The organism is Glaciecola punicea (assembly GCF_001756615.1).
GTDB lineage: Bacteria > Pseudomonadota > Gammaproteobacteria > Enterobacterales > Alteromonadaceae > Glaciecola > Glaciecola punicea.
Genome location: NZ_LZXY01000006.1, coordinates 1 through 115,343, shown reverse-complemented (window position 1 = coordinate 115,343; position 115,343 = coordinate 1). Strand labels below are relative to the sequence as shown.

Here is a 115,343-nt window from a genome sequence, read left to right as displayed (position 1 = left end):
AGTTGTTTAAGATTTACAGCAAATTAGGCAAATTTGCCAAAGCCCTCGCACTTGCCAATACCCTTACCGAGCAAGACCCACAAAACACGTTTTATCAACTCGCCAAAGCAACCGCCTTAGTTGGCGTTGGCGATATAAGCGCTGCTATCACTATTTACACAGACACCGTTGCCAATGGCCACACCCAAGCCAATATATATTTGCTTCTAGGGCATGCATATAAAAACCAAGGCGACATAAAGGCCTCGGTAACCGCGTATCAACAGGCATACAGCGCAGACCCATACTGCGGAGATGCCTATTGGAGCTTGGCCAACACCAAAACTTACGCCTTTACCACCACCGAAATTGATACCATGCTAAGCGGCACCCAGCAGCAAGATATTAGCGTAAAAGACAAAATTCACCTGCATTTTGCGCTTGGCAAAGCCTATGAAGACCAAGGGGCAAACGGTTCTACTAGCGCAAACAAGTATAAAGACGCATTTACTCACTATGCCATTGGCAACAAACTTCAGCGCTCAACCCTTGCGTATTCACATGAAAGTCACAGATCGTTTGTAAAATCGCAAATAAATGCCTTCACGCCTGAATTAATCAGACAGCTCAAAGACAAAGGCCACAGTAGCGCCGCGCCTATATTTATCGTGGGCTTGCCCCGTGCAGGCTCGACCTTATTAGAACAAATACTTGCCTCGCACTCCACTGTAGACGGCACCATGGAGCTACATGAAATAATGGGCTTAGCGGCAAACTTGAGTAAGAAACAGGGCAACAAGCCCAGCTATCCCTTTAATTTAGGCAGCATTAACAACGACTATTTTGCTCGCTTTGGGGAAAAGTTCATAAACGACACCCAAGTGTATCGACAAGGCGGCACCTATTTTATTGATAAAATGCCTAACAACTACATGCACATTGGCCTGATAAAACTCATTTTGCCCAATGCCAAAATAATTGACGCAAGACGCGATCCCATGGCCTGCTGTTTTAGTGGCTTTAAACAACTATTCGGCGAAGGCCAAGAATTCAGCTATTCGTTGACCGACATTGCGTTATATTATAAAAATTATGTCACGTTAATGGACCACTGGCAGCAGCTATTCCCGGGTGAAATATTATTGGTTAATCATGAAGACATAGTGGCCAACACCGACACTCAAATACGCAGAATGCTCGACTTCTGCGGCCTAGAGTTTGAACAAGCCTGCATTGACTTCCATAAAAACAAGCGCGCGGTTAAAACGCCAAGTGCCCAGCAAGTCAGGCAACCCATCTATACCAGCGGACTTGCACAATGGAAAAACTTTGAGCCCTATTTACAAGAGCTCAAAGACGCCTTAAATAGCGATGTTGCCTAAACGCTAAACTTTTTTACATAAAACACGTAAAAAATAAAATAACAGGAAATGAACGCAAGGATTATGACACAAACCATCACCCTATCTGAAGAAGACAAGTCACGCGTCATTGAAATGGCATGGGAAGACCGCACTCCATTTGAAGCGATAGAGCGACTGTATGGTCTATCAGAGCCAGAGGTCATTTCACTTATGCGCGCTAGCATAAAACGCAAAACCTTCAACAACTGGCGGGCGCGCGTATCAGGCCGCAAAACCAAACATTTAAAACTGCGCAGCAAAGATGTTAGCCGCGGTTACTGCTCAAGCCAGTACAAGGCGGTCAGAAAGCGCTAGCGATGCTAAGTTTACTTATGAAAGGCATCTCAACAAGTATCAACAGCGCTATAATAATAGAACTCAATTTACAGGATCAGCAGAACATAAAAAGGCGATGATCGTATAATTATCACCTTTTTCCAATTAACCCCTTATACGCTTAGGCACTAAGTAAGGGTTAACTAGTCCATTTCAGACAACAGCTTAGTATCCTTCACAAAGTCTTGCCAGTCGAGCAGGAGCTCTTTCAAGTCTTGCAATCCACAGCCCACATCATCTTGCAAATCAAGCTCGGTGCCTTCGGGCAAGGGCGTATCTTCATCCCAATAGCCTAAATGACGATGCAGTTCAGCTTCGTCTTGATCAAGCACAAGGGTGTAATCGTGCCCTTTAATTTTATGTGTTTTAATGGCTTGTGTTTGCAACTGTTCGATTATCACAAGCACGTCGGCAACTGCGCTGTCATCGCCGCTAAGCTCATTGCTCAGCCAGTCACCAAAGGTGGCTGCCTCTTCTTCACATTCTGCTGTAGGCTTACCGCTTACATCTCGAAAAAATTTATAATCCACTTATCACCTCTGTTCGCTTAAAAAAACATTGCCACTGCGGTCAAATTCAGTCAAGTACACTCTTACGTCAAATTCTACTTGATGATAACTCGGCAGCATATGCTCACACAATTTATAAAACGCTTTGTTGTGCTCTTTTTCTTTTAGGTGCGCCAGCTCATGCACCACAATCATATTTAAAAAAGCGCATGGGGTTTGTTTGAATAAGCTACTGACGCGCAGCTCATTTTTGCTTTTTAATTTGGCGCCCTGCACGCGCGACACAAAGGTGTGAAGGCCTAGGGCATGGTTAACAACATGCATTTTATTGTCGTATGCTATCTTACTTAGAGGCTGCGTTTTTTTCAGGTATTTATTTTTAATTGCCATCACATAATCACGCAGCTCGGCGTCATTGCTAACCTTGTGTAAGCCGCTGTATTTATGCTGTAGCCACGTTCCTAAAGTATCATGTTCAACCAGCTTCGCGACCTGCTGCTGAACGCTTTGTGGGTAATGGCTTAAATAGGGTAGAGTCATCATTGCTTTATTCATAAACACAAAAAGGCCGTAAAATATAAGTCTAGTGTAGCCTATGCTTGAAGTAGCACAAGCGCAGTATTTAAGCTTTCTTTTCGCTTAGTTGACATTACCAGAGCGCGATATAAGTGTCGATTGTTCACGCAATCGACACAATCAGGCTGTATCAGCACAGTGCGGTCATCAAGGCCAAAGGTTCATCGCAGATTTACAAGCGTGTAGGCATCGTTTATGTTCATATTATAAACCTTATATTGGCGCTGTAATCAAATTTTACACAAGGCTTTATTTGTCTAGATATGAAAATAGACCAACCAGCAGATTAATAAAGAAACGATTATGCTATTCACATAATAAGAAAAACACTATGCCCATAAACAAAAAATCTTTAGGTAGCTTTGTAGTACGCGCCGGCCGGTCGTATTCCACAAGCATGGCTGCCCTTACTGCCAGTGTTAATTGGTATTTTAAGCTCAATTGCGACTGACGCCGGCTACTTGGTGCTTATTCCGCTGGCAGGCCTATTATACGCTGGCCTTGGCCACAATCCGCTTATTGGTATGGCAGCCGCGTTTGCAGGTGTTTCGGCAGGTTTAAGCGCGGCGGGCATTGGCACATTAGTATAAGCCACTATACATTTGTATAATTTGTGACAATACACGTGTTGTCAAGACGCATCGCATTGATGTATTGTGTGAATGGGACGTAATTTTTGTGTAACTAAAATATAGAAATCCCTTGTGTTGTGGTCACAATGTCCCAAGGTATATAAGTGAGCATTCAAAAACGTAACAGAAGCCAAAAGGAAACCCTATGAAAGTAAATGTTTCAGGTCATCACTGCGATATCACCGAGCAAGTGCAAGAAGACGTTCAAGAGAAATTCTCAAAAATAGCTAGCCATTTTCCTACTCTTATATCCATAGACATTATTGTAACCAAAGAGCACGGTGAATACAGCGCAGAAGTTGCCACAAAATATGAAGGCACCAAAATTGGTGTAACCGGCAAGCACAGCGTTATGTACCCCGCCATTACCCAAGCGAGAAAAAAATTAGATGCAGCGCTTAAGCATAGAAAGGGCCAATTAAAAGCCGACCTGCATGATAAGCCAGAAGTAACCACCCCCGAAATTGCCCACGAAATTATTCAAGGTATGGATCTTAAGTAACGGTATTTCCAACACTGTTAAACGCTAGTGTGGTAGAAAACTCAATTAGCTAAGCGCTGAGTTAGGCGTATTTAAAAGCCCTCTTTTTAAGAGGGCTTTTTGCAGTTTCTAGGTAATATTTGTCAAGTCAGCACATCCTGAAGTTTGCTGGCCGTTTGGCTAGTTTTTCATCTGCGCTATTGATTGCCCCTTGAAAAAGCATATATATTGCAGCAAGCATCGATTGAAATATGAAACTCACCAACACAAGGACGTGTCATGAAAACAACACAATATGAAGCCATGCGCCGCGCATTTTTTATGTCGCCGTTTTTCGTCTTTTTAGCATTATATATTAGCACCACGACAACACTGTGGGCATTTTCATCAGCAGCTTCACCATTAACGACTTCGCCGTCACCGTTTGCAAGACAAGTAACCACAAGCGTGCAGCTTGCGCAGGTTTATGAAAGTGAAAACATTCATGCCTATTTGGTCAGTGAAAAATACGACGGCATTCGGGCTATCTGGAAAAACAATGAGCTTCGCACACGAAACGGACACTTAATACATGCCCCAGCGTGGTTTACACAAGCCTTGCCAAATGTGTGGCTAGACGGTGAGCTTTGGTATCAGCGCGAAGAGTTTGAATTTGTGGCTTCTGCCGTGACTAAACACATTCCAATTGATGAGCAGTGGCAGTATATAAAATATATGGTGTTTGATGCGCCCAATAAGCGCGATAGTTTTCAAAAACGAGCACAGCATTATACCGATATGCTAAACGAATTGAATATTCCTCATATACAGCCTGTTAAGCAGTTCACAGTTGACAATAATCAGGCCTTAATGACTTTGTTAGCAAAATATACAAAAAACGGTAGCGAAGGCCTTATGTTGCAAAAGGCCGACGCACTATTTACCAATGGTCGTAGCGGCAATTTGCTCAAACTAAAAAAATACATGGACGCCGAGGGACTAGTGCTTGAGCACTTAAATGGTAAAGGTAAGTACACAGACAGCATGGGCGCAATGCTAATTGAACACATAAACGATAGCGGCCACACGGTGCGTTTTAAAATTGGCACTGGCTTTAGCGATGCCCAGCGCAATAAACCACCGGCAATAGGCAGCACCGTTACCTTTGCTTATCATGGCTATACCAAGCGAGGTATTCCAAGGTTCGCAAGTTTTATTAGAGTTCGAACAATGACCTATAAGCAACCATAAAAACAAAAAATGAGCCTGAATAGTTCATCGCACCGTACAAGTTTACGTTATCAAGAAATGATGACAACAAGCCTCATAAAACAAGCGGAGACAAAATGCTAAAATTATACGGATTCGACGTAAGCAACTACTACAACATGATTAAACTCGCCATGGCCTTAAAAGGCATTGAATATGAAGCGGTTCCTACTTACCCCAACCAAACACCAGAGTATTTAGCGATAGTGCCCACCGGCAAAGTGCCCGCACTGCAAACGAGCGATGGCATGCTAATAGAAACTAACGTTATTTTTGACTACTTAGAAGAAGTTTCACCCCAGATGCCCCTAATACATGGCAGCGCATATGAAAAAGCACGTATACGCGAGCTAATGAAAATGGTTGAGCTATATGTTGAATTACCGGCTAGACGCTGCCATAGCGAAGCATTTTTTGGCGGAAAAGTTGACGACATCACGAAATCAGAAGTTAAGCGCGCCTTACTAAACGGTATGCAGGCAATTTCTCGCGCCGCCTCATTCTCCCCTTATTTAGCCGGAGACAAGCTAAGCGCCGCCGATATTTTCTTTTTATATTCGCTCGATTTAGCATCAGGTGTCGCCAAAAAGCTCTACAACATAGACTTATTAGCCGAAGCACCAGGCGCCCAAGAGCTTATGAGAACGCTTAACGCCATGCCCGAAGTTAAGGCGATCGCAAAGGATAAAAGAGCCGCCGGCCCAGCTTTTAGCGCCTATGTAGCGCAGCAGATGAAAAAGTAAGAAGCACTACAACAGTCGCTTTTTAATCACTTAAATAAAGCGTAAAGTTTGCGTACTTTGTAACGCTTCTTTCACCAGGGTCCTGTTGAGAAGATTGTTCAGTGAGAAAGGTTTCCATGAGAGTATTTCCTACAGTGTACTACGGTGTACTTCGGTATATTACGGTGTATTTTCTAACTGATCTATTACGCCGCGCCTAAACTGCGGCGTAACATTAAAATACCAAGTAAGCGAGCGGTTCGTTTCAGGATTTTGCACTCTAATAGCCTGAATGGGCAAGTTATTGATATACGTAAGCGACTGCCCCACCGCGACTAATTGATGCAGTTGAATGAAGGCATAAATATCGCTCACACTGGTAATGTAAAAAGGTGACTCGGGGCTTTGTCCGCTGCCGGTGCGCCAAATAGCTTCAATAAAATTATCGAGTATTGCATTATGAAACCTGCCTAGCGCAATATTGCCCGATTCTGCGGCGCATATAGCCACGCCATAGTGCCCGGTAAGTGAGGTATAATTTGTTGCCAGCAGCTCATTGTTTATATTCAAACACTGCTGCCACTGGCCATTTTGCATATATGCTTGAGACAGCAGTTTAAAACGCTGCTCGTCATCACTTCTAGGGCGGTACAAGGACGTCAGCGGGTATAGCTGAATTATACGGTCATAATCAGCTGCGTGTGCTTGGTGGTTGTTTATTTTATCAATAATGGCGTAATAGTCGGTGTCGCTCTTGGTATAGTTAAGCACCTTAGCGTTGTCACCCGTGGCGGCGCAGCCGTATAAAAATAACAATACAGCCAGTACCCAAAGGGGTCTTATGGCGTTGAACCCTACCTGCTGCACTGACGATCCTTATTTTGTTCATCAAGCCATACTTTTAAAGATATATATTTTGCGCACAACACCGACACTTGTTCGTTGAAGTAGGTGTCTACTTTAGCAATGAAGGCTTGTTTTTGCATTTGTGCAGGGCTTCTAAAATCACTTGCGTTGAGCTCAGGGTAAGCCATAACAAACGCTTTTTCCAAGCCCGACTCCAAGGCTCTAAAAGACTCAATCACGGCCGCACGGAGTGACACTTCCGCCAGCTTCATTAAAAAGGTAACCTGCGCTTGTCTAGATTGCGCAGTAAATGTTTTCCAATCCATGTTAATACTTCCTTATTTCCTCACGCTATAGCGAATGTTGGCTACCTTCACTACCTTGGGAAATTTCCTTAATATCAAGCGCAAACTCGCCCGGTGCGCCATCAGCTAGCATAAATCCAAGCTGAGTAACGTCGGCAAAAGTGAGGGCTGGTGCGCGCGGCACTAAGCGGCCTCTGAACTGCGGGGTAAAGTCATTAGTGGTGAAACGAATCGTTTGCCATTCACCCTTTACAGTTTGAAACGGCGCCACGTAGGCTACGCCATCGATATAACGGTCAGTGCGAAGGCGAAATTGATACGTGCGACCGTCGCCTTTCACCACAATTTGCATGGGTGTGCTGGCCTGCCAGTTTATCGGCTCATCTACCCGTCTTATGGAAGCAAAACCACCGTTGTTTAGCATAGACAAGTCGCCATCAAAGCGCATGTGATCAGCGCCTAGCTTTATGCTAGCTTGAGAACGGCCGCCCATTACGGTGTCGTTTACCACTATCCAATTTTGGGCTTCAGCGGCGGTGCTGAGTTTTATTTGTGGGCTTGATGTAGAATTTGCCATCGCAGTGCCTGCTATTGTTGCTGTCATTAACACAAAGCCAAGTCTTAGTATAACTTTGATGTTATAAAATCGCTGTCTAGCACGCGACGCTATTTTGTGCTTTTCTAAAGTAGGCTTCATAATTGCTATCGCTGAGTTATATCACTCTTCTTATGTAAGTATAGGTCGCTTCGATCATAAGTGCTTAGTAAAAGACTTTATATATCTTGTCTGCTATTTTTAAATATTTGGGAAGTTGGTAAACAAGATCTTCCTTATTATTAATTGATATATGCCAATATAAGCTCGTTTAACGAAGAACTTGAAATTTAGAAAATATATATATCAACAGCTTAAAACTTTTTAAGATATACGAAGAGCTTCCCAAAGGCCTTGAAAGTGCGATCTTACTTCTGCTGTCATACTTAAAACTGACATATACATGGTTGAACATACAATAATATATACTAGACTTATACATAGGCGACACAATATGGCAACTGCTTCATTGTTTACAAATGGCAAAAGCCAAGCGGTTAGGATACCCAAGGAATTAGAATTCGAAGGGATAAACGAAGTTGAAATCACTCGAAACGGTGATTCAATCGTGTTAACGCCTAGACGCAAATCATGGTCGACTTTCTCGTTAGTTGATAAAGCTGACGATGATTTTATGGATGCGCGCACCGATGTAGTTACCGACGGTAGGGTATCATTTTGAAAAAGACATACATGTTAGATACAAATATTTGTTCTTTCATTATGCGTGAACGCCCTTTAGAGTTACTCAAAATATTGCAAAAACATGTCGAAGCCAAAGACCGGCTTGTAGTTTCTGCTATTACATATGCAGAAATGAGGTTTGGTGCTATTGGCAAAAAGTTATCCCCCAAACACAATGTCATCGTGGATGAATTTATGTCACGGATTGAAAGTGTTTTACCATGGGATAAAGAAGCGGTTGACGCCACAACAAAAATAAAAAAACACTTAAGTGACAGCGGCACTACCATCGGTGCCAATGATAACGCAATAGCAGGTCACGCGATCGCCGTAGATTGCGTATTAGTCACTAATAATACCAAAGAGTTTGCACGTGTGAAGGGTCTTAGTATTGAAGATTGGACGAAATAATCACCACCTTACTAGGGGCTACTTTTTCTTTACGACCACCGGCTTACTATTCGCTGATGTAGCCAGCTGTTGCAGCTCGTTTTTAGGCTTTGCAGCATCGGGACTACTGGCCGCTTTGGGCTGAAGCCCTGAATAGCACCAAGAAAATTAGTGTATCCATCTGTAGGAATTAAAAACTATGCATTACTGGGACCGGACCACTACTACTTGCTCAACTGATAGGGCTTTCAATAGAAAAGTGCGCTTTTTTTGCTGTTTAGCAGTAAATCTAAGGGCAGCAGTAGGCCTAGAATAAGAATGTCATTAAGTAATCGAAAACAAAATTTATGTTTTAATGCATTCAATTCTTTATTTATGCACGCTTAACTTTGCTAATGTAGCAAGCAAAACTAAAATTGTTATTAAAACATTGATGTGGAGAGTTGAATGAATCTGTGCAATCAAGTTGTTAGCGTTGGATTGAGCCGGCTGTGTGCAAGCCGGCACACTGATCCACACTTAAGTGCATCACTCACAGTAATGGGCGAATAATGACTTCCTCTAATTTTGGCCCTTTTGCGTTATCTGTATCACCCGTATTAGCGTTAATTAGCGTAATAATTGGTTTTATAGTAACGCTTATAGTGGCAAGAAAATATAAAGGCCGTGCGTCAGATGTCATGCTAACGATGCTTCTAGCGGGTTTGGTGCTTGGCAGGCTGGTATTTGTACTGCGCTTTTTTGATAGCTACAACAGCCTTTGGCACATGCTCGATATACGCGACGGCGACCTTGATTATGCAGGCGCCTTCGTTGGCTTTGCGCTTGTTTTATTTGTAAAGCTTCGCCAAGGTAAACAGCGTAGAGCGCTCCTTAGCGGGACGTTTACTATGTTAGGCACATATGCGGTATTTAGCTTGGTAATTACCTTAGCGCGTTCACATACCGTGCTGCCGCAAAGCACTTTTATGCAGCTAAATGGACAAGAGATTACAATAAGGGGGATTAGTCAGCAGCAACCAGTTGTTGTCAACTTGTGGGCGACTTCTTGTGATCCTTGCCTACAAGAAATGCCTGTGTTGATGGCAGCTGAGCAGCGCTATAACGATGTCACCTTCATATCACTAAATCAGCGCGAAGCAAGCCAGACGGTAGCACAGTTTCTGCAGCGTGAAGGCATCAATTTTCAACACGTACTCATAGATACTAAAGGCGAAATTGCCACAAACAAGGGACTTTTCAGCCTGCCAGTCACACTGTTCTTCGACGTTAACGGCAAGCTAGTCTACAGTCATACCGGACGGATCTCGCAAGCAGATTTAGAACGGGGCATTGAGGGCTACCTAAGATAATAAATACCGCGGTCGGGGTTACCCGTTAAAAAGTATTTGCACCAATTGCAAATGGGAACTTAGGCAGTTGATAAGAACGTGGGTGCAAAGCGCCTTCGGTCTTAGTGTATGTGGAAATTTTTTTTGCTCTTTTAGCTTAACATTTTAGTGTGCTGCTTTGGTTTAACGATGAGCTTGTCAATCGCAGTATAAGTGCTGTGCGTAGCTTTGCTTTGCCGAATCGAGTATAACGTTCAAAATTTAATAAGCTCACCGGCACGTGCTGCCTATAACTACTGTCGTTTTCGCCTTCGTTAATTTGAGTAGCGTCTTTAAAGTCAATGTCAGGGTCGTGAATGTACATAAAGTCCTCATCTATATGCGTAACTGCGACCCAATGCGGGCCTTTGAAACCGTCGAACTGATAGCTACTCAACAAGCACATTACGCTAGCACCGGTGTTAAGTGCATCGGCTATATCGTTGGTGGTGTAATCTTTGTAGTTAACCTTCACACCAGCTCGCTGCGCTTTATCGACAAAATCGTGCTCTACCTGTGCAATAACATCTTTTTTATGCGCTTGGCGCACACCAGCTAAGAACAAAGGTACCTCTTGATTTATAAACACTTCGCTGCTAAAGCCATTATTAACCCCGGCTATAGCTAGGCCTAAAGGGTGGCAACCGCCGTGCCCAGAGGTCATAAATATGGTGGTCGCGGTTCTCCATATGTCAAGCTCTGCATTTTGCGCTAAGGCAATATTATTGTCGAGTTTCGCCATCGCCATTAACAACGATGCTGGCCCGCAGGTAAACTCTGTCGATTGTGCATAGTAAGGGTAGGCTGCCAAACGTGCGCTTTGCTGACCTTGCATAATAGGTTTTTGCATACGCACTGCGTTTGAGTCGTCTTCGTAATAATGCGGATAATAGCCGAATTTTTTATAATCCATAGACGCATACAGTGAAATCGCGGCGGCGTTTTTTTCAGATACTTCTAAACGTAAATAAGCACGTTTGTGTTCGATGCAGGCTTCTTCTAAAAGACGCATTAGTGCCCCAGCAATGCCTTTACCCCGGTGCGCACTTAATAAGGCTAGCGAATAAAGTCGCGCTAGGCTAGTGCCTTTACGCAAAATAACTAATCCATAGCCAACAATAGTGTCGTTTATGGTTGCCAGCAGTAGCACTTTATTTTGCGCTTTTATCCAGTATTTAAACTGCCGCCTAGACAGGCGGTCGGTCTGAAAACAAGTGTTTTCAAGCTCTGTTAGCGCGTTGACGTCGACCATGGTCGCCTGCCTAAAAGCAGCTTCTATGCGCGTTACGCCAACTCTATTTGACGACATTACTTACGCCCTCTGGCTTCTAAACGATTCACAAATTCTTGCATAATCTCCATGTACAGCTCTTTGCCGGCGTACTTGTCTTCAACCTCGGTATCGATATTGGGGTTGTCATTTACTTCAATAACATAGGCTTTACCGTTGGCTTCTTTAATGTCAACGCCATATAAGCCATTGCCAATAAAGCGGCAGGCTTTTATGGCGCTGCTGAGTACATTTTTAGGCACTTCAAAGGTGGGTAAGGTTTGCGCCATACCAGGTTCACTGTTGTTTGCATGGTTGTATATTTGCCAGTGGTTAGGCGCCATAAAATAGCGGCAGGCAAAAATAGGCTTGTTATTCAACACGCCAATGCGCCAGTCGTATTCAGTGAATAAATATTCTTGCACCAGCACTAGCGCTGACACTTTTATCATTTCTTTTAATTTTTCAAGCAGCGCGGCTTCGTCTTTGACCTTATATACGCCCAGTGAAAAGGCGCTTTCAGGCAGTTTCAAAATCATCGGGAAACCGAAGGTATCGGCTAAATCTGTTAAGGTTTCTGGCGTGTAGTTAGTCACAAAGCGCGTTTTGGGTGACGGTATTTTATGGTAACTAAAGGCATCATGCAAAAACACTTTATTGCAGCAGCGAAGTATTGAACTAGGGTCATCTATTACCACAATACCTTCTTTTTCAGCGGCTCTTGCTAATTCGTAAGTGTGACTTTTGATGGAGGTTGTTTCGCGAATAAACAGCGCGTCGAAACGGGCAACAAAGCTGCGATAATCAATGCAGTTGTCGTATTCTACTAATTCCGCTTTAATGCCAAGCTGCGATGCCGCCTTTACAAAAAGCTTTAAGGCTTTGCTATCACTTGGCGGTGTCTCTTCTTTTGAATTTACCAGAATAGCCATATCCCAGCGGTGCTTTTTGGTTTTAGTGCGGCTTCGCCAAACTTGCTGTGTAAACTTCTCAAGCTGCGTATGAAAATCGCTAAATTGGTCTTCAGTCAAGCTAGTGATAGATTTCTTTTTAAGAAATGCACGCCAAAGATCACCACTTTTACTAAAGCGAGCAGTTAACAAGGGCAGTCGGCACTGCATAAATAAATAATTCGCCAAGCGGGTAAAGCTCACTGAAGCGGTATTGCCACAGTATATTGGCAGTTCAAATGTTTCAGCACTAGAGCCTGTCCCGTTTAGCTCAGCATTTAAGGCTTTATTAAAATGGCTGGGCAAAATTAACTGCATTTCGCCGCCGTTTTGAAGCTGTGAGCCAATATCGACAATAGTGCTGACACTGGGTAACACTTCATGCTGGCGCGCCTGAGCCAGCAATGAACAGTAATATCCCTCACTGAGATACTGCTCTGTATCGCACAAGTTTATGACTCTCGTCTTTTGCTCATTCGCCTTCGGGTACTGCGCTAAATACTCTGCAAAACTCAATACTTGTGCTTGCACACCAGAAATTTGCTGACCGTAGTCACTGACTATTAATGTGATAGACATTTTTGTTCCGAGCGTTCCTAATGTGAGAGTAAATATAATAAGCGGATATGCTGCTTAATCAACAAATTTTACTAAACAATATGTACAGTATTGCTGCATTGTCTTACCCATTTATATAGGTCGCTGGCGCTATTTATATAGGTCGCTGGCGCTGCATTTGTTGTAGCGTGCATGGTGTGCTTAGGTAGAAAATTGGGCATTGTGTGAAGCCGCGAATATAGAGGATGTAACAGATGTTAGCAAGAGAAACTAATTTAACCAGGCCTCTCTAGTTTCTTAGTTTCTGTGACCCCATTGCTTTTTTAATGTACCTGCTCTATCTTGCAGGCACATAACAGCGCTCATAGTGATGTAGCTCTTACATATCGAACCTACTGCCGCTAAACCTTGACCATATTATTAGCTAACAAAACTAGCAGCCACCATTTACGGAGACACCTGTGAACGACGACAATTCACCCAACTCGATTGAAGAAACCGGAACACATATTGAATTACGGCATTTAACCCTTGATGACTTCGAAGATATTCAAGCGCTTATGAATATTGTGTATAAAAACAACGGTGGGGCACTTTCGAAAAAGCGCTATCAAGCACAAATAAATACCTTTGCCGACGGACAAATTTGTATAGTAGACAACGGTAAAGTCATCGCGGCCGCCTTTGCGGTGATTGTTGATTACGAAAAATTTGGTGACAAACACACCTACGAAGAAATAACTGGCGATGCCTACATTACTACTCACGATCCGAAAGGCGACGTAATGTATGGGGTAGATTTTTTCGTAGACCCAGAATATCGCGGCATGCGCTTAGGTCGCCGCTTGTACGAGGCGCGCAAAGAGCTATGCCGTAACCTCAATTTAAAAAGTATTATGGCGGGCGGGCGTATTCCTAACTATTCTCAATACGCAGATAAGATGACGCCGTATGAATATATTGAGCAAGTAAAAGAAAAAGAGTTCCACGACCCAACGCTCTCGTTTCAAATGAGCAACGGTTTTGTGGTTAAGCAAATACTAAAAGCTTACTTACCCGAAGATAAAGCCTCACATGGCTACGCTACTTTACTGCAGTGGCACAACATGTACTACGACGCAGAAAAACCCTCTTTATTAGCAAGTAAATATTCAAGTGCCCGCTTAGGATTGGTGCAGTGGCAAATGCGCTATTTTGACGATGTGGCTGAACTGCTCCAGCAGGTTGAGTACTTTATTGACGCGCTGTCTGACTATAAATGCGACTTAGCCGTGCTGCCCGAGTTTTTTAATGCACCGCTTATGGGTCTAAGCGATTCAGACGCACCCATAGACGCTATTTGGCATTTAGCCGAGTACACCGAAGAGCTGTTAACGGCAATATCGGAGCTGGCAGTAAGCTACAACATTAACATTGTGGCCGGTTCAATGCCCTTAATTGAAGATAATGAGCTGTATAACGTCGCTTACTTATGTCACCGAGACGGCCGTGTTGAAAGCCAATATAAACTGCATCCCACGCCTTATGAAAAAAATGGCTGGCTGATGAAAGGCGGCGACAAACTCGCTGCGTTTGAAACTGATTTTGGCAAAATAGGTATTTTAATATGTTATGACGTTGAGTTTCCAGAGCTTGCGCGTATTTTGTCAGAAGAAGAAATACAAATTTTATGTGTACCGTTTTGGACTGACACCAAAAATGGGTACTTGCGTGTACGCCGCTGTGCTCAAGCTCGCGCCATTGAAAACGAGTGTTACGTTGCTATTGCGGGCAGCGTAGGGAACCTGCCTAAAGTAGACAATGTCGACATTCAGTATGCACAAACCGCCGTCTTTTCACCTTCCGACTTTGCCTTCCCACACGATGCTATTGTGTCTGAAACAACCCCTAATACGGAAATGATGCTGATTGCCGATTTGGATTTAGACAAGCTTGAGAAGCTTAAGAACGAAGGTTCAGTACGTAACTATTTAGACAAGCGCAGAGACTTATACAGAGTACAGTGGATTGGTGAAAAGTAATAAAAGGCAGGCCAACATGCTCAATACTATTGTTGTTACATTAGCTTGTAAGGCGGCCTTATGATCCCCTGGGTGTATCTGGGTAAAGCCATTATACCCAACAATGGCGGCGAGTTAACCCTGTCTAGGCGCGATGAAGAGTTTTCGATAAAACTATCCGGTATACGCGGAGAATTGATGAACAGCCGCGTGTACAACTCAGAGCAAGAGCTGGCTACACTTGGCTGCGCTCATATAAGCACTACTAAAAACGCGCATGTATTAGTGGGCGGATTAGGCATGGGGTACACCTTAGCTGCCGCGCTTGGCGCCACTAACAACAGCGCAACCGTGACGGTAGCGGAGCTGGTACCTGAGGTAGTTCAGTGGAATAAGGGCCCTTTGGGGAGGTGTGCAAAAAATCCACTTGATAATCCCCGCACTAAGGTGCACATAGGGGATATTAAAACACTATTGGCCACGCGCGCGCCTACCTATAACGCCATTTTACTGGATGTAGACAACGGTCCTGAAGGCCTAACTCAACGCGACAATGATTGGATATATTCCTTAACTGGGCTTAAAGATATTTATCAAACCCTTTTACCTAAAGGGGTGCTGGCAACATGGTCCGCTGAGCCAGATAACTTATTTACGCTTAGATTAAAGAAAGCGGGGTATGAAGTCAGTACTCGCATTGCTAGAGCACGCAAAGGAAAGGGCAGCCGGCATACTATTTTTTTAGCGCGAAAAGCCTAGCGTAGCTGAAAGTTAACTGCATACTTAGTTTCAATGTTAGTTTCACTGCGCGCGAAAATATAGACATTATGGCCTCTAACACGAATTAAAGGAGATAAAAACAAGCGGCGGCTACAATTACAAGTGCAGCGCCTGGTAGTAAGTACTTACGTGAATACGCGGTTTCATCCCAATACAGCATTACATAGGCACCCGTAAGCGGCAGCAGCAGTACGCATATTATTCCCCACGTGGTTCGTTTATTACCAAATGCAGCGGCAATTGTTAACAGCGCACCAAAAAACAACAGCGCAAGCCCCGTGCTTAGTAGCATAGTAATCGCCACTACCACATACAAATTCATATCGGCCATTCACAGCTCCGCATCACTATGTTATTTAATAAATGTCTCGTTATTATAGCCGCATTCAACATTATTTGATCACATATAAGACGCGAATGTCATTAGCGCTGGGATCTCACTAAGCAAGTAAATTCAAAAGTTTATTATTAAATAGCAGTAGAGCCGCCGTCAATTGGTAAAGCAATGCCTGTAGTGAATCCGGCTAAGTCTGAGCATAAATACAGCACGGCTGCGGCTACTTCTTCAGGCTGGCCGATGCGTCCAACGGGATGAAGGTTTTTGATAAACTGCTCTTTTTGCGGCTCAATATGTATGGCTCGAGTATACATTTTCGTATTGATAACCCCAGGGCATACCGCATTCACACGCAGGCCCTTTTTACCATATTCAACCGCGGCTGACTTCGTAAGCCCGATTACCGCATGCTTACTGGCGCTATACACACTCATTTTAGGCGCGGCGCCCAAACCCGCAATCGACGCGGTATTCACAATAGACGACGAAGCCTGCTTGAGCATAGCAGGAATTTGATACTTCATGCAGCGCCAAACCCCTTTCACATTCACGTCCATTATTTTGTCGTAAATAGCCTCGTCACCATCTGCCAACTTACACTGTTCTATTTCAATACCCGCATTGTTAAACGCAATGTCTAACTTTCCATAGGCGTATAAAGTAGCCTCAACCATTGCTTTAACGTCTTCATTTTTGGTTACATCGCAAAAAATAAATCTCGCTATTCCGCCCGCTTGTTTGACCATAGAAACCGTCTCTTCACCATCTGCTTGACTAATGTCAGCCACCACAACATTTGCACCTTGCTGCGCAAAAGCCAGTGCCGTAGCCCGCCCAATACCATTGCCAGCTCCCGTAATCAGTACTACTTTGCCAATAAAATTATTCATCGCTATATCCTATCTAAATTTAAACCATGAAACTGTAGGAGATTTAGCCACACTAAAGAACTGTTTTATTTTCATGAGTGTGTATTAGTCTCAAGAATTTCCAGCAAACCAAGTGAGGTCTAAAAAATAAAGACGAGAAATAACAGGGCGAAGCCGGTGAGATAACATAAGCCTATCCAGCTAAGCAGTTTCAGCGGCAAACTCAGCGCAATGCCGTTAGTGCCTTGCATCAGGCTATAGTTGAGCCAGGCAAATACCGGCGTGGTTAAAAAGGCCAAGGTCATAGCAAAGGTGAGCATGGGTGCCAGCGCTGATTTGAAAAATAAAATTAGCGCCATACCGCATGCGGCTTGGACCAGCAACCAATAATTAAGCGGCGCGGTAGAGGCAATCCAGCCGAGCTGGGTAAACGACGCATGCAGGCTGCGCGCATAGCCATCTAGGACCGTAATAGTGGTTCCAAACATACATAAAAAAGCCACCAGAGCAACCAGCGGCCGCGACCAGCTGCCAATAGTGCTCACATACATATTCATGAGCTGTTGCGCAAACGCCCCTCCAGCCACCGCAATGGGCTGCTCGTTGCCATATTGTACTAAGGCACCCAAAGATAAAAACATCAGCGCTAGCCCAGCGGTAAGCCAATAGCCAAGATTAAAATCGAACAGACCTTGGGAGCGCGTTATTTGCACATGGCGCTGCTTTTCTTTTAACCACAATGAGCTGATAGCTGAAATCTCGATAGGGGCAGGCATCCAGCCCATTAAGGCCACTAAAAACCCCATGCCCGCTAAGGTCCATGGCGACGGCCCAATGTAGTCAGGTGGCGCTTGGGCACCGTTTTGCCAAGCAATCGCCACGGCAATTAAGGTGGTAACGGTTAGCACCAGCATGATTATTTTTGATACCGCGTCGAGTGCTCGATAGTGACCCAGCAGCAAAATCAGCAAACAGGCAGCCAAGACCACCCAGCATAATAACGTTATCGACACATTGCCTGGAAGCGCATACTGCAAGAGGCTGGCGGTGAGTAACAGCACCCCGGCGGTATTGACCACAGCAGCGATAATCATCAACACAATAAAACTGTAGAAATAGGCCTTGCCCTTTCGCTGATAGCCCTCAAGTAAGCTTTCATTGCGCTCTAGGGTGTACTGCACGCCAAACCGAAAAAATGGATATTTGAGTATATTAACCAGTACTATCAGCCAAACAAGCTGCCAGCCAAACAGCGCACCGGCTTGCGTAGACGCCACCAAATGGGAGCCACCAATGGCAGCGGTAGCCATTAAAATACCCGGGCCTAATGCCTGTAATCGGCCTTGCCATCCTTGCTGTTGAGCTTCCATACGGTGCGTTGTTATTTGATGTGAATGTGCATGCATAATAAACAAAATGCACCCGCGATTCAACATCTGTTAACGGCAAACAAGGACAAGTGGTGTGCTTGAGTATTCGCTTACTAAATTTGCTGCGCTGACACTGACAGCTTACTAAACTCTTGCCCACACACAAATGCGATCACCACAGTAAGCATCCACCTTTAACAAAGTGCAAATGTGAGTTTGATTTCAAAAAGTGATAATATGTGCGCAGGTCTTATTAAACCGGCTAGACGACATGAGCATAACTTTATTTATACGAACTTTACTGACATTGCTTTGCATAAAATGCTTACTTTTCACTATTGGTGATGTAAAAGCACAGGAGGCAATAGCCGCCAGCACTTTTTCTACCGCAGACGCTAATCTTGTTATTTTGCAATATCATCATGTTGCTAGCGACACGCCAGCAAGCACTAGCGTGACACCTGAAGTGTTTGCTGAGCACATGGCGTTTTTGGCGCAAAATTATAAGGTTATAGACCTTGCTGAGGCGATTTCCGCTATTCAAAACAAACAGTCTTTGCCCAAAAAATCAGTCGCAATTACCTTTGACGACGGTTTTACTAATATTTTAACAAACGCACATCCGGTGTTGCTTAAACATAAGTTCCCATACACTATATTTATTAACCCCGCCATAATAGGAGAGTTTGCAAATCAATTAACATGGGCACAAATAAAGCAAATGCAGCCCTTAGCCACCTTTGCCAATCATACTTTGGACCATGCTCACTTATTAGAAAAATACCCTGGCGAGACGCAAACGCAATGGCTTGAACGGGTAATGCAAGATGTGAATCAGGCTGAACAAATAATGCTTGATACACTAGGCTATAGTAAAAAATGGCTGGCCTATCCTTACGGTGAATTCAACCATGCACTAAAGCAAGAGCTGCAGGTCCAAGGTTACATTGGTTTTGGTCAGCAGTCTGGCGCGGTGAGCCGCTTTAGTGATTTTGGCGCGCTGCCTCGTTTTCCTGCAGCTGGCATATACGCCAAAATTAGCGCCTTAAAAGTGAAACTTGACAGCTTAGCCATGCCGGTTAAATTAATAGTGCCTGCTACATTTGAGTTTACGCCAAACACGGTCATCGATGAGCTAATACTAGAAGTAACTAGTGCCGACGTTCGCCTAAGCGCTTTTGCCTGCTATTTTAAAGGCGAAAAACTTAAATTTATGGGCAACGGCAATACCCTTACTGTAAAAGTAAATCATACAAGCCTTGCTGGCCGTGCCCGCATTAACTGCACGGCGCCAAGCGTTGCAGCGCCCTCCAGATATTACTGGTTTTCATATCCCATGTTTACGGCAACAAGTGAAGGTAAGTTTTTAGATTAAATACCTGCTCCAGTGGCTATATTTTGGAGTAAGCATGCAGATAATAAGAAGCGTCAGTGTCGTTGCTCTAGTGCTACTTGCGACGTTGAGCTGCTCGGCGAGTAAGAACAGCAGCGATGATAAAAGCAAGCGCTTGCACTATAGCCTAGAGCTAAGCGCCCATAAACTTGAGCCTTAGTGTAAAAATTTTTGATATACTAATCGCCAGTTGCAAAACCCACAGCCCAAACCAAAAACACATTCTATTCATTTTTAATAAGGTCTTTGTATGAAAAAGTCTCTCTTCTTGCTTTTACTTCTAATGCTGGCTTCTTGTTCCAAAGAGCCAAGTCAAACGCCACTTGAGGCACCCAGCGAGCCCTCTATAGATACACAAGCGTCTTCTCAAGCACAAGCGCCTTGGCTTGAAAATATTCACTATATTGTGCTAGATCAACCCGCCAGCGAAACCCCTCAGGTGCAAGAGTTTTTCTCATTTTGGTGCCCTCACTGCCATAATTTTGAGCCCATAGTAGCGCTTATAAAAGACCAGCTCGATGCTGGAACCGCGTTTAAAAAGGTACACGTGGATTTTATGGGCTTTACCTCGAAGGAGATTCAACAAAGCGCCAGTCAGGCAATGTTAATTGCTGACTATATGGGCAAAGAGGATGTTATCAACAGTGCCATATTTGACCACATTCACGTTGAAAAAAAAGAGATTGCAGGTTTAGCTGACATAGAACCACTATTTTTAGCAAATCAAGTCTCGGCGCAAGACTTTGCAACTGCCCAAGCCTCGCCAGAACTGGCAGCCTTAGTGCAAGAACACAGCGATACATTCACGCAATATCGTTCGAATATACAAAGCGTACCCACCTTCATTGTAAATGGAAAATATCAGGTAAAGTTCACCCAAGAAATGGATATAAACGACATGGTTAATCTTATTGCATGGCTTACCACACAATAAGGCTTACTTTAGTGGCTTTGCGCGCATTAGCCCTTTACTCGTTGTATAAATAATCTGGTATGCTGTCGGATATTTTGTCTGGCAGCACTTGTGTGAAAATTATATTCAGATGGCGGTTAAGCATAGACAACAAACTTACCCTAAGCGTAGAAATGTTTAACAGCTTTGGAAAAGTCGGCGAATTTGGTTCTTTTAATGGCCAGAGTCATCAAATTGGACCCATGCTTAGCGGCAGTATAAGCGATACCTAAATAAGCACCATTGAGAAAAACAATGAAAAAACTATTTTAGGCCACGCACGTAATACTAGTATTCATCTTTTTCTCTTGCCAGCGTTGTTTTATGACCTTCATACCTCAGTTTATCAAGCTAATAGTATTTTCGTTGGTTTTATTAATAATTGCCTGTACCCCAAACAATCAATCTGGTGATTATAATCTACCCAATGACCCTAATATTCTTCCAAGCTGGTATGGCCAGTCTTACGATTTATTCTTTAACACCTCCCCTGCACAAATTCCTCTGCTTGCAAAAAGTCTCAATGACTTAAGTAAAGCAACAAAGGTTAATGACGGCAGTCTAGCTGCACAAAAATCCTTAATAATAGAGAATGTTCTGACTCGATCACTTGGCAGTAGCATCGAGAATGAAGCGCGTTTGGCAATTGAGCAGCAGCGAAATGAACAGTTTATTGCGCATCAGTTCGCATCTTTAGGTGAGCTCTATTTGTCCCCAAAAGATAATGACTATTTGCAGCAAAACAAAACGTGGTCACAGTATGTAGATTCGTTAATAGCACTTGGCGATGAGTTTGATGTGTTTAAGCAAGGCGAAATAGATATTTATACGGCCAGTGAAGAGTTTTCTCTATTTGCATATCAGCGCACCTTGGGAAATACCCGCGCATTTGTTGCGTTTAACTTTTCTTTTGACACCGTCGAAGTCCCATTACCTTTTGGCTTTATGACCTCAACTAAAATTACCATGTGGCAGTCAGATTCCCCTAAAGCAACTACCTTTGTGACATCACAGGCCCTAATGATAAGGCCCTACACGGCGGTTATTATCATTGTTGGCTAGCACTAGTAGGCATGCAAGGTATTAAACATGCCTGGCTTGATCCGTGGCGCAAGCAAATGATACGTCAATTATTACATAGCAGGTTTTTTAACCGGTGCATCCTGCAAAAAGAATTCGATCACAACGGGCAAATGGTCAGCTAAGTCATCTTGACGCTGCGCGTCAAAGTAGGTGATAACTTTGGCCGAATTTGGCACCATCTCAGCGTGCATATTGTGGTTCATCACGGCATAGTCAAGCCTGCGAACCGGCGCAATGGCTGGATGGGTAAAATCGCTAGCGCCTAAGGGATCAACAAAGGTATTACCCGCGTTGGTGCCTGCTAACAATGTGCTTAGCTCAAGGGTGTTGGGCAGCGCGTTGAAATCGCCTACTAGCAGTATATTTCTATTGTTATCTTCATTTAAAAATCGCTCAAACTGGGCTTTTAGCATATTAATTTGACCTAAGCGCGTTGCAATATCTCGCTCGTCTCTACCTGCTTTTAAGTGCACCGCGCCTAGCACAAAAGAATAAGTATCCGATGGATATACCTCGATTGCCCACGTGCGAGTGTTTAGCCGGCTTTGAGTAGCAGGCTCGCCATCCTCGTCGCGCCAATTAACCAGTTCGGTGTGCAAATTACCGTAGTTATACATCACGCCCAAAGGCACTTTACTCATAATAACCACGTTCATGTACCAAGTGTGGGACGGCGCGTCAGCAAAAAACTGATAGCCCATGTCAGCTAAATCGGTACTTGCAATTTCTCTGAGCAATTTTGCACTTTCAAACTCTTGTAATACCACTATGTCGGCATTTGCCTGCTGTAAGGCTATAACTAAGTCGGCGCGCTTATTGCCCATATGTTGTGCATCGTCTTCGCGGCTATTGTTCACGTAAGGGTCATTGTGCTGATCAACAAAGTGTTCAACATTCCACGAGATAATTTTTAGGGTGTTTTGGTTTGTGTACGCGTAATTAGCGGGTGCGCTCCAGCCTGCCTTATATATTTGTGATGATGCTGCGCTTACCTCTGCTGTAGCTAAGTAAAGGTCTGATGAGGGCGTTTCAAGACCTGCATTATTACTTGAGCAAGCGGCGATGGTGACTGCGCTTAACATTATAAGCAGAATTTTTTGTAATTTCATAAGCTATGTTTTCCTATACAAAGAGAGAGATTTACCTAGTCTCATCTTCTTCAATAAATATTGAACGCTACTTGTTCGTTAAATAGAGCGTAATGGAAATAAATACGCCCTATTGCTAAAAAGCTTTTCATTTATCTTTTAAAGCAATAGGGCGCTAGGAACTATGCTCTATTTGGTCTCGGGCGCTTCTTTTGCCGGCATAAACACCTTAAACCCACACAGCGCAGCAATAGTAATAAGGCCAACCAGCAAGCCAAGCCATGGCTCAAACAAACTAAAGGCCATCGCGGTAATTACCATTGCGCCGCGCTCTGTGGCGTCACTGACTAAAGACAAGGCTAAGGTAGCACAAGCAAAAGCGGTAAGTATAAGTGTTACCGCTAAGGCCACTGGTAAGAGCGGCTCAAGCAGCGTCACCAGTGGCAATAATATAAATAAGAACGGCAGGCCAAACGCATAAAAGCTACCAATACTGTCAAAGATTGAGTCGACCTTGTCGCGCCCTTGCGACCAACGTTTCAACAAAACGACCTGAATACCGGTCCATAGCACACCTTGAGTGCCAAAGAAGGGTGCGATTATTCCCATCATGGCATTTCGTAAACCAGTTGCCATATGCGCGCGGCTGCCGTTTAATTCTAGTATTTCATCTGTTCTTGTTTTTTGCGCTTGTTCAATCATTTCGTTGCCCGTTACTACATCACCAAAAAACAAAATATAGGTAATTAACGCTAAGGGAAATGAAGCTAAGAACGTGTCGATAGGCGGCCATCCAATGGAAAAAGGTGATGCCTTTTCCCAAAGTGAAGCGGTAGCAGCGCCCACATCTAAAATTTCCCACCGTATATTATATTGAAACTCACCAGTGAAGTAGCCTACTGTGCCAGCAACGACGAAACCAGGGAGTAAGCCAAAACCAAGAATTTTAGCAAACCATTTTTGGTCCATAGCCAATGTCTGCAGCGGTTTTGAAAAAGCAAATACTAAACACACTACCACACCAAGCGTGCCGGCTATAGGCGCCGACTCAAACACGTTTGCTACATCGCCCTCTAACGTAACGCGCATAAACGCCGCAATCGCCGCCCCTAAAATAATGCCGCCTTTGAACACATTGGGCACTACTTTTATGAGCTTTTCTCCAAGCCCCGTCACCCCCAAAAAAATAAGAATGAACGCAAAATTGAGCGACAGCGCTGTCATCGCTTGAAATTGAGATGCATGATCACCTAAATAAGCCGGTGTGGTTATAAAAGCGACTACAAATGGTATGGCCGGCGTTAGCCAGCCGGGCGCATAGGGATCCCCAAAAAACATCCAAGAAAACGATATGAGCAAGCTATGAAACATCGCCATTACCACCGCTTCTTCAAAATTAAGGCCTAACAAGGCCATAAAGTAAGGCACTAAGGCTAGTCCTGTCGCGCCTGCGACCGCGAATCCTTGGAGCATGTCAGCTAGTGAAAAGCGCAGATGAATAAGCGGTATCCGCATAGTAAACGGTCCCCATTTAAAACCGGGCTGAACCTCACCGTCGGGTCTTTTTGCTAGCATATTATTATTTTCCCTTAGTCAGCTATTTAGTAATAGCCCTGCGTATTCTGGGTACGCATTTTTAAAATCTTATTTATATCATTCTTGCGTGTTCTACAATATGACGACAAAACTGCAGCTTAATTTGTACACTATTTTCACACAAAAGGTGTAACTTTTTTACATTTAGCCTAAGCCGACTGACATTGAAGCAATTAAATGCTAAAAACACACAGACCCAAATTACAAAATCAATGGAAGCAAGCAAAGGTCAAGGTGAAGTAGTGCTTAGGAAAAAAGTATAACAAGAACGAGTTTGAGCTAAATTAGTGTGAATCCGCGGTGTTTTTACATAATATTTCGTCTAATGCTGTTCTAATACAACATAGTCAGGCTGCTTAATTATTTAAAAACGATTATTAGACTAAAGTGCTTTGTAAAAATGTTAAGCATGAGCCAGTATTTTGTTAACCGCATCGAAATAATAATCTTAAAAACAAGATCTTAAAAAAATGTGCACTTCTTTGTTAGTGTTTAGTAATAATGACAATAGCAGATTCGGCATCTATAGAAAGTTGCTCACTGGGTACGCTTTGCAAAATATTAGTGCTGTCATTGGAATGCCAGAGCAGCCAACTTTGGGTGTTTACGACCGCACTTGGTAATATGATTTGTTGGCGCTTAGGCCCAGTATTGAATACAATATAAGCACTCTCTCCCTCGTCATTATAACGTCTGTAAGACATTAAGCGCTTTTTATCGTCTTGTTGAAAAAACTCTATAGCTCCCTGAGATAACACTGGATTAGCGCGCCTTAACTTCACTAGAAATTGATAATAATCGAATAAATCTTGATTAAATTGCACCTCCTTAACTTGGTCCATGCTAGCTAGGGGATGCTCGCTTTCATTAGCAAACGAATACTCTGGCCATATAAGTGGTTTTTGATGATGCGGGCTTTCATCGCCCCACATACCCATTTCGTCTCCCGCCAAGAGTTGTGGCGCTCCAAACCAAGTAAACTGAAAAACTAACAGCAATTTTGCCGTGTTGATAGTACTTAAGCCTGGTTTAAGAGCATTATAGTTTTTATTATTGCTGTCCTTGCCTTTTGTTTTTTCACTACTATTGGCCAGTAAAGCGCTCAGAAGACGCGGTGTTTCATGACTAGCAGATATATTAATACTCGAATACACATACTCCCTATTAAGACCTTTTTCGGCCTGCTGTAATATAGACACAAATTGTGAAGGCCTTTGCGCCTGAGCGGGCGTTGAAAAATAGTCACTTGCAGCCTTGTATCTGCCATTATCTATGAGGCCGTCAAATACATCACCTTGCAGCGCAAGGTCGGCAGTAAACCGCATTTCGCTGTTTTTATCTGTTGAAATATCACCCACTAAATAAGCTTGTGGATTGATAGATTTAACGTAAATACGATAGTCACGCCAAAAGTCCAAGGGAAGATTATTGGCGTCGCTTAACATAAAGCCGTCAACTCCATCGCTGGAGTCGCCGTCTTTGTTAGGGTCAAGCCACCGGCGTGTCACAGCCATTATATGCGCTTTTGCCGCTTGACTCTTAATATCACCTTGGACTAAGCTTCTGGGTGTTGAAGTAGCCTCACTTGCATTTTTTTGCGCAGGCAATGGTGTGATATCGCTTGCTATTCGGCCAACGTTATCAGGGCTTTTCATGTCAAACCAGTCAATATATTGAGATGATTGCTGATTATCTAAAACGTCGTGCCAAGCCCAAAAATGTTGCCCAGGAGCGCCCCATGAATAGTCCAAGATGAGACGAATGTTACGCGCTTTTGTTTGCTTTATAAGCTCTAAAAACAAGGTGTCGGCGCTGGTCATGTGCCAAGTACTTGGATCACTAGGGTCTTCAGAAGCTATGAGCGCGACATCACCAGCAGGATCAGGACCAAAGTTAACATCGATGTGACGCCAGCTGCGCGGCTGACGTTTATCAGCGCAGGGCGAATCGTTTATAGGGCTAAAATAAATAGCGTTTATTCCTAGGCTTTCCAAATAATCGAGCTTATCAAGCACGCCTTGTAAGTCGCCTCCGTAACGCCTAAGAGCCACTTTTGCATCGAAACTGTGTATGACACCGCCATTGATGTCTGTTTTTCCAAACATATCCTCAAAATAAGAGTCTGGTGAATACCAGTTTTGAGTCCACGGGGTGATTTCCCAAGTAGGTGGAATATAGCCCGGTGCACTGCCGACAAGCGTCGCTGCTGTAGGGTCGTTACCTGAGTCGGCATTATAAAACCGGTCAACCATAATCTGATACCATATGGCTTCTTTTGTCCACTGCGGTACTGTTGTAGGAACTGGCTTAAGAACCACGGGATCAGCTGCTTTGCCGCAAGATATTAGCAAAACAACACTAACTAATATTGCCAAACGGTATTTCATTTAAACATCCTAGTATTGCCTAGTAGGCTATTATTATTAATTCTATGTATAGTCGCACGTTTTACCGAATCCTTACAAACTGCTTACCAAGTTTTGCGCTCTAGCACTTCAACGGTTGCAGGTGGAGCCGGTTCAATGGCAATAGGTAAGCGGTTTACTAGGTTACCTATTGCTATTGAGGCTTATTAAACCAAACACAAATGGTGTAGAACTGACTTATCGAGTATGGTATTCCTATATCATACTTGCGCATTGCGCTGATTATAATAAGGAACAAACAATGAAAACCTCTATTTGGCTATGCCTTACGCTTATTGCCTCGGCATTAGCACTTAGCGCATGCAGCGCTCCAAAAGAACCTGAAGCTTCAGCAGCACCTGATGACGTCGCGATTGAATCGGGTACCGATTACCACTCGTTTAGCAATCCTAGTGAAATACTAGTTAAGCACATAAACCTTGATCTAAACGCTGACTTCAGCCAAAAAAGCCTTATAGGCCGCGCCCAGCTTAGCTTTGAACGCGTTGAGCAAAAAGCGACCGAACTCATTCTAGACACGCGTGATCTGACGATTAAAAACGTGACTGTAAACGACAAACCAGTCGATTACACGTTAAAACCAGCCGATGAAAATTTAGGCGCAGCGCTGCATATTGATGTTGGCAAGCGGGCTACACAAGTTACTGTTCACTATCAAACCTCACCCAGCGCGTCGGGCGTGCAGTGGCTTACGCCTGCGCAAACAGCCGGCAAACAGCACCCATTTCTATTTACCCAAGCTCAGGCTATTCATGCAAGAAGCTTTATACCACTGCAAGACTCTCCCCAAGTGCGCGTAACTTACAACGCCACTATTCGCACTCCCAAAGAATTGCTTGCGGTGATGAGCGCATCCAATGATCCTAATACCCCGCGAGATGGCGTTTATGAATTTACTATGCCACAGCCAATTCCTTCCTATTTAATTGCCCTAGCCGTTGGCGATTTACGCTTTATGCCCATGGGAGAGCGCACCGGCGTATATGCAGAGCCATCAATATTACAGGCTGCTGCGGCAGAGTTTGAAGACACCGAAAGTATGCTTGAGCTTACCGAAGAAAAATATGGTGCCTACAGCTGGGACCGTTACGACCTGCTTATTTTGCCACCGTCTTTTCCTTTTGGCGGCATGGAAAACCCGCGCCTGTCATTTATTACCCCTACCGTCATTGCGGGAGACAAAAGCTTAGTGTCACTCATTGCGCATGAGCTTGCGCATAGCTGGTCGGGCAATACCGTGACCAACGCTACCTGGCGTGACCTGTGGTTAAATGAAGGTTTTACGACTTATCTGACCTACCGCATCATGGAGATGATTTACGGCACCGACCGCTACAATATGGAAGCGGTGTTAGGTTATCAAGACCTGCAGGCGGCTATTGCTAGGCTGCCTGAGAATGATCAAATCTTAGCCATTGACCTGCGCGGACGCAATCCTGACGATGTATTTTCAACTATCCCCTATGAAAAAGGTGCCTTGTTTTTGCGCGAGCTTGAAATGAAAATTGGCCGCGATAACTTTGATCAATTCTTGCTTGATTACTTCGATGCATTTGCATTTAAAAGTATTACCACCGACGAATTTATTGCCTACCTAGACAACACGCTGCTAAAAACCTATTCAAATGAGCTCAGCAAAACGCGCATTCAAGAGTGGATTTTCGCCCCCGGTATTCCACAAGATGCACCTGTGCCGTCGTCTGATGCCTTTGTTTTTGTTGATAACGAACGCGACGCGTGGCTAAGCGGTGATATTCCGGTAACAGATATCATATCCGAAACGTGGACGGTTCATCAGTGGCTATATTTTTTAAATAATATGCCCAATGAACTCAGCCCACAGCAGCTTGCTGAGCTTGATGCTACATTTGCATTCACGCAGAGTAAAAATAATGAAATAGCCCACAGTTGGCTAATGATAGCGGTTAGCAATGAGTATAAGCCTGCCTACGATCGCTTATATAGCTACCTTACTAGCATAGGCCGTAATAAATTAGTAAAGCCTTTATACGAAGCGCTGTCAAAAACACCAGAGGGCAAGGCTTTCGCTAAAAAGGCATTTGAAGAAGCTAAACCAGGCTATCATCCGCTGACTATACGCGCGAATGAAGGATTTGTAGACTAAGTGCATAAAAAGGCTTATAGTAAATAAAGGTATAAGCCTTTGTTTTTAAACGAGTCGCTTTATGTTTTACAGTAAAAAATTTCTTTGCAGGCATAAGTAGATGGAAACACAATCCAAAATAGCCTGTCACGACTGTGACTGTCTAATTATGCTGCCTGAGATGCAGATAAACCAAACGCTGGTGTGTCCAAGCTGTTCAAGCAAGCAGTTTACCACCTACAATCGTCCGCTTGACTACAGCATCTCTTATGGTTTGTCGTCACTAATACTGCTCGTAATGGCGAATAGCTTCCCGTTCTTATCCTTTGACGTGCAGGGACAAATTCGCACCATTACGTTAATTCAGGCGTCCAACGACTTGTTCATCCAAGATTTTGTATTTTTAGCCGTACTGGTATATATATTTGTGCTGCTGCTACCCATGGCATACTTAAGCCTACTGCTGATCTTACTTATTCCGATTAAATTTGGCCTAAAGTCTTTTTTCGCGGTATCTATTGGCAGGCTGATTGGGTATTTTAGACCCTGGATTATGGCTGAAGTATTTATTGTTGGGGTCTTAATTGCGCTTATAAAAGTGATTGATTTAGCCGATATTATTGTGGGCTTTTCATTTTGGGCTTACATAGGTTTTGCTATTTTGTTTACTCTAACGGCGAATATATCTAATCGCCACCAGCTTTGGTATTGGATAGACCGTGCGAAACGATAAAGCAAAAGTCGCCAGCGACGTCGCCGCACAAAAAAAAGCGAATACGCTCACACAGCATTTTCAATATCCACCCGGTACTGCGGCTTTTGAGGGCCTTGCTAATTGCCGTAGCTGCCAATTATTATCTGATGTAAATGTAGGTAACTGCCCCCGGTGCAACGACACTTTATATTTACGCTCCCCTAACAGCATTCAGCGGACCTTGGCTCTGATAATAACCGCAATACTGCTTTATATTCCGGCTAACATATACCCTATAATGAACACCGTTTTATTTAACGACAAAACCGCTAGCACGATTGTAGGCGGTGTCGTGCTGTTTGTTGAAAGTGGTTCATACTTTATAGCCGCGGTTATTTTTGCGGCCAGTGTATTGATCCCCATCGCAAAAATGCTCATTATACTGTGGCTATGCTATGCCACTTCAAGGCAAAGCCACCTAAGTAGACCTGAACTAAGCCGCCTATATCGCGCCACTGAATTTATCGGCAAGTGGTCTATGATAGATATTTTTGTGGTCGCCATATTGGTCGCCCTAGTACACATAACCGGTATTATGGTGGTTGAGCCAGGCACCGCTGCGCAAGCATTTGCGGGAGTGGTCATATTGACGATGATCGCAGCGCATCAATTTGATGCAAGACTGATTTGGGATAAACAAAAAAAATAATGAATGATACAAACGATACATCACAGCCAATAGTCATTCCAAAATCACGCTTTTCAGTGGTGTGGCTATTGCCTCTTATTGCGGTCATCATTGGTGTTGGCATGGTGTATCAGCAGTGGCAAAACAAAGGCGTCGAAATTGTTATTGTGTTTGATAATGCCAAAGGCCTTGAGGCCAAAAAAACCAAAGTGAAATTCAGAGACGTAGACATCGGTACGCTGCAAGAGATTAATTTTTCTGACGATGGTTTTTCAATTGAAGCGATGATAGAAATTGACAAAAAAATGCAAAGTTACTTACTCAGCGACAGTCAATTTTGGGTTGTACGCCCTAGAATTGGCAGCGCCGGTATTACCGGCTTTGGTACCTTGTTGTCGGGCGCTTACATAAACATTGCCCCAGGCAAATCAGAGTCGCTATCACAGCGATTTGTCGGTTTAGAAAATCCGCCTATCTCATCCCCAACGTCTCAAGGAATTAAGCTAAAACTTATCTCGGGTGGTGGCAAGTCTCTTACCGTGGGTAACCCGGTTACCTATCGCGGCTTTGAAGTTGGCGCGGTTGAGTCGGTAAATTTTGACATAGAATCACGTCAAGTCACCTACAGTATCTTTATACAAGCGCCTTATGACGGCCTTATAACCACTAACACCTACTTTTGGAACTCAAGCGGACTGTCGTTTGCCGCCACCACCGACGGTATTACCATTGACCTAGCCTCAATAGAATCACTTTTATCAGGCGGCGTGCGCTTTGATGTGCCCGACGACCTAGTGCTAGGCGAGCGTATTACTCAAAGTCGCGACTTTAAGCTTTACTCTTCACGCGCCAGTATAAAAGAGGATAGGGTTTATGAGTATATAGAGTATGTCATTTTAGTGGATGATACCGTTGGCGGACTGCAAGCCGGCGCGCCAGTCGAATACAGGGGCATTCGAATAGGACGTGTAAGCAAGCCTTATTTAGGCTTTTATGAAATGAACCAAATTGATAGCGACGAAACACGTATCCCTGTAATTATTCACTTAGAGCCAGCAAGGTTAGCATCTAACAATGAGTACGATCTACCTTGGTTTAACGAGCAATTTAACAAATGGATAAAGTCTGGCCTTGCAGCGCGTTTAGAAACCGCCAACTATCTAACCGGCACTATGAAAGTCAGCCTAGATTTAGGCAACGAAATACAGCCAGAGATAGAGTATTTTGGTAAGTATACCGTTATTCCTAGTGCCCAAACAGGCTTTGCTAGCATTGTAAGTAAAACCGACAGATTGTTAAGTAAGCTTGAGAGCTTGCCCTTAAACGAGCTAGTGCAAAGCACCAACAACGCGATAAGCTCGGCCAACACCGCGATACTGTCAGCGAATGACACGGTAATTGCCACGCAGTCGGTATTGCTTAGCGTAGAAGACACCTTAAAAGAAGCTAGCCTGACCCTGCAAGGAATGCAGCCAGATTCGCCGTTGTACTTGCGTTTAGAGCGCAACCTAGCGGAGTTGGAGCGCACAATGCAAATAATGCAGCCGTTTTTACAAGAGATTCGCCAAAAGCCTAATTCATTGATATTTAGCGGCTCTTCACCCGCCGATATTCAACCACAAGGAAAAGGACAACAATAATGCTAAAACTATTAAGTCTGTTATTGCTCACATATTTGTTACTAGGCTGCATAAGCAATAAAACGCCGCAAGAGTCTTTTTACTATTTATTAGATGCTGCGCCAATGAAGGAACACAATAACACCGCTGGGGCTTCTAAAGAGCCAACAAAAACATACATTAAACTGTCTACGGTGCGTGTACCTGACTATTTGCAGCAGTCTAATTTGGTCTTAAAACTTGATAATCATCAAATAAAAATCGCTAACTATCATTTTTGGGCGCAAGATTTAAGTGAAAGTATTCAGCGCGTGCTGATGCGTGAACTCAACGCTGCAAGTCCTGGCGTAATTTACACCCAGCAGTGCGTAAAGTGCGCTGAGCTGATTGTTAGCATTGACCATTTTTATCCCACTCAAAGTGGCGACGTTTTGCTTTCGGGCACTTATACAAAAGTCAGTGTAGACAAAAGCCAACAGCAAGTGCGCTTTTTGTTAAACTCAAGGCTTGAAAAAGGTGGCTACGACGAAGCAGTCGTCGTGATGCGCGATTTAGTCAGTAAACTGGCAATGGAGATGGGCATATTGCAGAGCAGTTATTAGCGGTGCTATGAGATAGAGGCGTTTTGCAATTTTGTCAGGCGCGAAGTCGAGAGCTTATGCCGTTTTACTCATCGCTGCCCAGCTAGCTCAAGCATTTGTCTAGTATTACCAACTGCAGCCACTTATTTCAATTGATTCTGCTTCGGCTGATTTGCGCCTGCTAAGCTGCATGAAGACTAAGCTGCTCAATAAAAAAAAACAGGGATAGCATAATAGCTAATTTTCATTCCCATTGCATGAGATACGGTAAGCGCTTGGGATTCGTCGAGAGTGGAAATACCAGCAATTTTCATCGCAATATTAATCAGTAGAAAAATGAAAAACAGCCCTGCTATTTTTCCTCTGAAGTTGGCCTGCTTTCTTGCTTTTGTCACGCTGTGCCCTCTCGCTGCTTATTGGCAGCCGCTCTAATCCCAAAACATACTACAAGGGTATGAAAGGTTCTTACGCGAAAAGTTCAATCTAATTAGAATTTTTTCATTTTTAGCTGTAAATTATGCACGCGTACTTTTGTCATTTAGCGGCGCTAACAGCATATAAAATATCCATGCAAACCATGACACGAAAATAACCGCCAGCAACCATGCGATTTTTTCACCACCGGCAGTGCGGCTAGACAGCAAGATAATGATCACCGGGATTAACCATATGATCGCGATAGGAATAAACAGCAATAAACCAATGATTGTTTCCATTATAATACCTCTTCAAAAATAGTGAGTGATAGCTAGCCTGCCTAGCATTGCGTAAATTGACATTAAACATAAGTACATGCATGCAGTTATTAGTTCTTGGCTGATCGCTTTTGGCCAGTGAGCAGCGCAGGCAGTCGCACCGACAGGGTAACTAGCGTTAGCGATTATTTGGCAGTAATGGACTTGGCTTTCGGTGTAAGAAGGCCTATCCCCAACGCTGCCATGACCACCGCAACAATTGCATTCATATAATTAAAGAACGCATAAGGAGCGTAGTCTAGAACGTCTACGCCAAGCGTGGCCGCATAAAAAGCACCGGCTGTTGTCCACGGGATAAGCCCAGTAGTCATGGTAGAGCCTTCTTCTACAGAACGTGATAACACGGCGCTTTCTATATTATTTTGGGCGTATTTTGTTTTGAACAATTGGCAGTTCAAAATAATAGAAATGTACGCTTCTCCCATAGCCACATTGCCTAGAAAGCCCGACACAATCGTGGTGGCAACAAGGCTAGCGGTGCGCTGTACTCGTTTGATAATACCGGCTAGCAAGGAAGCCAAAAAACCCGCACCATGTAAAATTCCGCCCAGCGCAATCGCCATTATAGCCAGTAGTAATGTCCAGCTCATGCTACTAATGCCGCCGCGGCCTAGTAGTGAGTCTAAAGTGTCAATACCCGTTTCGCCAGGGCTGTTTTCCCACAGGGCATTGAGCACAAAAATAGGGCTAAGGCCTTGGTAAAATATGGCAATAAGCGCCGCCAACACAATGCTACACGACATGGTAACTTCGGCAGGTACTCTCCGAATGCTAAGGGTTGCAAGCAATAGCAAAGGGGCGAGCGTGACCACAGGCATTAGACTAAAGTGAGTGCTTAGCGCAAGCTGTATAGACGTGATTTCTACAAGAACAATATTTTCTTCGCCATAGTACATTCCAATCACTAAAAATATTAACAAGGCAATGATAAAACTTGGCACGGTGGTAAACAGCATTGCATAAATATGCCGATACAGATCAGTTCCTGCGCTCATTGCCGCTAAGTTGGTGGTGTCAGAAATGGGTGACATTTTGTCCCCAAACGTGGCCCCGCACACAATCATACCAGCCACCAAGGGCAGGGGAATATTCATTGCGGCGCCAATACCAATGAAAACTACGCCTAAGGTGCCTACGGTGCCCCATGAAGTACCTGTGGCAACGGACATTAGCGCGCATAAAAGCATACCCACTGCTAGGAATAATCCAGGACTGAGCCAGCTAAGACCATAATACATGAGCGTGGCGATAGTACCGCTGTGCATAAAACTTGAAATGACCATCCCAATCAAAATAAAGATGTAAATAGCCGGCATAGCTCTCGTCAGTGCGCTGGTCATTAACTCGCGTATTTGCGGATAACCGTAGCCAAGAAAGTAGGCGTTAACAGCCACCCACAACAAGCATACAAACATCAGCGCATGCAGGCTGATACCTAAGCCGAAAAGCCCGCCGGCAATGGTAATAACAATGACGCAAAAACACATTAAAGACTGCAAAAAACCAGGAGGGCGCGGTGAGTCGGGGGTAATTTTAGACATAATTTTAGGCATAGTTTTAGGTATAGTATTAGGTACAGTTTCGACGTATTTTTAAAAAATACCGACACATCAAATAATGGGGTAGAACACAATATCACAATCGTGCAAATTCAGGCATATTACATGCGTAAAATAATAATATACAAAGGGTATTTTCGTCATAAAATTTATACAAGCTACAGATTTTAAAGGCTTATACGCGGTGAGTCTTGCTCGTTAACGTCGACTGCACCAGCCGGCCAATCTCACGCGCAGTATAAAAATAGGCAAGCACCGCGCTTAATATTACCACTATCACAATGGTGTAAAACATAGACACCATGGGGTAGTCCCACACCACAATTAGCACATAGTTGATGCTGGCGGGAATAACAAGCTGACGCGCAATGCCTAAATACAGGGGAAACATGGGCTTTTGCATAGCTTGTAAAACCGCCACACTTTGGAACAGCACCACGTATGCATAAAATGCCAAAGCGTCTATTCGAAGGTAAGTCACGCCGGTATTTTTAATCGCTTCGTTAGTGCTAAATAGCCCCATCATAAAGGGCGATAAGAAGTACATTATGGGCATTGATACGAGTGCCATCGCCAGTCCAATTAGCAGACTCTTTTGAAAGGTTTGTGCAACACGAAGATTTTGGCCTGCACCCATGTTTTGACCTGCAATAGCCATAACTGCACTATTTAAGCCTAGCGCCGGCAGCAGCAACACTTGCTCAAGACGTAATCCAATCGTGTAGCCCGCCACATGTTCGCTGCCAAACTGGCCAATAAGCGCCACAGTAATAAAACTGCCCAAAATAATGGTCAGCATATTAAAGCTTGCTGGCAGCACCTGTGCTAACAGGATCTGCCAGCGATGCCAGTCAAATGCTGGCCTAAGCTTAATATTCAAGCGTAGCGCCAGTACTCTTAACAAGTAAAACGCGGTGGCAAGCTTTATAACCACGGTGGCCAAGGCAATGCCGGTCACGCCAAGCCCTAAGCCAAAAGTGAACAGGGGATTTAAAGCAAAGTTAGCAAAAAAACCTATTGCTAGTGCGTTACGATTCGACTTTGTGTCGCCCAAGGCCATGAGGGCACCGGCGGCACCAAACGAAAGCGTAAAGCCAATAGAGCCGGCCAGTGTGACCCATAAATACTCCATGGCAAGAGGTTCTATATGGGCTTCTGCGCCTAATAAAACAACTAACGGTCGCGCTGCCAGCATGCCGAGCAAAAATGACAGCACACTAAAGCCAATTGCCAAGCCGCTTACGTTATTAACCCAGTCTTTCACCTCGTGGGTTTCACCTCTGCCCGCGCCCGGTGCAATCATAGCCGACGCACCAGCCTGAATACCAATACCGATGCTTAGCAGTAAAAAAAAGACGCTCCCGGCTATCGACAAACCCGCCAGTGCATCGTCAGAAATATACCCTGCAAACCAAATGTCGGTAAGGTTGTACAGTGTATTAAAAACCATCCCCATTGACGCGGGAATTGATAAACGGATCATGTGGGAAATAATAGAACCCGATATCAACGATTCATTTTTTTTTGTGGATGCAGGCTTCATTTATGGGTGTGTTCCATGCCGACCTTAATTTAACTGGTGTATTTATTCTTGTGTGTCACAAGCGTTTATCTCGAAAATCCTTTATTCGTAAGGTGTAAAACAATATAATTAAGCAATAAGAGAAATTTGACACAATGCGTCTTTAACTTACGCTCGTTTATGACTGTAGCTTAGCGATATTAGTATACGTGCAAGTGAAACTGAAGTTTGCCCTTATTATATTGAAATAAATAAAGTGATAGATACAATGTGAAGATCGCGGAGTCCTTAATCAAAAGCGTTTGTGGTATAATTAGAAGTATTAATTGTACATGTTTTGTTTCAGTAGCAAATAACTAAGACATTTTTAGATTAACCACTTAAAGGATATCATGTGAAATCTGTTCTCTTAATCGATGATGATCCCGAGTTTACACAAGTCGCAAGCCATATTATAGAATTTTTAGGGCATATTGTATCAGTTGCTGAGTCGGTAGAAGAAGCCAAGCAGTGGTTGCAAAATAATGAGTTTGATCACTTGTTAATAGACTTTATGCTACCAGACGGCAGTGGTTTGCATGTGTATGAAGCGCTTAAGAACAAAGCCAGAATGCCGCGCGTTACTTTTATAACCGGCAATCCACAAATTAAGTCGGCCATAAATCACATAGCCGGGCCTGGCGTAAATTATTTGATGAAACCCATTGAACGTGAAGACTTAGAGTCGGTGCTTACGCCAAAAAAACACGCCCGTACGAAAGCACCCATAAAAACAACATCAACACCGCCTAAAAATGCGCTTCCCAATTTACATTTTGGCTGCTTAATGGGCGAGTCTGCTTTAATGAAAACGCTGTATAAAATGATTGAGAGAGTCGCGCCTAGTCACGCCAACGTGATGCTAATGGGCGAAAGCGGTGTGGGTAAAGAGCTTGTAGCAGAAGCGATTCATAACGCAAGTTTGTCTCAAGGTGATTTAATTGCCACCAACTGCGGCGGTTTATCAAAAGAACTAATAGGCAGTGAACTGTTTGGTCATGAAAAAGGCGCGTTCACGGGCGCTATCGGTCAGAAAAAAGGCGTCTTTGAAAGGGCTAGCGGCGGCAGCCTTTTTTTAGACGAAGTTACCGAAATGCCCATAGATATGCAACCAAATCTGCTGCGTGTTCTTGAAACCAAGCGTGTAAACAGGGTAGGCGGCACGCAAGAAATTTTAGTTAACTGCCGAATTATTAGTGCTACAAACCGCACGCTTGATCAAATTGCAAACGAGCATATTTTACGTGAAGACATTTACTTTAGACTCGCCGTGTTTCCAATTGAAATACCGCCGCTGCGAAAAAGAAAAGATGATATATCGCTGTTGGCAAATGCTTTTTTAACGCAGTTAAACACCGAGCATAACGAGCACTTCGTGCTAAGCCCCGCTCAAATTGACATACTCACCAGCCACGATTGGCCAGGCAACGTGCGCGAGCTTAGGCATTCGCTCCACAGAGCGTTTATTATGAGTGAGCCTGGCAGCAAAACACTCGAACTCCCCAGTACATTCGACTCGCCCTTTTCTCAAAAAAGCCACAAACCGTCTGTAATGAGTGCGGGTAATACCATTGAAGAGGTCGAAAAATCGCTAATTTACGCCACCCTCGATGAAGTGGGCGGCAACAAAACCACCGCAGCAGAAATGCTCGGCATTTCCACTAAAACCTTGTATAACCGTTTGCACGCATATGGTGAAAAAATATGAACAGCCTACAGCAAAGAGTTCACGACATTCGTAAGCCTTTAAATACCATTAGTATGCAGGCAGAGCTGATCAAAATACTCAGCCACGCAAACGACACATCGCTAAAGGTTGAAGAAGCATCTAATAAAATCATATTTAGCGCCAAGCATTGCAGCGATCTACTTCAAGACTTGTATGAAGAGATAGAATGTTTAGCAGCAAAGCCATCAGCCTCCAGTAAAGACAGATAATAGACACGCATAATGGCGTTCTTATCGACCCACTCTACTCGCTCTTGGATTTTCATTTCAATGCTGCTGCTAGCGCTGGTAGCTATAAACACGTATATTAGCCAAGCTACCATTAGTAAATTAACCGCACTTCACAGCGAGATTGCACTGGCCACTAATACGGTTACTGCCTTAGAAGAAATGCACGGGAATGTATTAAAAGCGGAGTCGGGCCAGCGCGGTTATTTATTGAATCAAAACGAGGCTTACCTCAAACACTATAACGACGCCGTGACTAATTTACAGGCATCGCTTAGTCATTCGCAAACACAGCATTCAATCGTTCCTGCACAAGCAAGGCTTATCAGCTCGCTTAAAACCCTCATTCAAACAAAAGTAGACGAATTGAGCGCCACCGTTAGGATAGCCCAAAAAGGTGACTTCGCCCGAGCGGTAGCCATAGTGAATGCTGGCGATGGGCGCGAAAATTACGCGGAAATACATCGTTTGTTTGAAGAAATAAAATCGAATACAAACGCTATCGCTGCAGCGCAGGTGACAAAATTAGCCTTAATCACCAAAGAATCAGCGCGCAATCTGAGTGTGTTTTTTGCAACTAGTTTACTCTTGTTAATCGGCTTGTTCTTTTTAGCTAAGCTGAACATTAAAAATCAACGAACGCGAGAGCTTGAAATGGAAGCGCAAAACGACCGCTTGCAGCTAGCAGTAGATGAGCGCACAAAAGAGCTATCCTTATTTTCAGATGAACTTAGCCGCAGTAATCGAGAGCTTGAAGATTTTGCTTTTGTCGCCTCGCATGATCTACAAGAGCCGCTACGTAAAATTATGGCCTTTGGCGACAGACTTGAAACGCAGGCACAAAATTTGAGTGATAAACAGCGCGACTATTTGTATCGAATGCGCGGCGCGGCCAGTCGCATGAGCAGACTCATTAGCGATTTATTAGAATTTTCGCGCATAAGCACACGAGGTAAATCTTTCCAAACTGTTGCACTAAATGAGGTGTTACAAGACTGTGTGGATGACTTAAATGTCCTTATAGAAGAAACTGATGTCGTGATCGATATAGCGCCACTCCCTAGCATAAGCGCAGACCCAACCCAAATGCATCAGCTGCTTTTTAATTTACTTGCCAATGCTATAAAGTTTTCACAAACACGCTCATCGCCAATGGTCAGTATCAGCATAAAACCGGTAGCCCAACCCGCCTCAATTGAGGTTGAGGGCTTAAGCAACTGGGTATGTATCGCCGTAAGCGACAATGGCATAGGCTTTGACCAAGAGTATGCCCAAAAGATATTTGCCCCTTTTCAACGTCTGCACAGCCGTCAAGCTTTTAAAGGATCGGGCATCGGTCTAGCTATTTGCCGCCGTATCGTAGAACGCCACAATGGTGAGATAGCCGCCATTAGCGAAATTGACAAGGGCGCGGTATTTACAGTGACCTTGCCTATTAACAACTACTTGATTAGTATTAAGCAGTAACAGAGGAAGTGAAACATGAACCTGCCCACCACCCCACGAAGACCCTTTACCATTATTATGGCAGAAGATGACGAAGATGACAGATTGTTAGCGCAAGATGCCATGGAAGCATGCGGGTCCAAATACTTATGTCACACGGTGAATGATGGACAAGAATTGCTTGATTATTTGAGGTGTCAGGGCAAGTATATTTTAAATGATATCAGTGATTTACCCAGCGTTATTTTGCTTGACCTAAATATGCCCATTCTGGATGGTCGCGAAACACTTAAGCAGCTCAAGGAAGATACACTATTGTGCAGCATACCGGTTGTTATATTATCTACCAGCAGCGAAGAGGAAGACGTGAGTAAAAGCTACCGCTTAGGTGCGTCATCTTACATGATTAAGCCAAGCAAATTTAATTTACTCGTGGATATGATGAAATCTTTTAACAACTACTGGTTTGAGACCGCCACTATTCCGCACGTAGTAATAGATAAAGATAGTAAATAGCACGGGCGGGTAAAGTGAATAATATAAAATCGGTATTAATCATTGACGATGATCTCGACGACTTGTTTTTAATCGAAGAAAGGCTTAGAGAATTTGTGGCCACAGACTGCTACTTTGTCAGCAGTTCAGATAAGCAAGAGGCCATTAGTCTCTTAACCGAACGTGCGTTTGATCTGTGTATTTTAGACCATCGTTTAGCAGGCTACGAAGGCATTGAAATTTTAAACGCCGTGGCACAGGCTGAACTCGCTACGCCTATTATTATGCTAACTGGCCAAAATGATGATGAAGTTGCCAAGCAAGCTATTAAAAGCGGTGCGCAAGACTTTGTCATGAAATCGTCAATAGATGACGATATTTTTGAAAAATCGGTGCATTACGCAATATCTCGAAAAGAACTAGAGTTCGCGCGCTTATTTGCGCTAAAAAGTGAAGCTGAGAATGTGGCTAAAGACAAGTTTATTGCACATTTAAGCCACGAATTAAGAACACCGCTTACCTCCATATTAGGCTACACTTCTCTGCTGCTCGAAAAAGAAGACACTTCCTCATATCAAAAAGAACTTAAGATTATCTCTAATAACGGTAAGCATTTATTAAGCTTGCTGAACGATGTATTAGACTTATCAAAAATAGCGGTCGACAAGTTTGAACTTAAAGAAGAACCAACTGACTTTCAAGAGCTGCTTATAGAAGTGAATTCATTACTGTCGGTCAGTGCCTTAGACAAGGGCTTATTTTTAGCGTTTGACAGTAGCACAATGCTGCCTAGACTGATCACCTTAGACGGCGTTCGCTTTAAACAAGCATTGGTTAATTTAGTAGGCAATGCGATTAAGTTTACTGATCGCGGTGGTGTTACTGTCACCGCTGGTTTAATACAGGAAGAGGAAGAAACGCAACTGAGTATTGAGATAAACGATACTGGGATTGGCATAGCCGAAGATAAAATAAAGGGTATTTTCACGCCTTTTAAACAACTTGAAGACGTAGCAGATCGCAAAGCAGGCGGTGCCGGTTTGGGTTTGTCAATTACCGCCGAAATAGTTAAAAAAATGGGAGGGGAACTCATTATTGAGTCAAGGCCTGCTGCAGGCTCTTTGTTTACCCTTAAAATGCCGTGCAATGGAATGTCGCCTGAACGCATAAAATATAATTTTAATCTATCCTACGATAATCAAGACTCGCTCAAAACACCTCGGTATACGGGTCATGTCCTTGTTGTTGACGACGTGTTTGAAATTAGGCAATTAGCTGGCTACTTCATCAAGGAAACGGGGGTGCAGGTAGAGTTTGCCAATAACGGCGAACAAGCGCTATCTAAGGTGGCCCAAGCAGAGCAAAACAATAAGCCTATTGATGTTATTTTTATGGATCTGCATATGCCTGTTCTGACGGGGAAAGAGACGGTAAAGGCCCTGCGAGAAAAAGGCAACACCTGCTGTATTGTCGCTATGACGGCCGCTATTAGCAAAGGTTTACACAATGAATTATTGCAAGACGGCTTTGATCATCTCATTGCCAAGCCCTTAGATAAGCAAGAGTTATGGGAAATGCTGAAACAGGTGCTTCCTAGTGGATGTTCACGCGCACATCACAATAAAACGGCCATACACTCACCTAATTCCCCCTTAGAGCTTATCCATTTGGTAGAAGACGATCCTGACAGCGCAGCGGTAATGCAAATGCTGCTTGAACAGCTAGGCTATGCGGTAGTTCACTCAAGTACGGCGCTTCAAGCCATTGCAAATAGCCAAGCAAACTCGCAAATATCGCATCATTTGCTCGACTTAGGACTGCCCGATCTGCAGGGAGAAGCCTTTATACGTAAGTTTTTTGAACGGACTGTGCTAGGCAAGGTCACCATTTTAAGCGGCAGCCAACCTGACCATCACATGCTGGAACACTTTCCCATTGCAGGTCATTTAATTAAGCCTATTAGCAAAAAAACTTTGCAGCAGTGGCTAGTGAATAACAATCGTCGTTAGCGTAAAATCGTGAAGCGCCTCCCGCATTAGCAAACAAGACAATATTTCAACCCACGGATAAAACACGACACTATGGATTCATTAACCCAAATTGCCTTAGGTGGCGCCGTTGGTTATGCGGTATTAGGCAGTAAAGTAGGCCGCAAAGCGATACTTTGGGGAGCTGCGCTTGGAACGCTACCTGACCTTGACGTATTTTTGCCCTATGCAGGTGAAGTTGAGGCCTTCACTTATCATCGAGGCTTTAGCCATTCTATATTAATGCACCTTCTTGTGAGCCCGATAATTGTGTGGCTCATATTGAAAGTGCATACTCACACTACTGTCTATAAAAAAGGCTGGTTTTGGCTGGTGTTTTTAACCTTGAGCACACATGCTGTCTTAGACAGTCTAACGGTTTACGGTACGCAGCTGCTGTGGCCTCTTACTGAATATCCGTTTGGGGTTTCAAATCTTTTTATTATTGATCCTTTATACACCCTACCCTTGCTGTTTTGTCTTACTATTGCCGCTACACCCAAAATCAGTCACGCCAACGCTAGTCGTGTAAATGCTGTTGGTCTTATTGTAAGCACTCTGTACATAGCTTGGTCGCTAGGGGCTAAAGTTTATATCGACAAAAAGGTAGAAGCCGCTTTGGTGGAGCAGGGTAAAAGTAGCACCCACTTTATGAGCACGCCCGCGCCCCTGAACACATTTTTATGGCGCATAGTGGCTATGTCTAATAATCAATACTACGAAGGTTATGCCTCTATTTTTGATAGCCCAAGCGAAGTAAGCTTTACGACTTTTGCAACAGACCCAGACCTACTCAAAAACATTGACAATGAATGGGGCGTGCAGCGTTTGCGTTGGTTTACAAAAGGGTTTTATGCGATTAAACAAAATGGCAATAACGTGGTACTACAAGATTTACGAATGGGCGCTGAATGTGGCTATGTGTTTAATTTTGCGGTCGGAGAATATGTAGAAGGCACGGTGGTAGCAGGCAACTATGAAAAGATCTCTATGCGTCCAGATCTTGGTCAAATAACATCTATATGGGATAGAATATGGGACCCTTCGGTGCCCCTGTCACCCACGCTTATAAACGGTAAATGCCCAATCTTAGCGGCTAAATAAGCACTTGCTTGCGCCCATTTTGCTTAGCCTTTTATCGGTTTTTTGTAAAATACTTTACATGCGGTGAGAAATAAGCCTTATTTACTGACGGATATTTTTGTAAGTAGTCGACACGTGAGCTTACTATTGCTATATCGCCAAATTATGGGTAATCATAAGGATTAATGTGAGTAGTAAAATTTGCATGTAACCAAAGCGTCAACACACAATATACACTATACTTAAGCCATGAAGTAACATTACAAAGGTCACAATATGAGCACAGCTTCTTTATTCCCACATTTATTACGCCCGTTAGATTTAGGTTTCACCACTTTAAAGAATAGAGCAATAATGGGCTCTATGCATGTGGGCCTAGAGGAAGAAAAAGGCGGCTTTGATAAATTAGCGGCTTTTTATGCGGAGCGCGCTAAAGGCGGCGTTGCACTTATTGTAACTGGCGGTATCGCACCGAATATAGCAGGCTGGTTAGCACCATTGGCAGGGCGCATGAGCAGCAGCCGGCACGCCAAAAAACATAGGGTAATAACCGATGCTGTACATAAAGAAGGCGGCAAAATTTGCATGCAAATACTGCATTCCGGTCGCTACGGCTACCATCCCTTTGCAGTGTCGGCGTCTAATGTACAGTCGCCTATTTCACCGTTTAAGCCCAAAGCACTTTCAAAGCGCGGCATAAAGAGCACCATAAGTGATTACGTCGATTCCGCCAACTATGCCAAACAAGCGGGCTACGACGGCGTTGAAATTATGGGCTCAGAAGGCTATTTAATTAACCAGTTCTTCTGCCAGCGCACCAACCAAAGAGACGACGAATGGGGTGGCAGTTTAGAAAACCGAGCAAAATTAGCCATTGAAGTGGTCACCCAAACCCGTCAAAAAGTAGGCCCTGAATTCATCATTATTTATCGCTTGTCTATGCTCGACCTAGTAGAAGGCGGCGCGCCATGGGATGACGTGGTTTACCTTGCCAAACAAATTGAAAAAGCCGGTGCAAGCATCATCAACACCGGCATTGGCTGGCATGAATCTAGAGTGCCTACCATTGCCACGTCGACCCCGCGTGCGGCCTTTACGTGGATCACCCAGCGTATGAAAAAGGAAGTGTCCATACCGCTTATTACCAGTAACCGCATTAATACCCCCGAAGTAGCCGAACAGGTGCTTGCTGATAACCACGCCGACATGGTGTCTATGGCCAGACCATTTTTAGCCGACCCTAACTTTATGGCTAAAGCCATGCGCAACGAATCTGGCTTAATTAACACCTGCATAGCCTGTAACCAAGCGTGTTTAGACCACGGCTTTGAACGCAAGCGGGCAAGCTGCTTGGTAAATCCGCAGGCATGCTATGAAACAGAACTTATTTTTAAAGCGGTGGCCAGTCCTAAAAAATTAGCGGTAGTAGGCGCAGGCCCTGCAGGACTTGCATTTGCCACCTACGCAGCAGATCGCGGCCATAAAGTGCACTTGTATGAACAATCTAGCGAAATAGGCGGCCAGTTTAATTATGCTAAACAAATACCCGGCAAAGAAGAGTTTTACGAAACCTTAAGATACTACGCTAATCAAATAAAACGCACGGGCATTAGTCTGCATTTAAACACCAAGGTAGACGCCGCCTTATTGAAAAAAGAAGGTTTTGATGAAGTCATTATGGCCACCGGCATTACCCCACGCGAACTTGACATTGAAGGCGCCGATCACAAAATGGTTATGAGCTACATTGATGTATTAAGAGACCACAAGCCAGTGGGTAAGAGGGTCGCGGTTATTGGCGCAGGGGGTATAGGCTTTGACGTATCAGAGTTTTTGGTGGAGACTCAAGACTTAACCGTTAACCTCGATAAATGGCTAGACCATTGGGGAATTGACAAAGAATATAAACAGCCCGGCGCGCTGAGCCCCAAAGAACCCATTAAGGGCGGCCGACAAGTCTTTTTACTGCAGCGTAAAACCACTAAAGTGGGTAAAGGCTTAGGCAAAACCACCGGCTGGATCCACCGCTCGTCACTCGCCAATCATAAAGTACAAATGATGAACGGCGTAAGCTACAACAAAATAGACGACGAAGGCCTGCATATAACCATAGCAGGCAAGCCAATGCTGCTCGCTGTAGACAACGTTATTGTATGCGCTGGCCAAATTCCGTTTAGAACCCTAGAAGCGAGCTTACTTGAAGCCGGCTTAAAAGTGCACGTTATCGGCGGCGCCGACGTTGCCGCCGAGCTAGACGCTAAGCGCGCTATACGCCAAGGCGCAGAACTCGCCGCTGCTATTTAAACGTAGCGCGAAAAGCATGATCTAAGTCAGCTATTAAATCATCAGGATGCTCCAAGCCGATAGATAAGCGAATAAGACCGTGAGTTATGCCAAATTTATCGCGTAAATCAGCCGCTACTCCAGAATGGGTAGTACTGCTTGGATGGCAAACAAGGCTTTCACTGCCGCCTAAACTAACCGCCGATTTGAAAATAGATAAGTTGTTAATTAAGCGAAAGGCGCTTGCTTTTGGCACATCCAGTACAAAAGAAAACGTTGAGCTAGGGCCACTACACTGGCGTTTATATACCGCTTGATACCGTTCGTTTTGAATAAAATCAGGGTGCAATACTTTTGCTGGCATGTAGGGGTTAGTGGCTAGCCACTGAGCTACCTTATGTCCGCTGCTAGCCGCTCTTTCCATGCGTATACTTAAGGTTTCAAGTGAACGAGAAATCATCCAGCTTGTGTGCGGATCAAGGTTTAGCCCCAAGGTGCCACGCGTAGCGCGTACTGGGCGTAGCATATCACGGCTGCCGCATACCGCGCCTGCCACTAAGTCGCTATGACCGCCTACGTATTTAGTCAGTGAATACATGGCTATGTCGATGCCTTGTGGCACAACCTGCTGGAAGACCGGTCCCATAAGCGTGTTATCGCACACACTAATTGGCCTATGACCTGCTTCTTTTTCAATAATATCAAGTACGCGATTTAGCGCAGCTAAATCCACAAGGGAATTTGTTGGATTGGCAGGGGATTCAACAAACACCATCGCCACGCGCCCTTTTTCACCTGCAGCACGCAGTGAAGCAAGCATGCCTGACTCATCTAAACCGTCATGAAACTCAGCCGTTTTAATGTCGAACTGCGGTAGAAACTTTCGAATAATCGTTTCGGTACCGCCGTAAAGAGGCGCGCTTTGCACAATAACATCGCTTGGGCGCAAATAGGCAAGCAATATAGCGCTTATAGCACCCATGCCGCTAGAGCACACAACAGAGCATTCGCTGCCTTCAAACAAAGACAAACGATCTTCAATAATTTCAACGTTTGGGTGATTAAAGCGGCTATAAATAAGGCCACCTACACTGCCCGCTGGTGCAGGCTTTCTGCCAGCCATAATATCAAAGAACTCTTCGCCTTCTTCAGGCGTTTGATACGCAAAAGTCGAGGTTAAAAATACAGGCGGCTTAACAGAACCTTCAGACAGCTGTGGATTATAGCCGTACGACATCATCATTGTTTCTGGCTTTAGTGCGTGATCACCAATTTTGCTTTTTTTATAATTATTGTCGTTAGCCATTGTCTGCTCTTTTAGCTGTGACAGTGGCCTAAGCCGCTGCCAGTTTAGTTTTTATAAAGTCGCTATGCCTAATGTATAACAGGTCGGCGGCTTTTCGAATAATGCTATCTTCATATTTATCTAAGTCACCATCGGCATAGGCGACTTTCCACATTAAGCTAATTAGGTTTACTCGCTGCTCGTATTCGTAATGCTCATTTATTAATGAGGTTAACGGGTGCATAGAGGTGTTTTCTTCTGTTTTGGCTTCACTGTACTCTACCAGTTCGGCCACTTCAGTTTCAGTCAAATTGAATAAAGACCTTAGTAAGTCAATAACCCTGTTTTTTTCACTTGAGGCTAAGTCGAAATCGGCTCTGCACACCTCCATTAATAGCATCGCACTTGCTCTCTGTAAGGCCTTGGTGGGGTCTATTTTATCTTTTACTTGGAGTTCGGCAGTAAAAAAGTCTTTTAATTTTCTTAGCATAGTATTCCTTACAAATTAGACAAGGTCGCAGTAGGCATACAAAGTGTCGGTGCTGCAGACTTATATTATGTTTAGTACGATAATTTATGATTTTGGTTTGTTACTCACTATTATTTACTTCTTTTCTCCTTTGTTCATCTCTTTTCACCTCTACTCACGTTTCGCGTCACCATGTTATTTTCCACATTAATATTTTTTACACGTTTATTTAAACGCTAGCTTAACACTAACCGGGCAGTGGTCAGAGCCGTGAATATCATCATATATCTCAGCATCGCTAATATTTGCGGCTAATGCACTAGACACCAAAAAATAATCTATTCTCCAGCCAACGTTACGCTCTCTCGCTCCTGCCCTATAGCTCCACCAACTGTATTTAACGGTATCAGGGTGCACATGTCGAAATGAATCAATAAAGCCTGCGGCAATAAGATTGTCTATGCCGTCTATTTCTTGTTGGGTGTAGCCTGCACTTTTATTGTAATTTGGCTTAGGTCTGGCCAAATCTAGGTCTTTATGCGCTGCATTTAAGTCTCCACAAATCACCACCGGCTTTTTCGCCTCAAGCGCTTTTATATAGGTTAAGAAGTCTGCATCCCACTGCCCGCGATACCCTAGGCGCTTCAACTCACTGCCTGAATTAGGCGTGTATACTGTGACCAGATAAAAATCAGAAAACTCGGCGCAAAGCACTCGCCCTTCTTGATCATGCTCAGATATGCCGATATCTTTCGTGACATCTATGGGTTCTACGCGGGTAATAACACTAGTGCCAGAGTAGCCTTTTTTCACCGCTGAATTGGTGAAAATATGGTAGCCATGCAAATCACACAGTGCTTCAATGACCTGTTCGTCTTGTGCTTTAGTTTCTTGTAGGCACAGTACGTCGCAATCCATCGCGGCAAGCGATTGTAAAAAATCTTTTTTCACTGCAGCTCGAATGCCGTTAACGTTCCAAGATACTAGTTTCATTTAATTCTCCAAATATGCTATTTGTTACTTACTATGGTGCTTATGCTTAACCAGTATTGTATAGATTGGTGAGCTAATGCCAAGCCTTGCTATTACTATATAGCTCACATCCATATACTTTGATGCTTTATAAGCATTTTTTGTTAATTTTGTTAACGCGGTGATTTACTTCAAAAGTGCAATGCTTTATTGTCAAATGACGAAGCCAATCAATGCAATCTGCTAATTCCTAACAATGCCAAAAGCTCATACTCGTCTACCAAACTCTCATATCACCGTTGCTCAATATGCGTCGGATCTAGGTCTTAACGTGCCTGTTTATCGAATTTGTGACCCTCAGCATGGCTTTAACGCTTATATTCAAAGCTTTATTCATAAGGTTGAGGTATAGCAAATGGCTAAAGCTAAGGTAGCCTTTTCAAAAGAGTATTTAGTCGTCGCGCAAAATGCATCAGGGCGAGACTTAAATGTACCGGTTTATAAATTTAAAAGTAACTTGCCTGGACCCAAAGTATACCTTCAAAGTTCCATTCACGGCGCTGAAGTACAGGGGAATATTGTACTGTTTCACTTGTTAAAACACTTGCAAGGAGCTGATCTTAGAGGGGAAATCACGCTTGTTCCCAACTGCAACCCAGTAGGAAGTAACCTTAAATCGGGAGAGTATACCTTAGGCCGATTTGATCCAGTTAACGGTCAAAACTGGAATCGCGCCTACCACTACGACAAAGATTTAATAGCGCAGTACGCAAACAGTATTAATCCAGACAGTGATATTGATAAAATCAAAACTGAGTACCGCAGCAAACTAAAGGTGTCAATTGAGAAGAAACTTAACAATATTTGGGGTTTAGGGCTTGCTGAGTGCTTGAACTTAAAGCTCCAAAAAATGGCACTTGAAGCAGATATTGTGCTTGATCTTCATAATGGTCCTGTATCAACCAGGCATATTTACGTGCCTGAATACGCTCAACATTCCGCGAAGTTCTTCAATATTCCAAATGTTATTCTGATCCCAAATGTCTTTTCTGGTGCCTTAGATGAGGCAACGTTTTGCCCTTGGTGGTCTTTGAAAAACGCGCTGCAAGAAAAGTTCCCAGAAAAAGAGTGGGACTTTGGTGTAGAAGCTTTTACAGTTGAAATGGGATCTCAAGAGGTCATCGAATTTGAAGCAGGCGTTGCAGATTCTATCAGTATACTAACGTACCTATCCCATAAAAAATGCTTTGTAACAAAGCAGTATTCACCAAAGGAAATGATTAGGCGCGCAGTTTACCTGAAAGACTACAAAGTAATGTTTAGTCAGTTTGGTGGTATGGTTGAATATGTGGCAAAACCCGGCACGGTTGTCGAAAAAGGGGGGGTTTTGGCAAGAGTACTTAATATTGATGAACTCGATAATGAAAAAGCAACGTTTGAGGTTATTGCACCTTGCGATTTGATACCTATTCTTCACTTCCCGTCTGCCAGCGTTTTCGGCGGTACGCAGCTTTATAAGTGCTTTACTAATTACTTTGAGCTGTAGAAGGCTATACCCCGCATTCTTTTTCTTATCGTTATTATTATTTTGAGCACTGAAAATACTTATAGCGCATTTAAGTATGGGCCCTTATTTACGTGAAAAGCCTTTCAATTATCGTGTAAACAAAGACAGCACCAATAAGCAAAGATAAGTAATACTGATTGTTGATGCCGCTGCGATTGAGAACGCATCAAGTCCGCAATCGCAAAATAGGCGGCTACACTACAATGACTTATAAAGACGGATTAATAAAGAATTTTTCGCCTGTTTTCTTTGCATTATAGCGAGCGATATTATTAGGTTTCATGGCGTCAATGAGTGAAATTTCATTACTAAATTCAAGCGCAAAGGTTGTATTTATCTCATCGGCAACTCGTTTATGCAAGGCCAATACGTCTTTAACTTCTAGTGAACCTAAGAAGCGCATCAGCAGCCATCCGCCTATATTCCAAGTCATACCGTAGGCGCGATTTAATACCGTGGGGGTAAAGTCTAAATTACCATAAACGTATATTTGCTTATTTTCGGCAGAGCCATAGGTGTTAAAGCCGGTAGCGTCTTTGCTGCCTACGGCTTCCATTGCACTAAGAATATCGCTGACGAGGTCGCCGCCGCCAATTGCGTCAAATGCCAGTGTTGCTCCGGTTTCCTTTATGGCCTTATATAGGTCTTTTTTGAAACTTTCGCTGCTAGAATTGAGCACATATTTAGCGCCTAAATCATTGAGCATATCAACCTGCTCTTGTTTGCGCACAATGTTAACTAAGCTGATGCCTTGCGCAATACAAATTTTATTTAGCATAACACCTAAGCTTGAAGCGGCAGCGGTGTGCACAAGCGCGGTATGCCCTTCACGGCGCATTGTTTCAACCATACACAAAGCGGTGAGCGGATTAACAAAAGAAGAGGCTGCTTGGCGAGCGCTCGTACCCTCATTGTGCACAATACATGCCTGCACAGGCACGCAACAATGTTGCGTATACGTTGCGCCTGTAAGTACGCCAACCGTTTTGCCCATAAGCGCTTGTGCTTGTGGGCTGTCACCGGCCGCAACAACGGTACCTGCACCTTCATTCCCGATGGGCAACTTTTGATCTACGCGCGACCGTATACGGGACAGAATACCGGGGTGCACCGGCGCACTAAGCTTATTGCTGCTGGCATCAAACGTGGCATCTGCCAGATTAGCTGGGCCAAACATAGGCCACATATCAGAGGGATTAATAGGCGCAGCTTCAATTTTAACAATCACTTCATGCGGTTTTGGCGCGGGTACATCTACCTCGTCAAGTGAAATGGTTAAGAACGCATCAGATGAAATATGGGTAAACAGTTGCTTAGTAGTGGTCATTTTTTTCTCGCAAATTAAGGGATTGATAGTAACTAGCGTTGTCATTATGCATAAAATAACATGTCGTTTACATGCTTACTAGTTATGCCTTTTGTGTTTGCTAAGTCAACCTGACCTTGAGAGATTTTCCTAGTTATACTTTGTGCTTGCTAAGTGGACCTGATCCATTAGCTTTCTGCCATTGAAGAATAAGACAGCTCTATTTAAAAACACGAAATGTCAATGCTTTATACTTAGGTGTTTCTTAGGTGTTTCTTAATAACAGACCTTAAAATTAACACCGAAATAAGCGTCAGACTAAGGGCTCTTCTAGGCTGCCCGTCTTTATTTGCATTGTTACGTGCGTTTGTGTATATCAGACCTGTGCCCTACTCTTATGCACAAAACCGTCAGTTCTTGATGCTTAATCTCATACACAATACAATAAAATCCTTGACGTATGCGGTATAATTCATTGCCGTTGAGTTTGATTGCACCAACCCGCCTTGGATCTTCAGCAAGACTAGCGATCTTTGCGATTATTTTAATAACATCCGATTTAGGTAATGACTTTAAATCCTTTGCGACTGATTTTTTAAACGTTATTCTATAATTTGCCTAATTGGCACCAAAGTAACGAACAGAATAAATATAATAGAGCTGATACTGAATAGAAGCGAAGACAAATCCAATCTAAAACTTAGCTGTGAAGATCTAACAGGGATGTATTGCCTATTTTCTGGGAAAAAAATAATCCCGAAACGCGCTCCATAGCTTGACTATTAGGATGACAACAATAATATCGATTGGACTCGCCTTTGATGGTCTGTTTACCAGCGTATAGCTGGCTTCAAGGTAATATTTACACCTGCTGCCTTTACCTGTTAAAAGCCAAGCTTAAGATTGACTCAATATTTACGACCAATCAGAGCACAACTGCATACTTAATTTTAGCTTATTTGGTATCGCAGCAAGTGGCTAGATTAATATCAAAGCAGCAAAAAATGCCGCCAACTGCAGTGTATTTATGGCAACCGTAGCCCTGTGCAGTAAATCAAATCTCGACTTTTGATTCGCATCAGACGCTGTATTTGCCTTAGGCATAAGGAGTTGACGTGAGATTATAAATCCGAGTAAAGACACGCCTGCTATAATCGCTTGAACATTGTCACCCACGAATAAACAAATGATCAGGTATGCTAGGCTAAGTGCAGCAAAGTACAGGTAGTAGAAGGGAAAAAAAGCACGAATAAACGGCCTAGCAATATCTATTTTCAGCTTGATAAAGATTAAGGGTGCAAATAGAATTTGGAATGTCACCATGCCGCCAAATATGACGGATAATAACACTAGCTGAAGTGCGTCAAGCATGGATTAAGCCTTATGATGTAAAATTCGCATAGATAATAGGATACGCGCCTTGGTCAATCTGGTTCAGAACCGATTATGCTTTGGATAGACTATTCAAAGATTTAAACGAGTTAAGCATAGTCAGGCTTTAGACTCCTTATTCGTATAAGCCATAAATTTCGCCTGTTAGCGCTGCAAGCCCTAGGCTTATTCACAAGTAACGTTTTGCACATGTATAGTTTTGAAGTTCTACTTGTTTTCTCGCCGCATACAGCCAAGAAGGATTATCTTCATTAGTTAATTCTATTTTCTGCATTAAGCCATCGGCTCTTTGTGTATCGCCTTCTTTAAATAGAATAGAGGCGAAATTTTCTAGTACCGTATACGACAAAATGTTGTTTTTATCTAGAAATTCATAAATCTCAAAGGTTTTCTCAGGATGACCCTTGCGCTTATATAATATGGCCAACAAATTCACTATTTTATGCGATTTATGCTATGGTTAATTGCGAGGCAAAATAAAAATATGACCGCAAATGGTAACCACCTTGGTACTAATTAAATAGCTGACCAGACTGTCTATAGTGCGAAACAAGTTACGATTTACCGCGTAAAAATAAAGGAGATCTTAGCTTGAGCAGCATGAAAAAAGAAGTAGACGTGCTCATTATAGGCGCCGGTATTTCTGGTATTGGCGCAGCTTATCATTTACAAAAAAACTGCCCACGTAAGTCATACGCTATTATAGAAGCGCGCAGCGCTATGGGCGGCACGTGGGACTTGTTTCGCTACCCGGGCATTCGCTCCGACTCAGACATGTATACCTTTGGTTTTAATTTTAAACCTTGGCCGTCCCAAAAGGCAATATCTCCAGGTGAAGATATTAAAACCTACGTGAGTGAAGCGGCCAATGAAAATGGTATTACGCCGCATATTGTGTTTGAGCATAAAGTAATAGCCGCTAACTGGGATGGCGCGTGTGCTAAATGGCATACAAAAGTACTCAACGTAAAAACCGGCGTGCATTGCACGTATATCAGTCGATTCTTTTTTTCATGCGCGGGCTATTATAACTATGAGAAAGGCTATACGCCTTATTTCAAAGGGATTGAAACCTTTGTTGGTCGTGTAATTCACCCACAGCATTGGCCACAAGACTTAGATTATAGCGGTAAAAAAGTGATTGTGATTGGCAGCGGCGCCACCGCCGTAACGCTGGTGCCGGCCATGGCAAAAACCGCAGCGCATGTCACCATGCTGCAGCGCTCACCTAGCTATGTACTGGCAAGGCCTGAACAAGACGCTGTGGCGAATTTCTTGCGCCGCTGCCTGCCTGCTAAAGCGGCCTATAGCATTAGCCGTTGGAAAAACATATTGCTTGGCATGCTAATGTATAAGATCGCTAAAAGCAGGCCAGAAGTACTAAAGAAATTGCTTCGAAAAGAGATATTCGCGGTTTTAGGCAAAGACTATCCGGTGGATAAGCACTTCAAACCCAGCTACGAGCCGTGGGATCAGCGCTTGTGTTTGGTGCCCGACGGTGATTTATTCAGCGCAATAAAAGATGGCTCAGCCAGCCTAGTAACTGACCAAATTGATTGTTTTACTAAGCAAGGTATAAAGCTGCAGTCGGGCGAAGTGTTAGAGGCCGACATTATTGTGACCGCTACGGGTCTCACGCTACAGGTGCTTGGTTCATATAATCTTAGTGTCGACAACATAGCGTTTACGCCTGCCGATAGCTATTGCTATAAAGGCATGATGTTAAGCTCACTGCCTAACTTCGCCTTTACGATGGGCTACACAAATGCGTCGTGGACCTTAAAATCAGACTTGGTAGGGAAATACGTCTGTCGCCTAATTAATCATATGGATAAGCATCAATATGACTACTGCCAGCCTGTTTTACCTGCACAAGGCATACAGGCAGAGCCTTTGATAGACTTCACTTCAAGCTATGTGCTGCGATCGCTTAGCCAAATGCCCCAGCAGGGTAGCAGCAAGCCTTGGAAACTCAATCAAAACTACATACTTGATCGTATAAGCTTAGGCTATTCATCGGTAATAGACGACAGCCTAATGTTTGCTTCTATAAGCTATGAGGAGCAACTGTGACGAACAACTATGACGAACAGCTATGACGAACAGCTATAGTGCGACAGCCCACCTACATCAAAAAACGCCAGAGGCTTTAGTTTGTAATACTTATCTTGTTGCACTTGTGTTTGCTCAGCGTAAGGCTGCGTCATTACATCTTGTAGCTCTTTAACAAGCGTGTAATTCCCTTCACTGGCCTGCTGATATGCAGGCGCCACAAACCATTCACGTAAACTGTACTTTGGGTTGACGAGTTTCATCTGCTTTGAAACCTGTTCACGAGAATGCCCTGAAGCAACACTTTCAAGCTCAATAAGGGAATTCCATTTTACGAACCAAGCAGACCAAGCTTTTTTCAACGCTTCTGGATTTGCGCTGTGGTTGGATTGCGCAGAACCGTTCACGCCTTTATAAAAGCTCTTTTCAAGTGAGCCAATGTCGTGGGGAAGTGATGAAAGCTCACGAAAGAAGATGGTGTAATCTACCGGTGTTTGCACCATAAGGCTTTCAAGCTCACTAAACAGCATAGGGTCATATGTATTTAACCCGAGTTTGGCAGCCCACATGGTTTCCATTTTTGTTTGCATTGCTTTAGAAAAGCTAATTTGAATCTCGGTCAATTGCTGTGCAAAATCCTGATGTTGTGCGAGCAGCGGACGCACCGCCGTGCAGAACATATCAAAGTTACGCTGGGCTGCTTCGCCTTGGTTCAAAAATGCGAAGTGCTGACCGCCGCCCGTCCATGACTGAAAGAAAGGGTGAAACGCATCAACAAAACCAAACGGTCCGTAGTCGAGTGTGTAGCCGCCAAGCGCGCAGTTGTCGCTGTTGAAATTGCCTTGGCAAAAACCTACACGCACCCAGTTCGCCACAAGAGACGTAAGGCGATTGCGAAATTCTTGCGCTAGCAGCACGATTTTTTCAGGCATGCTAAGGCTGTTATCGATGACCTTGCTGTACTCACGGTCAATCCCGTGTTGCACAATTTTCTCAAGCTCTTGCATAGCGTTTGGATGTTGATTGCTGCGCGCGCGGCGGCCAAAAAGTTCTAACTGGCCAACGCGAATGAATGACGGCGCAACCCGCGTCGATATAGCTACAGGCTCTACCAAAGAGGTATCGGGATCTTGCGCGTGCGAACCTTGTGAGTACCACGGTCGCCTAACTTTTTCGGTTTTAGACACATACAAACTTAAAGAACGCGACGTTGGCACACCAAGCGCATGCATGTGCTCTTGGGCCAAAAATTCCCGTATACTCGAACGCAGCACCGCGCGCCCGTCGCCACCGCGGCAGTATGGTGTGCGACCACCGCCTTTTAGCTGCATTTCCCAGCGTTGATTATTAATAACCGCCTCAAGTACCGACACTGCGCGGCCATCGCCATAGCCATTGCCGGTTCGAAACAGGCACTGCTGAATATATTCAGTGCCGTAAATAGAAAGCGCGTAGCCCGTTGCCCAGCCCACTTTTCGCATTGGCTGTGGAAGGTGTGATATGTCACCAGAAAACATAGCCATAAAATCAGTCGACTCAGCCATAGCGTCGTTAAAGCCAAGCTCACGAAAAAAGTCTTTGCTGTGCGTCACATACTCGGGATTTGCAATTGGCGTAGGGGTCACCGGCACATAATGACCCGAAAACACCTGTCTTGGTTCGTGATCATCTCCGTTTGCAGTGGCATCGGGATCGCAGTTCAAAGTGTCCATAAGCGAGTAGTCTGCGAGCTTGGCGATGTCTTCAAGCTTTGCAATAGTAGTCGACACTTGCTCACTTTGGATGTTTGCCTTCATATTCATGTGTATTCTCCAAGATGTTTTATGGCTTTACCCAACTATAAACGCTGTGCGTATATTTGTTTATAAGATACGTAAGAGCTTTCATATCTATTGTAAACATATTAAGTATACGCATCGCAAGGTATCAATGACCAAGCAGCAAGCACATAGCTGCACGCTGGGGTGGCAACACTTGGCTTGGTAAGGTAAATCCAGTCACTTGGTCATGTTCAGCATCGTTTGTTACTACTTCGGTAGATCTGCCGTTGTCTGTCCAAGGCGCCCATTCATCTAGTGCGAATTTTCAAACACGATTAGGGCTACTAGATAGTCGGCTAATAAAGGTAAAAACGTGAAAATAAATCGTATATTTCACACTAATTTCACATAGTATTGACATAGATATTAAAAGCTACAAGCCAAACAGGCTAAGGCTCTCTTACTGTGCGCCAGGAGGGTTTTAATGAACACCGCAGTGGTATTTTTCAAGTCAATCTAAGACCTTGATAACGCTAGAACCTAGTTGGGCTGCGCTTGCCATTTAGTTTATCATTGATGGCTAGATAGCCGCACAGATTTCATCTACAAACCACGGCACAAGCGTTGAAGCTTGGCCGTAATGACACTCAGTAAAATTACTTTGACCTTCACTGGGATCTAGATTTAATTCAATGCAGTGAGCACCCACATACTGTGCTTCTTGAACAAAGCCAGCGGCAGGATAAACATTACCCGACGTGCCTATTGACACAAAGACATCAGCCTCTTGCAGGTGGGTTTGAATCGCCTTCATGTGATAGGGTGTTTCACCAAACCAAACAATGTCGGGGCGCATTGGGCTTGGCGTGTCACAGCAAGCACATTTTGTACAAGAACTTACGTCGTCAACAGTGCTAACGGCGCTGTTGGAATTTATACATTTTGCAGATAGCAGTTCACCGTGCATATGAATAACATTTTTGCAGCCGCCGCGCTCGTGCAGGTTATCTACATTTTGAGTAATCAGTACGAAATCTTGCTGCAGTTTTCTTTGCAGTTTAGCCAGTGCAATATGGGCTGGATTTGGGGCAACTTCATCGTTCAACAGCTGTTGACGCCTAGCATTGTAAAATCGATACACTAACTCTGGATTGCGCGCAAATGCTTCTGGCGTAGCCACTTCCTCTACCGTATGATTTTCCCATAAGCCCTTATTGTCCCTAAAAGTGCTAATACCCGATTCGGCAGATATACCTGCCCCGGTCAAAATCACGATTTTTGGGTGTTTGATTGTGTTAAGAAAAAAGTTAAGGTGCTTCACTATTAGGCATATCCTTTACGCATAGATATTTCTATACAACTTTATAATAGTATCTTTATTGGGTACGTTAGGATTATTGGCCACAGAGCCAGATGCAAGCGCTTGATTCGCCATTGTCTCAAGTAAGCCTTCATAGGCTTGTTTTACAATACCAAATTCAGACATCATAGGGACTTTTAATATTGTATTTACCGTGGTCAGAAACTGCGTTAATCGAGTGTGGCACTCTGCTATGTGCTGGGTAGAAGAAATTAAGCCCATATGCACAGCGCACTGTGCATATTTTTCTGGCGCACCGCTTAACGAAAACTGGGTGATTGCGGGCAGCAGCATAGCGTTGCTCATGCCGTGAGGCACGTGAAAGTGAACGCCTAAGGGGCGACTCATGCCATGCACTAAGCCCACTGAGGCATTAGAAAACGCAATCCCCGCTAGGCTTGCACCTAACATCATTGCTTCTTTTGCAGCTAGTTTGCTTGGTGTTAGGCAAGCGCTTAGTAGATTAGGCGCTATCAATTTCATAGCCGCTATTGCCTGTTGATCACTGTACAAATTTGATTTTTTACTCACGAAGGCTTCAATTGCGTGAGTAAGAGCATCTATGCCGGTGTCTGCGGTAATGCGAAAGGGCGCAGTTAAGGTAAGCTCATAATCAACTATTGCGGCTTTTGGCATGAGGCCGGGACCCATGCAGAGCATTTTTTCAGATGTGTTGCTATCACTTATAATAGTCACACGTGTACATTCTGAACCTGTGCCGGCGGTAGTCGGAATAGCAATAACAGGAATGCTTTGCTGTATTACCTGAAAGGGTACTTTATAGTCGCGCATACTGCCGCCATGCGAGGCTAAAAGCGCGATTGCTTTGGCACTATCAATAGCGCTGCCGCCGCCTAATGCAATTAAGCTGTCATAGTTATCTGTGGCGACTAAATTAACCGCTGCTAGTATTGACGCTTCATCGGGTTCAGGCATAACCTTAGAAAATACTGGTAAGGTAATATCTTGTTGTTCAAGAATGTTGCTTATAGTAGCAACAAGACCAAGTTTAACCATGGTCGAGTCAGTAATTAGAAAGGGGCGAGTAGAAGATAGGCTGCGCAAAATAGCGGGTAGCTCATTTATGGCACCCGCGCCGATTTGTAAAATAGAGGGCAGATTGATCATTGTAGACATAGAGGATATCCCGTTGAATGTTGGCTAATGGCGCTTCGCTAAATACCCGTGCAATAGGCGTTTAACTATCTATATCAGCCAAAATAAGTGGAAGCAAGCTAGTTTTAATAGAACAAGACCTAGTCAGGCTCATTCGCCGAACGAATTCTCTCTATTCGTTCTTGCTCTTCATCAAATGCGGCTTTTATTTCTTCCATAACCGTGTTGACATCAGCTGCACTTTCATCAAACTCAAACTGTCCTGTTAAGATAACCTCGGGGCTTAAATCACCTGCTTCAAACAGTGCCCACATTTCTTCACCATAGTGGGTTTGTAGTAATTCGGGGGCAAATTCGCCATAATATTCTGTCATGTTGTGAACATCGCGCAATAGCATACTGTAGGCGTTGTTATTTGCTGCTGCGTCGACTGCCTGCGGTAAGTCAATAATAACAGGACCATAATCGTCTACTAGCACATTAAACTCTGATAGATCACCGTGAACAATACCTGCACATAGCATTAACTGGACGTATAGCATAACCTGTTCATGGTCTTCAATAGCTTGCTCAGCAGACATAGACACATCGTTTAGACGTGGCGCAACTTCGCCTTGTTCATCGGCGATTAGTTCCATCAACAGCACGCCATCGTAGCAGCCATAGGGCTGCGGAACTCTTACCCCAGCTTTGCTAAGTTTGAATAGCGCGTCGACCTCGGCATTTTGCCACTGATCTTCTTGCTGCTTGCGGCCAAACTTGGAGCCTTTTTCCATAGCGCGTGCGCGCCTTGTGCTTCTTACTTTTCTGCCTTCGTTGTACTGCGCGGCTTTTTTGAAACTGCGCTTCATCGATTCTTTATATACTTTGGCACAACATATGCGACCCTGACTTTTTACCACGAATACAGTCGCTTCCTTACCACTCATAAGTTGGTAAAGCACTTCGTCTACTAGGCCGTCGTCTACTAAAGGTTGTAGTCGTTTTGGTATTTTCATAGGGCGTTTGTTTAGTACCTTTGTGTTGAATAAATAGGCTAATTTCAATGCGAAATCACAATATTTGACTTCTTAGCATCATTTTTAATGTGCAGCTCGATTATTAACTGCTAAGGCATATATACATGCGTAAACCGGTCATGCTGAGCGCTACTACATAAAATTTTTTCAGCGCCCCTATAGTACTATAGCTGCCATTGAAACTGTACTTGTGTACTCGTAAAACAAAAAATCCAGCCTAAGCTGGATTTTTTACCTAAAGCGCAGTCTGTTTACTTTCTGAGTTTGTTAATCAATCTCAACTGTGCAACGGCTTCAGCAAGTTCTATTGCTGCCTCTGCATAGTTAAAGTCAGCACCACCCTTTGCAATGCGCTCTTTTGCATGCTGTTGAGCGGCTTGTGCCGCTGCTTCATCGAGCTCTTCTGCGCGTACTGCAACATCGGCTAATACCGTTACATGTCCAGGCTGTACTTCTAATATGCCGCCGGCCACATAAATGAGTTCTTCTTCACCAAACTGTTTTACAACTCGCACCATACCAGGCAGCAAACTAGTGATTAAAGGTGCATGACCAGGATAAATCCCAAGCTCACCTTCTGCACCAGATGCCTGAACAGTTTCTACCAAACCAGAAAAGATCTCTGCCTCAGCGCTTACTACGTCCAAGTGTGTTGTCATTGCCATTGTCGGTCTCCTTAAATAACGTCAACGTTATTTTCAGCGATTACTTATTCTTGTTCGCTTTTTCTACCGCTTCTTCTATTGAACCAACCATGTAAAATGCTTGCTCTGGAAGACTGTCGTAATCACCGTTAAGAATACCTTTAAAGCCACTAATGGTGTCTTTAAGCGATACATACTTACCCGGAGAACCTGTAAAGACCTCTGCTACGAAGAAAGGCTGTGACAAGAATCGCTGAATTTTACGAGCACGTGATACTACCTGCCGGTCTTCTTCAGATAATTCATCCATACCTAAGATCGCGATGATATCTTTTAGTTCTTTATAACGCTGCAGCACAGACTGCACGCCACGCGCAGTGTCGTAATGTTCTTGGCCGATAACTAGCGGGTCAAGCTGACGCGAAGTAGAATCAAGCGGGTCAACCGCCGGGTAAATACCTAAAGATGCAATATCACGCGATAATACGACCGTTGCATCTAAGTGAGCAAAGGTAGTAGCAGGAGATGGATCGGTTAAATCATCCGCTGGTACATATACGGCTTGAATTGACGTAATTGAACCGGTTTTAGTAGAGGTAATACGCTCTTGTAAGACACCCATTTCTTCCGCTAATGTAGGCTGATACCCAACCGCTGAAGGCATACGGCCTAACAAAGCAGAAACTTCTGTTCCGGCCAAAGTATAACGATATATATTATCCACGAAAAACAGCACGTCACGACCATCGTCGCGAAATTTTTCAGCCATAGTCAAGCCTGTTAGTGCAACACGTAAACGGTTACCAGGAGGCTCATTCATTTGGCCATATACTAATGCTACTTTATCAAGTACATTTGAATCATTCATTTCATGGTAGAAATCGTTACCTTCACGGGTGCGCTCACCAACACCTGCAAACACAGAATAACCGCTGTGTTCAATCGCGATGTTACGAATAAGCTCCATCATGTTTACCGTTTTGCCTACACCGGCTCCACCAAACAAACCAACTTTACCGCCTTTTGCAAACGGGCATACTAAATCTATTACTTTTATGCCTGTTTCAAGTAGCTCAGTTGAGCTTGACTGGTCTTCATAGCTGGGCGCTTCACGGTGAATAGACATACGCTCTTCTTCACCAATGGGGCCAGCTTCATCTATTGGGTTTCCCAATACATCCATGATGCGGCCTAAAGTAGCAAGGCCCACGGGGACTTGAATAGCCTCACCTGTGTTATTTACCATTAAGTTACGACGTAAACCATCGGTGGAACCCATGGCTATTGTTCTTACAACACCACCACCAAGCTGCTGTTGTACTTCTAACGTTAAACCTGCTTGGTCGCCATCGGCCACTCGCAGTGCGTCATATACACGTGGTACGGAATCTTGTGGAAACTCAATGTCCACTACCGCACCAATGATCTGGACGACCTTACCTTGACTCATAATTAGTCCTCTTATACTTTAAAATTCTTTTGCTAAACCGCTGCTGCGCCACTTACAATTTCACTGATTTCTTGTGTAATTGCGGCCTGACGCGCCTTGTTATATATTAATTGTAAATCATCAATAAGATCGCCGGCATTGTCCGTTGCTGCCTTCATTGCCACCATTCTGGCTGCTTGTTCAGACGCAACGTTTTCAACCACACCTTGATAAACAACTGTCTCGATGTATCTAGCAAGTAAAGCGTCTAGAATTTCATCAGCGTTGGGCTCATATAAATAGTCCCAAGTGTGTTTACGTTCTTCTTCCATTGACTTTGGTAATGGCAGCAATTGATTAACAACCGGCTCTTGGCTCATGGTGTTAATAAATCGGTTATACACTAAGTAAATTTTATCAAGTGTGCCGTTTTCGTATGCGTCTAGCATGACCCTCACAGTACCTACTACCTTACTTAAAGTAGGTTTGTCACCTAAACCGGACTCAGCTGCCATTACGTTGCCACCAAAACGGGAAAAGAAATTTACTGCTTTTGCACCAAGTGCAGCAAAGTAAAGTCCTGTACCTTGTTCTTGATAAGCTTTAATACGCTTAGATACTGCCTTAAATTCATTTGTATTCAGTCCGCCACATAGACCACGGTCGGTCGAAATAACAATAAAACCGACGTTTTTCACTTCCCTCTCTTCTAAGAAAGGGTGGCGGTAATCTAAGTTAGCGCTGGCGATGTGACCAATGACTTTCTTCATACTTTTAGCATAAGGACGTCCTAATTGCATCCGCTCCTGTGCCTTCTTCATTTTTGAGGCGGCAACCATTTCCATCGCGCTGGTAATTTTTTGGGTGTTTTTAATACTCCCAATTTTACCTTTAATCTCTTTTCCGCTTGCCATGAAATTTTCTCCGATTACTCAACGACCGCTCTAATACCAATTAGAGCCTGTGGATTACCAGCTTTGAGTCGATTTGAATTTGTCAAATGCGCCTGCTAACTGGCCTTCAATATCGTCGTTATAGTTTCCAGTCTGATTAATTGTGTCCATCAGTTCTTTGTATTCAGCCAACATGTAAAAGTGCAGGGCCGCTTCAAAATCAAGTACTTTATTTAGCTCAATGTCTTTCAAATAACCTTTTTCTGCCGCAAATAGCGATACGGCCATTTCAGCAACAGATAACGGTGAGTACTGGTTTTGCTTCATCAATTCCATTACTCGCTGACCATGCTCTAGTTGTTCTCTAGTAGCATCGTCTAGGTCTGATGCAAACTGAGAAAATGCGGCTAACTCGCGATATTGAGCAAGTGCAAGACGAATACCACCGCCTAACTTCTTGATGATTTTAGTTTGTGCAGCGCCACCTACTCGAGAAACAGAGATACCGGCGTTTACAGCAGGGCGTATGCCGGCGTTAAATAAATCTGACTCAAGGAATATCTGACCGTCGGTAATTGAAATTACGTTTGTGGGTACAAAGGCAGATACATCACCCGCTTGGGTTTCAATAATTGGCAACGCGGTTAGTGAGCCGGTTTTACCTTTAACTTCACCTTTTGTGTACTTTTCAACGTAGCTAGCATTTACGCGTGCTGCTCTTTCTAACAAGCGTGAGTGTAGGTAAAATACGTCACCTGGGTATGCTTCACGACCTGGTGGACGGCGCAGCAATAATGACACTTGGCGATAAGCAACTGCTTGTTTTGACAAATCATCATAAACAATAAGTGCGTCTTCGCCGCGATCACGGAAATATTCACCCATAGTACAACCAGAATAAGGCGCAAGGTATTGGAGTGCCGCTGATTCAGAGGCCGACGCAGCTACAATAATGGTATGCGCCATCGCGCCGTGTTCTTCTAATTTACGCACAACGTTGGCAATGGTTGATGCTTTTTGACCAATCGCCACATATATACATTTAACGCCGGTATTTTTTTGATTTATAACCGCATCTATTGCTAGCGCTGTTTTACCCGTTTGGCGATCGCCGATAATAAGTTCACGCTGGCCGCGGCCAACCGGGATCATTGCATCAACTGATTTATAACCTGTTTGAACAGGTTCATCTACCGATTGGCGCTCAATTACGCCTGGTGCAATTTTTTCAACCGGCTCAAAGCGCTCAGCGTCTATCGCCCCTTTACCGTCGATAGGCTCACCTAGGGTGTTAACAACACGCCCTAACAGCTGTGGACCTACTGGCACTTCAAGGATACGACCAGAGGACTTTACTTTATCGCCCTCTTGCAGAGTATTATACGGACCCATAACTACCGCACCTACCGAGTCTCGCTCAAGGTTAAGTGCAATGGCGAAACTGCCGCCTGGCAATTCGATCATTTCGCCTTGCATTACGTCTGCAAGACCATTAATACGGATAATGCCGTCGCTTACGCCAACGATTGTACCTTCGTTTCTTGCTTCACTTACTACTTCAAACTGGTCAATTCGTTTCTTAATCAGTTCTGCAATCTCTGTAGAATTAAGTTGCATACTTATATTCCCGTTATGCTTGTAACGCGTCGTTGAGACGGTTCAATTGTGAATTTAAGGAGCCATCTATAACAGTGTCGCCTGCTTTTACAATTAGGCCTGCGACAATGCTCGGATCCACGCTACAATTTAAATGTACTTTGCGGTCAAAACGTTTTTCTAATGCGGCGCTTAAGCTATTTATTTGGGCATCATCAAGCGCAATGGCAGAGGTTACATCAACATTAACTTGCTTTTCGCGCATCGTTTTGAGCTCGTTAAACATAGCCGATATTTCTGGCAATAATGCTAAACGGTCATTTTCCGCTAAAATCTTTACAAAGTTTTGGCCTTTACTATTAAGCTGTTCTCCGCAAATACTAATGAACATTGTGGCAACCTTGCTAGCCGCATCTGCACCTACTATAAGCTGTTGTATGCTCTCGTTTTTTGCGACTTCAGCTGCAAAAACCAGCATACTTTGCCACTCTTCTATAGATGAGCTGTCAGCTGCAAAATCAAAGGCGGCTAGAGCATATGGACGAGCTGCTGTTGTCAATTGAGACATGACTTACTCTCCTAAAGCTCTTGGACAAGTTTTGCAACAATGTCTTTTTGTGCGTCGGCATCAATTTCACGCGCAAGAATTCTTTGGGCACCAGCTATGGCTAGTAGACCAACCTGCTTGCGCAAGTCTTCTTTGACGCGATTTTTCTCTGCTTCAACTTCGGCGTAACCCTGTGCGATAATTTTTTCGCGCTCAGCGTGCCCCTTTTGTGTTTCTTCTTCAACCAGCTGATTTGCACGTTTTTTAGCTTGGTCAATAATCTGGCTAGCCTGCACTTTCGCTTCACGAACTTGGTCTGTAGCGCTTGACTTTGCTAACTCAAGATCCTTTGTTGCTTTGTCTGAGGCAGCAAGACCATCTGCTATTTTTTTCTGTCTTTCTTCAATCGCGCCTATGAGCGGCGGCCATACATACTTCATGCAGAACGCAACAAATACAGTAAACGCAATTAACTGACCTATTAGGGTGGCGTTAAAATTCACGTCCGCTCCTCCTATTGTTCATTGGTTAACCTATAAAATAGAGTGTTAGTACACACCACCTAAACCAGGTGCAACAACGAATAAGATATAGAGAGCTATACCAACACCGATCATAGATATAGCATCAATTAGACCAGCTAGGATGAACATTTTGACCTGTAACTGCGGTGCTAACTCTGGTTGACGAGCAGAAGATTCTAAGAATTTGCCCCCCATGATTCCGAAACCAATAGCAGTACCTAGGGCACCCATTCCGATTATTATTGCAACTGCGATGTAAATCATTGTTATCTCCGAGTAATGTTAAATATAAATAAAAGTAAAAATAAAAGTAAAAGTAAAATCGTTACTAGTGTTCTTCACATGCCAAACTTAAGTAAACGATGGTTAGCATCATAAAAATAAAGGCTTGTAATGGAAGTACTAGAATATGAAATACAGCCCAAGCGAAATGCAATGGTAGTTGCAGATAACCAATGGTTGCAATCAGTATAAATATAAGTTCACTAGCATAGAGGTTACCAAACAAACGTAACGACAATGAAAGTGGACGAGCCAGCAAAGTGACTATTTCTATCACCAAGTTAAAAGGAATGAAAACCCAGTGATTTAGTGGCTGCATGGTTAATTCTTTAGCAAAGCCTTTTATGCCCTTAACTCTAAGAGAATAAAATATAATAAGTATAAAGACGCCTATTGCTAAAGCAAAAGTCGTGTTTATGTCGGTTGTGGGTACGATTTTTAGGTAGACATCTTTTGGGTCCATACCAAAGGCATACTGACCAATTAACCCTGCTATCCATGGAAATAGATCTACAGGTATTAAGTCTGTCAGGTTCATTAACAATACCCATACAAATATGGTGAGTGCTAATGGTGCAATTAATCGACTGGTGCCATTAAAGGAGCTTTTGACGTTGTCGTCTACAAATTCAACAATCATCTCGACAAAAGCCTGGGTTTTAGTCGGTACACCGATTGTTGCTTTTTTCCCTATTCGCCAAAAGAAATATAAAAAACAAACGCCAATTAACACTGAAGACCCAATAGTATCTACATGCAACGTCCAAAAGCCAGCGTCTGCGCAGGCCTTATTAAATGCGATTCCACCATCGGCAGTACACATTTTTGCGTTGGTTAAATGGTGATTAATGTATTCTTGCGTAGTGTCGTAAGATGCCATTGTTAAACCCAAATTATTAATTTAAAAATTTTTACGTATTTTTATTAAATGTTAATTTTTAACACTTAACACGAACATTGCGGCCCACTGACTGACCATTGTTATTGCGTATGCGCCTAATAAATATAAAGGCTGAACATGTAACAGTGAAAACGCAATAACGAATATTAACGTTGTAAGAACAAGTTTTAACTTCATACCTTGATTCATACTTTGCGCAACTACTCTATTTTTAGTTGCACCGGCATATCGGAACACCCAATACGCAAAAACGCTGTGTGGTATTAAAAAACTAATGACGCCTAGTATAATGGACAACGATAACTTTGGATCATAAAAGATTGATAACGAAAGCATACACAAACCAACCAAAAATTGAACGACTATGCCTTTGACGGCAAGCCGTTTACCTGGCGCTGCCAAATCAGTTGCCATATCTTAGTTCCTGCTGATATTGCGCTATAAAAAGCGTTCGAAGTATACTGTTAATGCGAAAATATTCAACCAGAAATGGAAAATATAAAAGATTCTGGCATCATTTATACTATAGTCTTATGACAGTTTTTTTCGAGCAATTTGGTAAATTCGTATTATTTTTATAAATATCTACGCTTAATAAAAAAATCTATTCGTCTTTTGGCGTAGTAATATGCGCCAAAATACCATCAAGCTGGTCTAAATCTTCAAAAGAAATTGTCATTTTCCCTTTGCCTTTTTTGTTGTGATCAATCTTAACACTGGTACCTAAGGTATCCGTTAATGTGGTAGCAAGACGCCTAACGTCAGGATCAATTGTCTTTTCTTCTTTGGGAAGGTCTTCAGTGTTGGGTTCTTCCTGAGCTTTTTTGACTAGGCGCTCAGTTTCACGCACTGTAAGCCCTTTTTCAGCCACTAGCTTGGCTAAATTTTCTTGTTCGTTACCAACAAGCGACAGCAATGCTCTGGCGTGTCCCATGTCTATATCACCATGTTCTAGCAGTGTTTTAACGCCCTCTTCAAGCCCATTTAAGCGCAATAAGTTAGTCACGGTAGTGCGCGACTTTCCCACCGCCTCAGCCACTTGCTGATGGGTAAGATTAAATTCAAGCATAAGTCGCTCTAAAGCCTGCGCCTCTTCCATTGAATTTAAATCTTCACGTTGTATATTTTCTATCAGTGCAATAGCAACAGCGGCATCGTCTGCCACATTTTTGATCAAGCAGGGAACCACCTCTAAGCGAGACATTTGCGCGGCACGCCAGCGACGTTCTCCAGCTATAATTTCATATTTATCAGTGCCCGTTTGACGCACCACAATGGGTTGAATGATGCCTTGCGCTTTAATTGACGCAGCGAGTTCTTCTAATGCTTGATCTGCCATGTCTTTTCGTGGCTGGTATTTTCCTGCATGCAAGAATTCAATAGGAATTTTTTTTAAATCGTTGGTGGCTTCGTCATAAGTGCTATTTTGATCTTGGGCACTTTGTGCGTCTTTATGGGCAACGCTTTTGCTTGTAGCAAGTAATGCATCTAGTCCTCTACCCAAGCCTTTATTTTTCGGTGCCATTGGTAACGCCTCTTTTTCTTATTCTCATTTGCTACTATGCATCTTCTAATTTTTTACGTCTGCGCAATATTTCACCGGCAAGCGCTAAGTAGGCCTTTGCGCCATTTGATGATTTATCATAATACATTGCAGGTTCACCAAAACTGGGCGCTTCTGCTAGTCTGACGTTCCTTGGAATTACGGTACGGTAAACTTGGTCTCCAAAATAGCGTTTAAGCTGTTCAGATACATCATTTGCTAAACGATTTCGTGGATCGTACATTGTGCGCAGTACCCCTTCAATCTTCAAATCAGGATTAACTACCGACGCTAATTTCTCAATCGTATCCATAAGCGCTGTTACACCTTCTAATGCGTAATATTCGCACTGCATAGGCACTAATACCGAGTCTGATGCGGCTAATGCATTTACCGTTAGCTGATTTAATGAAGGTGGACAATCAATAAAAATATAATCGTAGTCGTCCTTAATGGGAGCAAGCGCGTTTCGTAATCGTAGCTCTCTGGCAAACACTTCCATTAATTTTATTTCTGCCGCGGTGATATCAGAATTACCCGCAATAAGGTGATATTTACCCGTAGTTTGAGTAATAATGACTTCGCTAGCAGGTTTCTGCTCTATTAATAATTCATAACAAGTGTTTTCTACATTGTACTTGTCAACGCCGCTACCCATCGTAGCATTGCCCTGCGGATCTAAATCAATCAGCAATACTTTGCGCTTTGTTGCCGCCATAGACGCAGCAACGTTAACCGCGGTCGTTGTTTTACCCACGCCGCCTTTTTGATTTGCTATTGAGATGACTCGCGCCACTAGTTGAATACCTTCACGTGATTAACTGGATTGAGTTTACCCTAAAAAAATAGCTTTATTGACTTATAAACTATCTATTTTTTTAGCTACTTTTATTCTTTGAAAATGACAGCGAGAATAACGAATGACCCTGATTGCCTATTGCACATTCTTTTTCAACAGCACTAAGTGTCTTTCACCCTCTAAGGATGGTATCAAAAGAGGGATGCTTTGCACTAGTGTAAAGTGTACAGGAATTTCGTTTAATTCTTGTTGATGAAGTTGACCTTTAAGAGCTAGAAATTGGCCGTCATCATCAAGCAAATGGGAACACCAACGAAGCATGTCGTTTAATGACGCAAACGCTCTGCTCAATACTAAGTCAAAATATTTTTGGGGTGTGATATCTTCAACTCGACTTTGTATAGGACTCACATTTTTAAGACCTAATGCATGAATGGCCTGCTTCATAAACACTACACGCTTACCTAAAGAGTCGATTAAGGTAAATGTCTTGTGTGGGCACATAATCGCTAGTGGGATACCCGGTAAGCCTGGCCCTGTTCCAACGTCGGCGATGTGCGAGCCTGTTAAGTATGGACTTACTACAATTGAATCAAAAATATGCTTAATTAACATCTCACTGGGCTTTCTTACGGAGCTCAAATTATATGCTTTATTCCATTTGTGCAGTAGTAACACAAATTCTATAAGCTGTCTTTTTTGAGTTTCGCTGACCTCAAAATCAAGCTGGGGACTCAGCTCGTCAAATTGAATGTGCAAGCTTTGTGTTAGTTCATCCATTACATAATATTCCTGACATCTCTTTACTACGCCGATTCGCGTGTTTGTTTGAATAACATACTGTGTTTTTTCAAATACACCAACAGTAGTGAAACTGCGGCAGGCGTAATACCTGATATACGTGATGCCTTGCCAATCGTCTCGGGCCGTGCATCGGTCAGTTTTGCCACTACTTCATTTGATAATCCAGATATAGTTGAATAGTCAAAATCAGGCGGAAGTAGCGCATTTTCATGGCGCTGAGATTTTGCAATTTCGTCCTGTTGTCTTGAAATATAACCGGCATATTTTATTTGAATTTCAACCTGTTCTGCGGCTTTTTCATTTTTTAAGCCTGGACCTATAGATTCAATTGTCATTAGGCTTTTATAGGTCATTTCAGGTCGACGAATGAGTTCTTCAAGTGAATGTTCTTTACTTACGGGCGTTTTTAAAATGCCGTTTAAAGCTTCTGCCGATTTATGAGTAGGGTGGATCCAATTATTTTTTAAACGTTGTTTCTCTTGCTCAATAAGTTCCATCTTTTGTGAAAAGGCAGCCCAACGTTCATCGCATACCAAGCCTAAGTTACGACCTTGCTGGGTAAGCCTACTGTCAGCGTTATCTTCACGTAGCAACAATCTATATTCAGCTCTGCTGGTAAACATTCTATAAGGTTCTTTTGTACCCATGGTGGCTAAATCGTCAATTAATACACCAACGTAGGCTTGATCTCTGCCTAACACTAATGGGTCTTTTTCTTGTACTTGTAAAGCAGCGTTAGCGCCTGCAATTAAGCCCTGTGCACCCGCTTCTTCGTAGCCTGTTGTGCCGTTAATTTGGCCAGCAAAGAACAAACCGTCTATGAATTTAGTTTCTAATGTTTGTTTCAAATCTCGTGGATCAAAAAAGTCATACTCAATGGCGTAACCTGGACGAATTATATGCGCATTCTCAAACCCTTTTATGGATCTTACCAAGGACATCTGTATATCAAAGGGTAAACTGGTTGATATACCATTAGGGTAAACTTCAATACTGTTTAAACCTTCGGGTTCAACAAATATTTGATGCGAATTTTTGTCTGCAAAACGCACTATTTTGTCTTCAATGGAAGGACAATAACGCGGTCCTACACCTTCTATGTTACCCGTATACATAGGCGATCGGTCTAGGCCTGAGCGGATAATATCGTGAGTATTTTCGTTTGTATGGGTTATGTAGCAAGGAATTTGACGAGGATGATCAGCCACATTGCCCATGAATGAAAAAGTGGGCAATGGCGTGTCACCCGCTTGTTCTTGCATCACTGAAAAATCTAAAGTTCTTGCATCTAACCTTGCAGGTGTGCCCGTTTTTAGCCTATCGACTCTAAAAGGCAGTGCGCGTAAACGTTGAGCCAGCGCAATTGAGGGCGGATCGCCAGCGCGTCCTCCTTTGTAATTTTCAAGCCCAATATGAATGGTGCCACCTAAAAAGGTGCCGACAGTAATGATTACTGTTTTTGCCCGAAATTTGAGACCCATTTGTGTTACCACGCCACAGGCACGTCCATTTTCAACAATAAGGTCGTCACATGATTGCTGAAATAAAGTAAGGTTTGGCTGCTGTTCTATGGCATTACGTACTGCTATTCGATAAAGAGTACGATCGGCCTGTGCGCGAGTGGCTCTAACGGCTGGTCCTTTAGAACTGTTTAGTGTTCTAAACTGAATCCCGGCTTTGTCGACCGCTTTTGCCATCACCCCGCCAAGTGCGTCAATTTCCTTGACCAAATGACCTTTGCCAATACCGCCAATGGCTGGATTACACGACATTTGTCCAAGTGTTTCAATGCTATGAGTGAGTAAAAGTGTATTAACACCCATGCGAGCAGATGCCATTGCGGCTTCTGTCCCAGCATGGCCACCGCCTACTACAATTACATCAAAGTTTTGTTGATAAAACATCCAAATCCTTACTAAATCTCAAATATTGTGCTAGTACAAATATTGTTTGTTACAGCCTTCATCAAAAGGGCAGGTAGTGTATATGAAACAAAGCATATATGAAATATGGTTGTTTAAATAGTAAACATTGGGGGGCTTTTGCGAGAGGTCAGAAAATGACTTTTTTTGTCAATTTCCCTCAGTAGTATATATAGTCTTTTATTTAAAGATCTTTATTACTACTACTATTATGCGAGCGTTTTTCTGTTAATAATTCAATATTATTTATAAATATCAATAGTTTATAAGAATGAAAAGGCTTGTATAAGCAAACTAAGAAGTATGTATAGCTTGAGGATAACTAAGCTACTTACCCACAGGTTAAAAAGTAGACGATTTTATCCCTTGCTTATTAGTCCTTAATCCACAGCTTTCTAGCTAACTTATCCACAGGAGATATTTTTTTATGTATTGCATGTTGATATTATGTGTATTCTTTAGGGTGAATTCACCGAAGCTATCACTAGCAATAGCTTCCACTTTTTTAACTCAAGGTGAGACTTGCTGTGGACACATTTTAGGTAGTACTGATATTTTTTTACATATTTTTTTATAAGAATTTTTATGATCTGCGTCTGTTGTCTAATATTTACTCAATATTTCGTTTCATTACCATTATTAAAGAGTTTTAGATGTTTCGAATGATTCCTAGCGCGACGGACAGTTGTCAAGCGTTGTTGTACAGTGCTACTGTACTCACCTCGCTACAGGTTTTTCAGCGTCGGCGGAGTTTCTTGAAGGCGTCTTTTAACATTAGCAAAAGGAAATTAGCAGTATGTCCAATAATGACGAGCAAGTTAATACAGCACTACAATCTGAACAGCATGACGAAATTAATATGCTATCTGATAGCGCTGAGCTAGCTAGCCGAGGGACTCGCTTAGGAGCAGCCTTCCTAGATACGTTTATATTGGTTTTATTTTTTATACCAGGCTTGGTCATATTTAGCCTGATGGGCGGTGATTTTTCTAACCCTGATCAGGCCCAGCTAATGAAGAATATTTATACGTATTGTGCTCTATTTATTATTATATATATGGTTATAAATGGTGTTTTACTATATAAATATGGGCAAACCATTGCTAAGCGTTTATTGAATATAAAGATAGTGCGTACCGACGGTGAACGCATCGGGTTTAAGCGCTTGCTAGGTTTGCGCATTGTACTAATTCAACTGCTCTACCAAGTCCCAGTAGTCGGATTTTTGTTTATGATTGTTAATGTGTTATTTATTTTTCGCGAAGATCAACGCTGTATCCACGATCTGATTGCTAACACTAAAGTCGTTAGCACCTAATTCAAAGATAAATATAAATACTAAGCGTAACTAGTGTGTGTAGGTGTCATTTAAAGACACCCGTACAAAAAAATTGGGTGGTTTTTTGCCTCAATATATTAACGTTTTTTGTATGTTATTTGATTGGGCTGATAACCTGATGACTTAGGCGAACTTGGACCACCGGGGGAGGGTTGCGTTTGAACATCGGGTTGAGTGCTCGATATAATCTGCTGAGTAAGCGTAGAACGCCTACTGGGGCCCTGAAAATGCACCTGATAGGTTTCATATTCACGCATCGATTCAAAACAATAGCGACCAATTGCGTCCTCTAATTCTGTTAAATTATGATTGGTAATTAATATACAGTTTTTGTTAGCGGCTTTACGCTGACGCAACAAGTTACCTAACCAAGACTGAGCGTTCTTTTTTAGCACTGTTTCATTTACGCAAACTTCATCTAAAATTAATAAATCAACGTCGAGCAACTGTTGGTTTACCTCGCGATACCTATATGAAGCGTTGTCTTGTGACTGATAATCATATGAATAAAGACGCATATCTAACAGCGTTTGTAGCTGCCTGTAAAGTACACTGGTTTCAAACTTGTTGATAAGTTCTTGGGCAATAGCACCAGCTATGTGCGATTTTCCTCGTCCATAGTCACCATAAAAAATCATCATATGGGCGCGACTTTTGCGCCATTTGGGATCTTTATGCGCCGCAATAAAGGCTTTCGCAATACTGACCGCCTCAATCACATCCTGAGCATCTTCCTGCAGGTTTTCAAAGGTCCACTTTGGATTTAGTTCGGATTTACCATGCAGTTGCTGAATGCGTTTAATTTTTGATTCTTGCTGCATTTTTCGTAAATCAGCGTTAGCGAGTAATTCATATTCGCGACGATTTTTTTCATAGTCAAACTTAGGAATATGCGCATTTGACTTTGCTGCCTTTCTATCTAGCCCCATTACGCCTTTCATTTCGGCTACGCGCTGTTCTAAGGTTTTCATTACTACGTCTCCATTTGCTTATACACTAGCATTTCATAATCACTTTTAACCCTGATCTTTGTATTGGTTGATTAGTTGCTTTACATTGTCGTCAAATACTATACCAGCACTTGGTGTTACGTACTGATGGCCAGCTTTGGTTTTTTGTTCTGATAGTGGTAGGCGCTGCCTACGTTGTTTTAAGTGTATCACCAATTTTTGAGTCCATTGATACTCTGTGCATTGAGTGTCTATTCTTCCTAACCAATAAGCAATATATTCGCCAAGCTCATCTGCACTATAGGTTTTTTCAATTAGACCTACTAATTGACATAGGTCTTCAAATATCGACTGCACGGGTCGCCAGTCTAAGCGCATTGATTTATGTTGAGAATGAAACTGCGGGTTTTCAAGCGATTGAGGAAGGGCGCTCAGCGGTAACCTAATTTTATTGTTATGCAAACTCTTTGAAAAGTCAGTACTAGGGTCTACCTCAATTAGGCCAGCCTTGTGTAGCTCTTTAAATAGCGCGCTTATTTGACGGCCCATGCTTATCACGGTTTTTTTATTATTAACAAGCGCTAAAACGGCTTGGTTGTTGACTAATATGACGGTTTTATTTCCCACTAATTGAGGACGTAAATACAAACAGTACAAAACGCGCGCTAAATTGCTCAAGGGTGTTTGTAACGTTTCTATTTCAAGCTCATTCACGAGTATTTATCCACAGTTTAAAAAGCCTTGCATATTATAAGGTACATACAGAATAGTACGTGTATATTTTTAATACAGCGCGTTAGCATCCTTAGGCTGTGATGGTGCTTAATTTCGTTGATAACCACTCTACCGCTAGTTCCTCAGGAATAGGATGGTGCAGAACATCTATTTGGAATACTGGAAAAAGTAGGCTAGCGCCTGCGCCAACAATAGTGCTTTCAACGGTAAGCGAGGCTGCACAAAAGGTGTCGTAGCTGGAGTCGCCTAAACCGATAATAATAGCGCGTACTCCGGTTAAATCTTTGCCGGCTAAGTCCTTAATAAAGGGCTGTATATTGTCTGGTAAATCACCTGCGCCGTGGGTAGACGTAATAATAACTAATAGCTGTTCAAGATTTATGTCACTTATAGAAGGGGTAAAATGGCAAGTTGCGTTATAGCCTTTAGTTTTTAGCATAGCTTCAACAGCCTCTGCTACGTATTCGCTAGCGCCTAGTACCGAGCCAATTGCAATATTTACGTCCACATTTATGCCCCTTGCTGTGTTAATAGTGATATACAATAATGATGTGAAGATTACTTACCTATACAAAACGATGAAAATATCTTACTAAGTAGGTCGTCTGAGCTAAATTCACCCGTGATTTCATTTAAATAACCTTGTGCAATACGTAATTCTTCGGCTAGTAATTCACCTGCCATGGCCGATTCAAGCTGGTCTTTGCCAATGTCTATATGCTGCTGTGCATTGATTAATGCGGTAATATGACGTTGGCGTGCAATAACCTGATCTTCACCTACCTGATTAAAGCCCATACACTCCTTAAGATGTTCTGTTAAGATGTCAATCCCTAATTTTGCCATCGCCGAAAGGCAAATGACGGGATACTTTTGATTATTATCAATCCCTGGTGCTTCTTGGATTAAGTCGCACTTATTGCGAATGACTGTGATAGCTGCATCAGCGGGAAGTTTATCATAAAATTCAGGCCAAATATCTTTAGGCTGAGAGTTAGGTTCTTGCTCAGCGTCTACCATAAATAATATACGGTCGGCGTTATGGATTTCTTGCCAGGCGCGTTCAATGCCAATTTTCTCAACGGTGTCTGCGTCATCGCGTAAACCAGCGGTGTCTATAATGTGCAGTGGCATACCGTCTATATGAATATGTTCTTTTAAAACATCGCGCGTTGTGCCCGCAATGTCGGTGACTATGGCGCTGTCTTTGCCACTCAATGCATTGAGTAAACTCGATTTTCCTGCATTGGGTCGGCCAACAATAACGACGCGCATGCCGTCGCGTAGCAGCGATCCTTGTTTGGCTTGATGCATAATTTTGTTAAGCAAGGTTACTATAGTATGTAAGTTACTTTGCACAATTCCGTCGGCTAAAAAATCTATTTCTTCTTCAGGAAAATCTATCGCTGCTTCCACGTACATACGTAAATAAATGACTTTATCAACTAAATTTCTTATTTGATTTGAAAATTCACCCTGTAGTGATCTAAGTGCACTCTTAGCAGCTTGTTGTGATGATGCATCTATTAAATCTGCAATGGCTTCAGCTTGGGTTAAATCCATTTTCTCGTTTAAGAATGCTTGTTCACTGAACTCACCGGGTTTGGCTAAACGTACTAAGCCACTTTTTAAACACGTGTCTATTAGTAATTGCATGACCACTTGGCCGCCGTGACCTTGTAGTTCTAGTATATCTTCGCCGGTGAATGAATTAGGTCCTGCAAAATAAAGTGCAATGCCTTGGTCTATAATGTGGTTTTGACTATTATAAAACGGCTGGTAGGTCGCTACGCGTGGTACAGGGCACTTTTTAAGTAATAGTTCGGCTACTGGTTTAGCATTAGGGCCTGACACTCGCACAATGCCTACACTACCTCGTCCTAGTGCGGTAGCTTGCGCAACAATGGTGTCATTTGAAAATACTGCGGCCGTCATGTGCTAATCCCTAAAGTTATTGAACTGAAGCGGCTGTCCGAAATCTTCTGTGCGCAGAACTGCCATAACGCTTTGTAAGTCGTCTCGCTTTTTACCTGTTACGCGAAGCTGATCGCCTTGTATTGCGGTCTGTACTTTTAATTTTTTATCTTTAATTAGTTTAACAATTTTCTTTGCCAGAGGCTGGTCAATACCCTGCTTAAAGGCTATAGACTGCTTGAACGTTCTGCCGGAATGATCGATCTTTTGAGGATCTAAGGTCGAGGTGTCGACACCGCGTTTAGAACACGCGTCGCGCAACATACTTTGCATTTGCTGAAGCTGAAAATCTGCTTCAGCTTTCATTACAACGGTTTCATCTACGTATTCAAAGGTAGCATTGACGCCTTTGAAATCAAAACGTGTGGCGATGTCTCTATTTGCATTATCAACGGCATTTTTGGTTTCAACAGTGTCAAGCTCTGATACAACGTCAAAAGAAGGCATTTGGTTTCTCCATGCAGGTAAGGGTTATATGAGTTAAATACTCACAATTGTTACTAAAAAAGTTATTAGTCATTAGGCTTAGTACTTTAAAATAATAAGCTAAGCGTGCTAAAAGTTGAACTAGTATTGAGTAAAAAGCCTGCAAACGCAGGCTTTTATGGTAACGCTTAATGATGGCTTGTTAACTATTTAGTTTGTAAACCGCGTTTTTCCATAGACGCGTATATTATTTTTGCTTGTATTAGGGTTACTAGGTTACTGACGAGCCAATAAAGTACCAAACCAGCAGGGAAGAAGAAGAAGAATATACTCATCGCGACAGGCATATAGGTCATTAACTTCTGCTGAAGGGGGTCTTGAATGGTCATTGGCTGTAGCTTTTGTAGTAAAAACATACTAGCGCCAGTCAATATAGGCAGTACAAAGAATGGATCGGGTACCGACAAATCGGTAATCCATAGGGTAAAGGGGGCGTGTCGTAACTCTACGCTTTCAAGCAATACCCAGTATAAAGCTAAAAATATAGGCATTTGTAAGAGTAAGGGAAAACAGCCGCCCATGGGGTTTACTTTTTCTTTCTTATAAAGCTCCATCATAGCTTGTGACATTTTCTGACGGTCATCGCCAAATCGGTCTTTGAGTTGCGTTAGCTTAGGTTGTAAGGCACGCATTTTAGCCATTGATTCGTATTGTTTTTTGGTTAACCAGAACATCGCGCCTTTTACTATAAGGGTAATTAATATGATGGCAACGCCCCAGTTCATGACAAAACCATGCAGGAATTGTAGAAGAAGAAATAACTGTTGTGACAACCACCAAAGCGGTCCGTAATCAACCGTTAAATCTAATCCTTTAGCAATACCTGCCAAGGTTTCTTGATCTTTAGGACCCACATATAGCTTTCCAGTAAGCGTGCCTTGCCCATTAGGGGCTATTGCTTGGGGCTTACCGGTGATGCTAATAATAGCGGTATTGGCAGTGGCGCGCGAACTGATAGTATTGGTGTCTTCTTGCGGCGGTATCCAGGCGGCAACAAAATAGTGTTCTATCATCGCTATCCAACCTGCGGTCGTTGTTCTTTGCGGCACGCCGTCAGCAATTTTTCCAAAAGATAGCTTTTCGTAAATATCGTCAGCTGTAGAGTAAGCAGCGCCTCTAAATACTGGCATAAACATACTGCTGTCACCAACGTCGTTAGTGGTTTGTTCTAGACGGGCTAAAAATGCAAAGTTTATGGCTGCATTGGTATTGTTGGTAACATCATAGCTTACGTCAATCAAATGACTGTCTCGCGTGAATACAAATGTTTTGGTGACAATTAAACCGGCATCATTACGCCATGATAGTGGGATACTTAAACTGTTGCCGGTGAGTTCATAGTCATTAAACTCGCTCGTATATAATGCACGATCATTGGTATTTCTTTCAGCGCCAATTAAGAAGCTTTGTGCAATGTGTTTGACGTTTGTTTGGGGCTTTAGTAGTGGATACGAATCGTTTGATCCTCTCGTTACGGGGAATTTGATGAGATTTGCTTCAATAACATCGCCGCCGTTTAAATCAATTTTTATATCAAGTGTGTCTGTTGTTACAGTAATAATGCGATTGCTATTAGCAGGGGTCGCTAAAGATGTAACCAGGCCGTTTGTAGCGTCTAAAGTAAATTCTTCTATTTCGCCATTACTGTTTTCATCAGCAAGGGATTGATCATTTAAGTAGCTATCTAAATCGCTACCTTGAGCGCTTAAATCTTGAGATTGGTCGGATACAGTAGGTGTTACGGTTTGTGGGGAATTATCTCTTTGATAGTTAGTCCACAGTAGGAAACTGACTAACAACAAACCAATAATTAATATACTTTTTTGGGATTCCATATAAGTCTCAGTTATTTAATGGTGATTCTTTATAGTGTTATTGCGCTCACTATTTATTACAGGTTTTTTGTTTCTTTTTTCATGTGTAGTCGTATTTAATGTATTTGCGCTTGGCACATTATCAATTCCACCAGGATGCATAGGATGGCATTTCACAATTCGCTTTATGGACAACCAACTGCCCTTAAAAGCGCCATGTTCTGTCAATGCTTGGTAAGCATAGCAGGAACATGTTGGATAGAAACGGCAGTTTTGCCCTAGCATTGGGGATATAAATAGTTGGTAAAATTTAACTATTCCCAGCAGAGGAAGCGCAATTAAAGATGATAGTATAGAGCTTATTTGCATCGCTTAGTTATCCTTCGCCACAAGTTTTCAAGATGTATATATAGCTCAGTGTTATCGAGATCATTTATACCATGCTTTCCAATCACGATAATATCAACATTTGGTAAATTATGCGCCGTTAAGCGAAAACTTTCGCGCGTGCATCTTTTTATGCGATTCCTATTAACAGCTAGTTTTACTTTCTTTTTGGGAATTGTGACGCCAAGACGTGGATAGTCTAAGTCGTTATGCCGAGCTAACAATGTGATAGTGGAAGAGACAGCAGGGATGGCTTGTGCAAATACATGTGAGAAATGACGAGGAGTCAAGAGCCTTGACTCCCTCGGATAGCTGAAGTGTTTTGCTTTCATGGTTTATAATAACCATTTTATGCTGATAAACGCTTTCTACCTTTTGCTCTGCGATTAGCAATTACTTTACGGCCGTTTTTAGTGGCCATGCGTGCACGGAAACCGTGTGAGCGTTTGCGCTTTAAGTTACTTGGTTGAAAAGTTCTTTTCATGACCTAATTCTCGTTTATATGTTGTTACGCTGATTCTCGTCTGTTGCTATGCATTTAAATGCGCAACAATTCAAAATCACCTTATTAATTGGACGCGAAATGGTAGAGATCTAGTCCAGAAAAGTCAAGGCTTAGATCTTATTTTACGTAATAATATTTTATCATTTCCGAGCATAAAGTGTTTCATGTGAAACACTGCTGATAAAGCAAATAATAGCACTATTTTAAATGATCAAAACAGCCTATTGATGGGTGGGTAATTTAGACGCATATTAGTCTAATATCAGCTTGCTTTAAATATAGTTAAGCTAACGTAAGACCTGTCTTAAAACTTATCCACAAAATTTTTGTTAATTCTTGAAAAGTTTTGATTTAACGTAATAAAAACCTTGTATTGTCAGCGTTATGTGTGGTGTAGAGATTTTTCAATAATTTAATTCTATTATTAATTAATGCTTTACATAAATTCTGTGTATATAAGATGTGTTTTCTGTGAAATCTCGAATGTTTTGTGGATAAGCTCGTTAGTTTCCCTTATAGTTAGGGGCCTTGTAAGGCGTTTAGTGATGTAAGTTCTCTAATTAAGGAAAGATATTGGCAATAAGTTGGAAAGATTGTTTAGAGACCCTAAAACATGAATTAGAAACAGAACAATTCAACATGTGGTTGAAGCCCTTAGCTTCGTATTTTGATGGTGAGACCCTATTTTTATATGCCGCGAATAAATTTGTATTAGGCTGGGTGCGTGACGAGTATTTTACCTTGATTATGCAAACGCTAAAACAATTGTACGGCGCCGATACACCGTTACTCTCTATTATCGATGGAAAGCCACCTCTGGTTGCCGAAAAATCAGCGCCTCTTGCTGACAAAACAAGCGTGTCTAAGACAGAAAATATAGTATCTCCTAAGCTGCGTATTAGTGACAACATAAATGCAGGGAGGCGGCAAAGTCCATCCTACTCAAGGAGCTTACCTGTACCTAGTCTGCGAAATCATAACAGTAACGTTAATCCCAAATATACGTTTGACAACTTTGTAGAGGGTAAATCAAATCAATTAGCACGCGCCGCTGCCACGCAAGTCTCCCAAAATCCTGGCGTAACTTACAATCCGTTGTTTCTGTATGGTGGTACTGGTTTAGGCAAAACCCACCTTATTCACGCCATTGGTAACGGTATTGTTGAAAAGAACCCAAATGCGAAAATTGTTTACATGCATTCTGAACGTTTCGTGCAAGACATGGTTAAAGCACTGCAGAATAATGCAATAGAAGATTTTAAACGATTTTATCGTTCAGTTGATGCATTACTCATCGATGACATTCAACTATTTGCTAACAAGGACAGATCACAAGAAGAATTCTTTCATACCTTTAATGCTCTACTAGAAGGCAATCAGCAAATAATTTTGACCTCAGACCGATACCCTAAAGAAATTGATGGGGTGGAAGAGCGTCTTAAATCCCGCTTCGGATGGGGCCTTACAGTAATAATAGAACCGCCAGAGCTTGAAACGAGAGTCGCAATTTTACTCTCAAAAGCTAAACAAAATAGAATTGAACTGCCGCATGAGGTAGCTTTTTTTATGGCGAAAAAGTTAAGATCAAATGTAAGAGAATTAGAAGGAGCATTGAACCGTGTTATTGCAAATGCAAATTTTACAGGCAAATCCATTACCATTGATTTTGCAAGAGATGCACTTCGAGATTTACTTGCCTTGCAAGATAAGTTAGTTACTATTGATAATATTATAAAAACAGTTGCAGAATATTATAAGATTAAGGTAGCCGACGTATTATCAAAGCGCCGCACTCGCAGTATTGCAAGACCTCGGCAAATGGCAATGGCATTGGCGAAGGAGTTGACGAACAACAGCTATCCAGAAATTGGTAATTCTTTCAGTGGTAGAGACCATACAACAGTTATGCATGCGGTTAAAAAAATAAAGCAATTGCGCGCAGAAGACCATGATATTATGGAAGATTATACAAACTTAATACGCACATTATCGTATTAGTGTAATTTATTGCACTGAAGAATTAACAATGAGAATGACACATGAATTTCACTATTAGTAGAGAAGACTTTTTACATCCTTTGCAGTTAGTCGCAGGCGCGGTTGAACGTCGTCATACATTACCTATATTAGGAAATGTACTTATTCGCGTTAATGATGATGCTTTGTGGATGACAGGCACTGATCTTGAGGTTGAGCTAATTACCAATGTTGCGCTAGTGGGTAATTCCACTAATGGCAAAATTACCGTTCCAGCCAAGAAACTATTAGACATTGTAAGAGGACTGCCCGACGACTGTACTATTTTATTTAGCTTAGAAGACAACAAAGCTCTGATCAAATCCGGACGGGCTAGATATTCATTATCTACCTTAAGCGCGGATGATTACCCCAATTTAGAAGACTGGGAAGGGGATAGTGAGTTTGAAATATCACAGCACAATTTAAAGCAGCTTATTGAGTCTGTGCAGTTCTCTATGGCTCAGCAGGACGTTCGTTACTATTTGAATGGGATGAGTTTAGAAACGTCTGAACATCTTATAAGATCGGTAGCAACAGATGGTCACCGGCTCGCTATGTCGGTAGTTGAATACACTGATGAAGTGTTACCAACAAAGCAAGTTATTATACCGCGTAAGGGGGTAATGGAAATATCAAGGCTAATTGATGATTCTCAAACCAAGGTAAAAGTTAGGCTTGGTGCAAATCATATCAGCATGCTGAGTAATTCTTTTGTGTTTACGAGTAAACTGGTCGACGGAAGGTTTCCTGATTATAATCGAGTTGTGCCAAAAGAGACTAATAAAGGCTTAATTGTGTATCGCGACATTATAAAAGGAGCGTTGTCGCGAGCAATGATCCTTACAAATGAAAAATTTAAAGGTGTTCGCTTAAGTCTAAGTGCGGGTGAATTAAAAATAACTGCTGATAACCCTGAGCAAGAGCACGCGGAAGAGATTATAGATGTTGAATATCAGGGTGATGATCTAGAAATTGGTTTTAACGTGGCTTATTTAATAGATGTATTAAATGCTGTTGATACTGATATGGTTATTTTCAAATTATTCGACTCAAACACAATGGTCCTTATACACGGTATTAAATTAGTCGATGGTTTGCCTATTGACGAAGATTCTTCGCAGTACGTAATTATGCCGATGCGAATTTAGTTTTTGTGATTTCAGTATCCATAATGTTCATTTAACTTACCAGCATATTTATGTATATCACTAAAGTGCGGTTAGAAAATTTCAGAAATTTCTCAACCGTAGATTTCTCACCTCATGAAAATCTAAATGTTATTTACGGTGACAATGGCGCCGGCAAGTCGAGTTTACTAGAAGCTATTCATGTACTTGGATTCGGTCGTTCATTTAGAACCTCGCGTCCTGATACTTTCATAAATGATAAAGAAATTCGCGCGGCTGGTTTTTGTCAGTTTACAATTAATAATGACTCTTTTAAGTTAGGGTTTACACGCTCAAAAGCTGAAGGTTATTTATTTAGTGTAGATGGGCAGAAGACGAAAAAAATAGCTGATATAGTGCGCTTACTCCCTGTTCAGATTTTTACGCCTCAAAGTAGTGACCTCATTTTAGGCGCTCCCTTAGGTCGGCGTCGTTATTTAGATTGGTTGTTGTTCCACGTGGAACAACAGTTTCAGAGCCTGAGCGGGCGATATACAAACTGTTTGAGCCAGCGCAATGCCTTACTTAAGCAGTTTGATTATTCACAGGCCAAAGCATTTAAAAAACAGGATGTATGGCTTAAGCAGCTAGCCGAACTCGGCGAATCTATAAGTTCACTAAGAGAAACTTACGTTTCTCGCTTAAATAGCGAAATAAGTGCCTTATATTCGAAATTTTCACCTGAGTTAGACGTAGTATTAAGGTATACTAACGGCTGGGAAAAAGGCAACTCTTTAGAAGAGTCACTGTCTAAAAAAGTTGACCGGGATATATTTAGAGGCTCAACCTCAAGTGGACCCCACAAAGCTGATTTGCAGTTTATTGTTGATGATAAGAATGCAGCTGAATTTATGTCAAGGGGCCAACTGAGATTGCTAGTATCACTGTTACTTTTAGCAGAAGTTAAAGTGCTTAAAGAGTTAACGGGTAAGCAGAGTATTTTTTTGGTGGACGATATTACCGCAGAATTAGACGCAGCAACAAGAGAAAAGTTTATTACCACCGTGTTGGAGCAAAACACCCAGGTATTTGTGACAACCATTGAGAAGAATCAAATGTCATTTATACAAACTTATAACAAAAAAAAAGTGTTCCACGTGAAACATAACCACGTGATAGAGGAGTAGAAATGTCTGAGCAAAACTATGATTCATCCAGTATAAAAGTATTAAAGGGCCTAGACGCTGTAAGAAAAAGACCAGGCATGTATATTGGTGATACAGATGATGGCACTGGTTTGCATCACATGGTTTTTGAAGTAGTGGATAACTCTATCGATGAAGCGCTAGCAGGACATTGTAGTGAAATTTTAGTAAAAATACATTCAGATAATTCAATCACAGTTAGTGACGATGGTCGTGGTATTCCTACTGAAATTCATGAAGAAGGTATTTCAGCCGCAGAAGTTATTATGACAGTTCTTCATGCCGGCGGTAAGTTTGATGATAATTCTTATAAAGTGTCTGGCGGTCTGCACGGTGTAGGGGTGTCAGTGGTAAATGCTTTATCTAAAAAATTATTACTAACTATTTACCGTCAAGGTGAACGATTCGAGCAAGAATATCAACGTGGCGTGCCAATGGCGCCAATTGCTCCGACTGCAAAAACAGATAAAAAGGGTACAAAAATTCGTTTTTGGCCCAACGAAGAAACATTTACCAATGTTGTATATCACTTTGATATATTAGCAAAGCGTATCCGCGAACTTTCTTTTTTGAATTCAGGTGTATCTATTACCCTGGAAGATGAGCGTGATGGACGTAAAGAAAAGTTCCATTACGAGGGTGGTATTAGAGCTTTTGTAGAATATCTAAATACCAATAAAAACGTCGTTCATAGTAAGGCGTTCTACTTTACGCACGAAAGAGATGATGGCGTGACGGTAGAAGTAGCAATGCAATGGAACGACGGCTTCCAAGAAAACGTATTTTGTTTTACTAACAACATCCCACAGCGCGACGGTGGAACTCACTTAGCAGGTTTTAGAGGTGCACTAACCCGCACCCTAAATACTTATATGGAAGCTGAGGGTTACAATAAGAAAAACAAGACGAGTGCAAGTGGAGACGATGCAAGAGAAGGCTTAACTGCTGTTATATCAGTAAAAGTACCTGACCCTAAATTTTCATCACAAACAAAAGATAAACTGGTGAGCTCTGAGGTAAAGACTGCGGTTGAATCGTCTATGAATGAGAAGCTAGTTGAATTCTTACAAGAAAATCCAAGCGATGCGCGCACCATTTTAAACAAAATTATTGACGCGGCTCGCGCAAGAGAAGCGGCACGAAAAGCACGCGACATGACCCGCAGAAAAGGTGCTCTAGATTTAGCTGGCTTACCGGGTAAATTAGCGGACTGCCAAGAAAAAGATCCTGCACTTTCAGAAATATATATAGTGGAGGGTGATTCTGCAGGCGGTTCAGCTAAACAAGGTCGTAACAGAAAAAATCAGGCGATTTTACCTCTAAAAGGTAAAATTCTGAACGTTGAGAAAGCACGCTTTGATAAAATGCTGTCATCTCAAGAAGTCGCCACGTTAATTACAGCATTAGGCTGTGGCATTGGCCGAGATGAATATAACCCAGATAAACTACGCTATCACAGCATTATTATAATGACCGATGCAGACGTAGATGGTTCCCACATAAGAACTCTGTTATTGACCTTCTTTTTCCGTCAAATGCCTGAAATGATAGAGCGTGGTCATATATTTATTGCTCAGCCGCCCCTGTATAAAATAAAGAAAGGCAAACAAGAACAATATCTTAAGGACGATGACGCACTTATTAAGCTACTAACCAATATTGCAGTAGAAGGTGCATCACTACATGTGAGTACCGATGCACCAGCAATTCAAGGTGTCGCGCTTGAAAGAATGGTGACTTTGTATCAAAACACTACAATAATGATTGAGCGCATGCACAGAAGAATGCCGCAGTCGCTGCTGACACAGCTTTTATATTCACCTCCCTTAACACAGGAGATACTAAAGGACAAAGCTTCACTGAATGAGATTGGTGAACAATTAGTGGCACAACTTACGGTTAGTGAAGGTGATTCTAGAAGCTTTATTCATTCTGTTGAGTTAACAGAGGATGGTCTCAACGATTTAATTATAACCATGCGTCAGCACGGAATAGATTACCATTACCACATTAGCAGTGATTTTGTTGCTTCTCCTGAATACGAAAAAATCCGTAGGTTGAATGAAACTATAAATAACCTGATGGAGGAGGGAGCTTATATAAAACGTGGTGAAAAAACATTAGCAGTTACTGAGTTTAAAGATGCTCTAGAATGGCTAATGGCAGAAGCTAAACGCGGTCAATACATTCAGCGCTACAAGGGTCTAGGTGAAATGAATCCGTCACAGCTGTGGGAGACAACAATGGATCCTGATTATCGCCGCATGCTACAAGTAACCATAGAAGACGCAGTAAGCGCCGATATATTGTTCTCAACGCTAATGGGCGATCACGTTGAACCACGCAGAGTATTTATTGAAACGAATGCACTTAACGTAGAGAATCTAGATGTGTAGTTAGTTTGTGCAATCACATTAGCTTTGCCAAAAGATCTCGTGTAATTGCTAAATTTTCCCATTGTTACTTCCAGAAGGTGCTCATATCGAGCACCTTTTTAACAGTCTATTTTGAATCGGGATGACACTTTAACGCGCGTTTTGATTAAACAGATTAGCGTGGCAAACAATCCATACTCGATTTCGCCAAGAGCGCATTCAGGCAAATCTGAAGCTTTCAAAAGAGAGACTCTACATTCTACATAAATCCCTTCTTGAATAACATCAGCACGACGATTAAAGAATGCGCTGCAAGGCCTAAGACTTCATATATTCTGCCAAGCACTTGTTGATTCTTATTAATCCAAATTCTGAGCCCGCTGAGAGTCGCAAGTGTCCCAAAAACATGTCTAATTATAAATGCCGGGTGCAGGTCTTATCTAAGTGTCGATTCAAGTAAGCAAACAACGCGTATCACCCACGATCTGATAAAATTCGACAATATCCTAGAAGAAAATTTTACATGCGGAATGAATATTATTTTTTATGGAGTGTTGTTTGGTACGCAGATCTTCTTGCCTGAATAAAAATCAAACAACAGGCTTGACCCATCAATATAAGCTCAATACTGGGTGTAAGCTCTATAGGAAAGCTAAACGCGTACTGCGCTTCAAAGTTTGCTGTAAGATGCTTAACAGAATTATTGCAAATGGAAGCGTTAGCAGACTTCCCTTATGTGATAGTGTGCGTAGTGAATTCAGGCGGCATTAATACAGCCATCGCTAATAACGCTATACACTTTGATGGAAGAAACGAAAACATACGCCAGCAAGAGATGAAGACCTTCAAAAAACAGCCTACAATGACGCCTATTAAAACCGCTAATATTATTGTAAACGGAATACTTAACGACAAAACACGCATATTGATTGAGCTCGATGCAAAGCTTATGGATTGGATAGTACGGATTTTTCCGGCCAAATACAGTATACTAGTGTTAAAACAAATTAAAAAAAGAGGCCTTTAAAATGACTAAAAAAGGACGCGAATTTGACATTATTGTGTACGGTGCTACCTCTTTTGTAGGCCAAATTCTAATTGAATATTTAACACACTACACTGCAAAAATAACGGCGCGTTATAACAACGAGGCAATTACTTGGGCCATTGCCGGACGAAACGAAAAAAAGCTCCTTGCGCTCAAAAATAAACATAATATCAATGACATAGCGCACTTTATAGTTGAGGCAAGCAACTTTGAAGGACTTAGTCTACTTTCGCGTAAAACTAAAGTAATAATAACAACAGTAGGACCTTACGCCTTATATGGCGAAATGATGGTAAAAGCCTGTGTAACTAACGGTACAGATTACTGTGATTTAACCGGCGAACCCCAATGGATTAGAGCAATGCTTGATAAATATGAAGAACAGGCTAAAGCTTCGGGTGCGCGTATTATTAATAGCGCGGGTTTTGATTCAATACCTTCCGACATTGGTGTGTATGCGTTACAAAAAATTGCCGTGGAAAAAACAGGCAAACCTGCTGGTCAAATTAAAATGCGTGTTCGAAAAGTGAAAGGCGCAGCATCAGGTGGCACTATTGCTAGCATGCTCAATATATTTAAGGAAGCCAAAGAAAATCCGACACTGCGCAAACTGCTCACAAACCCCTATGCGCTTTGTACATCCGGGCATAGTTATAAAGTCCGCCAAAAAAGTCATAAAAAAGCTGAATTCGACAAAAGTTTAAAGATGTGGACTATGCCATTTGTAATGGCAGCTATAAACGAAAGGATAGTGCATCGCACTAATTCACTGCTAAGTGACCAATACGGCACAGGGTTTAGATATGATGAAGCCATGAGTGCCAAAACGGGTTTTCAAGCGTGGACGTTCACGATTGGGTTAGGAGGTTTCATGCTAGCGGCCAGTGTATCGCCTGTACGCAATTTGATGGCTAAACATGTATTAGCTAAACCCGGCGAAGGACCCAGTGAAGATGAGCAATTAAACGGTATGTTTGATATGCGATTTTATTCACAGCTTGCTAACGGCGAGGAATTAGTGATAAAAGTTGAGGGTGATCGCGATCCTGGCTACGGTTCAACAGCCAAAATGCTAAGTCAAGCAGCGCTATGCTTGGCTAACGACGTACCCGATGTAGCAGGCGGCTTTTGGACGCCGGCAAGTGCACTAAACGACCATTTGATAAAACGCCTAAAAGAACATGCGGGAGTAAGCGTTACACAACTCTAGTCAGGCATGCGTATAATAAGACCGGTGTCGGCGGCTATTTTGCCGTTGCACACCTCTTCAAAAATAGCCTGCATACCATCAAGTCCGTCAACATCAGTCATATTTAACCAATGTCTACTTTTGCTTATCGATACCGCTAAGTATTCACGACTTTTGTGTTCAAATACCTGTGGTCCCCATTCTTGAAGGCGTTTTTGAATTTGCGAAGGAGCAAAAAAGAATTCACTTCGCTCTTTTATAATGTCATCGCTTTTGCCGCGTTCTTGTCTGTGGGTGACGCCCACGTTCGAACAAAACTTCATGTTATCGCCAAGGTGCTTATGTAGCGCGCTCAAAACCTTTACATTGCCCGACATATCCACAATAAGAGTGGAAATAGTATTGTCTATTTTCGCAATGTCGTCGTAGCTTAACACGGCATCGTAAACGGCCATGTTATTTACCATATCAACGTTGCTGGTCGACGTTAGCGCAACTAACGAGGGTGTTCTGCTGTTATCATCAGATTGCGTGCTCGCATAATGTTGCATACCGTAGGCCAAGCCTGTGCTCGTTTTACTCGAGGCACTGAGCATGACTAGCTGTTTGGCGGTAAACCAACTATTTTCTTGAAAGTAATCAAATAAGGCAAACGATGTTATATGCAAGGGGAAAAACAACATGCGGTCATCTTCATCGGCTTTGTTGTAAGCAGTCTCAAATACTACCCTGCGATATACATTGTATGCGACGGGCAACTGACTTCTATGGCTACTAGCATCGAACCAGCTAGTTTTACCTACTTTTATTGGGCTTAGAATTAAATGAGATGCAGGCGGAAAGTAGCCGAATACTCGTTCGCCAACGGGTACCTCGGTACAATTTGACTTCACTACATCAGCAAAGCCCCATACAGGCAGTATTCCCCAACCGACTATGTCTAAGGTGTCGCCCTTAAAATTAAGTGAATGCGGCGGGAAGAACTGCCAATAACCTATTAGTTCACCAACAACTGCGTAGGTAATGTTGTTCGCGGTAAGGGCAAACTTGTCAATTTTAACCAACACTTGACCCGTTTGTAAGACCTGGGCACTTAAGTCATTATCAATGATGCGTGACTTGGTAATGTTGTCTTTTTGTATTTGAAATTCACTCAAGGTGGCGTCCTTAATGTCTATTATTAATATTCAATCCATTTTTTCTATTACAAGTTTAGGTTCACTGTTGTTATAAATATCTAAAATAAATCGATACATGGCGGTTTGGGCGGGTGTGAATTTAAGGTTAAGTGAGTCGCTTGTGCACATCAACTCAACTGCTTTGTTCAGTTCTATAGGCACTGCGTCGAATTCACTGCCGCAGTTTAAAGGCATGCTCCAGCTATTGTCTGCTACTTTAAAGTCGTAAGGTTGTCCATCTGCAATAAGCTCTATAGACACTGCATAACTACCGTTGCTACTTTGCACTAGCTTAAAAGCTTCATCTACTTCCCACCAGTTAAATACGCCGCGCAAATACATATTTGAATAATCTTTTTGCTCTGCTTGTTCAAGAAAGTCAGAAGAGCCTGATGAAACACAGCCTGTCAGCACCTGAAGGGCTATAAGTACCGCGGTGAATTTTATTAATCTTGCATACATTACAGTTGTTTTCTCATTATTTAAAAGTTTAATACCGAAATGTCGGCAACCGATAAGAACTGCTTACGAATATGCGAAATCAGCGCAATGCGATTCGCTTTAACGGCTTCATTGTCAGCCATAATCATGACCTTATCAAAGAAATCGTCTAGGCTAGTTTTGAGCGACGAAAGCTGGGTGAGTACTTCGGTGTAGTTACTTTGCTCAACAAGCTGCGGTAAATTTTCCATAACGGCTGCATAGTTCGCATATAAAGCCCGTTCTTCTTGTTCTTCAAACAATGTTTGGTTTATGTTTGCAATGTTATCCAAATTTATGCCGTTCTTATCCAGAATATTAGCTACTCGCTTGTTTGCTTTTACCAAGCTTTCAGCAACATCGGTCTTTGCAAATTCTGTTACCGCCATTACACGTTGGTTAATATCGCTAAGGGACTGCTTGGTCTCGCTTGACAGTACCGAGCTTACAATGTCGGCGTTAATGTTTAAGTCGGCGTAAAAAGGTTTTAGACGGTCAAGTAGAAACGCTACCACTTGTGCTTCAACCTTTTTATTACTGAGCTTATTACCAAATAAGCCAGCCACTTTGCTCACAATTTCGCTTAAGCTTACATTAATATTAAACGACAGAAGGATGCGTAAGATACCAATGGCGCTTCTGCGTAATGCGAAGGGGTCTTTGTCACCTTTTGGTAATTTGTTTATGCCAAAAATACCCACTAAGGTATCCAATTTCTCAGCTAATGACACTAGCATGCCTGCAGTGGTTTGAGGAAGTTCGTCGCCAGCAAAACGAGGCAAGTATTGTTCTTTAATCGCGTTGGCTACATTTTCATTTTCACCATCGTGCAAGGCATAGTAGTAGCCCATCACCCCTTGAACACTCGGAAATTCCATGACCATATTGCTGACTAGATCAGCTTTGGCTAAGGTAGCAGCGCGCGCAGCATCGTTGAGGTCTTGCTCACTAGCGTGAATAAGTGCGCCAATGGCTTGCGTTATTTGCATTACACGAGCAGATTTCTCAGCCACTGTTCCCAGTTCTTTTTGAAACAAAATAGTGTTTAGCTTACGGGCTTTATCTGCAAGCGTGGTTTTTTTATCCGCATCAAAAAAGAACTTTGCATCTGACAGCCTTGGGCGAATAACTTTTTCGTTACCCGCCACAATTTGCGCAGGATCTTTGCTTTCAATGTTGGACACAAACAGGAAAATAGACGACAGTTGACCTTTTGTATCTAGCAAAGGTACATATTTTTGGTCGTCCTTCATTGTATATATTAAAGCTTCTTTGGGTACCTCTAAAAAAGCGGGTTCAAATTCAGCTTGAAGTACCACAGGCCACTCCACTAATGACGATATTTCCTCAAGTAGCGCATTATCGTAATCCGGTGTTAAGTTTAATGCAGTAGATTGCGCAATTAACTGATCTTCAATAGCGCGCATTCTGCTGTTGTAGTCAACTAGCACAAACTGTTGCTTCATTAGTAACACATATTTGTCTGCATGGTCCAAACTGACGACATGATCGCCATGGAATCGGTGCCCTGATACTATGTTGCTAGACTCAAGACCTAGCAGACTTAAGTTAAGCACTTCATGACCATACATTACACACAAAGTGTGCACGGGGCGTATAAATTCAATATCACTGCTTCCCCAGCGCATTGCTTTTGGAATTGGCAGTTGTTTGACTGTCCGCTCCAAGGCGCCTTGTAATAGTGTATCGAGGCTTTGACCCGGCACAAGCGCTTTGTAAACAAGCCATTCTCCCTTATCGGTCTTGAGGCGCTGGGCTTGATTAATTGTAATACCATTGCCTTTGGCCCAGCCTAATGCTGCAGGAGTTGCTTTACCTTCGCTGTCAAAGGCTACAGACACCGCAGGTCCGCGCTTATCTACCTGTTTGTCACTTTGCTTGCGGGCACAATATGTGAATGCTGCGGCTAATCGGCGCGGTGCACCAAATGGAATACACTCTTTAAAGGCAAAGCCTAATTTGTTAAGTTCTTGCGCTAAATTCGCGGCGAAACTATCCGACAATTGTTTGAGAGATTTAGGGGGGAGTTCTTCACAGCCTAATTCAACCAACAAAGTATGTGTTTTTATGTCGGTCATGGTTATAGCTCCTGAGACTTGCACAATGGAAAACCCAAAGCTTCGCGGGTCTCAAAATACATTTGCGCGCAGGCCTTTGCCAGTGTTCTTACGCGTAGAATATAACCTTGGCGCTCAGTTACCGAAATTGCATGGCGAGCATCGAGCATGTTGAATGCGTGCGAGGCTTTCATTACCTGTTCATAAGCAGGCAGGGGAAGCTTTTTCTCAATCAGCAATTTACTGGCCTTTTCACATTCATCAAAGGTGGTGAACATGAAGCCTACATCGGCATATTCGAAATTGTAGGTAGACTGCTCTTTTTCGTTTTGTAAAAAAACATCGCCGTAAGTTACTTTGCCATAAGGTCCTTGCGTCCAGACTAGGTCGTAAATACTGTCAACGCCCTGCATGTACATAGCCAAACGTTCAAGTCCGTAGGTGATTTCTCCGGTAACTGGTTTGCACTCAATGCCGCCAACCTGCTGAAAATAGGTGAACTGTGTAACTTCCATGCCGTTTAGCCAAATTTCCCAGCCTAAACCCCACGCGCCTAAGGTAGGTGACTCCCAGTTATCTTCAACAAAACGAATATCGTGCACTAAAGGGTCAAAACCAAGCATTTTTAATGAGCCTAAATACAGTTCTTGAAGATTGCTCGGAGAGGGCTTCATCATTACTTGGAACTGATAGTAATGCTGTAAACGGTTAGGGTTTTCGCCGTAGCGGCCGTCGTTAGGTCGTCGGCATGGCTGCACATAAGCGCTGTTCATCGGTTCAGGACCCAATGAGCGTAAAAACGTCATAGGGTGAAAGGTGCCAGCACCCACTTCCATATCTAAGGGTTGTATAATGACGCAGCCTTGCTGTGCCCAATAATCTTGTAGTGCCAAAATTAACCCTTGGAAGGTGTTTAAATCGTAGTTTTGCATAGCCTTAACAGTCTTTAGCCTTAGTAGTTGCTTAAATAGTATAAAATAAACGGTGAGTATTATTACGTATAATCGTAGTAATATCGAGGAATACGCGAATATACCGCGATTTGAAACATTCTGCTAAGCAGCAAATGGCCAAATGCAGGCGTAAAAGAGGTGAAACGCGCGAATTGCCGCCGATATTGTTTAGGCGACTTCGAGTTTGCGTAATGCTTCAGTTTCTGTAAGGATTTTACTCTCTAACTGACTTTCGATTTCTTGGCGTTCCTTGTCTTGCTCTCGTCGTTGCGCTTTAGTTAATAAAGAACGTGCTTCGTGAGTTGGATAAGTTTTGACTTTTTCAAACAGTTCGTGGGTGTGTGGAAACTCTTTGGCATAGTCAGGATGCGGAACTACGGGCATGGCTTCAAGAAGTCTACAAATACGAATAACCCCTTCTGATAAATCGCACTGCTGTTGTTGCATCGCAAATGCGATTGTATGAATAGACGACTGCATTGACGCAACGCGTTTCATGCGCACTGCCTGCTGTTTGTCTTGCTGAGATTTCACCTGTGACATTAATCGAAACGCATATACCGCTAATCCGACAATGACAACGACGCCCGCTGTTACTAAAATTATATTTATAGTCATATAAAAAGATTAATCCTTAAAATCATCAATCTTTATTGCGTCTAAATTAGCAAATGGATCATCTTCTTTTTTATTTTCATTAAGCTCATCTTCGCTGTAGTCGTCAACGTCTATGCCCAGTAGTTCGCAAAGTACTCGGTATCGTGCTGTCATTTTGTCAACATAGGCCAGCTCCCAGGAGGTCAAGATCTCTCCCTCTTGTTTTTCGAGCAAACCTTCAAGCTCTTTATCGGCTTCGATCGCGTTTAACTCGGCCTGTGGCGTTTTATATTTTATATTTTCAGTGGCGCTAAGATTAGACGTTATTTTGCCGTGAGTGCTAAGTGGATCTTGACCATCTTTTGCATACTTTGCTAAATCAATAGGCTTTTTACTGCCTGAACGCGGGTCTTGACTGCGTTTTTTGTTAGATGCGAGTATCGCTTCAGCGAGTTGCTGACGGGTACCTGATTTATTACCTGATTTAGTTTTTGGTTTTTCAACCGTGGTGTTTATGCGTGGCACTTTAGACTTTGGTATAGCAATACGGTCTTCAGTTCTAGATTTTTTTCGTGGCATTGTATTCTCGATTTAACACGCCTTAGCATGTTAAGTGATTAGTTGTAAGTTTGAATAGGTATTCGCTGATTATACCTTACGCCAAGCAATACAACAAAGAATGTGTTCGTTAATGAGTGTGGGTTTTAAACGGACTTTCAAAAGAATAACTAATTATAAGTGCATTGCTTAAAAAACGAACAAGAAAAAAGGCGATAACCGAAGTTATCACCTTTATTGAATGAGCGTCTTAAGACACCTCTCCCGTATTAGCACCTCATGTGCTATGTTCAATGCTACGCTTTCTTTTTATTGTTATTAGCAAGATAGCGAACTTGTTTTCGGTCTTCCCTTACGCATTATTATTTTTTAGTATTACTTAATAAGCTTTAGACTTAACTCTTATGGTCTTTGTCTTGCTTTGCAAGTGAGGTGATAATACCCATATAAATATTATTTACAACATTTTTAACAATAATTTTACAAATAAATTAATAAAGACCTTCTAAATATTGAGAAAGCACAGAAATATCTTCGTCTGTTAGTTTTACCGCTACGCCACGCATCATACCGTTTAAATCATTATGACGCTCCCCTGACCGAAACATTTCAAGCTGCGTTTTAGTGTAGGTAGCGTGTTGGCCACCAATAACGGGAAACCCAGCAAGGTTCATCCCTTTACCATCACCGCCGTGACATGCAATACAAGCTGCAATACCACGTGCAGAGTCGCCGCCGCGGTAAAGTGCTTCACCGCGTGCAATAACATCTTCTGGCGTTTCACCAATTTTTAGATCTTGACTTGAGAAATAAGCAGAAAGATCGTACATGTCTTGCTCACTAAGCATCATCGCTTGACCATTCATAATAGCGTTGTTGCGTCCTTCTTTACCGCCTGTTTGCGATGCGAGCTTAAATTCTTGAAGTTGCTTGACCAAATAACCTTGATGCTGACCGGCTAGTTTTGGATTCATAGGGATAACGCTGTTGCCGTCAGTGCCGTGACATGCTGCGCACACTAACATCTTTGTTTTTCCAGCTTCTGCGTCGCCCTTTGCTTGCACCATAGCGGTGGTGGCTACGAATAAAGCTAAGATTAAACAATATTTTTTCATACTTACGCTCTCTAAAAGTGAGGTTTAACTGATCACCAGTTGTGATAGCCCGATATTTTACACAAATAATGCTCTAAAAAAACATTTCCTTCATAATACTATGGATTTACATCAAACAAATTTATGCTTTAGGTGTAAACTTAACGCCTGTTTAGTCTTTATTTAACTTGTTTTATTACTTATGTCTTATTTTACCCTTGCAAAATTTCTCACCAGTGCTCCTGATATCTCTCACCTCGACCCGTTTAAGGGCGGTGAAGTTGCCTTTGCCGGTCGTTCAAACGCAGGTAAGTCTAGCGCGCTTAATCGCTTAACGCGTCAGAAAAATCTAGCGCGTACCAGTAAAACACCTGGGCGTACTCAATTAATTAATATATTTGAGTTAGACAATGAACGAAGACTTGTTGACCTTCCTGGCTATGGTTACGCAAAAGTCCCCTTAGAGATGAAGCTGAAATGGCAAAAGTCTCTAGGAGAGTATTTGCAAAAACGAGAATGTCTAAAGGGTCTGGTTGTGTTGATGGATATACGACATCCTCTAAAAGATCTTGATCAAGATCTGGTATATTGGGCGGTAAGTGCAAATTTGCCTGTGTTAATCCTTTTGACCAAAGCCGATAAATTGAAATCGGGTAAGCGTAATAGCCAGTTGTTAATGGTGCGTGAAGCCTGTATTGCTTTTAATGGCGATGTTACCGTCAACGTATTTTCATCGCTCAACGGATTAGGTCTTTTGGAGGTTGAAAGCAAAGTATCTCAGTGGCTTCAAATACCAAATAAGTCTGCTGTAAGAGAGTAAACGGTTACCAAGAAAGCTTACAAAATAAGGAATATGCAGAAGGTTAAAAAAAATGCCCCGTTCACACACAAAGCGGGGCAATTCTCAGGGAAAAACAACACACACTACTATGAGCGTCTTGCCATACTAAAAGTTCCCAGATAATTAAAAAATAAAATTAGCATTTGTTCGCACTTACTGCTTTATTGTCAAGGCTGCACTGCACTGCATCGCGCTTTGGCTAACACTACTAGTAAAATCGCTATGACGGCCATACTCTTAAGTGATCTTATTAGTGAGCTTCATCCCAGTTATCGCCAACGCCTGCCTCTACCACTAATGGTACATCAAGTTTTACGCAGTTTTCCATAAGCTTATTTATTTTTTCAACATACTCTGCGACTTTATCTTCTTTAATTTCAAATACTAGTTCATCGTGAACCTGCATTATCATGATAACGTGCGATGGTTCGTCTAAATCTTTTATCCAATCGCTTACCGCAATCATCGCAATTTTAATAATATCGGCTGCGGTGCCCTGCATTGGCGCGTTTATTGCAGCGCGCTCAGCACCTGCTCGGCGTAGGCCATTGGTGGCATTAATGTCAGGCAAATATAAGCGCCGGTTAAATACGGTTGTTACATAGCCCGTTTCTTTTGCGCCTTTACGGGTAGATTCCATGTAGGTCAGCACGCGGGGGTAGCGGTCAAAATATTTATCCATGTAATTTTGAGCATCGTAGCGAGGAATGCCCAATTGTTTGGCTAAACCAAAGGCTGACATGCCGTAAATAAGCCCAAAGTTGATTGCCTTTGCGCTGCGTCTTTGATTATCGGTGACCGCGTCAAGTGATTCACCAAACACCTCTGCGGCGGTTGCTTTGTGCACGTCTAAACCTTTAGAGAACGCGTCTAGCAAGCCTTTATCTTTGCTTAAATGCGCCATAATGCGCAGTTCAATTTGAGAATAATCTGCCGCGACTATTTTATAGCCGCTGCGAGCAACAAAAGCTTGTCTAACCAAGCGACCTTCTGGTGTGCGAATAGGAATATTTTGTAAATTTGGATCGCTTGAAGACAGCCTGCCTGTGGCAGTAACGGCCTGATGATAAGACGTATGCACGCGATTGGTGCGATGGTTGATCATCCGTGGTAGCTTGTCGGTGTAGGTATTTTTAAGTTTGATGAGTCCTCTAAACTGCATAATTAATGCGGGGAGTTCATATTCTAGGGCAAGTTCTTGCAACACTTCTTCTGATGTAGAGGGCGCGCCTTTAGGCGTTTTTTTCTTGACTGGCAGCGCCAGTTTTTCAAACAAAATATGCTGCAGCTGTTTTGTAGAGCCTAAATTGAAACTTTCACCCGCAAGTTCGTGGACTTGGTTTTCAAGCTCCATAATGCGCTTGGCGAGATCTTGGCTTTGTTGTCCAAGCTTTTGCGAATCAATATAAACGCCTGTTTGCTCCATGGTTGCCAAAATACTTGACAGTGGAATTTCTATATCATTGAGTAAATCTGAGAGCCCACTTTGTGCTTCAAGCAATGTTTTGAGCGTCAAATACAAGCGTAGAGTGATGTCGGCGTCTTCAGCGGCATATTTAGCAGCAAGCTCTAGTTCAATTTGATTAAAGGTAAGTTGCTTTGCGCCTTTCCCCGCTATTTCTTCAAAGCCTATGGTTTTGTGGCCCAAATATTTCAGTGATAAACTATCCATATTGTGACGGGTAGCGGTACTGTTTAACACATAGCTTGCCAGCATGGTGTCACACAGTATGCCGTGGAGGTGTATATTGTAGTTTGCCAGTACATTTTTGTCGTACTTGATGTGCTGGCCAATCTTCTTGGGCGCGGTGTCTTCTATTAACGGCTTTAAGACTTGTAACACATAGTCTCGATCAAGCTGCGCAGGTGCGCCTGGGTAATCATGTGCAACGGGAACGTAATAAGCTGAGTCGTCTGCGAAAGCAAATGATAAACCCACTATGTCAGCCTGCATGTAATCAACACTGGTGGTTTCCGTGTCCATGGCGTAAAAGTCGCTGCTGTTTATTTTGTCAACTAATGCGCTTAGGTCTTCCTCGCTAAAAATGGTGTGGTACTGGCTGGTGTCGATAGGCGCGGTGGCAGAAACTTCGCTGCCCGATACTATATTATCGTTGTTGTTTTGTTTGCCGGCCACTTGTTTAAGGGTGTCGGCGTCGCTTACTTCACCTAACCAGCGTTTAAATTCTAATTCAGTAAACATTTCGCGCAGCAGCGGCTTATCCATTTCATCAATGGTAAAAGAAGACAGCTCTAAGTTTAAGGGCAATTCGGTGTCAATAGTGGCAAGTTGATACGAAAGCAAAGCTTGTTCTTTATATTGCTCCATCTTTTTTGCCATGGTTTTAGCGCCGCGAAAGTCGAGCTCAGCAATTTTATCTAAATTTTCATATATAGCTTTCACGCCGCCTATGCCGTTTAACATCGCGATGGCGCTTTTGTCACCTACACCCGGCACACCAGGGATGTTGTCGACTTTGTCACCCTTAAGGCCAAGAAAATCGATAATAAGGTCAGCCGGCACGCCAAACTTTTCAAGCACACCGTCTATATCCATGGTGGTGCGTGTCATGGTGTTAATAAGCGTTACGTGTTTGTCTACTAACTGCGCCATATCTTTGTCACCTGTGCTAATGACGCAAGATATGCCAGCTTGTGACGCTTGTCGAGCTAGCGTGCCAATAACGTCGTCAGCTTCAACGCCAGGCTGCACTATCATGGTAAAACCCATTGCCTTTACTATTTTGTGCAAAGGCGCAATTTGGCCTCTTAGTTCATCGGGCATGGCGGCACGATTGGCTTTATACTCAGGGTAAATGTCATCTCTGAAGGTTTTGCCCTTGGCGTCAAACACCACTACCATATGGGTAGGCTTATAGTCTTTTACCAAAGATCGCAGCATATTAACTACGCCGTAAATCGCGCCGGTATCTGCGCCTTTTGAGTTTGTTAGTGGGGGCATGCCATGAAAAGCTCTAAACAGATAAGAAGAACCATCGACGAGTACCAACGGTGATTCATTGTCATTGTGCATAATAAAGCCTCTGTTTAAAATATAAGATTGTAAGCTATTGAAAGTAATCGTTAAAACGATTAATCTGCTAATTTTTTATGTGGATAACTTTGTGAATAACACATTCTAAGTGCACAGTGGAACTACCTTTTTTATCATAAAAAAAGTACTGGGTAGGATAAGATTTGGAATGAAACGAGCAGGTTATCTGTATTTCCATATTCTTTATTATTGTGTTGCTGTAACTAGCTTGGCTAGTTTCTATCTATTTTGCTTTACTTCATTTTATTTTTTATTACGCTAATTGTTGCGCTTCAAAAAAGTAAACACTAAATGATTTTGCATCACTTACGTAAACAACTTAGCACACATTTTGTTTTTGCCAAGTGAAATTATCGCTTATTTTTTTTATTTAATTTCTTCAATGACTTATAAATAAATATTAGGATTTGGCACTATGTTTGATTAATACTCGTGTATTGTACTATCGCTATTCACCACTTCGGTACGTAAATATAAAGCGTCGCAAAATATATCAAGCAAAGCACTGTAATTATTACGGCAAAGGAATACAATACTGATAAAAGGCAAGAACAGTAACATGTTAAAACGGAGTGCGCAGTAGGTGCAATACGGCACGATCATCAGAATTTTGGGCTTATTGGTTTCACTTTTTAGTGTCACCATGCTGCCACCTGCACTCGTTTCTCTTATATACGGTGACGGCGGTGGCCTTGCCTTTGTAGTTGCGTTTATATTCACCTTAATAACTGGCTTAGCGTTTTGGTACCCTCATCGCCAAGAAAAAGCCGATCTTCGAGCCAAAGAAGGCTTTTTAATTGTGGTGCTGTTTTGGACGGTACTGGCCACCTTTGGCTCTTTGCCATTTGCTTTACTCGACCAACCGCAAATGAGTATTACCGACTCCTTATTTGAATCATTTTCTAGCCTAACCACCACCGGCGCCACCGTTATCGAAGGCTTAGATTTTATGCCAAAAGCGGTATTGTTCTATCGTGCTCAACTACAGTGGCTAGGCGGTATGGGCATTATTGTCTTAGCGGTGGCCATCCTGCCAATTTTGGGGGTAGGCGGAATGCAGCTGTATAGGGCTGAAATTCCAGGTCCAGTTAAAGATTCCAAAATGACACCGCGTATAGCCGACACCGCTAAACACCTTTGGTACATTTACTTGTCGTTAACGGTAGCCTGTAGCTTTGCATACTGGCTAGCTGGAATGAACTTGTTTGATGCCGTTTGCCATGCCTTTAGCACTATAGCAATCGGTGGATTTTCAAATTACGATGCCAATATAGGGCACTTTAATAGTACTGCGGTCAATATTATATGCGTGGTATTTTTATGGATCTCTGCTCTTAATTTCTCATTGCATTACTCTGCAGTAAGTGGCAGAAACATTCGTAATTATTTTAAAGATCCCGAGTGTAAAGCTTTTTTCACCATTCAATTCGTGCTTGTTACCATTTGTTTTTTGGTTTTGGTTAAATATTCTGTTTACGATTCAGCTGAGGTCACACTTGACCAAGCACTGTTTCAAGCCGTATCTATAAGCGCTACCGCCGGGTTTACCACAACAGACTTTTCGGCATGGCCTTCATTTCTACCAATACTGCTTATATTCTCAAGCTTTATCGGTGGCTGTGCGGGCTCAACCGCAGGTGGCTTAAAAGTCATTCGGGTACTACTGCTGTTTATTCAGGGCAAACGTGAAGTAGACAGGCTTATTCACCCAAAAGCGGTGTACTCAGTTAAGCTAGGCGAAAGAGCTATTCCCAGCCGTGTGGTTGAAGCTGTGTGGGGCTTTTTTGCAGCCTATGCGGTGGTGTTCGTGGTTATCATGATAGGACTAATCGGTACCGGGCTTGATAATATTACCGCGTTCTCAGCCACCGCCGCGGCGCTGAATAACCTTGGCCCCGGCTTAGGCTCTGTTGCCGGCACCTATGCTCAGGTCTCAGACGCTGGAAAGTGGCTACTAATGACCGCAATGCTGTTTGGCAGGCTTGAGATATTCTCGCTCCTTGTCTTGTTCTCGCCTGCATTCTGGCGGAGTTAGTGCTCACTAGATGAGCTTGCTGCAAACGTACTAAAAAAACAGCGCGCTAGGCTGAAACAGCTTTTCAACAGCGCCAATAAACTTTTTATCTACTAAAAATAAAATAACGTGGTCGTTCGCCGCAATAACGGTATCACTGTGGGCAATAAGCACTTCGTCGGCGCGCACAACCGCACCAATGGTGGTGCCAGGGGGTAGCTTAATATCCTTAATCTGCTTGCCCACTACTTTTGACGTTTTTTCGTCGCCGTGGGCTATAGCTTCAATTGCCTCGGCCGCGCCGCGCCTCAGTGAATGCACATTCACAATATCGCCGCGGCGAATATGCGTAAGCAGGGCCGAAATGGTTGCCTGCTGCGGCGAGAATGCGATGTCGATATCGCCGCCTTGCACTAAATCTACGTAAGCATTACGCTGAATTAGCACCATCGCTTTGGCCGCGCCCATTCGCTTTGCCAGCATCGCCGACATTATATTTGCTTCGTCGTCGTTGGTGACCGCAATAAACGCGTCTACGCGTTCAACGCCTTCTTCACTAAGCAAGCTCGCGTCTGAGGCATCGCCATGAAATACAATGACGTTATCGAGCGTGCTTGACAAATAGTTGGCGCGTTCGCTGTCATATTCAATAAGCTTAACGTTGTGCTTGTCGCCGAGTTTTTTGGCTAAACCGGCGCCTATTAATCCGCCGCCGGCAATCATAATGCGTTTATAGCTGGCTTCTAGTTTTTGTAGTTCACTCATTACTGCGCGAATATGTTTGGTATCGGCAATAAAGAATACTTCGTCGTCGGCTTCTATAACAGTTGAACCTAGAGGGCGAATAGGACGCCCGCGCCGATAAATTGCGGCAACACGCGTATCTACATTTGGCATATGCTCTTTAAGTGCAGACAGTGCATGTCCGACTAATAAGCCGCCGTAGTAAGCCTTTACGGCGACTAAACTTGCTCGTCCGTCGGCAAACTCAACCACCTGAAGTGCACCTGGGTAATCTATCAAGCGCTTTATGGCCGCAGTCACCAATTGCTCTGGGGCAATTAAATGGTCGACCGGTATTTCTTTATGTTGAAACAGCTGTTCTTGATAAATAATGTATTGTTCTGAGCGTACTCTAGCAATTTTAGTGGGCGTTCTGAATAAGCTGTGTGCTACTTGACAGGCCATCATGTTGCTTTCATCGCTATTGGTAACCGCAATAAGCATGTCGGCGTCTTGCGCGCCAGCTTTTTTGAGGATGTCAGGATGCGAACCAATACCACACACTATTTGTATGTCTAAACGGTCTTGTAAATTAGACAGTATATTTTGGTCAGAGTCGATAATCGTAATTTCATTTTTCTCACCCGCTAAATTCTCAGCTAAGGTTCCGCCCACTTGGCCTGCACCAATAATAATTATTTTCATATTAGCCTATGTAGTCACGCACTAATTCTACTGATAGCACAGTGCAACTTTGCAATCGTGCTCATGCTTTGCGAAGCTTGGCATAGAAAAAACCGTCCATGTCGTCTTGGCCGGGTAAAATTTGCCAATTGCTCAAGGTTTCATTTTTATGTGTTGTTATGGGTTCGAGTGTAGCGTCATTATGGGTGGCAAGAAAATCTTCAATTTGTTGGATATTTTCTTGCGGCAGTATAGAACAGGTGGCGTACACCAATGTGCCGCCTGACTTTAATGTTTGCCACGCGCTTGCTAGTATTTGTTTTTGTAAGTCTACCAGCACGTTAATATCGTTAGGTTTTCTCAGCCACATTATATCAGGGTGCTTGCGGATAACGCCGGTAGCTGAACAAGGTGCATCTAGTAGAATTCTGTCAAATTTAGGTAAGTCGCTATTTTCGCTCAAGTACGCCGCATTTTGTACAACAAAGCTCAGTCGCTCATTGAAGCGTAAACTGTGGCCTAGGCGTTCAAAGTTTTCATGCACCCGCTGCATACGTTTTTCGTCAGCGTCAAGCATATATAAATGGCCTAGACGTGGCTGGTGTTCTAAAATGCTGGCTGACTTTCCGCCAGGCGCGGCGCAGCAGTCTAAGACGATATCACCTTGTTGCGTATCAAGAATGCGCGCTGCTTGTTGAGCAGCTAAATCTTGTATTGCGAAGTGACCTTCTGCAAATCCAGGAATGCTGAGAATTTCACCCGCATTGCTGATCTTAAGTGTGTTATTTGCAACACGTTCAACGCTGTAATCCGCCCCTTGAAGTTTCGCTTCAAGTTTTGCTAGCGTATTGTTTTGAGTGTTTACTCTTAGCCATAAGGGGGCGCGAGTATGCATTTGTTTCGCAAGCTGCGCAATATCATGGCTTTCGCCGTAGTGTGTAACTAAAGCCTTGTATAACCACTTTGGTAAGCCAAGGTTTATGTGCGCCTGTTGGTGCACTTGTTGCTCAATATTTTCGCGTTGAAAGCGCCGCAGCACAGCGTTTACTAAGCCGCTTAAGGCTATTTCTTTCATTTGTTTGCAGGCGTCAACGGTTTCTGACACAGCGGCGTGCTCTGCGGTGCGCGAATAGGCCAACTGATACATACCCAGCATTAATAAATGCTCAATTATTTTTTGCTGCTTTTTAAGGGGCTTGTTAAGTAACTGCCTAAGCCAGACCTGTAGCTCTGGTAAATTGCGTAAGCAACCATATACCATCTCCTGCAACCAAGCCCGCTCTTGGGGTTTCTCATAGCGGCCGTACGCTATTGGCATCACTTCACTAGCTGAACGACCGTGTTCTAATATTTGGAAAAGCACCCAGCTTGCGTCTGATCGCTTATTAACAGGGTGTTTAATAAACAGTAAGTCTTTACTAGGGGCGGCGCTTTTTAGTGCTTTCACGTCAATGGCTAAGGGGTGCTTCATTGGTCTGAATCCGGCGCTGTGGCAGTTAGTATTTCATCAGCACAAAACAACGAAGCTTGGCCGTTCACAATATCTGCAAGCTCCTGCGCTTTTTTTCCTGCAAGCTGCAGTTTAGTGATAACTATTACATCTTTACCGGTGGCTATTTGCAAGCCATGTCTATCAAAAGAAATAACTTTTCCTGGTGTAAAAGATAAGTGAATGGCATCTTCAACTTCTCGGACATGTGCTTGAAAGACTTTTATTGATTTGCCATGATGCGTGAACCAAGCCACTGGCCACGGGTTAAATGCACGAATATTACGTTCTAGCTGTTGAGCTGGCACTTGCCAATCTAGATACGCTTCTGCTTTGCTTAATTTGGCCGCATAGCTTGCCCGCGTATCATCTTGCTTTATCGCCGAAAGTTGAGTGAATTTGGCCAAACTTTCTACTAAGGCTTTAGGCCCCAAAGAAGCTAGTTTGTCATAAAGTGTCGCGCTGGTATCTTCATTTGCTATATCAATTGTGTGAATTGATAACACATTGCCCGTATCTAAGCCCTCGTCCATTTGCATAATAGTAACGCCTGTTTCTTTATCGCCTGCCCATAGGGCACGTTGAATGGGCGCGGCACCTCGCCACTTTGGCAATATTGAACCATGCACATTAATACAGCCGTGCACAGGTGCGTTGAGTATTTCAGCGGGCAATATAAGCCCATAAGCTACTACTACCATAAGGTCGGCATTTAATGCACGTAGCGCTTCATGCGCCTCTTGTGTTTTAAGCGATGCGGGTTGAAAAACAGGTAAATTGTGCGCTAGGGCGAGGGTCTTAACCGCGCTGCTAGCCACTTTTTTTCCGCGTCCTGCCGGCCTATCGGGCTGCGTGTAAACCGCTATTATTGAATGTTTGGCGTCAAGTAGTGCTTGCAAATGCGAAGCTGCAAAATCGGGTGTACCAGCAAAAATGATGCGCAAAGTAAGTCCTTATGGATCGTAGTGATTAATCTTTTGCGGCCAAGCGCGCTTCTTTTTCAAGTTTTTTCTTAATGCGATCGCGTTTTAAAGGCGATAAATAATCTACAAAAAGCTTTCCCTGCAGATGATCAAGCTCGTGTTGAATACACACTGCTAACAAACCATGGGCTTCAAGCTCAAAGTTTTCGCCCTTTTCGTTTAGCGCCTGTACTTTTACAAACTCGGCTCGATCTACTTTTGCATAATTATCGGGAACCGACAAACAGCCTTCCTCGCTTATGATTGAACCGCTTTTTTCAATAATTTCAGGGTTTATAAACACATAGGGCTCGTTTTGATCGGAAGATACATCCATTACGACTACGCGCTTATGCACGTTAACCTGCGTAGCGGCAAGGCCAATTCCCTTTTCTTCCTTCATTGTTTCAAACATATCTTTTACCAAAGTTTGAATGCTTTTGTCTACCGCTGGCACGTGTTTGGCCACAGTACGCAAGCGTTCATCGGGAAAGGTTAATACTTCTAATGTGGACATAAAAATTACTCTTTGGGTCAGTATCAATATTTATAACATTGGTTCACAATTCGTATCTACCAAATGTCATATTAACTTAACATGCTATGGCAATGGTAGCACGTTGCACTCGCGTTCAATCTTGAGCGCTTGCTTAGGTGTAGAATTTGCGACTAATAACGCAAATTCAAGCTTATTGGGCTTAATTTTATAGGATTTAAACCGATTAACTATTATACAACACTCAATCCAGATATGAATCTGTATTCTTGTAAGGTAATTAAAACATGACACATGGTGCGGCATTAATTGGAACAATAGCACTACTTTTAGCATTAATATGGACTAATGTGAGTTTAGCAATTGCCGACGTCTTAAATATAAAATCGGACGCCCCTAAGGTTTACGTCAAAACCTCTGTGGTGCTAAGCCCACAAAGTCGTGTGACAAATAAAGTTAATCCTATCTCTGTTTTGCCGTGGTCAATGATATCGCCCTTCATAAAAAATGACATTATGATAGATGCCCATCAGTACGCGCTGCTACCAACATTACTGGGTGATAATTTAGGTACCCCACGTTTTACTAACCAAGATTATGTACTAGCGCATAATCTGCCCGACGCTAATGCCTCTTATCAGGTTGTGCGCAAGGTGCGCGAAGTTTTCGACAGTAAGGGTAATAATCTTGGTTTACAAATTAGTCACCTAAGCAACGCTGAAGTGAGTAAGATCTTGTCTGATGAGCGTCAAGTTGTGCGTCTTACCTTAAGTACTTTTGAAGCGAAGCAAGGTGACAAACTAAAGCCGCAAAGTAAGGTAAAGGAGCATGACTTAAGGCTTGCTCCTGCGCAAGATCAGGTCGGTGAAGTTGTGCAAAATATCAATGGTAATTCGCTTATCAGCATGCAAGATGTTGTGATTGTTAATCTGGGTGAAAATCAGGTATCGCCAGGTACCGTGTTTGGCATTTATCAAAAAGGCCCCGATGTAATCAGTAAAGCTGCCCCGCGCTATGCTAAAAAAAGCAGCTTGCTAGATATACTTGCGTCGGGCGAACGCGTTGAACAACCCGCGTTTAAAGTAGGCGAGCTTGTGGTCATTCAAAGCTTTGAAGAGGCTAGCTATGCGTGGGTAATTAAAACTGACACTCATTTAACGGGCGGCGAAATTATTGCGAAGCCTTAGTTAATTGCAACTGATAATAGTTGATTGATGGTTTTATTGTAGTTACGAAGTATTTTACAACGATTAAACAAGCATAATTACAAGCACACTAGTGCATACATATTTATATCACTTTGATGATTCCAAGGAAGGAAAGTCACATGTCTACTTTATTTAATCCCCCTCACACATCACAAAACACCCTCGAGGCTCTCGTGAGCAACTGGCTTAGGCTAAACAATATTCCCCAAATTGGCTATATTCGCCTATCCACCAGCGCGACTAAACTAAGCTGTAGCTTAAGCCAACTATTAACAAAAAGTCACTCGCAGCTAAGCGCAATTGGATGGTCCAGTGAGCAAGTCAACGCTATGTCTATTAACAACAAAACACTTTCAAAACAGAAGGCACAGACCCTAGCGTGGATTTGCGAGTCTGATCAACATCATTTTGTGAGTCTTGAATGTGAAGATTATCCACCCCTGTTAAAACAAATATCACGCCCGCCGCTGTTCTTATTTGTGTCAGGCAACATTGCGCTGCTGTCGCAGCCGCAAATTGCCTTTGTGGGCAGTCGTAAGGCCTCATTTAGTGCTGTGCAGACCACCCACGATCTTATTCAAAATTTAGCAGAACATACTTGTGCACTAAGTGTCAGTGGTCTAGCGCTAGGTATAGACGCTGCCTGTCACCAGGCAAGTTTAGCTAATAATTTACCCACCATAGGTGTACTAGGATGCGGCGTAGATGTGGTGTATCCAAAACGCCATAAACAACTTTACATGGATGTAGCACAAAGTGGTGCGCTTGTGTCTGAGTTTTTATTAGGCACATTTCCAGTCGCAACCATGTTTCCGCGCAGGAATCGCATTATTAGTGGCATGAGTTTAGGCACCGTGGTGGTGGAAGCAAAGATAAAAAGCGGTAGCTTAGTGACCGCCAAATACGCCATTGAACAAAATAGGGAAGTGTTTGCAATACCTAACAATGTTAATAATCCGAATGCGCATGGCTGTCACTGGTTAATCAAACAAGGCGCAAAACTTACCGAAGATATTCAAGATATATTGGATGAGATTCCTAGCATTGCCAAACAGCCGAAAAAAGCCGACAATAAAACACATGAGGACTTGGCATCTGATCTATTGTTAGATAGTGTTGATTATGTTGCAACCTCAATAGATAGTATTGTTATGCTCACGGCTATGCCCCTCAACGAGGTCTTACTTCAGCTCTTGGAGTACGAACTGCGAGGGCTTATCACCTCAACTGCGCAAGGCTATGTCAAATTGAAAGCGAAGTAAATGCTCAACATGCTACAAAAATAAGAGAAACCTTATGAATAAAAGCGCGAATGTCTAAAAAAAAAGACGTTATATTTCCAGAGCACTCTTCACATCAGGCTAACCAGGTTGCATATGGTGATTGTCCAAAGTGTAGCGCGCCTTTGCAGCTAAAGCATGTTGGTAAATCAAGCTTTTTGGGCTGTACTACATACCCGTCATGTGATTATTCTAAATCGCTTACTAGCACCGAAGTGAGCACCTTAAAAGTAATGCAGGATAGTCATTGCCCGCAGTGCAATGAGCCGCTTGCGGTTAAGAAAGGCCGCTATGGTATGTTTATAGGCTGTACAAACTTTCCAAGTTGTCACTTTATTTCGACTAATCAACAAAAGCAGATTCAGGCACAATACAATTCTGTAGCTTGCCCTAGCTGTAAAAAAGGCATGATACAAAAAAGACAGAATCGATTTGGAAAGTTCTTCTATGCCTGCGATAATTATCCAAAGTGTAAGTACCTGCTAAACAACGAGCCTGTCGATAAATCGTGCCCACAGTGTAATGCCAATATTATGCTGGTAAAAACCAAGGGTGAAAAAATACTTTTATGTGCCAATGCAGATTGTGCGCACCTTATAGATGAAAGCGAATAAATGACAACACAACTATTAAAACAAGATGTGCTACAAACACTAAGTACTTGGTACGCTAACGGCCAAGTATTTGCTTATCCAACCGAAGCGGTATTTGGATTAGGCTGCGACCCACTTAATAAAGAGGCGGTATATAAAATATTGTCACTTAAAAGCCGTGAAGTGGAAAAAGGCATGATATTGATTGCCAGCGAGTTTTCGCAAATAGCGCCTTATGTGCTGTTTGACACACTTGATCAAAGCGCACAAAGTCAAATCCTGGCAACATGGCCTGGGCCTGTTACTTGGTTACTACCGAAGTCGCCGAAAACACCCGACTGGATAAGCGGCGATTCTGCTATGCTTGCCGTGCGTATTAGTCGTCATCCGCTGGTGGTGCAAATGTGTCAGCATTTGGGCAAGCCCCTGGTCTCTACCAGCGCGAATCCTGCAGGTGAAATGCCGGCGAAGAGCGAACAGGAAGTGCGTGACTATTTTGGCAAGGACTTGCCTGTAGTTGCTGGGGCCTTAGGCGAACAAACATCACCGAGTAAAATATTTCACAGTTTAACCATGGAAACCATACGTGCATGAGCGATACTAATCCTACACCATCTCCTAGTGCAAGCGATATTGTCACGCAAGCTCAAATAGACAGTGTTAAAGCCTTTCTACTGAATTTGCAAGAAAGCATTTGCGATACGCTTTGTTTAGCTGATGGTAGCGGGTCTTTTGTACAAGACGAGTGGGAACGAGAAGAAGGCGGCGGCGGCCGTTCGCGGGTGATGCGCAGCGGCAGTGTCATTGAGCAAGGCGGCGTTAACTTTTCGCATGTGCATGGGAATCAAATGCCACCTTCTGCCACCGCGGCAAGGCCTGAACTCGCCGGTCGCAGTTTTCAGGCCATGGGAGTGTCTCTCGTTATTCATCCTAACAACCCCTATGTGCCCACGAGTCATGCTAACGTACGTTTTTTTGTGGCGCAAAAAGAAGGTGAACCTTCTATATGGTGGTTTGGGGGAGGCTTTGACTTAACGCCTTCTTATGTGTTTACCGATGACGCTAAGCATTGGCATAAAGTATCGTGTGATGTATGTGCACCGTTTGGTGACGAGGTATATGGGAAATATAAAAAGTGGTGCGATGATTACTTTTTCTTAAAACACAGAAATGAGACCCGTGGCGTGGGCGGTTTGTTCTTTGACGATTTAAACAAATGGGGTTTCGATAAGTCATTTTCCTTTATGCAAGGCGTGGGTAACGGGTTTTTAGACGCCTATATCCCTATCGTAGAAAAACGTAAGAACACACCCTTTACAGAAAGAGAGCGTCAGTTTCAATTATACAGACGCGGCCGCTACGTTGAGTTTAACCTAGTATACGATAGAGGCACTTTGTTTGGCTTGCAAACCGGCGGGCGCACTGAGTCAATTCTCATGTCTTTACCACCGCTTACTCGGTGGGAATATAATTATCAACCGTCGCCAGAGTCGCCTGAAGGGAAAATTCAACAGTATCTTAAACCGATAGACTGGCTTAATTTGTAAGCTTTTTTGTGAACAAACGTGACTTTTGTATATAAGTAGTTGATAGGAGCGTCAAGTATGATGTCGAAAAGGCTTAAACACCTAATTCACACACTGCCTAAAGCAGAACTACACTTGCATATAGAGGGCAGTTTAGAGCCTCAGTTAATGTGGGATTTAGCGCAAAAGCATAATATAGCATTGCCGTTTGCGAATGTTGAAGCCATACAAAGTGCTTATCAATTTGAGAATCTGCAGAATTTTCTGGATTTATACTACCAAGGTGCCGATGTATTGCGCGACGAAGACGATTTTTTTGCGCTTATGTGGGCGTATTTATGCAAATGCTATGAACAAAATATTGTGCATACTGAGATTATGTTTGATCCCCAAACTCACACGCAACGAGGTATCGATTACGCTGTGTTTATGCCAGGGTTTGCGCGCGCTATCCAAAAAGCTAAGGCCGAATTTGGCATGTCGGTATATCTTATTTTGTCATTCTTACGTCACCTTAGTGAGTTAAGCGCTCTTGAAGCTTTAGCAGATGCGCGTCCATATTATTCAATGATAACGGCGGTAGGCTTAGACAGCTCTGAGTTAGGTAATCCGCCGTCTAAATTTACACATGTGTTTGCCCAAGCTAAAGAACTGGGTTTTAAGTTAGTTGCGCATGCGGGTGAAGAAGGCCCCCCTGAATATGTATGGGAGGCGCTTGAATTACTAAGAGTTGATCGCATAGATCACGGTGTTCGCAGTATTGAAGACTCAAGCCTAATGGCTTATTTAAAAGAGCAGCAGATTCCCTTAACAGTCTGCCCACTTAGCAACCTCAAACTGCGCGTGGTGAATGAAATGTCGCAGCATAACATAATCCAGTTGCTTGATGATGGTTTGCTGGTAACTGTTAACTCGGATGACCCTTCCTATTTTGGCGGCTACTTAGACGACAATTTCCATGCGCTTGCTCATCATTTATCCCTATCTGAACAAGCGTTAGCGCAGCTAGTGTGCAACAGCTTTACGGCGAGTTTTTTACCTGAATCTCAAAAGCAGCACTGGCTAGCTCAAATACGGGCATTGACTGCTACCGACTGACATTTGCTTATTTGCAATATGCTCTATTTTACTTGATATAGATCAATGAATTAAGCGATTTTATTGCAGGTCGTTAACATCTATTAATCTACATCAATATTTTTATTTCCACGCACTTTACTATATGACGCAAGATTTTTGGTTTCCCCTTTAATTAATATAGTGAGCACGTAATGAAAAAAACTATACTTTGCACTGCCCTTGTTTCTGCTCTAGCGTTATCTAGCGTAAATGCGTTCGCCCATGAAGCCGGCGATATTCTATTTCGTGCCGGTTTCACAACCGTTGCACCAGATGATTCAAGCACTAATATTTTGGTTGGCGGCGATAACTTTCAAATTGGTGAAGCTGTGGTTGGCGGCGTTAGCGTTGACGACAACACACAGCTTGGCCTAAACGTTGCGTACTTCTTAAGCGACAGCTGGAATATAGAAGTATTAGCTGCTACCCCTTTCTCTCATAAAATAGACTTAGCCAGTGGTGGAAACTTGGGGAAAACTAAACATTTACCCCCGACGATAACCGCGAACTATTTCTTCAATCATGGAAGCGCTGCGTTTCAGCCCTACGTTGGTCTTGGCGTAAACTACACGATCTTTTTTGATGAAGATTTCAATACCACTAGCGCAGAGTCCATAAACGGCGCGATTGGCGCTACCATTTCTGATTTAAGTTTGGATAACTCATTTGGCTTAGCGGCGCAAATTGGCGCTGATTATAAAATTGCTGACGGTATTTTCTTAAATGCGTCGGTGCGCTATATTGGCCTTGAAACTGACGCTAGCTTTAAAGTAAATGGCGCAGATTTGGGTTCAATTGAGTCAGTTGACATCAATCCGTTTGTTTACACCATTTCAGTTGGCTACAAGTTTTAACTAAAACAAGTAGAAGTAAAACTAGTTATAGGGCCTCGCATTTATCGCGGGGCTTTTTACCTTTAGGAATGTCTCGTGTTTTTGAGTATCATTAGACATGACTCATTTTTAAGGACTATCACTTGTCGACATATCCCGCAATTGCCTGTGTATTTGGAAACCCAATAGAGCAAAGTAAATCACCTATTATTCATTCTATGTTTGCTAGTCAATTCAATCTTCCTTTACAATATCAAAAGCGCTTAGCACCAAGTGATGGTTTTGCTTTATCGGCTGATCAGTTCTTTGCCGACATATCTTGTATTGGTGCTAACGTGACCATGCCTTTTAAGCTTGACGCATTGCAGTGGGTAGACACATTGTCATCTCAAGCTAAGCGAGCAGGAGCGGTTAACACGATTATAAGGCAAAATAACGGCTTTACAGGTGACAATACCGATGGTGTAGGATTGGTCAATGACCTGCATCAACATAATATTGCTGTAAATAAAGCAAACATATTGATGATTGGTGCCGGTGGTGCAGCGAAGGGCGCAATACCGGCGTTGCTTGATGCCGGTATTAACAGCATTGCAATTTATAATAGAAGTGTAGATAAAGCGCAAGCGTTAGTCAGACATACTAACCGCTATGCAAACTCAAAAGCGAGACTATACGACAGTGCCAGTATGCAGGCATTTGATATTGTCATAAATGCAACGTCCTTGAGTCTGCAAAATGAACTACCCGATTTACCTGATAGTGTTTTTGCCAACCAACCAAGTGTTTACGACATGGTCTATCTTAATAAGCCCACAGTGTTTATGCAAAAAGCGACTAGTTTGGGCTGCACAATGGTTGTTGATGGTTTAGGGATGCTAGTTAACCAAGCGGCGCAAAGTTTTTACCTGTGGTTTGGTCAGAGGCCCTCTTGTGAGCCTGTTTACCTTCATTTGCGCGATTTGAATAAGTGACCAAAGGACCAATAATCACGTCTGTGTCAGTAAAATTGCGCCGGGGCACCAGTTAAGACTAGCGATGTATCTAAGCTTCGTCCATATATTCGTTTTTAAGCATCACATAGTTATTTGCCGATTCTGTCAAAAACGTTTTTTCATGATCATGCAGCGCACGTTTTTTAATGGCTGGGTTGCCAACGTATAAAAATCCGCTCTCCAGTCGCTTGTTTGGCGTAACTAAGGCACCGGCGCCAATAAATACGTCATCTTCCACTACCACGCCATCCATTACAATTGCGCCCATGCCAACCAATACGCGATTGCCAATAACGCAGCCATGTAGCATGCATTTATGGCCCACGGTTACATCGTCTCCAATGATTAAGGGATAACCGTTTGCATTTTTCTTAGTGGGGCGGCTTACGTGCAATACGCTACCGTCTTGAATGTTACTGCGCGCGCCGATGCGAATAATGTTAACGTCGCCGCGTGCAGCAACTAAAGGCCAAATGCTGCTGTCGCTGCCAAGGTGTATATCACCTGCTAGTAGTGCGGTAGTGTCTATATAGACACTGTTATCAAACGTGGGTCTAATTTTCTTAAATGCAGTAATTGGCATGGATCGTCTCGGTAAATTAAAAAAATGATTAGTATTATTCAGCGCGATGACTTTTAAAATGCGTAGTTGTACCGCAATAATTAGGTACTTTTCAAGAAAAAGCCAACCAAACCCCGATGAGTACTAACAAACCACCGCCAATTCGATTTACCCACTGGGCCTTGTCGCTTTTATTCAAAAGCTGTCTTAGCCATTTGCCGCCGTTGGCGTAAAGTAGCATGCAAATTAATTCGCTTATCATAATAATAAATACTAACACTAGGAGTTGAATAGGCAATGGTTTTGCAATATCTAAGAAGGGGGGAAGCAATGAAATCATAAAAGCCCATCCCTTCGGATTGGCTACAGCAGTAACAAACCCTTGCGTGGTAAGTTTTATGGGGGTAATACTACTTAAGGGAATAGCAGTATCAAGCTCTACGTAAATTTTACTTATCCACATTTTAATCCCTAAATAAGTAAGGTATAGACCACCTACCACCTTAAATATAGTGAAGGCTGTGGGATATTGAATCATTATGCTAGCAACACCAATTACTGCAAGTATTGCCACGAGGGCAACACCAATTACCTCGCCCGCCATCATGTAGAGTGTTTTTTTTACCCCTATTGTCATGCCTAAAGTCATCGCCAAGCTCATACACATGCCAGGCGTGAGTGAGATTAGAAAGAATGTAGGAATGAAAATCACTAAAACCGTAAAGTCTGGCATAAAGGCTATTTTTCTTCTTAAAGGGTGTTAAACCCAAGTATTATAGATGGTAGACCGTAATATTAATGGATTCTTAAGAATCGTCAACACAACTTATACCGTGCTATATGTAGCGTATTTGTTAAAAGAGAACCATATTTTAAGCGATTCGATGCAAAAGTAATCAAATGAATATAAAAAATCACTTAATTTAAAAATTGGCTTGTACATATAATTTATCTATGTAGAATGCGCCTCTCGCTTCGGGGAGACAAGGAAAAGCTTAGAGAGTATAGGCTAAACCAGTCGCCTGAAGTGTCAATATTTATGTGTTGTTTAGACGACGCGATGTAAGATTTTGAAGCATGTATTTGTAACAACAAACTTCAAGAAAAACTTT

Annotated in this window: 111 protein-coding genes (1 of these 111 running past the window's edge); 47 read left to right on the top strand and 64 right to left on the bottom strand. The window is 42.8% G+C overall.

Annotated elements, in window-relative coordinates; genetic code table 11:
* A protein-coding gene (locus BAE46_RS09055) for a tetratricopeptide repeat-containing sulfotransferase family protein (RefSeq protein WP_070112423.1) crosses the window boundary here: on the top strand, nt 1–1,361 show its 3' portion. Its footprint begins 682 nt before the window's first position; the window shows 1,361 of its 2,043 coding nt (coding positions 683–2,043); the start codon falls outside the window, past its left edge; its stop codon occupies nt 1,359–1,361.
* A gap of 63 nt (nt 1,362–1,424) precedes the next feature.
* Nucleotides 1,425–1,697 (top strand): TIGR03643 family protein, encoded by a 273-nt coding sequence (locus tag BAE46_RS09050; RefSeq protein ID WP_006006867.1) that lies wholly within the window; start codon nt 1,425–1,427, stop codon nt 1,695–1,697.
* 164 nt (nt 1,698–1,861) lie between these two features.
* Here the strand turns inward: BAE46_RS09050 and BAE46_RS09045 are convergent, their stop codons facing one another.
* Nucleotides 1,862–2,248, bottom strand: a complete 387-nt coding sequence (locus BAE46_RS09045; RefSeq protein WP_006006865.1) for a YacL family protein — start codon at nt 2,246–2,248, stop codon at nt 1,862–1,864.
* Nucleotides 2,249–2,251: 3 nt separating this feature from the next.
* Complete coding sequence (locus BAE46_RS09040; RefSeq protein ID WP_040521043.1) at nt 2,252–2,770, bottom strand: YgjP-like metallopeptidase domain-containing protein; 519 nt, start codon at nt 2,768–2,770, stop codon at nt 2,252–2,254.
* Nucleotides 2,771–3,189: 419 nt separating this feature from the next.
* Here BAE46_RS09040 and BAE46_RS14345 point away from each other — a divergent pair, with 419 nt between their 5' ends.
* The 4 genes from BAE46_RS14345 to BAE46_RS09025 all read left to right on the top strand — a co-directional run bounded on the left by BAE46_RS14345 (nt 3,190) and on the right by BAE46_RS09025 (nt 5,907).
* Nucleotides 3,190–3,393: an AbgT family transporter gene (locus BAE46_RS14345; RefSeq protein ID WP_425307103.1), complete on the top strand. Its 204-nt coding sequence runs from the start codon at nt 3,190–3,192 to the stop codon at nt 3,391–3,393.
* A gap of 187 nt (nt 3,394–3,580) precedes the next feature.
* Nucleotides 3,581–3,937: a ribosome hibernation-promoting factor, HPF/YfiA family gene (gene hpf / locus BAE46_RS09035; RefSeq protein WP_006006857.1), complete on the top strand. Its 357-nt coding sequence runs from the start codon at nt 3,581–3,583 to the stop codon at nt 3,935–3,937.
* A 258-nt stretch (nt 3,938–4,195) separates the two neighbouring features.
* On the top strand, nt 4,196–5,146 hold the full coding sequence (locus BAE46_RS09030; RefSeq protein ID WP_006006856.1) for a DNA ligase: 951 nt from the start codon (nt 4,196–4,198) through the stop codon (nt 5,144–5,146).
* Between the two features lie 95 nt (nt 5,147–5,241).
* Nucleotides 5,242–5,907 carry a glutathione S-transferase family protein gene (locus tag BAE46_RS09025; protein ID WP_040521006.1) on the top strand — a complete coding sequence of 222 codons (666 nt, stop codon included), beginning with the start codon at nt 5,242–5,244 and terminating at the stop codon, nt 5,905–5,907.
* 159 nt (nt 5,908–6,066) lie between these two features.
* Here the strand turns inward: BAE46_RS09025 and BAE46_RS09020 are convergent, their stop codons facing one another.
* The 3 genes from BAE46_RS09020 to BAE46_RS09010 are packed head-to-tail and all read right to left on the bottom strand — an operon-like array spanning nt 6,067 to nt 7,734.
* Nucleotides 6,067–6,753, bottom strand: coding sequence for a DUF4919 domain-containing protein (locus BAE46_RS09020; RefSeq protein WP_006006852.1), 687 nt, complete (start codon nt 6,751–6,753; stop codon nt 6,067–6,069).
* Entirely contained in the window at nt 6,741–7,058 is a 318-nt protein-coding gene (locus BAE46_RS09015) for a hypothetical protein (protein WP_006006850.1), read from the bottom strand. Before BAE46_RS09015 ends, BAE46_RS09020 begins: the two co-directional genes overlap by 13 nt.
* Before the next feature lie 25 nt (nt 7,059–7,083).
* Nucleotides 7,084–7,734, bottom strand: a complete 651-nt coding sequence (locus BAE46_RS09010; RefSeq protein WP_006006848.1) for a CIA30 family protein — start codon at nt 7,732–7,734, stop codon at nt 7,084–7,086.
* A gap of 352 nt (nt 7,735–8,086) precedes the next feature.
* Between BAE46_RS09010 and vapB the strand changes: the two genes are divergently transcribed.
* From vapB to BAE46_RS08995, 3 genes are all read left to right on the top strand, one after another.
* Nucleotides 8,087–8,314: a type II toxin-antitoxin system VapB family antitoxin gene (gene vapB / locus BAE46_RS09005; RefSeq protein WP_070112421.1), complete on the top strand. Its 228-nt coding sequence runs from the start codon at nt 8,087–8,089 to the stop codon at nt 8,312–8,314.
* Between the two features lie 11 nt (nt 8,315–8,325).
* On the top strand, nt 8,326–8,727 hold the full coding sequence (locus BAE46_RS09000) for a type II toxin-antitoxin system VapC family toxin (RefSeq protein WP_006006843.1): 402 nt from the start codon (nt 8,326–8,328) through the stop codon (nt 8,725–8,727).
* 530 nt (nt 8,728–9,257) lie between these two features.
* On the top strand, nt 9,258–10,058 hold the full coding sequence (locus tag BAE46_RS08995; protein ID WP_070112419.1) for a TlpA family protein disulfide reductase: 801 nt from the start codon (nt 9,258–9,260) through the stop codon (nt 10,056–10,058).
* A gap of 136 nt (nt 10,059–10,194) precedes the next feature.
* Here BAE46_RS08995 and BAE46_RS08990 read toward each other — a convergent pair whose 3' ends face one another.
* Both BAE46_RS08990 and BAE46_RS08985 read right to left on the bottom strand, forming a co-directional pair.
* The gene (locus BAE46_RS08990; RefSeq protein ID WP_070112417.1) at nt 10,195–11,385 is read right to left on the bottom strand and encodes a GNAT family N-acetyltransferase/peptidase C39 family protein; all 1,191 of its coding nucleotides are present in this window, start codon (nt 11,383–11,385) and stop codon (nt 10,195–10,197) included.
* Nucleotides 11,385–12,875 carry a RimK family protein gene (locus BAE46_RS08985; protein WP_070112415.1) on the bottom strand — a complete coding sequence of 497 codons (1,491 nt, stop codon included), beginning with the start codon at nt 12,873–12,875 and terminating at the stop codon, nt 11,385–11,387. Before BAE46_RS08985 ends, BAE46_RS08990 begins: the two co-directional genes overlap by 1 nt.
* Nucleotides 12,876–13,315: 440 nt before the next feature.
* Here BAE46_RS08985 and BAE46_RS08980 point away from each other — a divergent pair, with 440 nt between their 5' ends.
* Nucleotides 13,316–14,875 carry a bifunctional GNAT family N-acetyltransferase/carbon-nitrogen hydrolase family protein gene (locus BAE46_RS08980; protein WP_070112412.1) on the top strand — a complete coding sequence of 520 codons (1,560 nt, stop codon included), beginning with the start codon at nt 13,316–13,318 and terminating at the stop codon, nt 14,873–14,875.
* A gap of 60 nt (nt 14,876–14,935) precedes the next feature.
* Nucleotides 14,936–15,613 carry a polyamine aminopropyltransferase gene (locus BAE46_RS08975; protein ID WP_070112410.1) on the top strand — a complete coding sequence of 226 codons (678 nt, stop codon included), beginning with the start codon at nt 14,936–14,938 and terminating at the stop codon, nt 15,611–15,613.
* A gap of 85 nt (nt 15,614–15,698) precedes the next feature.
* Here the strand turns inward: BAE46_RS08975 and BAE46_RS08970 are convergent, their stop codons facing one another.
* The 3 genes from BAE46_RS08970 to BAE46_RS08960 form a co-directional block, all read right to left on the bottom strand.
* Nucleotides 15,699–15,965 (bottom strand): hypothetical protein, encoded by a 267-nt coding sequence (locus tag BAE46_RS08970; protein WP_083256843.1) that lies wholly within the window; start codon nt 15,963–15,965, stop codon nt 15,699–15,701.
* Between the two features lie 137 nt (nt 15,966–16,102).
* A complete protein-coding gene (locus BAE46_RS08965) occupies nt 16,103–16,861 on the bottom strand; it encodes an SDR family oxidoreductase (RefSeq protein ID WP_070112408.1) in 759 nt (252 codons plus the stop codon).
* A 119-nt stretch (nt 16,862–16,980) separates the two neighbouring features.
* A complete protein-coding gene (locus tag BAE46_RS08960; RefSeq protein ID WP_006006824.1) occupies nt 16,981–18,210 on the bottom strand; it encodes an NRAMP family divalent metal transporter in 1,230 nt (409 codons plus the stop codon).
* 271 nt (nt 18,211–18,481) lie between these two features.
* On the opposite strand from BAE46_RS08960, the gene BAE46_RS08955 reads away from it, so the two are divergent.
* The 5 genes from BAE46_RS08955 (at nt 18,482) to BAE46_RS08945 (ending at nt 21,617) form a co-directional block, all read left to right on the top strand.
* Complete coding sequence (locus tag BAE46_RS08955; protein WP_083256842.1) at nt 18,482–19,585, top strand: polysaccharide deacetylase family protein; 1,104 nt, start codon at nt 18,482–18,484, stop codon at nt 19,583–19,585.
* A gap of 34 nt (nt 19,586–19,619) precedes the next feature.
* The gene (locus BAE46_RS14795; RefSeq protein WP_158309277.1) at nt 19,620–19,763 is read left to right on the top strand and encodes a hypothetical protein; all 144 of its coding nucleotides are present in this window, start codon (nt 19,620–19,622) and stop codon (nt 19,761–19,763) included.
* Between the two features lie 90 nt (nt 19,764–19,853).
* Nucleotides 19,854–20,537, top strand: a complete 684-nt coding sequence (locus BAE46_RS08950; RefSeq protein WP_006006817.1) for a thiol:disulfide interchange protein DsbA/DsbL — start codon at nt 19,854–19,856, stop codon at nt 20,535–20,537.
* A 92-nt stretch (nt 20,538–20,629) separates the two neighbouring features.
* Nucleotides 20,630–20,788: a hypothetical protein gene (locus BAE46_RS14790; RefSeq protein ID WP_158309276.1), complete on the top strand. Its 159-nt coding sequence runs from the start codon at nt 20,630–20,632 to the stop codon at nt 20,786–20,788.
* A gap of 91 nt (nt 20,789–20,879) precedes the next feature.
* On the top strand, nt 20,880–21,617 hold the full coding sequence (locus BAE46_RS08945) for a hypothetical protein (RefSeq protein WP_070112406.1): 738 nt from the start codon (nt 20,880–20,882) through the stop codon (nt 21,615–21,617).
* Nucleotides 21,618–21,688: 71 nt separating this feature from the next.
* On the opposite strand, the gene BAE46_RS08940 is transcribed toward BAE46_RS08945, so the two are convergent.
* From BAE46_RS08940 to BAE46_RS08930, 3 genes are all read right to left on the bottom strand, one after another.
* On the bottom strand, nt 21,689–22,747 hold the full coding sequence (locus BAE46_RS08940) for an endonuclease/exonuclease/phosphatase family protein (protein WP_070112404.1): 1,059 nt from the start codon (nt 22,745–22,747) through the stop codon (nt 21,689–21,691).
* A gap of 168 nt (nt 22,748–22,915) precedes the next feature.
* Nucleotides 22,916–24,301 carry a hypothetical protein gene (locus tag BAE46_RS08935; protein ID WP_006006809.1) on the bottom strand — a complete coding sequence of 462 codons (1,386 nt, stop codon included), beginning with the start codon at nt 24,299–24,301 and terminating at the stop codon, nt 22,916–22,918.
* A 506-nt stretch (nt 24,302–24,807) separates the two neighbouring features.
* On the bottom strand, nt 24,808–26,709 hold the full coding sequence (locus BAE46_RS08930; RefSeq protein ID WP_006006807.1) for an alpha-amylase family glycosyl hydrolase: 1,902 nt from the start codon (nt 26,707–26,709) through the stop codon (nt 24,808–24,810).
* A 280-nt stretch (nt 26,710–26,989) separates the two neighbouring features.
* Here BAE46_RS08930 and BAE46_RS08925 point away from each other — a divergent pair, with 280 nt between their 5' ends.
* From BAE46_RS08925 to BAE46_RS08905, 5 genes are all read left to right on the top strand, one after another.
* Nucleotides 26,990–28,873 (top strand): M1 family metallopeptidase, encoded by a 1,884-nt coding sequence (locus BAE46_RS08925; protein ID WP_006006805.1) that lies wholly within the window; start codon nt 26,990–26,992, stop codon nt 28,871–28,873.
* A 100-nt stretch (nt 28,874–28,973) separates the two neighbouring features.
* Entirely contained in the window at nt 28,974–29,585 is a 612-nt protein-coding gene (locus BAE46_RS08920) for a paraquat-inducible protein A (protein WP_051987342.1), read from the top strand.
* On the top strand, nt 29,572–30,255 hold the full coding sequence (locus tag BAE46_RS08915; protein WP_070112402.1) for a paraquat-inducible protein A: 684 nt from the start codon (nt 29,572–29,574) through the stop codon (nt 30,253–30,255). Before BAE46_RS08920 ends, BAE46_RS08915 begins: the two co-directional genes overlap by 14 nt.
* On the top strand, nt 30,255–31,874 hold the full coding sequence (gene pqiB / locus BAE46_RS08910) for an intermembrane transport protein PqiB (RefSeq protein ID WP_006006804.1): 1,620 nt from the start codon (nt 30,255–30,257) through the stop codon (nt 31,872–31,874). Before BAE46_RS08915 ends, pqiB begins: the two co-directional genes overlap by 1 nt.
* The gene (locus BAE46_RS08905) at nt 31,874–32,455 is read left to right on the top strand and encodes a PqiC family protein (protein WP_006006802.1); all 582 of its coding nucleotides are present in this window, start codon (nt 31,874–31,876) and stop codon (nt 32,453–32,455) included. Before pqiB ends, BAE46_RS08905 begins: the two co-directional genes overlap by 1 nt.
* A gap of 185 nt (nt 32,456–32,640) precedes the next feature.
* On the opposite strand, the gene BAE46_RS08900 is transcribed toward BAE46_RS08905, so the two are convergent.
* The 4 genes from BAE46_RS08900 to BAE46_RS08885 all read right to left on the bottom strand — a co-directional run bounded on the left by BAE46_RS08900 (nt 32,641) and on the right by BAE46_RS08885 (nt 36,291).
* Entirely contained in the window at nt 32,641–32,829 is a 189-nt protein-coding gene (locus BAE46_RS08900; RefSeq protein WP_070112400.1) for a hypothetical protein, read from the bottom strand.
* Between the two features lie 120 nt (nt 32,830–32,949).
* Nucleotides 32,950–33,150 (bottom strand): hypothetical protein, encoded by a 201-nt coding sequence (locus BAE46_RS08895; RefSeq protein ID WP_006006798.1) that lies wholly within the window; start codon nt 33,148–33,150, stop codon nt 32,950–32,952.
* Between the two features lie 164 nt (nt 33,151–33,314).
* On the bottom strand, nt 33,315–34,730 hold the full coding sequence (nhaC, locus tag BAE46_RS08890) for a Na+/H+ antiporter NhaC (RefSeq protein WP_171901019.1): 1,416 nt from the start codon (nt 34,728–34,730) through the stop codon (nt 33,315–33,317).
* 193 nt (nt 34,731–34,923) lie between these two features.
* Entirely contained in the window at nt 34,924–36,291 is a 1,368-nt protein-coding gene (locus BAE46_RS08885) for an MATE family efflux transporter (protein WP_006006794.1), read from the bottom strand.
* Nucleotides 36,292–36,664: 373 nt separating this feature from the next.
* Between BAE46_RS08885 and BAE46_RS08880 the strand changes: the two genes are divergently transcribed.
* The 7 genes from BAE46_RS08880 to BAE46_RS08850 all read left to right on the top strand — a co-directional run bounded on the left by BAE46_RS08880 (nt 36,665) and on the right by BAE46_RS08850 (nt 45,620).
* A complete protein-coding gene (locus BAE46_RS08880) occupies nt 36,665–38,017 on the top strand; it encodes a sigma-54-dependent transcriptional regulator (protein ID WP_006006792.1) in 1,353 nt (450 codons plus the stop codon).
* The gene (locus BAE46_RS08875; RefSeq protein ID WP_006006790.1) at nt 38,014–38,247 is read left to right on the top strand and encodes a histidine kinase dimerization/phospho-acceptor domain-containing protein; all 234 of its coding nucleotides are present in this window, start codon (nt 38,014–38,016) and stop codon (nt 38,245–38,247) included. The genes BAE46_RS08880 and BAE46_RS08875 overlap by 4 nt, the downstream gene beginning before the upstream one ends.
* A 12-nt stretch (nt 38,248–38,259) precedes the next feature.
* A complete protein-coding gene (locus BAE46_RS08870; RefSeq protein ID WP_040521004.1) occupies nt 38,260–39,732 on the top strand; it encodes a sensor histidine kinase in 1,473 nt (490 codons plus the stop codon).
* 21 nt (nt 39,733–39,753) lie between these two features.
* Complete coding sequence (locus BAE46_RS08865) at nt 39,754–40,227, top strand: response regulator (protein ID WP_040521030.1); 474 nt, start codon at nt 39,754–39,756, stop codon at nt 40,225–40,227.
* Nucleotides 40,228–40,241: 14 nt separating this feature from the next.
* Nucleotides 40,242–42,215 (top strand): response regulator, encoded by a 1,974-nt coding sequence (locus tag BAE46_RS08860; protein ID WP_006006782.1) that lies wholly within the window; start codon nt 40,242–40,244, stop codon nt 42,213–42,215.
* Nucleotides 42,216–42,287: 72 nt separating this feature from the next.
* Entirely contained in the window at nt 42,288–43,337 is a 1,050-nt protein-coding gene (locus tag BAE46_RS08855; RefSeq protein WP_070112398.1) for a metal-dependent hydrolase, read from the top strand.
* Between the two features lie 255 nt (nt 43,338–43,592).
* A complete protein-coding gene (locus tag BAE46_RS08850) occupies nt 43,593–45,620 on the top strand; it encodes an NADPH-dependent 2,4-dienoyl-CoA reductase (RefSeq protein ID WP_070112396.1) in 2,028 nt (675 codons plus the stop codon).
* Here the strand turns inward: BAE46_RS08850 and BAE46_RS08845 are convergent.
* The 3 genes from BAE46_RS08845 to BAE46_RS08835 all read right to left on the bottom strand — a co-directional run bounded on the left by BAE46_RS08845 (nt 45,613) and on the right by BAE46_RS08835 (nt 48,346).
* Complete coding sequence (locus BAE46_RS08845; RefSeq protein ID WP_006006775.1) at nt 45,613–46,905, bottom strand: cystathionine gamma-synthase family protein; 1,293 nt, start codon at nt 46,903–46,905, stop codon at nt 45,613–45,615. The genes BAE46_RS08850 and BAE46_RS08845 overlap by 8 nt on opposite strands.
* Nucleotides 46,906–46,933: 28 nt before the next feature.
* Nucleotides 46,934–47,374 (bottom strand): tellurite resistance TerB family protein, encoded by a 441-nt coding sequence (locus BAE46_RS08840; RefSeq protein WP_006006772.1) that lies wholly within the window; start codon nt 47,372–47,374, stop codon nt 46,934–46,936.
* 204 nt (nt 47,375–47,578) lie between these two features.
* Nucleotides 47,579–48,346 carry an exodeoxyribonuclease III gene (locus tag BAE46_RS08835; protein WP_006006770.1) on the bottom strand — a complete coding sequence of 256 codons (768 nt, stop codon included), beginning with the start codon at nt 48,344–48,346 and terminating at the stop codon, nt 47,579–47,581.
* A 394-nt stretch (nt 48,347–48,740) separates the two neighbouring features.
* Here BAE46_RS08835 and BAE46_RS08830 point away from each other — a divergent pair, with 394 nt between their 5' ends.
* Nucleotides 48,741–49,871, top strand: a complete 1,131-nt coding sequence (locus tag BAE46_RS08830) for a M14 family metallopeptidase (RefSeq protein ID WP_006006766.1) — start codon at nt 48,741–48,743, stop codon at nt 49,869–49,871.
* Between the two features lie 229 nt (nt 49,872–50,100).
* On the opposite strand, the gene BAE46_RS08825 is transcribed toward BAE46_RS08830, so the two are convergent.
* The 4 genes from BAE46_RS08825 to BAE46_RS08815 form a co-directional block, all read right to left on the bottom strand.
* The gene (locus tag BAE46_RS08825; protein WP_070112511.1) at nt 50,101–51,219 is read right to left on the bottom strand and encodes a zinc-binding dehydrogenase; all 1,119 of its coding nucleotides are present in this window, start codon (nt 51,217–51,219) and stop codon (nt 50,101–50,103) included.
* A 336-nt stretch (nt 51,220–51,555) separates the two neighbouring features.
* Nucleotides 51,556–51,804, bottom strand: coding sequence for a type II toxin-antitoxin system RelE family toxin (locus BAE46_RS14340; protein WP_081483955.1), 249 nt, complete (start codon nt 51,802–51,804; stop codon nt 51,556–51,558).
* A 372-nt stretch (nt 51,805–52,176) separates the two neighbouring features.
* Complete coding sequence (locus BAE46_RS08820) at nt 52,177–52,569, bottom strand: DUF4149 domain-containing protein (protein ID WP_070112394.1); 393 nt, start codon at nt 52,567–52,569, stop codon at nt 52,177–52,179.
* Between the two features lie 190 nt (nt 52,570–52,759).
* The gene (locus BAE46_RS08815) at nt 52,760–53,017 is read right to left on the bottom strand and encodes a hypothetical protein (RefSeq protein ID WP_006006760.1); all 258 of its coding nucleotides are present in this window, start codon (nt 53,015–53,017) and stop codon (nt 52,760–52,762) included.
* A 173-nt stretch (nt 53,018–53,190) separates the two neighbouring features.
* On the opposite strand from BAE46_RS08815, the gene BAE46_RS08810 reads away from it, so the two are divergent.
* The gene (locus BAE46_RS08810; protein WP_040521003.1) at nt 53,191–54,663 is read left to right on the top strand and encodes a flavin-containing monooxygenase; all 1,473 of its coding nucleotides are present in this window, start codon (nt 53,191–53,193) and stop codon (nt 54,661–54,663) included.
* Between the two features lie 20 nt (nt 54,664–54,683).
* Here BAE46_RS08810 and BAE46_RS08805 read toward each other — a convergent pair whose 3' ends face one another.
* From BAE46_RS08805 to mnmG, 17 genes are all read right to left on the bottom strand, one after another.
* Nucleotides 54,684–56,444, bottom strand: a complete 1,761-nt coding sequence (locus tag BAE46_RS08805; RefSeq protein WP_070112392.1) for a protein adenylyltransferase SelO — start codon at nt 56,442–56,444, stop codon at nt 54,684–54,686.
* A 538-nt stretch (nt 56,445–56,982) separates the two neighbouring features.
* A complete protein-coding gene (gene cobB, locus BAE46_RS08800) occupies nt 56,983–57,723 on the bottom strand; it encodes a Sir2 family NAD+-dependent deacetylase (RefSeq protein ID WP_006006754.1) in 741 nt (246 codons plus the stop codon).
* Nucleotides 57,724–57,738: 15 nt separating this feature from the next.
* Complete coding sequence (locus tag BAE46_RS08795; protein ID WP_006006752.1) at nt 57,739–58,899, bottom strand: iron-containing alcohol dehydrogenase; 1,161 nt, start codon at nt 58,897–58,899, stop codon at nt 57,739–57,741.
* Between the two features lie 119 nt (nt 58,900–59,018).
* Complete coding sequence (locus BAE46_RS08790; protein ID WP_040521002.1) at nt 59,019–59,876, bottom strand: PA4780 family RIO1-like protein kinase; 858 nt, start codon at nt 59,874–59,876, stop codon at nt 59,019–59,021.
* A gap of 272 nt (nt 59,877–60,148) precedes the next feature.
* Nucleotides 60,149–60,562 carry a F0F1 ATP synthase subunit epsilon gene (locus BAE46_RS08785; RefSeq protein ID WP_006006749.1) on the bottom strand — a complete coding sequence of 138 codons (414 nt, stop codon included), beginning with the start codon at nt 60,560–60,562 and terminating at the stop codon, nt 60,149–60,151.
* A gap of 40 nt (nt 60,563–60,602) precedes the next feature.
* A complete protein-coding gene (gene atpD, locus BAE46_RS08780; RefSeq protein ID WP_006006747.1) occupies nt 60,603–61,991 on the bottom strand; it encodes a F0F1 ATP synthase subunit beta in 1,389 nt (462 codons plus the stop codon).
* A gap of 32 nt (nt 61,992–62,023) precedes the next feature.
* Complete coding sequence (atpG, locus tag BAE46_RS08775) at nt 62,024–62,884, bottom strand: F0F1 ATP synthase subunit gamma (protein WP_006006746.1); 861 nt, start codon at nt 62,882–62,884, stop codon at nt 62,024–62,026.
* A gap of 54 nt (nt 62,885–62,938) precedes the next feature.
* Nucleotides 62,939–64,480, bottom strand: coding sequence for a F0F1 ATP synthase subunit alpha (gene atpA / locus BAE46_RS08770; RefSeq protein ID WP_006006744.1), 1,542 nt, complete (start codon nt 64,478–64,480; stop codon nt 62,939–62,941).
* Nucleotides 64,481–64,493: 13 nt separating this feature from the next.
* Complete coding sequence (gene atpH / locus BAE46_RS08765; protein WP_006006742.1) at nt 64,494–65,027, bottom strand: F0F1 ATP synthase subunit delta; 534 nt, start codon at nt 65,025–65,027, stop codon at nt 64,494–64,496.
* A gap of 11 nt (nt 65,028–65,038) precedes the next feature.
* Nucleotides 65,039–65,509, bottom strand: coding sequence for a F0F1 ATP synthase subunit B (atpF, locus tag BAE46_RS08760; RefSeq protein ID WP_006006740.1), 471 nt, complete (start codon nt 65,507–65,509; stop codon nt 65,039–65,041).
* 45 nt (nt 65,510–65,554) lie between these two features.
* On the bottom strand, nt 65,555–65,794 hold the full coding sequence (gene atpE / locus BAE46_RS08755; RefSeq protein WP_040521001.1) for a F0F1 ATP synthase subunit C: 240 nt from the start codon (nt 65,792–65,794) through the stop codon (nt 65,555–65,557).
* A gap of 64 nt (nt 65,795–65,858) precedes the next feature.
* Complete coding sequence (gene atpB, locus BAE46_RS08750) at nt 65,859–66,692, bottom strand: F0F1 ATP synthase subunit A (RefSeq protein ID WP_070112390.1); 834 nt, start codon at nt 66,690–66,692, stop codon at nt 65,859–65,861.
* 51 nt (nt 66,693–66,743) lie between these two features.
* The gene (locus BAE46_RS08745; RefSeq protein WP_006006732.1) at nt 66,744–67,127 is read right to left on the bottom strand and encodes an ATP synthase subunit I; all 384 of its coding nucleotides are present in this window, start codon (nt 67,125–67,127) and stop codon (nt 66,744–66,746) included.
* 190 nt (nt 67,128–67,317) lie between these two features.
* Entirely contained in the window at nt 67,318–68,238 is a 921-nt protein-coding gene (locus tag BAE46_RS08740; protein WP_006006730.1) for a ParB/RepB/Spo0J family partition protein, read from the bottom strand.
* A gap of 34 nt (nt 68,239–68,272) precedes the next feature.
* Nucleotides 68,273–69,052, bottom strand: a complete 780-nt coding sequence (locus tag BAE46_RS08735) for a ParA family protein (protein ID WP_006006728.1) — start codon at nt 69,050–69,052, stop codon at nt 68,273–68,275.
* 138 nt (nt 69,053–69,190) lie between these two features.
* On the bottom strand, nt 69,191–69,835 hold the full coding sequence (rsmG, locus tag BAE46_RS08730) for a 16S rRNA (guanine(527)-N(7))-methyltransferase RsmG (RefSeq protein ID WP_006006726.1): 645 nt from the start codon (nt 69,833–69,835) through the stop codon (nt 69,191–69,193).
* A 26-nt stretch (nt 69,836–69,861) separates the two neighbouring features.
* Nucleotides 69,862–71,763 carry a tRNA uridine-5-carboxymethylaminomethyl(34) synthesis enzyme MnmG gene (gene mnmG, locus BAE46_RS08725; RefSeq protein ID WP_006006724.1) on the bottom strand — a complete coding sequence of 634 codons (1,902 nt, stop codon included), beginning with the start codon at nt 71,761–71,763 and terminating at the stop codon, nt 69,862–69,864.
* 814 nt (nt 71,764–72,577) lie between these two features.
* On the opposite strand from mnmG, the gene BAE46_RS08720 reads away from it, so the two are divergent.
* Nucleotides 72,578–73,099: an RDD family protein gene (locus tag BAE46_RS08720; protein ID WP_006006721.1), complete on the top strand. Its 522-nt coding sequence runs from the start codon at nt 72,578–72,580 to the stop codon at nt 73,097–73,099.
* 98 nt (nt 73,100–73,197) lie between these two features.
* Here the strand turns inward: BAE46_RS08720 and BAE46_RS08715 are convergent, their stop codons facing one another.
* The 9 genes from BAE46_RS08715 to rpmH form a co-directional block, all read right to left on the bottom strand.
* On the bottom strand, nt 73,198–74,091 hold the full coding sequence (locus BAE46_RS08715) for an ATP-binding protein (RefSeq protein ID WP_006006719.1): 894 nt from the start codon (nt 74,089–74,091) through the stop codon (nt 73,198–73,200).
* A gap of 45 nt (nt 74,092–74,136) precedes the next feature.
* Complete coding sequence (locus BAE46_RS08710; protein WP_006006717.1) at nt 74,137–74,784, bottom strand: DnaT-like ssDNA-binding domain-containing protein; 648 nt, start codon at nt 74,782–74,784, stop codon at nt 74,137–74,139.
* 91 nt (nt 74,785–74,875) lie between these two features.
* Nucleotides 74,876–75,313, bottom strand: coding sequence for a flavodoxin domain-containing protein (locus BAE46_RS08705; RefSeq protein ID WP_006006715.1), 438 nt, complete (start codon nt 75,311–75,313; stop codon nt 74,876–74,878).
* A 50-nt stretch (nt 75,314–75,363) separates the two neighbouring features.
* Nucleotides 75,364–76,740, bottom strand: coding sequence for a tRNA uridine-5-carboxymethylaminomethyl(34) synthesis GTPase MnmE (mnmE, locus tag BAE46_RS08700; RefSeq protein WP_070112388.1), 1,377 nt, complete (start codon nt 76,738–76,740; stop codon nt 75,364–75,366).
* A gap of 3 nt (nt 76,741–76,743) precedes the next feature.
* The gene (locus BAE46_RS08695; RefSeq protein WP_006006711.1) at nt 76,744–77,226 is read right to left on the bottom strand and encodes a YajQ family cyclic di-GMP-binding protein; all 483 of its coding nucleotides are present in this window, start codon (nt 77,224–77,226) and stop codon (nt 76,744–76,746) included.
* 185 nt (nt 77,227–77,411) lie between these two features.
* Complete coding sequence (gene yidC, locus BAE46_RS08690) at nt 77,412–79,100, bottom strand: membrane protein insertase YidC (RefSeq protein WP_006006708.1); 1,689 nt, start codon at nt 79,098–79,100, stop codon at nt 77,412–77,414.
* 15 nt (nt 79,101–79,115) lie between these two features.
* Nucleotides 79,116–79,448, bottom strand: coding sequence for a membrane protein insertion efficiency factor YidD (yidD, locus tag BAE46_RS08685; RefSeq protein ID WP_070112386.1), 333 nt, complete (start codon nt 79,446–79,448; stop codon nt 79,116–79,118).
* Nucleotides 79,439–79,798 (bottom strand): ribonuclease P protein component, encoded by a 360-nt coding sequence (gene rnpA / locus BAE46_RS08680; protein ID WP_040521000.1) that lies wholly within the window; start codon nt 79,796–79,798, stop codon nt 79,439–79,441. Before rnpA ends, yidD begins: the two co-directional genes overlap by 10 nt.
* A gap of 17 nt (nt 79,799–79,815) precedes the next feature.
* A complete protein-coding gene (rpmH, locus tag BAE46_RS08675) occupies nt 79,816–79,950 on the bottom strand; it encodes a 50S ribosomal protein L34 (protein WP_006006705.1) in 135 nt (44 codons plus the stop codon).
* Nucleotides 79,951–80,544: 594 nt separating this feature from the next.
* Here rpmH and dnaA point away from each other — a divergent pair.
* The 6 genes from dnaA to BAE46_RS08645 all read left to right on the top strand — a co-directional run bounded on the left by dnaA (nt 80,545) and on the right by BAE46_RS08645 (nt 88,934).
* Entirely contained in the window at nt 80,545–81,969 is a 1,425-nt protein-coding gene (gene dnaA / locus BAE46_RS08670) for a chromosomal replication initiator protein DnaA (protein ID WP_070112384.1), read from the top strand.
* A 41-nt stretch (nt 81,970–82,010) separates the two neighbouring features.
* Nucleotides 82,011–83,138 carry a DNA polymerase III subunit beta gene (gene dnaN, locus BAE46_RS08665; RefSeq protein ID WP_006006701.1) on the top strand — a complete coding sequence of 376 codons (1,128 nt, stop codon included), beginning with the start codon at nt 82,011–82,013 and terminating at the stop codon, nt 83,136–83,138.
* Between the two features lie 50 nt (nt 83,139–83,188).
* Nucleotides 83,189–84,283 carry a DNA replication/repair protein RecF gene (gene recF / locus BAE46_RS08660; protein ID WP_006006699.1) on the top strand — a complete coding sequence of 365 codons (1,095 nt, stop codon included), beginning with the start codon at nt 83,189–83,191 and terminating at the stop codon, nt 84,281–84,283.
* A 2-nt stretch (nt 84,284–84,285) separates the two neighbouring features.
* Nucleotides 84,286–86,697: a DNA topoisomerase (ATP-hydrolyzing) subunit B gene (gene gyrB, locus BAE46_RS08655; protein WP_006006697.1), complete on the top strand. Its 2,412-nt coding sequence runs from the start codon at nt 84,286–84,288 to the stop codon at nt 86,695–86,697.
* A gap of 589 nt (nt 86,698–87,286) precedes the next feature.
* A complete protein-coding gene (locus tag BAE46_RS08650) occupies nt 87,287–87,703 on the top strand; it encodes an SDR family NAD(P)-dependent oxidoreductase (RefSeq protein WP_083256841.1) in 417 nt (138 codons plus the stop codon).
* Between the two features lies 1 nt (nt 87,704).
* Nucleotides 87,705–88,934, top strand: a complete 1,230-nt coding sequence (locus BAE46_RS08645; protein ID WP_070112380.1) for a saccharopine dehydrogenase family protein — start codon at nt 87,705–87,707, stop codon at nt 88,932–88,934.
* Here the strand turns inward: BAE46_RS08645 and BAE46_RS08640 are convergent.
* From BAE46_RS08640 to BAE46_RS08610, 7 genes are all read right to left on the bottom strand, one after another.
* On the bottom strand, nt 88,931–90,070 hold the full coding sequence (locus tag BAE46_RS08640; protein WP_006006690.1) for a DUF2855 family protein: 1,140 nt from the start codon (nt 90,068–90,070) through the stop codon (nt 88,931–88,933). The two genes, BAE46_RS08645 and BAE46_RS08640, sit on opposite strands and share 4 nt — an antisense overlap.
* A 30-nt stretch (nt 90,071–90,100) precedes the next feature.
* Nucleotides 90,101–90,553, bottom strand: a complete 453-nt coding sequence (locus tag BAE46_RS08635; protein ID WP_006006688.1) for an early set domain-containing protein — start codon at nt 90,551–90,553, stop codon at nt 90,101–90,103.
* Nucleotides 90,554–90,573: 20 nt separating this feature from the next.
* On the bottom strand, nt 90,574–92,670 hold the full coding sequence (glyS, locus tag BAE46_RS08630; RefSeq protein ID WP_006006686.1) for a glycine--tRNA ligase subunit beta: 2,097 nt from the start codon (nt 92,668–92,670) through the stop codon (nt 90,574–90,576).
* 2 nt (nt 92,671–92,672) lie between these two features.
* Nucleotides 92,673–93,581 (bottom strand): glycine--tRNA ligase subunit alpha, encoded by a 909-nt coding sequence (gene glyQ / locus BAE46_RS08625; protein ID WP_006006684.1) that lies wholly within the window; start codon nt 93,579–93,581, stop codon nt 92,673–92,675.
* 189 nt (nt 93,582–93,770) lie between these two features.
* Entirely contained in the window at nt 93,771–94,220 is a 450-nt protein-coding gene (locus BAE46_RS08620; RefSeq protein WP_006006682.1) for a DUF2489 domain-containing protein, read from the bottom strand.
* Nucleotides 94,221–94,229: 9 nt separating this feature from the next.
* Nucleotides 94,230–94,778 (bottom strand): GTPase-activating protein, encoded by a 549-nt coding sequence (locus tag BAE46_RS08615; RefSeq protein WP_006006680.1) that lies wholly within the window; start codon nt 94,776–94,778, stop codon nt 94,230–94,232.
* A 470-nt stretch (nt 94,779–95,248) separates the two neighbouring features.
* The gene (locus BAE46_RS08610) at nt 95,249–95,872 is read right to left on the bottom strand and encodes a c-type cytochrome (protein WP_006006678.1); all 624 of its coding nucleotides are present in this window, start codon (nt 95,870–95,872) and stop codon (nt 95,249–95,251) included.
* A gap of 181 nt (nt 95,873–96,053) precedes the next feature.
* On the opposite strand from BAE46_RS08610, the gene yihA reads away from it, so the two are divergent.
* Nucleotides 96,054–96,671, top strand: a complete 618-nt coding sequence (yihA, locus tag BAE46_RS08605; RefSeq protein WP_006006676.1) for a ribosome biogenesis GTP-binding protein YihA/YsxC — start codon at nt 96,054–96,056, stop codon at nt 96,669–96,671.
* A 271-nt stretch (nt 96,672–96,942) separates the two neighbouring features.
* Here yihA and polA read toward each other — a convergent pair whose 3' ends face one another.
* Nucleotides 96,943–99,726 carry a DNA polymerase I gene (polA, locus tag BAE46_RS08600; protein ID WP_070112378.1) on the bottom strand — a complete coding sequence of 928 codons (2,784 nt, stop codon included), beginning with the start codon at nt 99,724–99,726 and terminating at the stop codon, nt 96,943–96,945.
* A gap of 604 nt (nt 99,727–100,330) precedes the next feature.
* Between polA and BAE46_RS08595 the strand changes: the two genes are divergently transcribed.
* The gene (locus BAE46_RS08595) at nt 100,331–101,782 is read left to right on the top strand and encodes a TrkH family potassium uptake protein (RefSeq protein WP_006006672.1); all 1,452 of its coding nucleotides are present in this window, start codon (nt 100,331–100,333) and stop codon (nt 101,780–101,782) included.
* Nucleotides 101,783–101,812: 30 nt separating this feature from the next.
* Here BAE46_RS08595 and trkA read toward each other — a convergent pair whose 3' ends face one another.
* The 4 genes from trkA to def all read right to left on the bottom strand — a co-directional run bounded on the left by trkA (nt 101,813) and on the right by def (nt 106,136).
* The gene (trkA, locus tag BAE46_RS08590; protein WP_006006670.1) at nt 101,813–103,189 is read right to left on the bottom strand and encodes a Trk system potassium transporter TrkA; all 1,377 of its coding nucleotides are present in this window, start codon (nt 103,187–103,189) and stop codon (nt 101,813–101,815) included.
* 61 nt (nt 103,190–103,250) lie between these two features.
* A complete protein-coding gene (rsmB, locus tag BAE46_RS08585; protein ID WP_083256840.1) occupies nt 103,251–104,639 on the bottom strand; it encodes a 16S rRNA (cytosine(967)-C(5))-methyltransferase RsmB in 1,389 nt (462 codons plus the stop codon).
* A complete protein-coding gene (gene fmt, locus BAE46_RS08580) occupies nt 104,636–105,601 on the bottom strand; it encodes a methionyl-tRNA formyltransferase (RefSeq protein ID WP_006006667.1) in 966 nt (321 codons plus the stop codon). The genes rsmB and fmt overlap by 4 nt, the downstream gene beginning before the upstream one ends.
* 25 nt (nt 105,602–105,626) lie before the next feature.
* Nucleotides 105,627–106,136, bottom strand: a complete 510-nt coding sequence (gene def, locus BAE46_RS08575; RefSeq protein WP_006006666.1) for a peptide deformylase — start codon at nt 106,134–106,136, stop codon at nt 105,627–105,629.
* Nucleotides 106,137–106,402: 266 nt separating this feature from the next.
* Here def and BAE46_RS08565 point away from each other — a divergent pair, with 266 nt between their 5' ends.
* From BAE46_RS08565 to aroE, 8 genes are all read left to right on the top strand, one after another.
* Complete coding sequence (locus BAE46_RS08565; protein WP_006006663.1) at nt 106,403–107,302, top strand: hypothetical protein; 900 nt, start codon at nt 106,403–106,405, stop codon at nt 107,300–107,302.
* 140 nt (nt 107,303–107,442) lie between these two features.
* Nucleotides 107,443–108,585: a DNA-processing protein DprA gene (gene dprA / locus BAE46_RS08560; protein WP_070112374.1), complete on the top strand. Its 1,143-nt coding sequence runs from the start codon at nt 107,443–107,445 to the stop codon at nt 108,583–108,585.
* Between the two features lie 50 nt (nt 108,586–108,635).
* Entirely contained in the window at nt 108,636–109,217 is a 582-nt protein-coding gene (locus tag BAE46_RS08555; RefSeq protein ID WP_006006659.1) for a DNA topoisomerase family protein, read from the top strand.
* On the top strand, nt 109,218–109,790 hold the full coding sequence (tsaC, locus tag BAE46_RS08550) for an L-threonylcarbamoyladenylate synthase type 1 TsaC (protein ID WP_006006656.1): 573 nt from the start codon (nt 109,218–109,220) through the stop codon (nt 109,788–109,790).
* Nucleotides 109,787–110,743 (top strand): oxygen-dependent coproporphyrinogen oxidase, encoded by a 957-nt coding sequence (gene hemF, locus BAE46_RS08545; RefSeq protein WP_006006654.1) that lies wholly within the window; start codon nt 109,787–109,789, stop codon nt 110,741–110,743. Before tsaC ends, hemF begins: the two co-directional genes overlap by 4 nt.
* A 57-nt stretch (nt 110,744–110,800) precedes the next feature.
* Nucleotides 110,801–111,820: an adenosine deaminase gene (locus tag BAE46_RS08540; protein WP_006006652.1), complete on the top strand. Its 1,020-nt coding sequence runs from the start codon at nt 110,801–110,803 to the stop codon at nt 111,818–111,820.
* Nucleotides 111,821–111,993: 173 nt separating this feature from the next.
* Entirely contained in the window at nt 111,994–112,695 is a 702-nt protein-coding gene (locus tag BAE46_RS08535) for an OmpW family outer membrane protein (protein ID WP_006006650.1), read from the top strand.
* A 122-nt stretch (nt 112,696–112,817) separates the two neighbouring features.
* The gene (gene aroE / locus BAE46_RS08530) at nt 112,818–113,648 is read left to right on the top strand and encodes a shikimate dehydrogenase (protein WP_006006648.1); all 831 of its coding nucleotides are present in this window, start codon (nt 112,818–112,820) and stop codon (nt 113,646–113,648) included.
* 70 nt (nt 113,649–113,718) lie between these two features.
* On the opposite strand, the gene BAE46_RS08525 is transcribed toward aroE, so the two are convergent.
* Together BAE46_RS08525 and BAE46_RS08520 are read right to left on the bottom strand one after the other, a co-directional pair.
* Complete coding sequence (locus tag BAE46_RS08525) at nt 113,719–114,252, bottom strand: gamma carbonic anhydrase family protein (RefSeq protein ID WP_070112372.1); 534 nt, start codon at nt 114,250–114,252, stop codon at nt 113,719–113,721.
* 91 nt (nt 114,253–114,343) lie between these two features.
* Nucleotides 114,344–114,964 (bottom strand): LysE family translocator, encoded by a 621-nt coding sequence (locus BAE46_RS08520; protein WP_040520998.1) that lies wholly within the window; start codon nt 114,962–114,964, stop codon nt 114,344–114,346.
* Nucleotides 114,965–115,343 lie beyond the last annotated feature (379 nt).

Excerpts from the sequence above, each read along its gene's own strand:
- BAE46_RS09050 (WP_006006867.1), top strand. The coding sequence starts at position 1,425 with ATGACACAAACCATCACCCTATCTGAAGAAGACAAGTCACGCGTCATT.
- BAE46_RS09040 (WP_040521043.1), bottom strand. The coding sequence starts at position 2,770 with ATGATGACTCTACCCTATTTAAGCCATTACCCACAAAGCGTTCAGCAG.
- hpf (WP_006006857.1), top strand. The coding sequence starts at position 3,581 with ATGAAAGTAAATGTTTCAGGTCATCACTGCGATATCACCGAGCAAGTG.
- BAE46_RS09030 (WP_006006856.1), top strand. The coding sequence starts at position 4,196 with ATGAAAACAACACAATATGAAGCCATGCGCCGCGCATTTTTTATGTCG.
- BAE46_RS09025 (WP_040521006.1), top strand. The coding sequence starts at position 5,242 with ATGCTAAAATTATACGGATTCGACGTAAGCAACTACTACAACATGATT.
- BAE46_RS09015 (WP_006006850.1), bottom strand. The coding sequence starts at position 7,058 with ATGGATTGGAAAACATTTACTGCGCAATCTAGACAAGCGCAGGTTACC.
- BAE46_RS09010 (WP_006006848.1), bottom strand. The coding sequence starts at position 7,734 with ATGAAGCCTACTTTAGAAAAGCACAAAATAGCGTCGCGTGCTAGACAG.
- vapB (WP_070112421.1), top strand. The coding sequence starts at position 8,087 with ATGGCAACTGCTTCATTGTTTACAAATGGCAAAAGCCAAGCGGTTAGG.
- BAE46_RS09000 (WP_006006843.1), top strand. The coding sequence starts at position 8,326 with ATGTTAGATACAAATATTTGTTCTTTCATTATGCGTGAACGCCCTTTA.
- BAE46_RS08995 (WP_070112419.1), top strand. The coding sequence starts at position 9,258 with ATGACTTCCTCTAATTTTGGCCCTTTTGCGTTATCTGTATCACCCGTA.
- BAE46_RS08990 (WP_070112417.1), bottom strand. The coding sequence starts at position 11,385 with ATGTCGTCAAATAGAGTTGGCGTAACGCGCATAGAAGCTGCTTTTAGG.
- BAE46_RS08985 (WP_070112415.1), bottom strand. The coding sequence starts at position 12,875 with ATGTCTATCACATTAATAGTCAGTGACTACGGTCAGCAAATTTCTGGT.
- BAE46_RS08975 (WP_070112410.1), top strand. The coding sequence starts at position 14,936 with ATGATCCCCTGGGTGTATCTGGGTAAAGCCATTATACCCAACAATGGC.
- BAE46_RS08970 (WP_083256843.1), bottom strand. The coding sequence starts at position 15,965 with ATGGCCGATATGAATTTGTATGTGGTAGTGGCGATTACTATGCTACTA.
- BAE46_RS08965 (WP_070112408.1), bottom strand. The coding sequence starts at position 16,861 with ATGAATAATTTTATTGGCAAAGTAGTACTGATTACGGGAGCTGGCAAT.
- BAE46_RS08960 (WP_006006824.1), bottom strand. The coding sequence starts at position 18,210 with ATGGAAGCTCAACAGCAAGGATGGCAAGGCCGATTACAGGCATTAGGC.
- BAE46_RS08955 (WP_083256842.1), top strand. The coding sequence starts at position 18,482 with ATGAGCATAACTTTATTTATACGAACTTTACTGACATTGCTTTGCATA.
- BAE46_RS14795 (WP_158309277.1), top strand. The coding sequence starts at position 19,620 with ATGCAGATAATAAGAAGCGTCAGTGTCGTTGCTCTAGTGCTACTTGCG.
- BAE46_RS08950 (WP_006006817.1), top strand. The coding sequence starts at position 19,854 with ATGAAAAAGTCTCTCTTCTTGCTTTTACTTCTAATGCTGGCTTCTTGT.
- BAE46_RS08945 (WP_070112406.1), top strand. The coding sequence starts at position 20,880 with ATGACCTTCATACCTCAGTTTATCAAGCTAATAGTATTTTCGTTGGTT.
- BAE46_RS08940 (WP_070112404.1), bottom strand. The coding sequence starts at position 22,747 with ATGAAATTACAAAAAATTCTGCTTATAATGTTAAGCGCAGTCACCATC.
- BAE46_RS08935 (WP_006006809.1), bottom strand. The coding sequence starts at position 24,301 with ATGCTAGCAAAAAGACCCGACGGTGAGGTTCAGCCCGGTTTTAAATGG.
- BAE46_RS08930 (WP_006006807.1), bottom strand. The coding sequence starts at position 26,709 with ATGAAATACCGTTTGGCAATATTAGTTAGTGTTGTTTTGCTAATATCT.
- BAE46_RS08925 (WP_006006805.1), top strand. The coding sequence starts at position 26,990 with ATGAAAACCTCTATTTGGCTATGCCTTACGCTTATTGCCTCGGCATTA.
- BAE46_RS08920 (WP_051987342.1), top strand. The coding sequence starts at position 28,974 with ATGGAAACACAATCCAAAATAGCCTGTCACGACTGTGACTGTCTAATT.
- pqiB (WP_006006804.1), top strand. The coding sequence starts at position 30,255 with ATGAATGATACAAACGATACATCACAGCCAATAGTCATTCCAAAATCA.
- BAE46_RS08905 (WP_006006802.1), top strand. The coding sequence starts at position 31,874 with ATGCTAAAACTATTAAGTCTGTTATTGCTCACATATTTGTTACTAGGC.
- BAE46_RS08895 (WP_006006798.1), bottom strand. The coding sequence starts at position 33,150 with ATGGAAACAATCATTGGTTTATTGCTGTTTATTCCTATCGCGATCATA.
- nhaC (WP_171901019.1), bottom strand. The coding sequence starts at position 34,730 with ATGTCTAAAATTACCCCCGACTCACCGCGCCCTCCTGGTTTTTTGCAG.
- BAE46_RS08885 (WP_006006794.1), bottom strand. The coding sequence starts at position 36,291 with ATGAAGCCTGCATCCACAAAAAAAAATGAATCGTTGATATCGGGTTCT.
- BAE46_RS08875 (WP_006006790.1), top strand. The coding sequence starts at position 38,014 with ATGAACAGCCTACAGCAAAGAGTTCACGACATTCGTAAGCCTTTAAAT.
- BAE46_RS08870 (WP_040521004.1), top strand. The coding sequence starts at position 38,260 with ATGGCGTTCTTATCGACCCACTCTACTCGCTCTTGGATTTTCATTTCA.
- BAE46_RS08855 (WP_070112398.1), top strand. The coding sequence starts at position 42,288 with ATGGATTCATTAACCCAAATTGCCTTAGGTGGCGCCGTTGGTTATGCG.
- BAE46_RS08850 (WP_070112396.1), top strand. The coding sequence starts at position 43,593 with ATGAGCACAGCTTCTTTATTCCCACATTTATTACGCCCGTTAGATTTA.
- BAE46_RS08845 (WP_006006775.1), bottom strand. The coding sequence starts at position 46,905 with ATGGCTAACGACAATAATTATAAAAAAAGCAAAATTGGTGATCACGCA.
- BAE46_RS08840 (WP_006006772.1), bottom strand. The coding sequence starts at position 47,374 with ATGCTAAGAAAATTAAAAGACTTTTTTACTGCCGAACTCCAAGTAAAA.
- BAE46_RS08835 (WP_006006770.1), bottom strand. The coding sequence starts at position 48,346 with ATGAAACTAGTATCTTGGAACGTTAACGGCATTCGAGCTGCAGTGAAA.
- BAE46_RS08830 (WP_006006766.1), top strand. The coding sequence starts at position 48,741 with ATGGCTAAAGCTAAGGTAGCCTTTTCAAAAGAGTATTTAGTCGTCGCG.
- BAE46_RS08825 (WP_070112511.1), bottom strand. The coding sequence starts at position 51,219 with ATGACCACTACTAAGCAACTGTTTACCCATATTTCATCTGATGCGTTC.
- BAE46_RS08820 (WP_070112394.1), bottom strand. The coding sequence starts at position 52,569 with ATGCTTGACGCACTTCAGCTAGTGTTATTATCCGTCATATTTGGCGGC.
- BAE46_RS08810 (WP_040521003.1), top strand. The coding sequence starts at position 53,191 with ATGAAAAAAGAAGTAGACGTGCTCATTATAGGCGCCGGTATTTCTGGT.
- BAE46_RS08805 (WP_070112392.1), bottom strand. The coding sequence starts at position 56,444 with ATGAATATGAAGGCAAACATCCAAAGTGAGCAAGTGTCGACTACTATT.
- BAE46_RS08795 (WP_006006752.1), bottom strand. The coding sequence starts at position 58,899 with ATGTCTACAATGATCAATCTGCCCTCTATTTTACAAATCGGCGCGGGT.
- BAE46_RS08790 (WP_040521002.1), bottom strand. The coding sequence starts at position 59,876 with ATGAAAATACCAAAACGACTACAACCTTTAGTAGACGACGGCCTAGTA.
- BAE46_RS08785 (WP_006006749.1), bottom strand. The coding sequence starts at position 60,562 with ATGGCAATGACAACACACTTGGACGTAGTAAGCGCTGAGGCAGAGATC.
- atpD (WP_006006747.1), bottom strand. The coding sequence starts at position 61,991 with ATGAGTCAAGGTAAGGTCGTCCAGATCATTGGTGCGGTAGTGGACATT.
- atpG (WP_006006746.1), bottom strand. The coding sequence starts at position 62,884 with ATGGCAAGCGGAAAAGAGATTAAAGGTAAAATTGGGAGTATTAAAAAC.
- atpA (WP_006006744.1), bottom strand. The coding sequence starts at position 64,480 with ATGCAACTTAATTCTACAGAGATTGCAGAACTGATTAAGAAACGAATT.
- atpH (WP_006006742.1), bottom strand. The coding sequence starts at position 65,027 with ATGTCTCAATTGACAACAGCAGCTCGTCCATATGCTCTAGCCGCCTTT.
- atpE (WP_040521001.1), bottom strand. The coding sequence starts at position 65,794 with ATGATTTACATCGCAGTTGCAATAATAATCGGAATGGGTGCCCTAGGT.
- atpB (WP_070112390.1), bottom strand. The coding sequence starts at position 66,692 with ATGGCATCTTACGACACTACGCAAGAATACATTAATCACCATTTAACC.
- BAE46_RS08745 (WP_006006732.1), bottom strand. The coding sequence starts at position 67,127 with ATGGCAACTGATTTGGCAGCGCCAGGTAAACGGCTTGCCGTCAAAGGC.
- BAE46_RS08740 (WP_006006730.1), bottom strand. The coding sequence starts at position 68,238 with ATGGCACCGAAAAATAAAGGCTTGGGTAGAGGACTAGATGCATTACTT.
- rsmG (WP_006006726.1), bottom strand. The coding sequence starts at position 69,835 with ATGGATGAACTAACACAAAGCTTGCACATTCAATTTGACGAGCTGAGT.
- mnmG (WP_006006724.1), bottom strand. The coding sequence starts at position 71,763 with ATGTTTTATCAACAAAACTTTGATGTAATTGTAGTAGGCGGTGGCCAT.
- BAE46_RS08720 (WP_006006721.1), top strand. The coding sequence starts at position 72,578 with ATGTCCAATAATGACGAGCAAGTTAATACAGCACTACAATCTGAACAG.
- BAE46_RS08715 (WP_006006719.1), bottom strand. The coding sequence starts at position 74,091 with ATGAAAACCTTAGAACAGCGCGTAGCCGAAATGAAAGGCGTAATGGGG.
- mnmE (WP_070112388.1), bottom strand. The coding sequence starts at position 76,740 with ATGACGGCCGCAGTATTTTCAAATGACACCATTGTTGCGCAAGCTACC.
- BAE46_RS08695 (WP_006006711.1), bottom strand. The coding sequence starts at position 77,226 with ATGCCTTCTTTTGACGTTGTATCAGAGCTTGACACTGTTGAAACCAAA.
- yidC (WP_006006708.1), bottom strand. The coding sequence starts at position 79,100 with ATGGAATCCCAAAAAAGTATATTAATTATTGGTTTGTTGTTAGTCAGT.
- yidD (WP_070112386.1), bottom strand. The coding sequence starts at position 79,448 with ATGCAAATAAGCTCTATACTATCATCTTTAATTGCGCTTCCTCTGCTG.
- rnpA (WP_040521000.1), bottom strand. The coding sequence starts at position 79,798 with ATGAAAGCAAAACACTTCAGCTATCCGAGGGAGTCAAGGCTCTTGACT.
- rpmH (WP_006006705.1), bottom strand. The coding sequence starts at position 79,950 with ATGAAAAGAACTTTTCAACCAAGTAACTTAAAGCGCAAACGCTCACAC.
- dnaN (WP_006006701.1), top strand. The coding sequence starts at position 82,011 with ATGAATTTCACTATTAGTAGAGAAGACTTTTTACATCCTTTGCAGTTA.
- recF (WP_006006699.1), top strand. The coding sequence starts at position 83,189 with ATGTATATCACTAAAGTGCGGTTAGAAAATTTCAGAAATTTCTCAACC.
- gyrB (WP_006006697.1), top strand. The coding sequence starts at position 84,286 with ATGTCTGAGCAAAACTATGATTCATCCAGTATAAAAGTATTAAAGGGC.
- BAE46_RS08645 (WP_070112380.1), top strand. The coding sequence starts at position 87,705 with ATGACTAAAAAAGGACGCGAATTTGACATTATTGTGTACGGTGCTACC.
- BAE46_RS08635 (WP_006006688.1), bottom strand. The coding sequence starts at position 90,553 with ATGTATGCAAGATTAATAAAATTCACCGCGGTACTTATAGCCCTTCAG.
- glyS (WP_006006686.1), bottom strand. The coding sequence starts at position 92,670 with ATGACCGACATAAAAACACATACTTTGTTGGTTGAATTAGGCTGTGAA.
- glyQ (WP_006006684.1), bottom strand. The coding sequence starts at position 93,581 with ATGCAAAACTACGATTTAAACACCTTCCAAGGGTTAATTTTGGCACTA.
- BAE46_RS08620 (WP_006006682.1), bottom strand. The coding sequence starts at position 94,220 with ATGACTATAAATATAATTTTAGTAACAGCGGGCGTCGTTGTCATTGTC.
- BAE46_RS08615 (WP_006006680.1), bottom strand. The coding sequence starts at position 94,778 with ATGCCACGAAAAAAATCTAGAACTGAAGACCGTATTGCTATACCAAAG.
- BAE46_RS08610 (WP_006006678.1), bottom strand. The coding sequence starts at position 95,872 with ATGAAAAAATATTGTTTAATCTTAGCTTTATTCGTAGCCACCACCGCT.
- yihA (WP_006006676.1), top strand. The coding sequence starts at position 96,054 with ATGTCTTATTTTACCCTTGCAAAATTTCTCACCAGTGCTCCTGATATC.
- polA (WP_070112378.1), bottom strand. The coding sequence starts at position 99,726 with ATGCACAATGACAATGAATCACCGTTGGTACTCGTCGATGGTTCTTCT.
- trkA (WP_006006670.1), bottom strand. The coding sequence starts at position 103,189 with ATGAAAATAATTATTATTGGTGCAGGCCAAGTGGGCGGAACCTTAGCT.
- rsmB (WP_083256840.1), bottom strand. The coding sequence starts at position 104,639 with ATGAAGCACCCCTTAGCCATTGACGTGAAAGCACTAAAAAGCGCCGCC.
- def (WP_006006666.1), bottom strand. The coding sequence starts at position 106,136 with ATGTCCACATTAGAAGTATTAACCTTTCCCGATGAACGCTTGCGTACT.
- BAE46_RS08565 (WP_006006663.1), top strand. The coding sequence starts at position 106,403 with ATGACACATGGTGCGGCATTAATTGGAACAATAGCACTACTTTTAGCA.
- dprA (WP_070112374.1), top strand. The coding sequence starts at position 107,443 with ATGTCTACTTTATTTAATCCCCCTCACACATCACAAAACACCCTCGAG.
- BAE46_RS08555 (WP_006006659.1), top strand. The coding sequence starts at position 108,636 with ATGTCTAAAAAAAAAGACGTTATATTTCCAGAGCACTCTTCACATCAG.
- tsaC (WP_006006656.1), top strand. The coding sequence starts at position 109,218 with ATGACAACACAACTATTAAAACAAGATGTGCTACAAACACTAAGTACT.
- hemF (WP_006006654.1), top strand. The coding sequence starts at position 109,787 with ATGAGCGATACTAATCCTACACCATCTCCTAGTGCAAGCGATATTGTC.
- BAE46_RS08540 (WP_006006652.1), top strand. The coding sequence starts at position 110,801 with ATGATGTCGAAAAGGCTTAAACACCTAATTCACACACTGCCTAAAGCA.
- BAE46_RS08535 (WP_006006650.1), top strand. The coding sequence starts at position 111,994 with ATGAAAAAAACTATACTTTGCACTGCCCTTGTTTCTGCTCTAGCGTTA.
- BAE46_RS08525 (WP_070112372.1), bottom strand. The coding sequence starts at position 114,252 with ATGCCAATTACTGCATTTAAGAAAATTAGACCCACGTTTGATAACAGT.
- BAE46_RS08520 (WP_040520998.1), bottom strand. The coding sequence starts at position 114,964 with ATGCCAGACTTTACGGTTTTAGTGATTTTCATTCCTACATTCTTTCTA.